This is a genomic window from Enterobacter sp. 22466 (assembly GCF_052044775.1).
Taxonomy (GTDB): domain Bacteria; phylum Pseudomonadota; class Gammaproteobacteria; order Enterobacterales; family Enterobacteriaceae; genus Enterobacter; species Enterobacter dissolvens.
Genome location: NZ_JBQENX010000001.1, coordinates 859994 through 974469, shown reverse-complemented (window position 1 = coordinate 974469; position 114476 = coordinate 859994). Strand labels below are relative to the sequence as shown.

Sequence of the window (114476 nt, the reverse complement as noted above, 5' to 3'; positions counted from 1 at the left end):
TTGATACAAAAGCGCTGGAGGTGTCAGGGGCAACACTGCACTCTCTCACATCTGCAGTTAACACCCTGAAGCGCGTGGTGGGAGAAAATACTCCCCTGGCTGATATTCAGCACGCCGACATTCTGAATTACCGTAAAGAGCTGCTGACCGGCAGTGTATTAAACCCTTCAATGCCTAATCTGGTTAAAAAGGGACGCGCGCCCTCAACAGTCAATAAACAGATGGCGGTTTTTTCAGAAATGCTGAAGCTTGCGAACAGAAGCCAGTTTATATTACACGCTCCTTATGAGGGAGTATCGAGGTTCAAGCTATCAAAGGCAGATCCTGATCCGCTTTTACTTCATGAGTATCATGCGTTAATTGCTCTCCTCCCTCGCAAGTGGGTTTTAATCATTATTGTGTCTGTCCATACAGGAATGAGGCCAGGTGAGGTTTGTGCTCTGGCATGGGAGGATATCGACCTGAAGAAAGGTGAAATTCACGTTTCCAGAAGCTTAACGAATAAAGGGTTGTTTGTGCCGCCCAAAACTGATGCCGGGATAAGAACGATAACTCTGCTGAAACCTGCCCTTGATGCGTTGAAGGAGCAGTACGAAATCACCGGCAATAGTCCCAGGCAGCAAATCATCTTCCATCATCGGGAGCTTGGCAAAACCGAAACGCAGAATCTACGTTTCGTTTTTTCTCCTGAGAGGTGTGCGTCGGGCAAGAACCGGTATCTTTCCAAAAACTCGATTTCGTATGGATGGAAACGGGGCACTAAACTTTCCGGTATACGTGAAAGAAATCCCTATCAGTCGCGACACACATACGCCTGCTGGACACTTATGGCCGGTGCTAACCCTTCCTTTATCGCCAGCCAGATGGGCCATGAGGATGCACGTATGGTGTACGAGGTTTACTCGAAGTGGATTGGAGATATGAACCAGGATCAGGTCAACATGCTGAACAATCAGATGCCGACAGCTATGCCCCCAAGACGCCCCCAAGGCACTGGTAGCATTAAAAAAGTCATTTAATTTCATGACGCTGGTTTCAAACTACATAATCAGCGTTAAACTATTCATACTATTAACTCTGGGAGAAAGATGATGCGCGTACTGGTTGTTGAGGATAACGCATTGCTACGTCATCACCTGAAGGTACAGCTTCAGGAGATGGGACATCAGGTGGACGATGCTGAAGATGCAAAAGAAGCCGATTATTATCTCAATGAACATCTGCCGGATATCGCCATCGTTGACCTCGGGTTACCTGACGAAGACGGGCTGTCGTTAATTCGCCGCTGGCGCAGCCATGACGTCTCCCTTCCGGTACTGGTACTGACCGCCCGTGAAGGCTGGCAGGACAAAGTTGAAGTGCTCAGCGCGGGTGCCGATGATTACGTCACCAAACCGTTTCATATTGAAGAAGTGGCCGCGCGTATGCAGGCGCTGTTACGCCGCAACAGCGGACTGGCCTCACAGGTTATTTCCCTTCCGCCATTCCAGGTGGATCTCTCTCGCCGTGAATTCTCCATCAACAACGAAGTGATCAAGCTGACGGCCTTCGAATACACCATCATGGAAACGCTGATCCGTAATAACGGCAAAGTGGTCAGCAAAGATTCCTTAATGCTCCAGCTTTATCCGGATGCCGAACTGCGTGAGAGCCACACCATTGATGTGCTGATGGGACGTTTGCGTAAGAAAATCCAGGCGCAGTACCCGCAGGATGTGATCACTACCGTACGTGGTCAGGGCTACCTGTTCGAATTACGCTAAATGAAACGAATTTTGCGGCACTTTCTGCCCCTTTCGCTGCGGGTTCGCTTTTTGCTGGCCACGGCAGCCGTTGTGCTGGTGCTATCGCTCTCTTATGGCATGGTGGCGCTGGTCGGTTATAGCGTCAGCTTTGATAAAACAACGTTTCGACTATTGCGCGGTGAAAGTAACCTGTTTTATACCCTGGCCAGATGGGAAAACAACAAGATCACCGTCGAAATGCCGGAAAACCTGAATCAGCAAAGCCCGACGATGGCACTGATTTACAATGAAAAAGGGAAACTGCTGTGGGCGCAGCGTGATGTGCCATGGCTGGTGAAACGTATTCGTCCGGAATGGCTGAAAACCAATGGATTTCATGAAATCGAAGCCGACCTGAATACCACCAGCACCTTGCTGCGAGAAGATCGCTCTCTGCAGAAAAAGCTCAATGAGATCCGCGCCGATGACGCCGAGACGGAGATGACCCACTCCGTCGCCATCAATCTTTATCCCGCCACCACCAATATGCCTCAGCTCACCATCGTGGTGGTGGATACCATCCCCGTCGAGCTTAAACGCTCTTATCGGGTCTGGGGCTGGTTCGTGTATGTACTGGCCGCCAATTTGCTGCTGGTCATACCGCTGCTGTGGATTGCCGCCTGGTGGAGTTTGCGCCCGATAGAATCACTGGCGAAAGAGGTCCGCGAGCTGGAGGAGCATCACCGTGAGAAGCTCAACCCGGAGACCACGCGCGAGTTAACGAGCCTGGTGCGTAACCTCAACCGTCTGCTGAAAAGTGAACGCGAACGCTACGATAAATACCGCACCACGCTGACTGATCTCACTCACAGCCTGAAGACCCCGCTGGCCGTGATGCAAAGCACCCTGCGCTCCATGCGCAGTTCCAGGATGAGCGTCGATGAAGCCGAGCCGGTAATGCTGGAGCAAATCAGCCGTATTTCGCAGCAAATTGGCTATTATCTCCATCGCGCCAGTATGCGTGCCGGCAGCGCCCTGTTGAGCCGGGAACTGCACCCTGTGGCACCGCTACTGGATAACCTGACCTCTGCGCTGAATAAGGTGTATCAGCGTAAAGGGGTGAACATCAGTCTCGATATCTCTCCTGAAATCAGTTTCGTCGGCGAAAAGAATGATTTCATGGAGGTGATGGGTAACCTGCTCGATAACGCCTGTAAATATTGTCTGGAGTTCGTGGAGGTCTCCGCCCGTCAGACGGACAACGAGTTGCACATCATTGTTGAGGACGATGGCCCGGGGATCCCGCGCAACAAACGTGACGTGGTGTTTGATCGCGGTCAGCGTGCGGATACACTGCGTCCCGGTCAGGGTGTAGGGTTATCAGTCGCTCGTGAGATTGTCGACCAGTACGATGGCAAAATCGAAACCGGTGAAAGTTTGCTTGGCGGTGCCAGAATGGAAGTGATTTTTGGCCGTCAGCAGCCCACATCGAACGATAGTTAGCCCGTTATGTGAAAAATGCGCGGATCTCGCACCCAGGCTCCTGCGCTTCCGTTATAATCCGACTCAGTAAGAGCCTGCGGAATAAAAAAATATGGATTATCACTTAGCACTGAACTGGCCCGAGTTTATTGAACGTTACTGGCAGAAACGCCCGGTGGTTCTTAAGCGCGGGTTCAGCAATTTTGTCGACCCTATCTCGCCTGACGAACTGGCCGGCCTGGCCATGGAAAACGAAGTCGACAGCCGCCTGGTGAGCCACCAGGATGGAAAATGGCAGGTCAGCCACGGTCCTTTCGAAAGCTACGATCACCTCGGTGAAAATAACTGGTCATTGCTGGTGCAGGCAGTCAACCACTGGCACGAGCCGACGGCAGCCTTAATGCGCCCGTTCCGCGCCCTGCCCGACTGGCGAATGGACGATCTGATGATCTCCTTCTCCGTGCCAGGGGGCGGCGTTGGCCCGCATCTGGATCAGTACGATGTGTTTATCATTCAGGGGACCGGCCGCCGCCGCTGGCGCGTGGGTGAAAAAGTGCCAATGAAACAGCACTGCCCGCATCCTGACCTGCTTCAGGTAGATCCGTTTGACGGGATCATCGACGAAGAGCTGGAGCCGGGTGATATTCTTTATATCCCGCCGGGATTCCCGCATGAAGGCTACTCGCTGGAAAACTCCCTCAACTACTCCGTCGGGTTCCGCGCGCCAAGCGGTCGCGAGATGATCAGCGGTTTTGCCGATTACGTTCTGCAACGCGAGCTGGGCAGCCATCGCTACAGCGATCCGGATGTGCCTTCCCGCGAGCATCCGGCAGACATTCTGCCAGCAGAGCTGGATAAGCTGCGCGGCATGATGCTGGATCTGATCAACGAGCCGGAACATTTCAGACAGTGGTTTGGTGAGTTTATCAGCCAGTCACGTCACGAGCTGGATGTGGCGCCTCCGGAGCCGCCATACCAGGCCGACGAGATTTATGATGCGCTGCAGCAGGGTGACAAGCTGGTTCGCCTGGGTGGGTTACGCGTGCTGCGCATCGGTGAAGATGTCTTCGTCAACGGCGAGAAGCTGGATTCTCCGCATCGCCCGGCGCTGGAAGCCATCGCCAGCCATCTGGTACTGACTGCCGATACCTTTGGCGACGCCCTGGAAGATCCCTCTTTCCTCGCCATGCTTGCCGCACTAGTGAACAGCGGGTATTGGTTCTTTGAGGACTGAGTTGTAATGTATTGCCGGGTGGCGGCTACGCCTTACCCGGCCTACCTGTTCCCGTAGGCCCGGTAAGCGAAGCGCCACCGGGCGATGTCTTAACGCTTCGCGGTTAACTCCGCAATCCGCACAATCACCTTCACCGCTTTTTCCATTCCTTCCAGCGTCACAAATTCATGCTTACCGTGGTAGTTGTATCCCCCGGTAAAGAGATTCGGGCACGGCAATCCCATGAAGGACAGTTGCGAACCGTCGGTGCCGCCGCGAATCGGCTTCAGCACCGGTTCAATATCGCAGTCGCGCATGGCCTGCTGCGCGATATCCAGGATATGGGGATGCTCCATCACCTTCTCGCGCATATTGTAGTAGCTGTCTTCAATAATCAGCTCAATATAGCAGTCCGGGTGCAGCCCCTTACCCACCTTCTTCGCGATTTCCATCATCTTACGCTTGCGCGCTTCGAACGCTTTACGGTCAAAGTCACGCACGATGTAGTGCATCTGCGCGCTGTCCACCGTGCCTTTGATGCTGGTCAGGTGATAAAAACCTTCATAACCTTCGGTCTGCTCCGGGCTCTCATCCGCCGGGACTTCCGCATGAATACGGGATGCCAGCGACAGCGCATTTACCATCACACCTTTGGCGGAGCCGGGATGGACATTGTTACCCACAATTTTGATGGTCACGGACGCGGCATTGAAGTTTTCAAATTCCAGTTCGCCCACGCCACCGCCGTCAACGGTATAGGCCCACTGCGCGTTAAAGGCCTCGACATCAAAATGTTTCGCCCCCTTGCCCACCTCTTCATCCGGCGTAAAGGCCACACGGATATCACCGTGTGGAATATTTTTTCCTTTCAGCACCGCCAGTGCCGTCATGATCTCCGCGATACCCGCTTTGTCATCCGCCCCCAGCAGCGTTTTGCCATCCGTGGTGATCAGCGTCTGCCCCAGCAGCTGGTGCAGCACCGGGAACATCACCGGCGAGAGCACTTCGTCACCAATTCCCAGCGCAATGTCACCGCCACGGTAGTTTTCCACAATCTGCGGATTAACATGTTTACCGCTAAAATCCGGAGAGGTGTCGACATGGGAGATAAAGCCAATCGCCGGAATATCGCCGGAGACGTTGGCAGGCAGCGTGCCCATCACAGTGCCTTTTTCGCTCAGGGTGACATTGACCAGCCCCATGGCCTCAAGCTGCTCTTTGAGCAGATTTAATAACTTCCACTGGCCTTCGGTGCTTGGCACCTGGCGGACACCCGGTTTAGATTGGGTATCCAGCGAAACGTACTGTAAAAAACGCTCAAGTAATTTATCCATGCAGTCACCCTCACTTTTTGTGACAACATTATCAATAAGCATCAAAACGCAAATATTGCGTCAGGTCACTTTTATCCCGCAAACGAGAATATATTACGTTTATATCGTTGTACGTCAGTAAATGTAGCTTATGAATCAGTGACAAGGATTGGCGATTCCCGTGGTTTGCCGTAGAATGTCCGCCCTCATTACGAGTCACCAAGGTGGTTACACACAAACCCCGCTTCGGTCTGCTGCCCGGAGCGTCTATATGGGACAGCGCAAAAATTGAATACTCAATCCCGTTCACGTTCACCGCTGGTGCAACTGGAACGAATTCGTAAAAGTTTTGATGGTAAAGATGTCATTTCCGACCTCAACCTGACCATCAATGATGGTGAGTTCCTCACGCTGCTTGGCCCTTCTGGCTGCGGCAAGACAACCGTACTGCGCCTTATCGCCGGGCTGGAAAGCGTCGATAGCGGCCATATCCACCTTGAAAAGCAGGACATTACTCAGGTCCCCGCCGAAGATCGTCACGTTAATACCGTCTTTCAGAGCTATGCTTTATTCCCGCACATGACCGTGTTTGAAAACGTCGCGTTTGGCCTGCGGATGCAAAAAACACCGACCAGCGAGATCCCGCCGCGCGTAACAGAAGCGCTGCGAATGGTTCAGTTGGAGGAGTTTGCTCAGCGCAAACCGCATCAGCTGTCTGGTGGCCAACAGCAACGTGTGGCCATCGCCCGTGCGGTGGTCAACAAACCGCGTCTGCTTCTGCTGGATGAGTCCCTCTCCGCGCTGGACTACAAACTGCGCAAGCAGATGCAGAACGAGCTTAAGGCCCTGCAGCGTAAGCTGGGCATTACCTTCGTCTTTGTCACTCACGACCAGGAAGAGGCACTCACCATGTCCGACCGTATCGTGGTGATGCGCGATGGCAAAATCGAGCAGGACGGCACGCCGCGTGAAATTTACGAAGAGCCGAAAAACCTGTTTGTGGCCAGCTTCATTGGCGAGATCAATATCTTCAACGCCACGGTTATCGAGCGTCTGGATGAGCAGCGCGTTCGGGCGAATGTCGAAGGCCGCGAGTGCAATATCACCGTTAACTTTGCCGTTGAGAAGGGACAAAAGCTCAACGTGCTGTTACGCCCGGAAGATCTGCGCGTCGAGGAGATCCACGGCAATGCGCAAGCCGAAGGATTGATCGGCTATATCCGCGAGCGAAATTACAAGGGGATGACGCTGGAATCCGTTGTCGAACTGGAAAACGGTAAGATGGTGATGGTCAGCGAGTTCTTTAACGAGGACGACCCGGACTTCGATCATTCGCTCGATCAAAAAATGGTGATTAACTGGGTAGAAAGCTGGGAGGTTGTGCTGGCTGATGAAGAACACAAGTAAATTCCAGAATGTGGTGATTGCCACGATCGTCGGTTGGCTTGTGTTGTTTGTCTTTTTACCCAACCTGATGATCATTGCCACCAGCTTCCTGACCCGCGACGATGCCCACTTCGTGGCGCTGGTCTTTACGCTGGATAACTACTCGCGCCTGCTCGATCCGCTCTATTTTGATGTGCTGCTGCACTCGCTGAATATGGCGTTGATCGCCACCGTTGCCTGCCTGGTGCTGGGGTATCCCTTCGCGTGGTTCCTGGCGCGTCTGCCGCAAAAAATCCGCCCGCTGCTGCTCTTTTTACTGATTGTTCCCTTCTGGACCAACTCCTTAATCCGCATCTACGGGCTGAAAATCTTCCTCAGCACCAAAGGCTATCTCAACGAGTTTCTGCTGTGGCTGGGGGTGATTGATACGCCAATCCGCATTATGTTTACGCCTGGCGCGGTGATTATTGGTCTGGTCTATATCCTGCTGCCGTTTATGGTGATGCCGCTCTACTCCAGCATTGAGAAGCTGGACAAACCGCTGCTGGAAGCGGCGAAAGATCTGGGGGCGAATAAGCTGCAGACCTTTATCCGCATCATCATTCCGCTGACGATGCCCGGCATTATCGCGGGCTGTCTGCTGGTGATGCTCCCGGCCATGGGCTTGTTCTATGTTTCTGACCTGATGGGCGGCGCGAAAAACCTGCTGATCGGCAATGTGATTAAGAGCCAGTTCCTGAACATTCGCGACTGGCCATTCGGCTCCGCCACCAGCATTACGCTGACGGTGGTGATGGGTCTGATGCTGCTGGTTTACTGGCGCGCTTCGCGATTGCTGAATAAGAAGGTTGAACTCGAATGATCGGTCGACTGCTTCGCGGCGGTTTTATGACCGCCATTTATGCTTACCTGTATATCCCGATTATCATTTTGATCGTGAACTCGTTTAACAGCTCACGCTTCGGGATCAACTGGCAGGGCTTTACCACCAATTGGTACAGCCTGCTGATGAACAACGACAGCCTGCTACAGGCCGCGCAGCACTCATTAACCATGGCGATTTTTTCCGCAACCTTCGCCACGCTGATTGGTTCGCTCACCGCCGTGGCGCTGTACCGCTATCGCTTTCGCGGCAAACCGTTCGTCAGCGGCATGCTGTTTGTGGTGATGATGTCACCGGATATCGTCATGGCGATTTCTCTGCTGGTGCTGTTTATGCTGCTGGGTGTCCAGCTCGGCTTCTGGTCGCTGCTGTTTTCCCATATCACCTTCTGCCTACCGTTTGTGGTGGTGACGGTCTTTGCACGCCTGAAAGGCTTTGATGTGCGTATGCTGGAGGCCGCGAAAGATCTCGGTGCCAGCGAGATGACCATTTTGCGCAAAATTATCCTGCCGCTGGCCATGCCCGCCGTCGCGGCCGGGTGGCTGCTCAGCTTCACCCTGTCGATGGATGACGTTGTGGTCTCCTCTTTCGTGACCGGGCCGAGCTATGAAATTCTGCCGTTGAAAATCTATTCGATGGTGAAAGTCGGCGTCTCGCCAGAGGTGAACGCGCTGGCGACCATACTGTTGGTGTTCTCACTGGTACTGGTGATTGCCAGCCAGATTATTGCTCGTGATAAAACAAAATCTCAGGGGACAATGAAATGAAAAAAATGCTTGCCGCTGCGGCACTGGTGCTCGGAATGGGCGTCGCGCACGCTGATGACAGCAAAACACTCTACTTCTATAACTGGACTGAGTATGTGCCGCCGGGTCTGCTGGAGCAGTTCACCAAAGAGACGGGCATTAAGGTTATCTACTCCACCTACGAGTCCAATGAAACCATGTACGCCAAGCTTAAAACGTACAAGGACGGCGCGTACGATCTGGTGGTGCCATCGACCTACTTCGTCGACAAGATGCGTAAAGAGGGCATGATCCAGAAGATCGACAAGTCGAAGCTGACCAACTTCAACAACCTCGATCCGCAGATGCTCAATAAACCGTTCGATCCGAACAACGACTACTCCATTCCGTACATCTGGGGTGCGACCGCCATCGGCGTTAACAGCGAAGCACTCGATCCTAAAACCGTGACCCAGTGGGCCGATCTGTGGAAGCCTGAATACAAAGGCAGCCTGCTGTTAACCGACGATGCCCGTGAAGTGTTCCAGGTGGCGCTGCGCAAGCTGGGTTACTCGGGCAACACAACGGACCCGAAAGAGATTGAGGCGGCCTATAACGAGCTGAAAAAACTGATGCCGAACGTGGCGGCGTTCAACTCCGATAACCCGGCGAACCCGTATATGGAAGGTGAAGTGAATCTCGGCATGGTATGGAACGGCTCTGCCTGGGTTGCCCGTCAGGCCGGTACGCCGCTGGAGGTTGTCTGGCCAAAAGAAGGCGGCATCTTCTGGATGGACAGCCTGGCTATTCCTGCGAATGCGAAAAACGTTGACGGTGCCCTGAAGCTCATTAACTTCCTGTTACGCCCGGACGTGGCGAAGCAGGTTGCCGAGACCATCGGCTACCCGACGCCAAACCTGGCCGCCCGTAAGCTGTTGAAGCCTGACGTGGCCAACGATAAGTCGCTCTATCCGGATGCCGACACCATCAGTAAAGGTGAATGGCAAAACGACGTCGGCGATGCGAGCCGCCTTTATGAAGAGTATTACCAGAAATTAAAAGCCGGCCGATAAGCGCCGCAGCCTGGCTCCTCACGTCGCCACGTCGTGAGGAGCGTTAACCCGCCGCATTTTCCCCCGCCCAGATCGTCGCCGTTCTCATGGCATCGACGACCTCGTCATCCGACAGTCCCAGCCCCTTAGCCATCCTGGCCGCCTCACCCCACTCCTGCTGTTCATAGTAGCGACACAGCGCCACCATGTCGGCTAACATGCCTTCCTGATGACACAGGGCATGGCTGACAGCCTGAGGCACCGCAATTTGTTTCATCAACTCCGCCATTGGCAATTCAAGCAGGGTATCGAGCAGAGAGAACAGGCCACACATAAACGCATTCTCCGCCAGCCCCGGCTCATGCATCTTCTCTGCAATCAGCTCACAGAATTTACCCCGCATCATACTCAGAGGATAAAGTTCGTCGACGGTGTCATTGCCGGCAGTGGCCAGCACCACCACCGCAACAAAGCGTCGCAGCTGATTTTCCCCGAGATAGCGGAGCACTTCGCTGAGCGTTAATTTGCTAAAATTGCAGACACCGACGTGTTTAAACGCCGTATGTTTCATATAACGCATGATTTTATAGGACAACGTGAGGTCGGTTTTTATTAACGACTCAATTATCCGAAAATCAGGTTTATTCCGCCCCACTTCCATCTGCAGGCGGAAAATCGCCAGTTGATTTTGCGATAAGCGCTTATATTTAATCACTTCAGGACGGCAGAAAAAGTAACCCTGAAAAAGCGAAAAACCTGCCTCGCGATAGTGTTTGAATTCCTCTTTAGTCTCAACTTTTTCAGCGAGATACTTTATATGGCGGGTCAGGTCTTTACGCGCTTTTAGATAATCCTGAATTTGCGCTAAGGTATAATTCCTGACATCAAATTTGAGAATAGAAATATAGGGCAAAAAGCGATCCCATTCCGGCGCGAGGGTGAAATCATCAAGCGCAAAGCGATACCCGTGCTCACTCATCTCTTTAACGGCCTGCAATAACGCCTCACCGGGAACCGCATCTTCAAGGATCTCGATAACGACGCTCTCCTTGTCCAGCGCTTCACCGCTGCGATCGATGACCATTCTGGACGGAAAGTTGATAAACGACGTCTGTGCCCCGGCGATACGCCGGGACGGGACACATAAAAAATGGTCGGAGATCATTCTGGATGTTGCAAATTCTGCCGATACATCCGGAAAACGGTTTGCCATCCCATCCCTGAAAAGCAGTTCATAAGCCACCGTATTCATATCCGGGTTAAAAATGGGTTGTCTCGCAATAAATCCGTACATATCCCATCCTCCTTATCGACGTTATATTTATTAGCATCCTCTTTCTACACTACGATAAGGAGCATTATTAAGCACTATTTTGATTGAATGCACAAAATAATAGCATCCACACTAATTAACAGGACTTATATTTTGTTCCGTAATCACCGTTAATGGTAATTTCAGCGGACGCATGCATAAACGAAAAAGGCACCCGTTTAACAGGTGCCTTATCACATTATTGCTATTACAGACCTTTCAGCAGCTTATCAACAAACTCCGGTACGACCTCGCTTGCCAACCCGTAATGTTTCTCTTCAAACTCACTTCCCACCAGGCTCGGCTCAAGGTTCAGCTCTACGGTATGTGCGCCGTGCAGGCGCGCTTCGTGAACAAACCCCGCCGCCGGATAGACATGCCCTGACGTACCGATGGCGATAAACACATCCGCCATCGCCAGCGCGCTGTATATCTCATCCATCCCCAGCGGCATTTCGCCAAACCAGACCACATGCGGACGCAGACGCGCAGGGAACTGGCAGCAGTGACATTTATCCTCAGGCAGGACGTCCTCTTTCCAGTCCAGCACCTGGCCGCTCCATGCACAGCGCACCTTGAGTAGCTCGCCGTGCATGTGGATGATGTTTTTGTTGCCGGCTCGCTCGTGCAGGTTATCGATATTCTGCGTAACCAGCAGAAAACGATCCCCCAGCGCCTCCTCCAGCTTCGCCAGCGCCAGGTGCGCCGGATTAGGCGCTATTTCTGGCTGCTGAAGCTGACGACGGCGGGCATTGTAAAATGCCTGCACAAGATCCGGGTCACGGGCGAAGCCTTCTGGTGTCGCCACATCCTCCACACGGTGCTCTTCCCACAACCCGTCCGCGGCGCGGAAGGTTCGAATACCGGACTCGGCAGAGATCCCCGCCCCGGTCAGCACCACCACTCTGGGTTTATCCATCGCTTCTGGCATCATTCTGTCTCTGAAAAAGATCCGCTGACGCAAGCGCTCACGTAAGCGGCGTTTATTTTTGCGAAAACGGCTGAGTCGACCCTGGCGACGCGACAGCATAGTAACCCTCGTAAACTAGTCGGTGAGATGAAGGAATGCGGCTCCGCGCATGCCTCCTGCGTCCCCGTGCCGTGCGCGTTCGATACGCGGCACGCGGGCGACTGGCAACAGATGTCGGGGCAGACGCCCCGACAGCTGTTCCGTTATCGCGGTAAAGTTTGATAACCCGCCCCCAATCACCAGCAGATCCGGATCAACGATGGTCAGGATATTCCCCAGACACACCGCCAGCAGATCGAGATAACGTTCAACGTGCTCTCGCGCCTGCGCATCGCCTTGCTCCCACCGGGTAATGATCTGAGGGGCCTCAAGTTTCTGATGATAGAAGTGTTCGTAAAGCCATGCAAACCCGCGACCTGACAGGTAGTTCTCAATACAGCCATGCTGACCACAGCCACAGCGGGTAAGCGGGAAATCACGTCCCACGACCTCAAGCGCATCCACCGGCAAACGGATATGACCAAACTCTCCGGTGATATAGCTGCGGCCGGTGATGGGCTTGCCGTTGATGACAATTCCCCCGCCGACGCCGGTGCCGAGAATCAGTCCCATCACCAGAGGATATTGACGGAATTCATCATCCCAGGCTTCAGAGAGCGCAAAGCAGTTGGCATCGTTGTCTAAACGCACGTCGCGTTCAAGGAGAGCAGAGAGATCGGCGCGCAGCGGTTTGCCGCTGGCAGCAGGAACATTAGCGGCATACAGCGTGCCATCGTCGGTTTCAGGCATACCTGGAATACCAATGCCGACGCTGCCTTTCACACCAAAGCGTTCATCGGCCTGCGCCACCAGCGCGGCAATGGCGGTTAAAAATGCATCGTAGCTTTCGCGCGGCGTGGGAACGCGGGTTTCCCACTGCAGTTTGAGATCGTTATCAAACGCGCCGAGCGCAATTTTGGTGCCGCCAATATCAAATCCGTAATACATAACGCATTCCTCTTTTAACCTGGCGGCCCGTATGCCGCTAGATCATGACGTAATTACTGGCCACTTAATACCCTCGCCGGATCAATTCGGCTTGCGCGACGCGCCGGATACCAGCTTGCCAGCAGACTCAGTAAAAGTGCTGTAACCAGCACATAAATAACGTCCAGCCAGTGCAATTCAGACGGCAGGAAGTCAATAAAATAGATATCACCCGACAGGAACTGGTGGCCGATCAGCGTCTCAATCCCGTTGATGATTGGCGTGAGCTGTAACGACACCACGACGCCAATCACCACCCCGCACAGGCTACCGAACAGCCCCGCCAGCAGACCATACCAGACGAAGATGGCGCGAATAAGACCGTCCTTTGCCCCAAGGGTACGCAGAACCGCGATGTCGCCACTCTTGTCTTTGACCGCCATCACCAGCGTCGAGACGATATTAAAGCACGCCACGCCAATCACCAGAACCATCGCCAGATACATGATGGCGCGGATCATCTGGATATCACGATACATATACCCGTAAGTGCCGATCCAGCTTTTGATGTAGACATAGTTATTGGTCACGCTGCCCGCATCACGCACCAGTTTATTGGCGTTGAAGACGTCGTTGACCTTAATGGCGATGCCCGTCACGCTGTCGCCCATGTCCAGATACTGGCGCGCGTCTTCCAGCGGCACCATTGCGAAGCTGTGGTCAAGCTGTCCGCTCAGTTGCAGGATCCCGGTAACGTGCAGACGCACGCGCTTAGGCTGCTGTAATTTATGGTCAGCGCTGGCGTTCGGGATCATGATCGACACCCAGTCGCCCTGCTTCACTTTCAGCGCGTCGGCCACACCTTTGCCCATGATGATCTGTTGCTCACCGGCCTTAAAGTTCGCCCACGCGCCGTTCTGCACATATTTCGGCAGCGCGCTCAGGCGTTCTTCCTGGACAGGATTCACCCCTTTCACCTGGATGGCGCGCAGGTTAACACCGCTTTCCACCAGCCCTGTGAAGTTAATGTAAGGTGCAGCGGCGGCAATACCCGGCACGTTTTCCACTTTGCTGAGGGCATCACTCCAGTTGTTCCACGGCTGATTAACCGGTTCGATTTCGCCGTGCGGCACAACGGCCAGAATACGGTTATTCAGCTCACGCTCAAAACCATTCATGGCGCTTAACCCTACGATCAACACCGCCACGCCGAGCGCAATACCGATGGTGGAGATCACCGAGATAAGGGAGACCATCCCGCCGCGACGGCGGCCGCGACTGAAACGTAGCCCGATGAGTAACGATAACGGTGAGGCCATTACTCCGCTCCCATCAGAGTCAGTTCAGCGTTCAGATGACCGTCACGCATCTCAAGCTGGCGCCCCATCCGTTTTGCCAACTGCAAATCGTGGGTCACCACCAGAAACGCCGTCCCCTGTGAGGCATTCAGCTCACCCAGAAGCTGGAAAATACTGTCAGCATTGCGCGCATCCAGGTTGCCGGTTGGTTCATCCGCCAGCACCAGACGAGGGTTGTTCACCAGCGCACGGGCAATTGCCACACGCTGACGCTCGCCACCGGACAGCTCAGACGGACGGTGGTCACCGCGATGCCCCAGGCCTACGGCTTTCAGCATGTCGCTGGCGCGGGCATTAATTTCTGCCGGTTTCTTTTTACCAATCAGCAAAGGCATCGCCACGTTTTCCAGCGCCGTGAAATCCGGCAGCAGATGGTGGAACTGGTAGATAAAGCCCAGTTCACGGTTACGCAGCTCCGCTTTTGCCGCAGAAGACATTTTGCTCATCGGCTGGCCAGAGAAAATCACGTCGCCACTGGTCGGCGTATCCAGCCCACCCAGCAGGTGTAATAAAGTACTTTTGCCGGAACCGGAGCTGCCGACAATCGCCATCATCTCGCCTTCGCCCACGCTGAAGCTCACATTGTGCAGCACATCGGTCTGTACAGAGCCTTCCTGATAGCGTTTGGACAGGTTGTCGCATTGCAACAGGATCTTATTCATAACGTAAAGCCTCAGCGGGTTGAGTGGCGGCAGCGCGCCAGGAAGGATAGAGCGTAGAAAGCAGCGCAATGGCCATCGCGGCCAGCGCAATACCGACCACCTGCAGCGGTTCGATAGCAACCGGCAGCGCCGCGCCATCAAGCAGCGCGCCGATGATCGGCATTAAGTTATTCAACTGACTGGCCAGCAGCGCCCCGAGAACGGCCCCGAGTAACGCGCCAATGATCCCGGCGCTGGCCCCCTGCACCATAAAGACGGCCATAATCTGGCGCGGCGTCAGCCCCTGGGTTTGCAGGATGGCAACTTCGCCCTGCTTTTCCATTACCATCAGACCAAGCGAGGTGATGATGTTAAATGCCGCGACCGCGACGATCAGGCTTAGCAGCAGGCCCATCATATTTTTTTCCATACGCACGGCCTGGAACAGTTCGCCTTTACGCTCGCGCCAGTCCTGCCATTTTGTGCCTTCCGGCAAGGTTTGCTGGCTGAGGGTATCGACCTTCAGCGGTGCGTCGAGCCACAGACGCCAGCCGGTAATATTGCCCACCGGATAACGCATCAGTCGCGAAGCATCCTGGATATTCATGAGCATCTGGTAGCCGTCAACTTCGCTGTTGGCGGCAAACGTGCCAATCACGGTGAACAGACGCTGGCTGGGTAAACGTCCCATCGGCGTAAACTGGCTGGCAGACGGCACCATCACGCGCAGCTGGTCGCCACGGTTGACACCAAGCTGCCCGGCAAGCTGCTCGCCGAGGATCACGTTGTATTTGCCCGCTTCCAGATCGCTTTGCTTCACGTTGACCAGATACGGCGTGAGCGGATCTTTTTGCGCCGGGTCAATACCCAGCATGACGCCCACCGCCACGCTGCGGGCGCTTTGCAGAACGACATCGCCCGTTGTCACCGGCGCAACGCGCGTAACACCCTGTAACTTCGCCGCACTTTCCGGCAGTTGTTGCGGGTTAACGGAGCCGTTGGTTGAAGAGAGAATGGCCTGCGGCATCAGCCCCAGGATGTTGTTTTGCAGCTCGCGCTCAAAGCCATTCATGACGGAAAGCACCGTCACCAGTGCCATCACGCCAAGCGTAATGCCAATAGTCGAAAGCCAGGAGACAAAACGACCGAAACGGTCCGCGGCGCGCCCACGCATGTAGCGTAAGCCTATGAAGAGTGCGACAGGTTGATACATGAAGTCCGTCTGTTTGCTGATAGCAGACCCACGAGTATATAAGCGAATCCGTTAAGCGTAAATGACTGAAACCGTAAGCTTTGGTAATCATTTTTCTGAAAAATTCAGATAAATCAGAATGCTACTCGTCGAATTATCGCGCCTCACCCTCCACCTTTTCCGAAAAACTACCTGATACAGACTGTTTCCCGTTACATCCCGGCTGCGTTTAACAACAATTGCTCGTTCGTTTATGGCAATAAGGTAGTTGCGAACAATGAAGCAAAAAGCATTATGGATTAACCAGATAAAGGGGCTGTGTATCTGCCTGGTGGTGATCTATCATTCGGTTATCACATTTTATCCCCATCTGACGGGGCTACAACATCCGCTGTCCGGTCTTCTCGCTAAATGCTGGGTCTATTTCAATCTTTATCTCGCGCCCTTCCGTATGCCGGTATTTTTCTTCATTTCCGGTTATCTGATCCGTCGTTACATTGACGAGGTGAACTGGCGCACCAGTTTTGACAAACGGATCTGGAGCATTGTCTGGGTACTGGCGCTGTGGGGAGTACTGCAATGGCAGGCGCTGAGTCATCTGAACGCCTGGCTGGCCCCTGAGCGTGAGCTGGCCACATCCTCGAACGCCGCGTATGCCGATTCACTTTCCGGGTTTGCGCTGGGGATGCTCACGGCCAGCACCAGCCTGTGGTATCTGTACGCTCTGGTGGTCTATTTCACGCTATGTAAACTGCTGAGCCGCTGGAAACTGCCCGTGCTGGGACTGCTGGCACTGGCCAGCATCGCGATTAATTTCCTGCCGCTGCCGTGGTGGGGAATGAACAGCGTGGTACGCAATATGATCTACTACAGTCTTGGCGCGTGGTATGGCGCAGAGCTGATGGCCTGGATGAAGGGGCTGAACCTGCGTCGCACCTGGCTGGCGTTGGGCGCTTTTGCTGCCGTCTCCGTGGTACTGTGGTTTGCTAACGTTCCGCTGCTGCTTTCCCTGCTGTCGATCGTGCTGATCATGAAGCTTTTCTACAGCCTCGAGCTGCGTTATGCCGTTCACCCCAGCAACCTGCTTAACGTCATCGGCTCAAACACCATCGCTATCTACACCACGCACCGCATCCTGATAGAGGCCTTCAGCCTGTTCCTGATCGGTGAGATGAATGCTGCCTACTGGCCGGTATGGGCCGAGCTTGGCTTGATCCTGGTCTACCCGTTTGCCAGCCTACTGATCTGCACCCTCGCCGGGCTTGGCGTACGCAAAATATCGACGGCACTGTTTGGCGATCTGTTCTTCTCTCCCCCTTCCGCGAGCGCACTGTCTCCGGCAACCCGATAATACCGCCCTCGCCCCCGTCCGGGGGCGAATCTTCCCGCGTTGCAGTTCAGATTTGCTTATGCAAAACGATCGAGGATAATAAAGACATTGCGTATCAGTGATATGCCCCAATACTGTGGGTATATCCACAAGAGACTCTGACATAGCCATGCCTGAACACTATCGTTATTCCCTGCCTGTCAAAGCGGGCGACCAGCGCCAGCTGGGCGAACTCACTGGCGCGGCTTGCGCCACGCTGGTGGCAGAAATCGCTGAGCGACATCCTGGTCCGGTGGTGCTGGTCGCCCCGGATATGCAAAATGCACTGCGACTGCATGATGAAATTCGCCAGTTCACCGATAACCTGGTCTTCAGTCTGGCCGACTGGGAAACACTGCCGTATGACAGTTTCTCCCCGCATCAGGAGATCATCTCCTCGCGCCTGTCGACCCTTTATCAGTTACCGACCATGCAGCGCGGCGTGCTGATCGTTCCGGTCAACACCCTGATGCAGCGCGTCTGTCCTCACAGCTATTTGCACGGCCATGCGCTGGTGATGAAAAAAGGTCAGCGTCTGTCGCGTGACGATCTGCGCGCGCAGCTGGACAGCGCCGGATACCGTCATGTCGATCAGGTTATGGAGCACGGGGAATACGCCACGCGCGGTGCGTTGCTCGATCTGTACCCGATGGGCAGCGACCAGCCGTATCGACTGGACTTCTTCGACGATGAGATCGACAGCCTGCGCGTATTCGACGCCGACACGCAGCGAACGCTGGAAGAAGTGGAAGCCATCAATTTATTACCCGCCCATGAATTCCCGACGGACAAAACCGCTATCGAGCTGTTCCGTAGCCAGTGGCGCGACAAGTTCGACGTCAAGCGCGACGCTGAGCATATCTATCAGCAGGTCAGCAAAGGTACGCTTCCTGCCGGGATCGAATACTGGCAGCCGCTGTTCTTTAACGAGCCACTGCCCGCCCTGTTTAGCTACTTCCCGGCAAATACGCTGATTGTCAACACCGGTGATATCGACGCCAGCGCCAGCCGCTTTGAGAGCGAAACCCGCGCGCGCTTTGAAAACCGGGGCGTGGACCCGATGCGTCCGCTGCTGCCACCGGAGACGCTGTGGCTGCGCACCGACGAGCTTAACGCCGAACTCAAGCGCTGGCCGCGCGTACAGCTGAAAACCGATACGCTTGCCGATAAAGCTGCCAATACCAATCTTGCATTCCAGAAGCTGCCAGATTTAGCCGTTCAGGCACAGCAGAAATCCCCGCTGGATAATCTGCGCAAGTTCCTCGACGCCTTTACCGGCCCGGTGGTCTTCTCCGTTGAGAGTGAAGGCCGCCGTGAAGCGCTGGGCGAACTGCTGGGGCGGATTAAAGTTGCCCCGAAACGCATTTTGCGCCTGAGCGAAGCTACGGGGACGGGGCGTTACCTGATGATCGGTGCCGCTGAGCACGGGTTTATCGATACCCTCAACAACGTGGCATTAATCTGTGAAAGTGACCTGCTGGGTGAACGTGTTGCGCGTCGCCGTCAGGACAGCCGTCGCACCATTAACCCGGATACGCTGATCCGCAACCTGGCGGAACTCCATCCGGGCCAACCGATTGTGCACCTTGAACATGGCGTGGGCCGTTATCAGGGGATGACAACGCTGGAAGCCGGTGGCATCAAAGGTGAATACCTGATGCTGACCTACGCCAACGACGCCAAACTCTACGTGCCGGTCTCATCCCTGCATCTGATCAGCCGCTACGCCGGGGGTGCAGAAGAGAATGCACCATTGCATAAACTGGGCGGCGACGCCTGGGCACGCGCCCGGCAGAAAGCGGCGGAAAAAGTGCGTGATGTCGCAGCCGAGCTGCTGGATATCTATGCCCAGCGTGCGGCCAAAGAGGGCTTTGCCTTTAAGCATGATAAAGAGCAGTACCAGCTGTTCTGTGACAGCTTCCCGTTTGAAACCACGCCGGATCAGGCCCAGGCCATCAATGCCGTGTTAAGCGACATGTGTCAGCCGCTGGCGATGGACAGACTGGTCTGTGGCGATGTCGGCTTCGGGAAAACCGAAGTGGCCATGCGTGCCGCTTTCCTCGCCGTTGAGAACAACAAGCAGGTGGCGGTGCTGGTACCCACTACCCTGCTCGCGCAGCAGCACTTCGATAACTTCCGCGACCGCTTTGCCAACTGGCCGGTACGCATCGAGATGCTGTCTCGTTTTCGCAGTACCAAAGAGCAAACACAGATCCTTGAGCAGGCCAGCGAGGGTAAGATCGATATCCTGATCGGCACCCACAAACTGCTGCAGAGTGACGTGAAATGGAAAGATCTGGGACTGCTGATTGTCGATGAAGAGCACCGTTTTGGCGTGCGGCATAAAGAGCGCATCAAAGCGATGCGTGCCGACGTTGATATCCTGACCCTGACCGCGACGCCAATTCCGCGAACCCTGAACATGGCGATGAGCGGCATGCGCGATCTCTCGATTATCGCCACGCCGCCGGCGCGTCGTCTGGCCGTGAAAACCTTTGTCCGCGAATACGATAATCTGGTGGTACGTGAGGCCATTCTGCGTGAGGTGCTTCGCGGTGGTCAGGTCTATTACCTCTATAACGATGTGGAAAATATCCAGAAAGCGGCAGACAGGCTGGCAGAGCTGGTGCCGGAGGCGCGTATCGCCATCGGTCACGGGCAAATGCGCGAGCGCGAGCTGGAACGGGTGATGAACGACTTCCACCACCAGCGTTTTAATGTGCTGGTGTGTACGACCATCATTGAGACCGGGATCGATATCCCGACGGCCAACACCATCATTATTGAACGCGCGGATCATTTCGGTCTGGCACAGCTTCATCAGCTGCGTGGCCGCGTCGGGCGTTCGCACCATCAGGCCTATGCCTGGCTGCTGACGCCGCATCCGAAAGCGATGACCACCGATGCGCAAAAACGCCTGGAAGCGATCGCCTCGCTGGAAGATCTGGGGGCAGGCTTTGCCCTCGCCACCCACGACCTGGAGATCCGCGGTGCGGGTGAACTGCTGGGTGAAGATCAGAGTGGCTCGATGGAAACCATCGGTTTCTCGCTCTACATGGAGCTGCTCGAGAACGCGGTTGATGCCCTGAAGGCCGGGCGTGAACCGTCACTGGAAGATCTCACCAGCCAGCAAACCGAGGTTGAGTTACGCATGCCGTCCCTGCTGCCGGATGATTTCATTCCGGATGTGAATACCCGCCTGTCGTTCTACAAGCGTATTGCCAGTGCGAAAAATGAAAACGAACTGGAAGAGATCAAAGTTGAGCTTATCGACCGCTTTGGTCTGCTGCCAGATGCCGCAAGAAACTTGCTGGATATCGCGCGACTTCGTCAGCAGGCGCAAAAGCTGGGCATCCGTAAGCTTGAAGGCAACGAGAAAGGCGGCGTGATTGAGTTTGCCGAGAAAAACCACGTTAACCCTACGTGGCTCATCGGTTTACTGCAAAAGCAGCCGCAGCATTTCCGCCTGGATGGGCCAACGCGTCTGAAATTTACGCAGGAGCTGACGGAGCGTAAAACCCGTATGGACTGGGTACGTAACTTTATGCGTCAGCTGGAAGAGAACGCGATCGCATAATCTGCTCTGCCTCCGGTTGCGCCATGCTACCGGGGGCAACAATTTACAAACTCTTTTCACTTCACCCGATCTTCCCGACAGACCCCTTCGCCATAATTATCATTAACCCGTTATAAAACAATAACCTTATCATTTGTATGGATTATAGTGATGATGACTTATTCGCGTTTTACTCGCTGGATAACCGTGTTTGCGTTGGTCGCAACGTTCGCGGTCGCACTTCCCGCTCGCGCAAACACCTGGCCACTCCCGCCGCCAGGCAGCAAGGTTGTCGGGGAAAACCGTTTTCATGTGGTTGAAAACAATGGTGGATCGCTTGAAGCGATTGCCAAAAAATATAACGTCGGCTTTCTGGCCTTACTGCAGGCCAACCCCGGCGTTGACCCTTATGTTCCGCGCGCTGGCAGCGTGTTGACTATCCCGCTGCAGACCATTCTGCCGGATGCGCCGCGCGAGGGGATCGTAATAAATCTTGCCGAACTGCGTCTTTACTATTACCCGCCGGGCAAAAATGAAGTGACCGTCTACCCTATTGGCATTGGTCAGTTAGGCGGCGACACGTTGACCCCAACGATGGTTACCACCGTATCGGATAAGCGCGCAAACCCGACCTGGACGCCAACGGCCAATATTCGTGCCCGCTATAAGGCTCAGGGGATCGATCTGCCCGCCGTCGTACCAGCCGGACCGGATAACCCAATGGGCCACCACGCCATCCGCCTCGCGGCCTATGGCGGCGTTTACCTGTTACATGGAACGAATGCGGATTTTGGTATCGGCATGCGGGTCAGCTCCGGTTGTATTCGTCTGCGTGATGACGATATCAAAACGCTGTACAAGCTGGTTACACCGGGCACCAAAGTGAACATCATTAATACACCAGTCAAGGTGTCTGAGGAGCCAGGCGGCGTGCGACTGGTTGAAATTCACCAGCCGTTATCGAAAAACATTGATGACGATCCGCAGACGCTGCCAATCAACCTGAATGCGGCGATGGTGAGTTTTAAAACCGATGCCAGGACTGATGGCATCGTGATGGAGCGGGCAATGGAAGCACGTTCGGGCATGCCGACTGACGTCACACGACATCATGGTGTCGCCCAACAGGTGATGTAAAACCCAATGTAAAAAAGCCCTGCAGTTGCAGGGCTTTTTTATAGCAGTGGCATAAATGAGGGTTTAGCCAGGCTTATTTGTAGATAACAGCGGTACCGTGCAGGGTGTTAGGACCGGTTACAGAGGTAATGCGGAAAGATTTCGCACCCATCTCATCCGCTTTTTGCGCCAGTTGATCTTCCAGTGAACCCAGGTTAGTCCCGGCGCTGGCGGAGATGGTGCCTACTTTGTGCTGGTCAGCAGGCGTTGACTGGACTTCCACAGCAGCAAAGCTTGCGAAAGAGAGTGAGCTAAGTACAGCAGCGGCGATCAGGGTTTTTACGTTTTTCATGATTTTTACCTTTAGGCAGATGAATTTGGAGGTCGTTATCTATTTAGTTAGCGATCGATAGGTAAATGATAGATGTGATCCAGCTCACACGTCAACATATTTTTATAACGACCATTAAATTAATTTTATTTCCGTTATTTTTCATACCCATATGATTAATTTATTTTTCAGAAAACAGCACTGGTGGTGAAATGCGTTTATTTTTATAATGGTTATTCAACAAACTAACAGAGGACCAACGGCAAATGACAACCGATGTCACGAGTTGTGCGAAGAAAAGCCGTGGCCGACCGAAAGTGTTCGACAGGGATGCAGCGCTTGATAAGGCCATGACTCTCTTCTGGCAACATGGGTATGAAGCGACCTCGCTTTCCGATCTGGTAGAAGCCACCGGAGCCAAAGCGCCGACGCTGTATGCGGAATTCACGAATAAAGAGGGGCTGTTCAGGGCAGTGCTGGACAGATACATCTCGCGCTTTGCATCGCGATATGAAGCCCAGCTGTTTTGTGAAGAGAAAACGGTCGAGCAGGCATTGCGTGACTATTTCTCCGCTATCGCCACCTGCTTTACCAGCAAAGAGACACCCGCGGGCTGTTTTATGATTAACACCTCCGCGACGCTTGCGGCCTCCTCGAAAGAGATCGCCAACACGGTGAAATCACGTCATGCCATGCAGGAGCAGACGCTCAGCACCTTCCTGGCCCAGCGCCAGCAACGTGGTGAAATTCCGGCGCATTGCCGCCCTCAGGAATTAGCGCAATATCTGAGCTGTATTTTGCAGGGGATGTCGATAAGCGCCCGTGAAGGGGCAACGCTGGAAAAGCTACAACATATCACTGAGACCACCCTTCGACTGTGGCCTGAACTGCTTAAAATCCAGGGCTAAAAAAAAGCTCCTCAGCCTGAGCGCTTGAGGAGCTAAGTTCAGAGAACATCTTTTTTTACGCTTTGTTATTCAGTACCAGCTGGCCATTTCCATCCAGCGGAATTTGGGTGCCAGGGTCTTTATCCATACGGATTTTGCCCTGCTGGTCACCAATTTTGTACGTCACGTCATAACCCAGCATTTTTTCCGACTTATCGTAGACGGTTTTACAGCGCTGCTGAGTGGTGGTGTACGTATCATTATCCTGCATGGCGCCCTGCACCTGGTTACCAGCGTAGCCGCCACCCAGTGCACCGACCACGGTCGCCACATCTTTACCACGTCCGCCACCAAACTGGTGACCTATCACCCCGCCTGCTACCGCACCCAGGACCGAACCGGCAATGCGGTTTTCATCCTGAACCGGACGACGGTGAGTGACAGAGACGTTACGGCATTCCTGACGAGGCGTTTTAACCGTTTCTTTAATGGGGGTTGCAGAAACCACCTGCGCATACTGTGGGCCACGATTCAGTACGTTGAGACTGGCAACGGCAGCCACACCTAACGCAGCAGCGACGCCAATCCCTATACCCGCCAACATTGATTTATTCACGGGACTTCCTCCTTTGTTGCTATTGGTAACAATTTTGCAATGCAGACCACGCTTCGCCAATAAGACAAAGGCTCAAAAAAGTGGCGAAGAGGAGAGACACTGGATGTTTAGGAGAACTCTTAAGCACTCAATCTGTGATGAGCAGCATGATATGCTAAAAAACCCCTCCGGAGGGCCCGGAGGGAGAGAAAAATCAGTGCAGCTTCAGACGCGGACGGATCACACGGTTGATTCGGCCCACCAGCATCATCAGCCCGGTTTTGAAGTAGCCGTGCAGCGCAATCTGGTGCATACGGTACAGGGAGATATAGACAAAACGTGCAATGCGCCCTTCTACCATCATTGAGCCGCGCATCAGGTTCCCCATCAGGCTGCCTACGGTAGAGAAGTTCGACAGTGAAACCAGAGAGCCGTGGTCTTTGTAGACATAGGCCTTCATTGGCTTGCCTTTACGCTGTGCCAGAATATTGTGTAACACCAGGCTTGCCATCTGATGCGCTGCCTGAGCACGAGGAGGTACGAAACCGCCTTCAGGACGCGCGCATGACGCACAGTCACCAATCGCGAAAATATCCGGATCGCGCGTGGTTTGCAGCGTCGGCTCGGTCACCAGCTGGTTAATACGGTTAGTTTCCAGCCCACCAATGTCTTTCATGAAATCAGGCGCTTTGATACCCGCCGCCCAGACCATCAGATCCGCTTTGATGTACTCGCCATCTTTGGTGTGCAGGCCACCTTCATCTGCGCTGGTCACCATCGTCTGGGTGAGAACACGCACGCCCAGTTTGGTCAGTTCGTTATGTGCCGCACCGGAAATACGTGGAGGCAGCGCAGGCAGAATGCGCTCACCCGCTTCAACCAGCGTCACGTTCAGCGCTTCATTGGTTAACCCTTTGTAGCCGTAGCTGTGCAGCTGTTTTACCGCATTGTGCAGTTCTGCGGACAACTCAACCCCCGTCGCGCCACCGCCAACAATGGCGATATTCACCTTGCCATTCGCACCCATATTACTGGTGTACTTCAGGAACAGGTTGAGCATCTCCTGATGGAAACGACGCGCCTGATGCGGGTTGTCCAGGAAAATGCAGTGCTCTTTGACACCCGGGGTGTTGAAATCATTGGAAGTACTGCCCAGCGCCATGACCAGCGTGTCATAGGCAAGCTTACGCTCCGGGACCAGCAACTCACCTTTGTCGTCACGCAGCTCTGCCAGAGTAATGGTTTTGCTCTCACGGTTGATATCCACCACGGAACCCAGCTGGAACTGGAAATGGTGATTACGCGCATGCGCGAGGTAACTCAGCGCGTCCACCCCCTCATCCAGGGAACCGGTCGCCACTTCGTGCAGCAACGGCTTCCACAGGTGGCTGTGGTTACGATCCACCAGCGTAATTTTGGCTTTTTTGCCGCGACCCAGCTTCTTACCCAACTGTGTCGCCAGCTCCAGCCCGCCAGCACCACCGCCTACAATCACTATCTTTTTCAATGGCGTAGTCAACGTGACCCCCTCAAATTATTAACCAATTGTTAATTAAAAGTTATAAAAATAACCCTTAATTAACAACAGGTTACAGCACTGAAACCATTCAGGTGCATTGAGAATACCACGTCAGGCGCATTGGTCATACCAAAATTGATGTGCATCAAGTTTTGGTGGCTTAAAAGTAGACAATTCTGCAAAAAAAGAAAGCCCGGCACGCTTTCGCGGCCGGGCCAGGGAGGTCTTTGCTGTGTCTTAGCCCAGTGTTTTAAAGGCTTTGATACGCTGCAGATGCGGGGAGATGTTTTTAAACTTGTGGGTCTGTTCTTCATCCCAGACAATTTCATAGTAATGATGCAACAACTCAGCCGCACGGTGGCTGTTGAGCGCCTCATCATTACGTGAAAGGATCACCAGACAGCGATCGCGGTTCTTTTCACGGAAATTGCTGACGCACTTGGTGGCAATATCAACATACTCTTCAGGGCGGTCAATCTTGCCTTCCATGTTCTCGTTCGGGAACAGGTTAGGATTGAATACCACCTGGCGAATATCGCACAGGAACCCAATCCGCTCGGCCCAGTAGCCCCCCAACCCCACGCCGCAAATCAGCGGGCGATCGTCGATGTTGAGCTGCAGCATCTTGTCCACTTCTTTGAGCAGATGCTGCATGTCATGTTTCGGATGGCGCGTGCTGTAGCTGATCAGCCGTACATCCGGATCGATGAACTGCAGTTGCAGTACCTTCTCATGATTACCAGGACTGTTTGAGTCAAAACCGTGTAAATAGATGATCATTGTCTTCTCACCACGCTACGCCTTCCGGGAGGATTTACAGGCTGGCTTTGTGTGCCTGCCAGCGCTCATTCAGTGCTTCAAGCCGGGCGTTAACCGCTTTCCAGCGTGCCGAATCCATCAGCTCCTGACGGCTAAATGAACCTTTATGATACAAATGTGTAACACGCTCTGCATTGATCGGCGACAGGTTATCCAGCACGCTGACTGCGCCTTTACGATTATTGCAGACGAGGATCATATCGCAACCTGCGTCGAGCGACGCCTGCCCACGCTCTGCGTAGCTCCCCATGATCGCCGCCCCTTCCATCGACAAATCGTCAGAGAAGATCACGCCGTTGAAACCGAGCTCCTGCCGCAGGACGGTTTTCAGCCAGTGTGGAGAGCCGCTCGCCGGGCGCGGATCGACGTCACTGTAAATCACATGTGCAGGCATAATGGCATCCAGCTTGTTATCGCTAATCAGCGAGCGGAACACCGACATATCTTTGGCGCGGATTTCCGCCTCCGGACGTGGATCACGTGGGGTCTCTTTGTGCGAATCCGCCGTTACGGCACCATGCCCCGGGAAGTGTTTACCGGTGGTTTTCATTCCCGCATCGTGCATGCCGTCGATAAAGCGGGTTGCCATCTCCAGTGCAATACGGGGATCGTTATGGTACGAGCGCTCGCCAATTGCCGCGCTGATATGTCCCACATCCAGCACCGGAGCAAAACTGATGTCGATGTCCATGGCAATCATCTCGCTGGCCATCAGCCAGCCCGCCTCCTGCGCGAGTTTTCCGCCCTCTTCTGTACCGAGCAACGCCGCGAAAGACTGCGCCGCCGGCAGGCGTGTGAAGCCTTCACGGAAACGCTGCACGCGCCCGCCTTCCTGATCGACGGCCACGACCAGATGATTACGCGACGCCGCGCGGATCTGGCGTACCAGCTCTCGCAACTGCGCCGGATCGTGATAGTTGCGGGTAAACAGGATCAGGCCCCCCACCAGCGGGTGCGCCAGAATTTCACGCTCCTCCGCATCCAGTTCAAACCCTTCTACATCCAACATGACTGGACCCACAGCAACCTCTCTTATCCTTTAATGTGTAACTGACGCCAGGCATCATTTGCCAGCGCAATAAATTGTTTGTCTCTGGACTGCTGAAAACGCATTTCAAACCAGCCCGCCATCAGCATGTCAACCCAGGGCCGCCAGCGTCTGACCTGACGCGCCAGTGTTCCCGCGTCCAGGTGCGCTATCCGGGCGTAATCGCTGATAAGCCTTTGGCGCGCAGCATCATCTTCCACCCAGACTGACGCCAGCTCCAGAGCCACATCCCCATCTCCGGCGTACTCCCAGTCGATAAGCCTGATGCCGGCCGACGTATGCACGATATTGCCGGCATGGACATCCATATGTAATGGCGAGAGCCGAAGCGGCTGAGGCTCTCCCGCAGTACGTAACCGTTTAAGCTGCGCAAGCCAGTATGGAGTGCGTCTGTCCGGTGAGGCTCGCTGCCAGTACTGTTCCAGCAATGGGAGCAGTATAATGCGCCACCCCAGACACGGCTGATGGTGCAGATGACAGAGCATCGTAGCAAGCGTTGCGCTTTCGGGCAGCGTATGGCGGATCTCCCCCGCCAGATACTCTACCGCCATCCAGCCCTGCCTGAAAAAGCGAGGCGTGGGCACGAGATCCGCCGGTAGACGCTTCAGGGCACGAAACTGACGGCGAAAATGGGAAACAGGGGCTAAGGGATCGTGATGATGACGCAACACCAGACGCTGCTCGCCCTGCTCCAGAATGCAACTCGCGCCGCCAAGCCCGGAGTGGGCCTGCGGCGCGATAAGACGATACTGCGGAAAATATCGCGTGAGGATCGCTTCACGCGTGCAATCAGAGTTGCGTAACCGCACCTTTACCTGACCAGATAATCTCGCCTGTCTGAACCAGCATCAGCTGCATCTGCAGGGCTGGCGTATTCACGTTACCGGTGGCATTAGAGTACAGCACATACTGCGCACCAACGTTACGGGCAATCCCCATCGCCTTACTGCGCGTGCCAAGGCTGTCCTGCGGTGACAGGCCAAGCTGCTGTTTGGCTACCGCCAGCTGCTGCGCCGAAACCAGCGTAAATTTGCCGTTGTTGGCCAGGGCATTGCGCAGGGTTTCAGTCGCTTCTCCGGCGTTTAATGAACCGTTAGTCCGGTTGTTCACGCTATCCACCAGCAGTACGCTACCCGCGGTCACGCCCTGAGCCTGCAGCATTTTACCGACCATCGGCTGCATCGCACCGTTCCAGTCATAATGACGCACGCGCGGCGCAGGCTGTGAGGTCTGATCCTGATGTTCAATCGGACCCGGTTGCGACGGAAGCGTCGGTACAGACGGCACGGTTGGCTGTGGTTGCGTTGGCTGTGTCGGCTGCTCCGTACCCGGTTTCGCCTCTTCCACAGGTGCTGGCTGTTCGGTTCGCGTCACACAGCCTGCGAGGAACAGTGCAAAAGCTGTCACGAGCGCATAACGGCTCATATTTTTAATCAAGGTTCACCTCTTACAGATAAAGATAAAGTCTCACCTTATGCGCACCCAGATAGTTGGCGCTCCCATAGAGCGTTACCGACGATCTGGCCGGAATGGTCACGCTGCGCGGCGCTTCCAGCGGGTGCATTTCAAGACCTCGTACGTCATACCAGAAAAAACGGTAGTGAACCGTCACCGGTTCGTGTCTTTCGTTAAAGAGCGCAGAGGAAGCAGAAGATTTGATTTCACTGATGGTCAACGTGGGTTGTGCTGCCGTGATGCCCGCTGCCAGTACCGAGGACTCCATCACCAGCGTCTGTTCCTCGCTGACGGGAATGGCCGGACGCGCGCTGCACCCCACCATCACCATTGTCATTACCAGCGCTGCAATACGCCCTTTCAACATGTTAAAGACCTTTATGTGCCAGCATCGGTCCCAGAGGACGTCCACCCAGCAGATGCATATGAATGTGATAAACTTCCTGCCCACCGTGGCGATTACAGTTCATGATAAGACGGTAACCGTCCTCAGCAATCCCCTCCTGCTCGGCGATTTTCGCGGCCACCGTCAGCATACGGCCTAACGCCACTTCGTGCTCGGTTTTTACGTCATTGACGGTAGGAATCAGAATATTTGGAATGATAAGGATATGTGTCGGAGCCTGAGGGGAAATATCCCTGAAAGCCGTCACCAGCTCATCCTGATAGACGATATCCGAAGGGATTTCGCGGCGGATAATTTTACTGAAAATGGTTTCTTCAGCCATGACCTGTTCCTTTGTTGTTTAATCTGGCGTGGTGCGTCCGCTATTAACATACTCTCTGCATGAGTATGTGGCACAACTGAAGAGTATGAGCGAGTTTCTCCTGTCCTTTCAACCTTCTCCCCGGATTTCTTTCCTGAAAGCGCTTCAGCTGAGTGAAGAGTGACCGCTGGCATGTGTTAACCACCTGAAACATTATTTCATTTCCTTTTGACACATCTGTTTACAGCGTTAATCACAATGCGTATATTTCGCATTTGCATTTTCATGCGCATTTTCAACATAGAAAACGACGTCAGCCCGTTCTCGCGGGACTGTCGCACACACCTTTCACCATTCAGTAAGGGTTTGATGATGTCTTTCATTTATCACACCAGGGATGGGCAACGTCAGCCAGTCGCAACACCTTCGTTGCTGGCTGCCTGTATTGCTATGGCATTGATGCCAGCCGTCAGTTTCGCCGCCTCTGCAACCGAAGATACCGTCGTTGTTGAGGGCGGTTTTGATAACACGCAGGACACGTCAGGGAGTCAGGATCAAGACTACAGCGTTAAGACCACCACCACGGGGACGAAACTGTTACTGGTTCCCCGGGATATCCCCCAGTCCGTCAGCGTCATCAGCCAGCAGCGTATGGCAGATCAGAACCTGCAATCGATCGGCCAGGTGTTAACCAACACGACCGGCGTTACGGCACAGGTGCAGGACAGCGACCGGACGGTGTTCTACTCTCGCGGCTTCTTCGTCAGTAACTATGCCTACGATGACCTGCCAACCTCCATCAGCGAAGTATGGAACTTTGGTGATACGGCCGCCGATACCGCCATTTACGATCGTATTGAAGTGGTGCGCGGTGCAACCGGCCTGATGTCCGGCACGGGGAACCCCTCCGCCTATGTGAACATGGTTCGTAAGCATGCAGACAGCAATGAATTTAAAGGCAATGTCTCAGCCAGTTACGGTAGCTGGGACAAACAACGCTATGTGCTGGATCTGCAGTCTCCGCTGGTAGAGTCCGGTAAAGTGCGTGGTCGTCTTATCACGGGTTATCAGGACAACGACAGTTTTGTTGATAACTACCACTACCGCAAAAAGTTCCTCTACGGCGTGGTGGATGCGGACGTGACGGACAACACGAGCCTGTCGGTGGGCTATGAATATCAGGAAAGCAACACCGATAACCCAACCTGGGGCGGCCTGCCAACCTGGTACAGTGACGGCAGCAAAACCCATTACAGCCGCAGCCAGACTGTGGCACCTGACTGGGCGTACTCTGATAAAGATAACACCCGCATTTTCGCCAACCTCACCCAACGCTTCGACAACGGCTGGGAAGCCCACATCAACGGTATGCATGCGGACACCCGCTTCGACAGCAAACTGATATATATGTCCGGCTACCCGGATAAAGAGACCGGTGCAGGCATGGTCGGGTACGGCGGCTGGAACCGGGGTGAACGTAAGCAGGACGCGGTGGATGCCTTCCTGCGCGGTGATTTCGATCTTTTCGGTCGTCAGCATGAGATGATGTTTGGCGGCAGCTTCAGTCGTCAGCGTAACCACTATGACAACACCATGCCGGACGCGCTGTACGGTATGGTTGACGTGGGTAACTTCAAAAACTGGAACGGGAATATCGCCGATCCGCAGTGGACCCCATGGAAGCTCTACAGTCAGGACGATATCCGCCAGTCTTCGGCCTATACTTCCGCCCGCTTCTCACTGGCCGATCCGCTGCACCTGATCCTCGGTGCGCGTTATACCCATTACAACATTCGCTATAACCCGGCAGGCTCACCGGACACACGCCTGGAAAGCAGTAAGGATGATGTGACGCCGTATGCGGGCCTTGTCTACGATATCAATGAAGACTGGTCAACCTACGTCAGCTATACCTCCATCTTCCAGCCTCAGGACAAACGTGACGCCAGCGGTCGCTATCTCGACCCGACAACGGGCAAAAGCTATGAAGCCGGCGTGAAAGCGGACTGGTTCAATACCCGCCTGACCACCTCGATAGCCCTCTTCCGTATTGAGCAGGATAACGTGGCGAATAATACCTATACCTACATGCCAAGCGGCGAGTCGATCTATGAATCTCTGGACGGCGTGGTCAGTAAAGGGATTGAGTTCGAGCTGAACGGTGCCCTGAGCGATAACTGGCAGCTGACCTTCGGCGCGACCCGCTACATTGCCGAAGACAAGCGCGGTAACACGGTAAGCTCCGATCAGCCTCGCACCACAATGAAGCTGTTTACCCGTTATCAACTGCCCATGCTGCCTGCACTGGCGGTAGGCGGCGGGGTGAACTGGCAGAATAAAGTCTGGAACGCGGTGGATGGCGGCCCGGCAGGTCAATCACGGGCAGAACAAGGCAGCTACGCGCTGGTTAACCTGTTTAGCCGGTATCAGGTCACCAACGATTTTGCTGTCCAGGCTAACGTCAACAACCTGTTCGACAAAGAGTACTACGACTACGTCGGCTCTTATGTGGTCTATGGCGCGCCGCTGAACGTCTCTGTGAGCGCGAGCTACGACTTCTGAGTGTTCAGCCGCTACCCGGCATAACAAACGGCAGTAATAAAAAAGGCAGCCATTCGGCTGCCTTAGTCTCCCCAGGTCACTGCTTAGCTGTTGCGGATGTATTCATCCATTTCGGTTTTCAGGTTATCGGATTTGGTCCCGAAGATTGCCTGAACACCAGAACCTGCAACAACCACACCCGCTGCGCCCAGTTTTTTCAGACCCGGCTGGTCTACTTTCGCGACGTCGGCAACGCTCACACGCAGACGAGTGATACACGCGTCCAGGTTAGTGATGTTTTCTTTACCGCCGAACGCTGCAACCAGTGCCGGAGCCATTTCGCTGGTCGCGCCTGCTTTGCTGTCTTCAGTCGCATCTTCACGACCTGGTGTTTTCAGGTCCAGTGCTTTGATCAGCACGCGGAAGATGGTGTAGTAGACAACGGCATAGCACGCACCCACGATTGGGAACAGCCACAGTTTGCTGCTGTTACCGGACAGAACGATGAAGTCGATCAGACCGTGTGAGAAGGACGTACCGTCACGCATACCCAGCAGGATACAGATTGGGAACGCCAGGCCAGCCAGAATCGCGTGGATAACGTACAGGATCGGCGCAACGAACATGAAGGAGAACTCGATTGGCTCGGTGATACCGGTCAGGAACGAGGTCAACGCTGCGGAGATCATGATACCGCCCACTTTTGCACGGTTCTCTGGTTTAGCAGAGTGCCAGATAGCAATTGCCGCAGCTGGCAGACCGTACATTTTGAACAGGAAGCCACCAGACAGTTTACCTGCTGTTGGGTCACCCGCCATGTAACGTGGGATATCACCGTGGAACACCTGGCCCGCTGCGTTGGTGAATTCACCAATCTGCATCTGGAATGGAACGTTCCAGATGTGGTGCAGACCAAATGGCACCAGGCAACGCTCGATGAAGCCATAGATACCGAACGCGACAACCGGGTTCTGGTAAGCAGCCCACTGAGAGAAGGTCTGGATAGCGGAACCGATTGGTGGCCAGATGAAGGACAGGATCACACCCGTGAAAATCGCTGCCAGACCAGAGATAATCGGAACGAAGCGCTTGCCCGCGAAGAAGCCCAGATACTCAGGCAGCTTAATGCGATAGAAGCGGTTAAACATATACGCTGCAATCGCACCGGAGATGATACCGCCCAGAACACCGGTATCCGCCAGGTGTTTCGCTGCGATCTCTTCAGCAGGTAAATGCAGAACCAGCGGTGCAACCACAGCCATGGTTTTCACCATGATGCCGTAGGCAACCACTGCAGCCAGCGCAGAAACGCCGTCGTTATTGGTGAAGCCCAGAGCAACACCGATAGCGAAGATCAGCGGCATGTTAGCAAAGACGGAACCGCCTGCTTCGGCCATCACGTGGGACACTACGGCTGGCAGCCAGCTGAAGTTTGCAGAACCGACACCCAGCAGGATACCTGCGATAGGCAGTACGGATACTGGCAGCATCAGCGATTTACCGACCTTTTGCAGGTTAGCAAATGCATTCTTAAACATAATTGAGAGTGCTCCTGAGTATTTGTGCTTTTTTTACGCTTTCACGCATTGGCCCGGGGGGAGTACCGTGCCGTGGACAGGACATCTAAGCGCCCTTTATTTATTACACAGAGTAAAATAATTCCCTCTGACTTTGTTTGACGGCTATCACGTTTCAGCTTAAGACGGTCGAAAAACTTTCAGTTATTTACAAAAAGCATTTCTGGATGTGTCAAAAAACACCATCACCGCCCCAAATGAGGCGGTGAACTTTACTCGTTTTAACTATTAATTACGAGCCTAAAAAAAACAGGTGTATCAGACAGATTGCAGGCGGGCGGGGTCAATATGGAACAGGGTAGAGAAGTTTTCCGTCGTGACACGGGCCAGTTCTTCGATACTGACGCCCTTCAGAACGGCCATGTATTCAGCCACGTCTCTGGTCATCGCTGGCTGGTTTTCTTTACCACGATGCGGTACCGGTGCCAGATAAGGAGAATCTGTTTCCACCAGAATACGATCGAGCGGCACATAACGCGCGGCATCCCGAAGCTGCTCAGCGTTACGGAACGTCACGATCCCGGAAAACGAGATATAAAACCCTAAATCAAGCAGTTTTCCCGCCGTTTCTCTGTCTTCTGTGAAACAGTGTAGTACGCCACCGCAATCAGTCACGTTTTCTTCCCTGAGGATCGCCAGCGTATCGGCACGCGCGTCACGGGTATGAACGATAACCGGTTTGTTGAGTTCACGCCCGATGCGAATGTGATGACGGAAGGACTCCTGCTGCAACGCCTTTGTTTCAGGCGTGTAGTAATAATCGAGCCCGGTTTCCCCCATGGCGACCACGCCCTCTTCCGCCGCCAGGCGGCGCAACTCCTCAACGTCGTACGCCTCGTCCTGATTAAGCGGATGCACGCCACAGGAGAAAACAACGTCAGGGCGGACGCCTACCAGTTCACGCATGGTGCGATAGCCCGGCAGCGTGGTGGCCACGGCAAGGCAAAATTTCACATCGCGGGCGGCGGCTTTTGCCAGCACGTCGTCCACGTCTTTATGCAGGGATTGATAATCCAGGCCATCGAGATGGCAGTGTGAGTCGACTAAAAACATAATGTCTCTCTCAGAGATGGGAAACAGGCGGTGTAACGCCTGGTTGCAGGTAATGTTCGATACGCAATAACTGGTCGGTCAGCACAAGCTCGCGATTGAGACCGGTTACTGTCAAAAGCTGTTCACGGCTCTGGCAAACATCGTGCAGAATTGCGCGCAACGTGGCGCCTGACAGGCGATTCGCCAGAGTATTCACCAGCGGCCAGACATCGGGATTGGTCAGTAGCGTGGCCCCCTGCTGGATCTTGAGCGCATCAAGAAGTAACGCGGCCAGCCAGTGCAGACGCCCGGCAACCTGATCGCTGTTGAGTGCAGGCAACACACTCAGCCAGTCGCGGCTCTCCAGCGCCGATTCTACAGCGCGGCACAGTGCTTCCCGTTGCGACCAGACATCAGGCTGCAGCAGTGCCAGCGCGGCGGCGGGTGCGCCACTGCTGAGACGCAGCGCGGACAACGCGCTATCCGGTGACGTTGTCACCTCTCGTTCCAGCCAGCTCAGCGCCCACGATTCCTGCGGGATCGCAAGGTGATGAAGTCGACAACGGCTGCGTAGCGTTGGCAATAATCGACCCGGATCACGACATGACAGGAAGAACCACGTTTTTTCCGGTGGCTCCTCCAGGGTCTTAAGCAGCGCGTTCGCCGCCGCCTCGGTCAGTAGCGCGGCGTCTTTCAGCCAGACGACTTTTGCGCCGCCCAGTCGCGCGTGTTCGTATAATTTTTCACTCACTTCACGCACGGCATCAATACCGAGCGCGCTTTTGCCCTTTTCAGGCTCCAGCGTGTAGTAGTCAGGATGAGTGCCTGCCTGCATCAGCTGGCAGCCACGGCATTTACCGCAGCTTTTATGCCCTTCTGGCTGCTGGCACATCAAAAAACGGGTGATGGCGTAGATCAACGCATCTTCACCCATGCCTGGCAATGCCTGAATCAGTAACGCATGATGCCCCCGTCCGGCCTGATAGCTGGAAATCAGCTGTTCAAAGTGCGGGCGCAACCATGGGTACCATTTCATGCCTGTTGCTCCTGTAGCCATTGTTTGACCGTTTCCTCAATGGAACGGGTCACCTCTTCCAGGGACTGGGTCGCATCGATTGTACGAATGGAATGGTCCTGACTGGCGAGTTCAAGATAACGCGCGCGGGTGCGATTAAAGAAGTCGAGCGACTCTTGCTCAATACGATCCAGCTCACCGCGAGCGCGCGCACGTTTCAGGCCCACTTCCGGCGTCACATCCAGATAGAGCGTCAGATCGGGACGAAAATCGCCCAATACCGCGTCGCGCAGCGTTGCCAGCATCGTCTGGTCAATACCTCGTCCCCCGCCCTGATACGCCTGAGTCGACAGATCGTGACGGTCGCCAATGACCCACTTGCCGGCGGCCAGGGCCGGTTTGATGACCGTTTCAACCAGCTGCACGCGCGCGGCATAGAACATCAGCACTTCGGCTTTGTCAGTGATAACTTCGTCGCCCACGGATTTGATATCCAGCACCAGGCTGCGCAGCTTTTCAGCCAGCTGCGTACCGCCCGGCTCACGGGTAAACACCATGTCTGCAACGCCAAGCGCTTTTAGCGTATCGATCACCACGTTGCGGGCTGTGGTTTTACCGGCGCCTTCGAGTCCCTCAATGACAATGTATTTACTGCGCATTTTTTTCCTTAAGTGCCTTCAGATAGTCCTGAACAGAGCGATTATGGCTGGCAAGGTTGGTGTTAAAGGTATGCCCCCCTTTTCCATCAGCCACAAAGTAGAGATACGGTGTTTTTGCCGGATGCGCGGCCGCCTTAAGCGAGGCTTCGCTCGGCGTGGCAATCGGGCCTGGCGGCAGACCGCTAATAACGTAGGTATTATACGCCGTCGGCGTCTCCAGATCTTTTCGTGTGATCTTGCCGCTGTAGCTCTCACCCATTCCGTAGATCACGGTAGGGTCAGTTTGCAGACGCATGCCAATGCGCAGTCGGTTGATAAAGACCGACGCGACCTGGTCGCGCTCTGAAGCCACCGCGGTCTCCTTCTCGATAATTGAGGCCATGGTGACAAACTGATTTTGATCTTTATACGGCAGGCCATCGGCGCGTCCGTCCCATGCAGCTTCCACCGCCGCGACCATTTTTTTGTGCGCACGCTTCAGGATCGCCACATCGGTTGTTCCCGCCGTATACATCCAGGTGTCCGGCCAGAACCAGCCCTCAACCCACTCCGGATGTTCAAATTCCAGTACCTCGGCAACCGTCTGGTAGCTATCATCTTTTAGCGTATGCTTAATATACGGTGCGTCACGCAGCTGTTTAAGGTAATCACTCAGACGCATACCTTCAACAAAACGCAGCGGGAACTGCGCTTCTTTGCCGCTTTCCAGCAGCTGCAGCATCTCTCTGACGGTCATGCCAGGCGTAAAACGATAGGTGCCGGCTTTGAAATGAGACAGATCAGGTTCAATACGCAATAACCACTGGAACACACGTGGGCGATTGATGATTTTGTCGCGGTAAAGCTGTTCTCCAAGCGCCTGTCGCCCGGTTCCCGCTTTAAGGGTAAATATCGTTTCGTCCTTAATCAGGATCTTACTGTCCGCCAGCTGACGAACTTTCCACACTCCTGCACCGCCAGCGACACCCAGCGCAACGATAAGGAGGAGGACAAAGCGTAACATTTTCTTCATGACTATCTGGTTTGCTCACATATCGGGGCTAAAAACTCAAACAGCTCGCGCGATGGCAAGCAAAATTGACCATAGGCGCGGACAGGTATAACCGGCATCAGTGCGTTGCAAATAACGATTTCATCTGCTGCCTGCAACGCCTCTTCGCGTGCGTTAACTTCGACAACGTAAAAGTCAGAGCGTGCCAGCTGCTGCAAACAAAACTGACGCATAATACCGTTGACTCCCGCCTGTTCCAGCGAAGGCGTGAAAACCGTCTTGCCCTGCCGCCAGAATAAATTAGCCGCACAGCATTCCGTAATGAACCCTTCGCTGTCAAGAACCAGCGCTTCATCGGCTGCCGTCTGCTCAAGATGAGTACGGATTAGCACCTGCTCAAGACGATTGAGATGTTTTATCCCTGCAAGCATAGGGTTTCTTCCCAGTCGTACCGGGCTGAGCGTCAGGGTAACGCCCTCGTCGCGCCAGCGTGGATAATGGGCAGGATACGCAGAAACTGACAGGATCCGGGTGGGATGCTGGCAACTGGCGCCGCTGTAACCGCGTCCACCACTGCCGCGACTGATAATTGCTTTGAGTACCCCATTGCGTTTTCCGGACGCAAGCTGGCGCATTTCCTGGCGCAATGTGTCCCATTGCGTAAAAGGGATCAGTAACGTCTCGCAGGCTGTTTGCAGACGGCGTATATGCGCGTCCAGCAGACATACGTCACCATCCACAATGCGCGCGGTGGTAAAGCAACCATCACCAAACTGAGTCGCCCTGTCGCTGGCAGGCAGAGAATCTTGCTCAAGGCCATTGATTAAAAACATGGTGGCTCCTTATGCGTGGGCGTTTAGTCTGGCAGGATGTCATGCAGCCGACAAGAAGATTAGCCTTAATAAAAAAGGCCCGACAAGCGGACCTTTTTTCACAGCCATAGGGTACGCAGATTCAGATCTTTTTGAAGATCAGAGAACCGTTAGTACCGCCGAAGCCGAAGGAGTTACACAGGGTGTACTCCATTCCACTCACCTGGCGCGCTTCGTGAGGAACGAAGTCCAGATCGCAACCGTCATCCGGATTATCCAGGTTGATGGTTGGCGGAACAGCCTGGTCGCGCAGCGCAAGAATAGAGTAAATAGACTCTACTGCCCCCGCCGCACCCAACAGGTGACCGGTCATGGATTTTGTGGAGCTGACCAGTACGCGGCTGGCAGATTCGCCGAAGATAGACTTCACAGCCTGAGCTTCTGCTTTATCGCCCGCTGGTGTAGAAGTACCGTGCGCGTTAACGTATCCGATTTGCGCAGGCGTGATACCCGCATCGCGAATCGCGTTTTCCATGGCCAGCGCAGCGCCTGCGCCATTTTCCGGCGGTGACGTCATGTGATAGGCATCGCTACTCATACCAAAGCCAACGACTTCAGCATAAATTTTCGCACCACGTTTTTTCGCATGTTCGTACTCTTCCAGAACGAGCATACCCGCACCATCACCCAGCACGAAACCGTCACGGTCTTTATCCCACGGACGGCTTGCCGCCTGAGGATTATCGTTGCGGGTAGACAGCGCACGCGCAGCACCAAAGCCACCCACGCCAAGCGGGGTACTGGCTTTTTCAGCACCGCCCGCCACCATAGCATCTGCATCGCCGTACGCAATCATACGCGCGGCCTGGCCGATGTTATGCACGCCAGAGGTACATGCGGTCGCGATAGAAATGCTTGGCCCACGAAGACCGAACATGATGGTCAGGTGACCCGCCACCATATTAACAATCGTGGACGGAACGAAGAACGGGCTGATTTTACGCGGTCCGCCATTCATCAGAGATGTATGGTTTTCCTCAATCAGGCCAAGACCGCCAATCCCGGAGCCGATAGCGGCACCGATACGGCTTGCGTTCTCTTCCGTAATTTCAAGGCCAGAATCCTGCATGGCCTGAACGCCAGCGACAATTCCATATTGAATGAAGGCATCCATCTTGCGCTGTTCTTTACGCGAGATGATCTCTTCACAGTTAAAATCCTTTACTAAGCCAGCAAATTTCGTTGCATAGGCGCTAGTATCGAAATGGTCGATTAGGCTGATGCCGCTCTGACCGGCAAGGAGAGCTTTCCAGGTGGACTCTACGGTATTGCCGACAGGAGACAACATGCCAAGTCCGGTCACAACTACACGACGCTTAGACACGTTTGTCCTCCAGGGAGGGATAAAAAAAGAGATTCGTGGGACTAAAAAAGATAAAACTCAGGCGGTCGAATGACCGCCTGGAGATGTTCACTTACGCCTGGTGGCCGTTGATGTAATCAATGGCAGCCTGAACGGTGGTGATCTTCTCAGCTTCTTCGTCCGGAATCTCAGTATCAAACTCTTCTTCCAGAGCCATTACCAGCTCAACGGTGTCAAGAGAATCTGCGCCCAGGTCTTCAACGAAGGAAGCGGAGTTCACAACTTCTTCCTGCTTAACGCCCAGCTGTTCGCCGATAATTTTCTTAACGCGTTCTTCGATAGTGCTCATACTCTTAAATTTCCTATCAAAACTCGCTTTCGCGATGGTTTTCGTAGTGTATAAAATGTTGAAAAATTTGCAACTAAATCCCGGCAGGTCTTACCACGATTTTACGTTATTTTGAGGCCAATCCCCCCAATAACGCAAATATTTTCGATCGTGATTAAACCATATACATCCCGCCGTTGACGTGGAGGGTCTCACCAGTGATGTAACCCGCTTCGTCAGAGGCTAAAAATGCAACCGCGCTGGCAATTTCTTTAGGGTCGCCTAAGCGGCCCGCTGGAACAGCTGCCAGCGTACCCGCACGCTGCTCATCAGTCAGCGCACGCGTCATGTCCGTTTCAATAAAGCCCGGAGCAACAACGTTTACAGTAATACCGCGGGACGCGACTTCACGCGCCAGCGACTTACTGAAACCAATCAGACCTGCTTTCGCCGCAGCGTAGTTAGCCTGACCAGCATTTCCCATGGTACCAACCACAGAACCGACAGTGATAATACGACCATGACGCTTTTTCATCATAGCGCGCATTACCGCTTTTGACAGACGGAATACAGATGACAGGTTGGTTTCGATAATATCGTTCCACTCGTCGTCTTTCATTCGCATCAACAGGTTATCGCGAGTGATCCCGGCATTATTGACCAGAATATCCACTTCGCCAAACTCTGCGCGAATATTTTCCAGAACAGATTCGATAGATGCAGGTTCAGTCACATTCAGTACCAGACCTTTACCGTTCGCACCCAGATAGTCGCTGATGGCCTTCGCGCCATTCTCGCTGGTCGCTGTACCAATCACTTTCGCGCCGCGCGCGGCCAGTGTTTCAGCAATGGCGCGCCCGATACCGCGGCTAGCGCCAGTGACCAGGGCAATTTTTCCTTCAAAAATCATGGTATTCCTCTTTTATTGCGAGAGTGCCGCTTCAATAGCTTCCGGCTCGTTAATCGCCGAGGCAGTCAGGGTGTCAACAATACGTTTTGTCAGACCGGTCAGGACTTTCCCTGGGCCGACTTCGTACAGGTGCTCAACGCCCTGAGAGGCCATAAACTCAACGGTTTTGGTCCACTGTACCGGGCTATAGAGCTGGCGAACCAGCGCGTCACGGATAGCCTCCGGCGTAGTTTCACATTTCACATCGACGTTGTTCACAACGGAAATCGTCGGTGCGTTAAAGGTAATTTTTTCCAGTTCAACCGCCAGCTTGTCAGCAGCAGGTTTCATCAGCGCACAGTGGGACGGAACACTCACTGGCAGCGGCAGCGCACGTTTCGCGCCCGCGGCTTTACAGGCTGCACCTGCACGTTCAACCGCATCTTTATGACCGGCGATAACCACCTGACCTGGCGAGTTGAAGTTAACCGGTGAAACCACCTGACCTTCTGCTGATTCTTCACACGCTTTTGCGATGGAAGCATCGTCGAGACCGATAATAGCAGACATGCCGCCCGTGCCTTCTGGCACCGCTTCCTGCATGAATTTACCACGCAGCTCTACCAGGCGTACCGCGTCAGCAAAGGCAATCACACCGGCACAGACCAGCGCAGAGTATTCACCCAAGCTATGGCCCGCGAGCAGGGCTGGCGCTTTACCGCCCTTCTGCTGCCAGACGCGCCACAGCGCAACGGAAGCGGTCAGCAGAGCAGGCTGAGTCTGCCAGGTTTTGTTCAGCTCTTCGGCCGGACCCTGTTGGGTCAGCGCCCATAAATCATAACCCAGTGCATCGGAAGCTTCACGGAAAGTCTCTTCGATTACCGGATAGTTTGCTGCCATTTCAGACAACATCCCAACGGTTTGAGAGCCCTGCCCCGGGAACACAAAAGCAAATTGCGTCATCTTTTAATCCTTATCCTAGAAACGAACCAGCGCGGAACCCCAGGTGAACCCGCCACCGAAGGCTTCAAGCAAGACCAACTGGCCCCGTTTGATTCGTCCGTCACGTACCGCTTCATCAAAGGCGCACGGTACTGACGCCGCAGAGGTATTGCCGTGGCGATCGAGCGTCACCACAACGTTATCCATCGACATGCCCAGCTTTTTCGCGGTCGCACTGATAATACGCAGGTTCGCCTGATGCGGCACCAGCCAGTCGAGTGCAGTGCGTTCAAGGTTATTGGCTTCCAGCGTTTCATCAACAATGTGTGCCAGCTCCGTCACTGCAACCTTAAACACCTCGTTACCTGCCATGGTCAGGTAGATAGAGTTGTCCGGATTCACACGGTCGGCGTTAGGCAGCGTCAGCAGTTCGCCATAGCTACCGTCAGCATGCAGATGCGTGGAGATGATGCCCGGCTCTTCAGACTGGCCCAGCAGTACGGCACCCGCACCATCACCAAAAATAATGATCGTTCCACGATCGGTTGGATCGCAGGTACGCGCCAGCACGTCAGCCCCGATCACCAGCGCATACTTCACCGCGCCGGATTTTACATACTGATCGGCAATGCTCAATGCATAGGTGAAACCTGCGCAGGCTGCGGCAACGTCAAACGCCGGGCAGCCTTTAATACCGAGCATATTCTGCACCTGGCACGCTGCGCTTGGGAAAGCATGTGTGGCAGATGTCGTGGCGACCACGATCAAACCAATCTGTTCTTTATCGATGCCCGCCATTTCGATAGCACGCTGTGCGGCTTCGTAACCCATGGTGGACACGGTTTCGTCTGGCGCGGCGATACGACGTTCACGGATACCTGTGCGCGTGACAATCCACTCGTCAGACGTATCTACCATTTTTTCCAGATCGGCGTTGGTTCGCACTTGTGTTGGCAGATAGCTGCCGGTACCAATAATCTTCGTATACATGTACGCTCAGTCACTTTTAGCTAATACAGATTCCAGGCGAGCGGCAATCCGCTGAGGGACTTGTCGCTGCACCGCCTGCACTGCCTGTTCAATGGCGACAGTAAATGCTCGCTGATTGGCGGCACCGTGACTCTTGATCACAATGCCGCGCAATCCTAACAGACAGGCGCCATTATACTGGTCGGGGTTGAGATGACTGAATCGCCGCGTCAGGCTTTTTTGTAACCAACGCTTCAATAAAATCAGCCACCAGGCGCTTTTTTTACCTTCTCCCTGCGATTTGAGGAGAGAAAGGAACATTCGCACAACCCCTTCCATGGTCTTCAACGTCACGTTTCCAGTGAAGCCATCACACACCAGAACATCCGTTTTCCCCGTCAGCAACTCATTGGCTTCGAGATAACCAATATAGTTGATGGAGGGAACCTGTTTAAGCAATTCGGCAGCCTCACGAAGGCTGTCCAGGCCTTTGGTCTCTTCTTCACCTATGTTCAGTAACGCAACACGGGGAGTGTTGATCCCGACCACTTCTTCTGCCAGCACCGACCCCATCACGGCAAACTGAGCCAGCATTGTACTATCACAATCGACGTTAGCGCCCAGATCGAGCACCACCGTTTTGCCCTTTTGCTGATGCGGGAGTACCGTCACCAGCGCCGGACGCTCAATGCCCTCAATAGGCTTGAGCAGTAATTTCGACAGCCCCATCAGCGCGCCGGTATTTCCCGCGCTGACGCAGGCCTGCGCACGTCCTTCTTTTACCAGCTCCAGTGCCATTCGCATAGAGCTGCCACGGCTATTGCGAATCGCCTGCGATGGCCGGGCATCACTGGCAATAACTGACTGCGCAGGAATAATCTGCAGACGCGAACGTTGTTCGAAGTCAGCTTTTGCAAGTAATGGCGTGATTGTGTCGGGATTGCCGACTAAAAGAAGTGTGAGTTGCGAATTAGAATTCAGTGCCTGCAATGCTGCAGGCACTGTCACGGAAGGCCCAAAATCTCCTCCCATGACATCTAACGCCAGGGTTAGACGTGTCAAGGTATCGTCGCAGCCTGGTTCGGTAAATTCCCCGTTTGCACGGGGAGTTCCTCACTAAGCCTAATCACGCAAACGCGTGATTACTTAGTGATAACCTTGCGGCCGCGGTAGAAACCGTCAGCGGTGATGTGGTGACGCAGGTGTTTCTCACCAGAAGTCTTGTCTACAGACAGGCTGGTAACTGCAGTCAGCGCGTCATGGGAACGACGCATGCCACGTTTGGAACGGGTTGGTTTATTCTGTTGTACGGCCATGGACCTTACTCCTCAATTACTTACGCTTTAAGCTGGCTAATACGGCAAATGGGTTTGGTTTTTGCGCTTCATCAGGCAGTTCCCCAAAGACCATGTCCGCCTCGGACACTTCACAGTGTTCAGAATCATGCACCGGAACCACTGGCAAGGTGAGGATGATTTCATCTTCAACCAGAGCCAGAAGATCGATTTCACCGAATTCGTTAACCTCAATCGGCTCATACGCTTCCGGGAGTGCCTCAGCCTGTTCGTCAGAACGAACCGGACTGAAACAATACGTTGTGTGAACATGCTGTGTGAACGGTTTCCCGCAACGCTGACATTCGAGCGTTACCGTCACCTTTGCATCACCGGTTAAAACGGCAAGGCGCTGGTTATCGATAGCGAACGACATGGAGCATTCCACATCACTGTCCACACTGACTACGGATTCGGCAATACGCTCAGCCTGATCGGAAGTATAGATACCTTCATAATCGAGGCGTTTTTGAGCCGTACGAACCGGATCAAGAGTCAGGGGTAATTTTACCTTTTGCATAGGGCGCGCATATTAACTTTGTAACGTCATATAGTCAAAGAAAAAGGCAACCAGGGCTGCCTTTTGCCAATTATTCGCACACATTGCGGCCTGTAGTTTAAAATGGCTGGCATCGATACGCTATATCTGGTGATAAAAATATGCCAAATCTCGTTCTCGCTTCCACGTCTCCCTACCGCCGAATATTGCTGGAAAAGCTCGGGATCCCGTTTGAGTGCGCCGCGCCGGACGTTGACGAGACGCCACAACCTGGCGAGTCGCCGCGTCATCTAGTGACCCGTCTGGCGAAAGAAAAAGCCCAGTCGCTTGCCGCACGATACCCTTCGCATTTGATTATAGGCTCCGATCAGGTTTGTGTACTGGATGGCGTCATTACCGGTAAGCCGCACACCGAAGAGAACGCCTGTAAACAGCTTATGCAGGCGCGAGGCAATATTGTTACCTTCTATACCGGTCTCGCACTCTATAACTCCGCCGCAGGCCACCTGCAGACCGAATGTGAGCCGTTTGATGTGCATTTCCGGCACCTGAGTGAGCAAGAAATCATAGATTATGTGCGTCGTGAACGGCCGCTAAACTGTGCGGGCAGTTTTAAAAGTGAAGGTCTTGGGATTGCGCTGTTCGAAAAACTGGAGGGGCGTGATCCGAACACGCTGGTGGGCTTGCCGCTGATAGCGCTGTGCCAGATGTTAAGACGCGAAGCGTGTAATCCGCTGACGGCGTGACCGTTGCGGCCTGATGCCCTCTCCCACAGGCAGAGGGTGCAAACATTAAAAACGGCAACTTCGTTGCCGTTTAACGTTTACCTTAGCCGCGCAGAACTTTCAGGCAGCGTTTCAACTGCTCATCCAGCGGCGCTTCAATACGTATAGTCTCGCCGGTATTCGGATGGGTAAACTTCAGCGCTGCCGCATGCAGGAACAGACGCGACAGCCCCGTCCCCGCCAGTTGCTTATCAAACTCCCTGTCGCCATAACGGTCGTCAAAAGCAATCGGATGGCCCGCAAACTGGGTATGCACGCGAATCTGGTGGGTACGGCCGGTAACCGGACTACAGCGCACCAGCGTGGCGAACTCATAACGCTCTTCCACTTTAAAGCGTGTCTCAGACGGTTTACCTTCCTGGCTCACACGGACGATTCGCTCACCGCTTTGCAAAATATTTTTCAACAGCGGGGCCTGCACCACTTTAACGTGGGACTGCCACTGACCGCGCACCAGCGCCAGATAATCTTTCTGCATCCCTTTTTCACGCAACTGCTCGTGCAATGAGCGCAGGGCAGAACGTTTTTTGGCGACCAGCAGCACACCAGAGGTGTCACGATCGAGACGGTGAACCAGTTCGAGGAAACGGGCTTCCGGGCGCAGCGCGCGCAGCCCTTCAATCACCCCGAAACTCAGACCGCTGCCACCGTGTACTGCCGTACCCGACGGTTTATTCAACACCAGGATGTAATCATCTTCATACAGGATCACATCACTCAGGGCGGCCACCTTCTGCAGCTTAGGCGACACGACCTCTTCTTCACGTTCGGCAACACGCACCGGTGGGATACGTACTTCGTCACCGGCTTCGAGCTTATACTCAGGCTTCACGCGTTTTTTGTTAACCCGCACCTCGCCCTTACGCAGGATTCGGTAAATCATGCTTTTTGGCACACCTTTCAGTTGGGTGCGCAAAAAGTTATCGATACGTTGCCCCGCTTCATCATCGGCGATAGCAACCATTTTTACGGCTGGAGTCTCTGTTTTCATGGTTGGCGATTCTAAATATCGTCAGGCATTAGCGCCACTCATTTTTCTATGCTTATATTTACTTTTATCCGGCCTGCCCCCCGTTTCGCGCAATCGATTTGGTGGTTATTAAACCAATCACCATCCTGAAGTGAAGAAACTGTGAGTAACCGGGTGATAATTGGTAAAAGTCATCTTGCTATAACCCGGCGAGCAGTGGAATAATGAAGCCGTTTTCCGCGTTAAATCCGGGTTTTGTAAGGATATCGACGGAATGACCAATTTTGTCTGACCGATCATCCACGCAGCAATGGCGTAAGACGTATTGATCTTTCAGGCAGTTAGCGGGCTGCGGGTTGCAGTACTTCCCGGTATAAGGATTGTTCTCTGGAGAGTTTTACCCAGGCAATTCCCCTGATAATTGCGCTGTTTTTCCGTATGAAATACAGGCAACCGACACTCTGCGCCTCTTAAGCGAGCGACAACCGTGAGGTTGGCGACGTGAATAGACACGAGGCCATCGGTTCATACCCCGGAAAGCGTCACCTTGCCCGCAGCTTTGTCGTCAATGTAAGAATAACGAGTAAGTTACGATGAAAAGAATGTTAATCAACGCAACTCAGCAAGAAGAGTTGCGTGTCGCCCTTGTGGATGGGCAGCGCCTGTACGATCTGGATATCGAAAGTCCTGGACACGAACAGAAAAAAGCGAACATTTACAAAGGTAAAATCACCCGCATTGAACCCAGTCTTGAAGCTGCATTTGTCGATTACGGTGCTGAGCGTCATGGTTTCCTCCCTCTGAAAGAAATCGCCCGCGAATATTTCCCTGCTAACTACAACTCTCACGGCCGTCCGAATATCAAAGATGTTCTGCGTGAAGGTCAGGAAGTGATCGTTCAGATTGATAAAGAAGAGCGTGGCAACAAAGGTGCCGCACTGACAACCTTTATCAGCCTGGCAGGGAGTTATCTGGTACTGATGCCAAACAACCCGCGTGCGGGTGGCATCTCTCGCCGTATCGAAGGTGATGACCGTACTGAGCTGAAAGAAGCGCTGGCCAGTCTTGAACTGCCGGATGGCATGGGTCTTATCGTGCGTACCGCCGGTGTGGGCAAATCAGCCGAAGCGCTGCAGTGGGACTTAAGTTTCCGTCTGAAGCACTGGGAAGCCATCCAGAAAGCAGCGGAAAGCCGCCCTGCTCCGTTCCTGATCCACCAGGAAAGCAACGTTATCGTGCGTGCCTTCCGCGACTATCTGCGTCAGGACATCGGTGAGATTCTGATCGACAACCCGAAAGTGCTTGAGCTGGCTCGCCAGCACATCGCCGCACTGGGCCGTCCGGACTTCACCAGTAAAATCAAACTGTACACCGGTGAAATCCCGCTGTTCAGCCACTATCAGATCGAATCCCAGATTGAGTCCGCCTTCCAGCGTGAAGTGCGTCTGCCATCCGGCGGTTCTATCGTTATCGATACCACGGAAGCGCTGACCGCTATCGACATCAACTCCGCACGTGCAACGCGCGGCGGTGATATCGAAGAGACCGCCTTCAACACCAACCTTGAAGCCGCTGATGAAATCGCCCGCCAGCTCCGCCTGCGCGACCTGGGTGGCCTGATTGTTATCGACTTTATCGACATGACTCCTGTTCGCCACCAGCGTGCGGTTGAAAACCGTCTGCGCGAAGCGGTACGTCAGGATCGTGCGCGTATCCAGATCAGCCATATCTCACGCTTTGGCCTGCTGGAGATGTCCCGTCAGCGTCTTAGCCCATCATTGGGTGAATCCAGCCATCACGTTTGCCCGCGCTGCTCCGGTACCGGGACCGTCCGTGATAACGAATCTCTGTCTCTCTCAATTCTGCGTCTGATTGAAGAAGAAGCGCTGAAAGAGAATACCAAAGAGGTTCACGCCATTGTTCCAGTGCCAATTGCCTCCTACCTGCTGAACGAAAAACGTGCTGCGGTGAGTGCCATTGAAGCGCGTCAGGGCGGCGTTCGCTGCATTATCGTGCCAAATGACCAGATGGAAACCCCGCACTATCACGTGCTGCGTGTCCGTAAGGGTGAAGAGACCAGCACGCTCAGCTACCTGCTGCCGAAGCTGCATGAAGAAGAGATGGCGCTGCCATCCGATGAAGAGCCTGCCGAGCGTAAACTGCCAGAGCAGCCTGCATTAGCGACCTTCATCATGCCAGAAGCACCGCCAGAAAGTGCCCTGGAAAAACCAGCGGCTAAACCGGCGGCGCAAAAACCGGAAGCGGTGGCAAAAGCCGAACCAGCACAACCGGGTCTGCTGAGCCGTTTCTTCGGCGCGCTGAAGAAGATGTTCGCGGGTGAAGAGGTTCAGCCGGAGCAGCCGAAAGAAGAGCCAAAAGCGGCCAAACCTGAGCGTCAGCAGGACCGTCGTAAGCGTCAGAACAACCGCCGCGATCGTAACGAGCGCAATGACCGTAACGAACGCCGTGACAATCGTTCGGACAACAATGAAGGCCGTGAGCAACGCGAAGACAACCGTCGTAACCGTCGCGAGAAACAACAGCAGAACGTTGAAGATCGCGAAATTCGCCAGCAGGCGGGCGATGAGTCTGAGAAGAGCAAACAGCGCGACGAGCAGCAGCCTCGCCGTGAGCGCAACCGTCGCCGTAATGACGAGAAACGCCAGGCCCAGCAGGACGTTAAAAACCTGAATCGCGAAGAGCCTGCTGAACAGCAGGAGACCGAGCAGGAAGAACGTACTCAGGTCATGCCACGTCGTAAGCAGCGTCAACTGACTCAGAAAGTGCGCGTCGGTGCACAGCCAGTGGAAGAGACTGTTGTTGTCGTTCCGCCAGCAGAGGAAAGCGTGCCGAATACCCAGCTGGCGAAAGTGGATCTGCCTGCCGTGGTTGAGAACAACGCCGAGCAGGATGAAAACGGTGAAGGTCGTGATAACGCAGGTATGCCGCGTCGTTCACGTCGCTCTCCTCGTCATCTGCGCGTCAGCGGTCAGCGTCGTCGCCGTTACCGTGACGAGCGCTATCCGACGCAGTCTGCTATGCCGTTAACCGTGGCGTGCGCGTCACCTGAAATGGCATCCGGGAAGGTCTGGATCCGCTATCCTGTTGCCCGTCCGGAGCAGGTTGTTGAAGAGCAGTCTGTCACCGAAGAGGTGATTGCCCCGGTTATCGCCGTTGAAGAAACGGTGACAGAAGCAGCCGTTGCAGTGGAACCTCAGGTGGTTGAACCGCAGGCTGTTGAAGCTGAAGCGCCTCACGCCGTTGACGTTGAAACCACGCATCCGGAAGTGATTGCCGCGCCAGTTGATGCCGCACCGCACTTTATCGCTGAAGAAGACACCGTGGTCGCTGAAGAGGTTGCGGAAGAAGTTGAACCAGCAGCTACTGTTGAAGAAGCTGCAGACGTGGTTGTCGAAACCGTCACTGAAGAAGTGGTTCAGGACGTTGAGATTGAAGCAGAACCCGTTCGTGAAGCCGCTGACGTAAAAGCACCAGAGGTGAAAGCCGAGCCGGTAGCCGTCACGCCAGCCCCTGTTCACGTTGCCACAGCACCCATGACGCGCGCCCCGGCGCCGGATTATGTGCCTGAAGCACCGCGTCACAGCGACTGGGTACGCCCTGCATTCAACTTTGAAGGCAAAGGCGCTGCCGGTGGACACAGTGCAACGCATCAGGCGACTGCACCCGCCACCCGTCCGCAGTCTGTCGAATAACGACACATAGCGTAAAAAGCCGACCTCCGGGTCGGCTTTTTTATTACCCGTTTACCGGCTTTCTCATCCCGGCAATGCCCGGCATCACCTGTTTCATCATCTCCAGAAAACGGCGTAATCGTGCCGGATAGTAGCGCGACCATGGATAAACCAGATGAACCGGCAGCGCCGCAGGTTGCCACTCCGGCAGTAAATGGATCAAGCGCCCTTCCTGAATATCCTCTTGTACCGTCCAGCTTGATACGACGGCAACGCCCAGACCTGTCAGGACCGTATTGCGGGCCACATAGAGGCTGTCGGTGCTCAGTCGCGGCGTAATGCTGATACGTGCTGACTGGCCCGTGCTCTCCTCCTGCAAATCCACATGACGTTGGTAAAACGTATTGATGGCAATCCACGGAAGCACCTGCAGATCCTCCGGCGTTTTAACCGGTGGAAACCGGGCCAGTAATGCTGGCGAGGCCACCACGCAGCGCGGCACCTCTGCCAGCAGCACGGAAACGGTCGCCGGATCAACATCGGCTCCCACGCGAATGGCGCAATCCAGGTTATCGCTCAGGAAATCCACCGACTTGTCATTCAACATCCACTCGACGGAGAGCTGAGGATAACGCTGCAAAAACTCCGTTAACGGTTTCAGAAGCTGATCCTGCCCAAAGGCGTGCGGCGCGCGCACCCGCAGAACACCAACCGGTTCATCTTCTGTCTGGCCGATTTCATCTTCCAGCGCCAGCCAGCTGTCAATGACCCGTCGGGCATGCTGATAGCAGCGTTCGCCGTCGTCGGTAAGTTTGGTCGCATGAGTGGTACGCAACAACAGCCGCGCCCCCAGGAGCGTCTCCAGAGACTGAAGACGGCGACTCACTGTGGCCTGGGTGGTTGCCAGCTGCCTTGCTGCCCCGGATAACGACCCGGCTTCCACAATGCGGACAAACGTCCGCATCAGCTCCACCCTGTCTATACGTTCAACTCGCTTCATATTTTTATCTGTCATACGTTTAACGTATAAGCGTTTTACCACCAGGCCCTCTACCGTCGCAAGGCGCAGTGATAAAAAATAGCCCCACACGATGAATGAGGAACGTCTTATGAACACAACAACTGCTCCCCACGCCGCCAGCCGCTGGGTGATTTTTATGCTGGCCTTAGGGGCTGGCTTTAGCGTGGCATCCATCTATTACGCACAACCTCTGCTGCCACTAATGGGCGCCGATCTTCACCTGAGCATCGAAGGCATGGGGCTGGTCCCGACGCTTACCCAGGCAGGCTATGCTCTCGGCATACTCTTCCTGCTGCCGCTCGGCGATCGTCACGATCGCAGAACGTTGATTCTGATTAAAAGTGCGGCCCTGGCCCTGTTTTTATTGGGCTGTAGCCTGACCGGGCAACTGCACTCGCTATTACTGGCAAGCCTGCTGATTGGTATGGCGGCGACCATGGCGCAGGATATCGTCCCTGCCGCGGCAATCCTTGCACCGGAAGGCAAACAGGGTAAAACCGTCGGCACGGTAATGACCGGTCTGTTGCTGGGTATTCTGCTCTCCCGGACCGTCAGCGGCGTGGTGGGCGAAGCCTTTGGCTGGCGCGTCATGTACCAGCTGGCAGCGGCAAGCATTGCGTTCGTCGGTGCTGTGATGTGGGCCGTTCTTCCGCGGTTTGCCATCCACTCCACCCTGAGCTATCCCGCGCTGCTGCGTTCTATGGAACACCTGTGGCGTCGTTATCCGGCTCTGCGCCGTGCGGCACTGGCTCAGGGTTTTCTGTCGATTGCCTTTAGTGCTTTCTGGTCTACGCTGGCGGTAATGCTGCTCGAACGTTATCACTTAGGGAGTGCGGTAGCGGGTGGATTTGGTATTGCGGGCGCCGCAGGTGCGTTAGCCGCTCCGCTGGCGGGTGGTCTGGCCGATAAACTGGGCGCCGGGAAAGTCACGCAGCTTGGAGCTATCCTGGTAACCGTCTCATTCGCCCTGATGTTCCTGATGCCGGCGTTGGGTGTTCATGGGCAATTGATCCTTATCGCCCTCTCCGCCGTTGGGTTTGATCTGGGTCTGCAGTCAAGCCTGGTGGCGCACCAGAATCTGGTTTATAGCCTTGAGCCACAGGCCCGTGGACGCCTGAATGCCTTGCTCTTTACGGTGGTTTTCATCGGCATGGCACTGGGTTCCGTGCTGGGCAGTAATATCTATACGCTGGCAGGCTGGACCGGGGTGGTCGCCCTTGCGACGGTGTGTGGGGTCATTGCACTGGTTATCCGCCTGATTGAGAGCGCTCGCGTCACCTCAGCACAGGCAGAAATCGCCTAAAAAAAATGCCCAATCCAGACGGATTGGGCAGTCAAAACATGCCCAGTTTCAAGACATGTTCCAAGAGGTGAAGATGTTATTTATTCAACTGGAACAGAGACATGCCCTGCATGTCGCTAAACGCCTTATAAGAGGCCTGCAAGGCTGCCTGCTGCATAATGTAAGAAGAAATCGCACTGTTCCAGTCAACATCGACCAGATCGCTCATCTGCTGAGTCTGCCCCAGGGCGCGGTCATCACCCAGGTTATCGAGTTTTTCCAGTTCGTTCATCTTGGTACCCACATCCGCGACGACGGTAAGGACATTGTTCTGGGTATTGGTGATGCCGATCTGTGCGTCAGAAATCGCTTTATTCTGCACTTCTGCTGCCGCAGAGTCGTTATCAACAGGAACCTTAAGCGCGGAAATCGCCGTGTCGAGGATCTTGAACATATTCGTCTCGCCATAACCGCCGCCAGGCAGTTCTTTAGCGTTACTGGTAATACTTTCAAAGATCTGCTGACCGGTGTGGCTAATCACCATGTTACGGGCGGTATCAACCTGCTGAGAAATGGCCTGCGTGCCCCCGTTGTAATCACCGGTCACGGAATCAAACGGTGGCGCTTCGGTCTTATAGCCAGCAAAAATATACCGGCCATTACCATCCGCTGAGTTTGCCAGGTTCATCAGCTGATCGCGAATACCCTGCAAGTCACTCGCCAGTGACAGGCGATCGTCATCACTTAACGTGCCATTTCCTGCGTTGACGAGTTTCTCTTTCGCACTGGTGATCGCCGCGTTAACCTGGCTCAGCACGTTATCTTCCAGAGAGACTTTTTGCGTGGCGAACCTTCTCGCCAGGGCAAACTGGCTATTCTGAGATTGCGACTGTGACAGCACAACCGCCTGCGACGCCGCAATTGGATCGTCTGACGGACGGTTAACACGCTTACCGGTGGACATTTGTTCACCGTAGCTCAGCCACTTGCTCTGGGAATCGGTGATTCCCCGCATGTTCTGGTCGTACATCATCTGGGTGCTAATACGCATTTTTCACCTCAGCCTTAGCGAATATTGATAATTGCATCAAAGAGCGTGCTGGCAGTTTGTAACACCTGCGCATTGGCAAGGTAATACTGCTGATAGCGCTGCAGGTTGCCATACTCTTCGTCAAGATTGACCCCAGAGATGGACTGCTGTTGCTTGGTCAATTGCGTCGCCACATTCGCTTTCGTTTCGCTGCTGGTTTTCAATGCTGCTGTTGAGCTGCCGACCGTACTGACCAGAGAAGCATAAGCATCGTTGAAAGTCTTATTCCCGCCGACTACCTTACTGTTTTGCAGATCGAGCAGTTTTTGGCCATTTCGGTTGTCGCTCTCGCCGCCGTTGCTTGCGGATGCCATAGCCAGTTTGGACTCATCTTTGAACTTGAGTTCCATATTGACGATGACATCAGAAACAGGCTTGACGATGAAGCTGTCTTTGGCGTTCGCGCTACCGGTCACGTTGACGCTCAGGCCATCAAAGGAGAGATTGCCACTTGCGTCCGGGGCCATGGTGAAGCTGGTTTTATCCGAACGGGTGATAGTCCAGTCGGTGCCGTTAAACTGCAGCTTATAATCGGTGGCCTGCACTTTGGTGCTGTCTGCCACAGTGGCCGTCATTGCAGCCGTACCGGTATTGCGGCTGTTGGTTACCACGGCTGGCGAACCAAAGTCGAACAGCTTGCCACCGGCATCGCCATTAGCATCAAACCCGGCTTCATGCTGCTTATTCATCGCGTCCGCAAAGGCCAGTGCCAGCTGGTTCAGGTTGTTACGTGCTTTATCCAGGTCTTCGGAGCGGAATGTTAATAAGCCACCCAGAGAACCGGTGGTGATCATTTTCTCAGGGATTTCGATATTGCCGGACACCTCATCGCTGAAGGCGATAGTCGTCCGGGTCGGATCGGCGCTGGATTTCACCGCGGCTAACTGGTTCGCTTTACTCCCCTGCACCAGGGTGTAACCGTTGCCAAACGAGACGTTATAGGTGCCACCGTCCTGAACAGCCACTTCAACACCCACAATTTGGTTCAGCTCACTCACCAGCTGATCGCGCTGATCCAGCAGGTCATTTGGCGATGAACCTGCCCCTACGCCGGTAAGACGGGAAATCTGATCGTTCAGATTCGCAATCTGTTTTGCGTAGTTGTTGATCTGCTCAACGCTTGACGCAATGGCGGTATTGACCTGAGAATCCTGATCGCGAAGATACTGGTCGTTCGTTTTAAACTGATTGACCAGACCATCCGCTTTTCCCAGCACCGTCTGTCTTGCGGCCGGGTCTTCCGCGTTGCTCACCAGCGTTTGCAGGCTTTTAAAGAAATCCTGAAGCGTCGTCGAAAGTGAGTTAGTAGAATCAGAGAGCACATCGTCAATTTTCGACATCTGCTGGTAGCGCGTCGTCAGACCGCTACTCTGCGTTTGCGCGGCGCGCAGCTGGTTGGTGATGAAAGCATCATACTCACGCTGTACCCCGGAGACATACACCCCGTTACCCACCCAGCCACCGCCGGTCAGGGTGCTGTTAGACGCACCCAGCACGGTCGTCTGGCGGGTGTAACCTGCCACGTTATAGCTTGAAATATTATTACTGACGGTATTGAGTGCCGCCTGTGCAGCACTGAGGCCACTCATGGCGCTGTTAATCAAACTGGACATGGAGGTTCCTTTTATTCGTTCAGACACGAGTCCTGATGAAAGTTATCGGCAGCCTCCACCGGGACTTGAGAAGTTTCAGAACAGATTTTCGATATCTGTGCTATAGGCTTTGCTGACTTTCTCGCCCATCGATTTCAGCTGCTGAATCATGCTGGTGAGCTTACGCGCATAGTTCGGGTCGGTAGCATAGCCCGCGTTCTGCAGCGCCTGCGCGCCCTGCTCTGGCGTTGTCGCCTGCGTAACGGCGGTATAACGCGGATTGCGACTCAGCAGGCCCACGTAATCGGACAACGCTTCCAGATAAGAGCTGTAGACGCGGAATTTAGCTTTGACCTTCACCGCCGCACCGTTCTCATATTCGGTGGTGGTGATCTCCGTTGTCGGCCCCTTCCAGCTGGCGTTCGCCTTCACGCCAAAGATGTTAAAGCTCGGCTCGCCGTTTTCCTTACGGATCTGGCGCTGACCCCAGCCCGATTCCAGCGCGGCCTGCGCCAGGATCAGGTGATGTGGCACCCCACTCTGTTCACTGGCAAGACGGGCCGGCAACGAAAGCTGTGCCAGGAAGTCTTTGCTGTCACCGGAGAGCGGCTCATCGCTGCTTACCGTCGCCTTCGGTATCGCTTTACGCACCATTTGCGTCAGCGCCTGGTTCTGATAGCTGGTCACCGTTTGCAGGTCGAACTTCATCGGCACCTGCTGCGGCTCATCTTTCGGCGGGATACCCTGCGCGGCTTCGGTCTGTTTGACGATCATGTCAGCCAGACCGAGGCCTTTACCGGCGGTCATCTGCTGCGCAATCTGTTGGTCATACATGCTGGTATACAGGCGCGTTGAATCACTGCTGAACATGCCGTCTTTTGGCAGGGTTTCTCGCATGCTCTTCAGCATCATCTGTACAAACATCCCTTCCACCTGGCGGGCAACCGGGCGGATATTTGCCGCCGGGTCTTTGCCTGCCTGGGTTTTCAGTTCGTTAAGCGACTGGGCATCCCAGGCCGCGCTGGTCAACAGTTTGCTATCGGTCAGCATCAGATGATTTCCAGTTTGGCGCGCAGACAGCCCGCACTTTGCATGGATTGCAGAATAGACATCAGATCCATCGGCGTTGCCCCCAGGGCATTCAGGGCACGCACCACGCTGTTGAGGTTGGCACTGGAGCGTACGCTCTGCAGCGAACCCCCGCTCTGACGCAAATCGATCTGGGTTTGCGGCGTTACCACCGTCTGCCCACCACCAAACGGGGTATCCGGCTGGCTGACGTTGGCGGAGCGGTTGACCGTTACCGAGAGGTTACCCTGCGCCACGGCGCAGCTGTCCAGCGACACTTCACGGTTCATCACCACTGAACCGGTACGGGAGTTAATGATCACTTTGGCATCTTGGACAGGGACGTTCACTTCCATATTCTGGATATCGGCCAGCATGCGCACCTGGTTGCTGCTGCCCGTTGAGGTGCGGATCTGCACGGTACGGGCATCCAGCGCTGTCGCACTGCCATAACCACGGCTGCGGTTGATGGTGTCGGCGATTTGCTGCGCCATGGTGAAGTCTTCATTATTCAGCTGCAGATTGATGGTATTACCCGCGCCAAACTGGGTCGGCAGCTCACGTTCGATGATCGCACCGTTAGTAATACGCCCGCCGTTCAGCTGGTTGACCTGCACACTGCTGCCACCCGCTGAGGCGCCCGCACCGCCCACCAGAATGTTACCCTGCGCAAGGGCATAAACCTGGCTATCCACCCCTTTCAGCGGAGTCATCAGCAGCGTACCGCCGCGCAGGCTTTTGGCGTTACCCATAGAGGAAACCACCACATCGATGGTCTGTCCCTGACGCGCAAACGCCGGGTAGGAGGCGGTTACCATCACCGCGGCCACGTTTTTCAACTGCATGTTGGTGCCTGCCGGTACGGTAATACCAAGCTGGGAAAGCATGTTGTTTAAACTCTGGGTCGTAAATGGCGTCTGAGTAGTCTGGTCACCCGTTCCATCCAGACCAACCACCAGACCATAGCCAATGAGGGAGTTTTCACGTACGCCCTGAACGCTGGTGAGATCGCGAATGCGGTCAGCCTGGGCAAACGTTGCCACCAGAGCCAGCGCCACGGCGAAGATCGATTTAAACATGGGTCACCTCGCTTACATCGGCGATAAATTAAGGAAGAAGCGCTGCAGCCAACCCATATTTTGCGCTTCATTAATGTAGCCGTTACCGACGTACTCAATGCGCGCATCCGCCACCTGGGTGGACGGAACGGTGTTGGTGCCGCTGATGGTGCGAGGGTTAACCACACCGGAGAAGCGAATGAATTCAGTGCCCTGGTTAATGGCGATCTGTTTTTCACCCACCACATGTAAATTGCCGTTAACCAGCACCTGGTCAACCGTTACCGTCAGCGTGCCGCTGAAGGTATTACTGGCGTTCGCGCCACCTTTACCGTTAAAGGTATTGCCGCCAGACGCCTCAACATCTGCACGCGCATTGCCGAAGAGTCCCTGCAGATAGCGCGGTACGGTATCGAAGCCAAAATTGGTTTTGCCATCGCGGCTGGCATTCGCTGACGAGCTCTTGCTCGCACTGACGTTTTCCTGCAGCACAATGGTCAATGTATCGCCGACGTTACGCGGGCGACGGTCTTCAAACAGCGGCTGATAACCATAGTTGATCGGCTGCGCGGTCTGGAAAATGGAGCCGTTCACCACTGGCGCAGGGCCAGGAACGGGTTGGGCGGTCGTCGCACCCTGGACCAATGGTTTAGACGGGATCCAGGCACATCCGCTAAGGGTGACGGCCAGAACAGTCAGAATCGGATAACGAAACGCCGCGTTTTTTTGCATTGCCTTCATCTTCGAAAACAGGGAGCCGGTGCGGCATTCACCGCACCGGGCTGCACCTTAGAGTTGCGTCAGTTTCTGCAGCATCTGGTCGGTCGTCGACACTGCTTTACTGTTAATTTCATACGCGCGCTGGACCTGGATCATATTCACCAGCTCTTCCGCCACGTTCACGTTCGAGGTTTCCACATAACCCTGATACAGCAGCCCTGCCCCGTTCAGGCCCGGGGTGCTCTCATTCGGCGTACCGGAGGATTGCGTTTCGGTGTAGAGGTTCTCGCCAATGCTTTCCAGACCGGTATCGTTCATGAAGGTGGTCAGGTTGAGCTGCCCCACCTGAACAGGCGCGGCCTGTCCCTGCTGGGTGACGCTCACCACGCCGTCACGCCCGATGGTGATGCTCAGGGCATTCGCCGGGATCGTGATCGCAGGCTGAACCTGGAAACCACCGGCCGTGACCAGCTGGCCGTTCTGATCGACCTGGAACGAGCCGTCACGGGTGTAGGCAGAGGTCCCGTCAGGCAGTTGCACCTGGAAGAAACCCTGGCCTTTGATGGCAACGTCTTTGCTGTTGTTGGTCTGGGACAGGTTGCCCTGGCTGTGCAGGCGTTCGGTGGCGACCGGACGAACACCGGTACCAATCTGCAGACCCGATGGCAGCGTGGTTTGCTCAGAGGACTGCGCACCTGGCTGACGGATGGTTTGATAAAGCAAATCTTCGAAAACGGCACGCTGACGCTTGAAACCATTGGTGCTGACGTTTGCCAGGTTGTTGGCAATCACATCCATATTGGTTTGCTGCGCGTCCAGGCCAGTTTTCGCGATCCATAAAGAACTGATCATAGGGAGTCCTGTTAACTCATAGCCAGAAGTTGATTAGCTTTACCCGCGTTCTCGTCAACGCTGCTAATTATCTTCATCTGCATTTCAAAACGACGGGCGCTGGCGATCATGTCGGTCATGGCTTCGACCGGCTTGACGTTACTGCCTTCCAGAACACCGGACATCACGCGAATGGTCGGGTCGGCCTGGAGCGTGGCGCCACGGGTGGCCTGAGCCGCCTGGGTCAGACGGAACATACCGTCATCACCACGCTGCACCTCTTTGCCGTCCGCTTTGACCAGCTTCAGCCGTCCGACGGGCGCAACGGTATTGGCCGGGTCGCCAGGGTTCAACGCCGAGATGGTACCGTCTGCGGCAATGGTCAGTTCAGACCCTTCCGGCACCGTCAACGGACCCGCCTCACCCATCACCGGGTGACCCTGAATCGTCAACTGGCCTGTGGCACTGACCTGGATATTACCGTTGCGGGTATAGCCTTCGCCGCCGTCTGCCGTTTGCACTGCCAGCCAGCCGTCCTGTTGCAGGGCAACGTCCAGCGGGCGAGCGGTGTAATCCATCTGTCCTGGCGTCATGTCAGCGCCAGGGGTCGATGCCGTGACCAGCGTACGCGTCGGCAGGGACAATCCCTCCACCGGCACCGCACGCAGCGCATTGAGCTGTGCGCGGAACCCCGGCGTAGAGGCGTTCGCCAGGTTGCTGGCGGTAACAGCCTGCTGATTGAGCGTCTGACTTGCCGCGCCCATCGCGGTATATATTGCGTGATCCATTGCGCTTTCCTGTTAGCCGCTTAACGCAGGTTAACCAGCGTGTTGAGGATCTGATCCTGGGTCTTGATGGTCTGCGCGTTAGACTGATAGTTACGTTGCGCGACAATCATGTTCACCAGCTCTTTACTCAGGTCGACGTTAGAGGCTTCCAGCGCACCGTTGGTCAGCGTACCGAAGTTACCGGAACCCGCGGTACCCAGCAGCGCGACGCCGGAGGACTGCGTGGCAGACCAGACGTTGTCACCTTCAGACTTCAGACCTTCGTTGTTGGCGAAGTTTGCCAGCACGATCTGGCCCAGAACCTGGGTCTGTTCGTTGGAGTAGTTACCGACCACGGTGCCGTCGTCGTTGATCTGGTAGCTCACCAGGTCGCCCGGTTTAAAACCATTCTGGCTGGTTCCGACGATGTTGTTCGCACCGGTGTTCTGCTGCATGGAGTTCGCAAAGCTCATGGCGAAGGTCGCAGGCGTGGCACCAGGAATGGTCGCGGTAGTCAGGTTGATGTTGCCACCGCCGATCAGCGTACCGTTGTTGTTGAAGGTCAGCGTCGTGGCGAGAGAGGCCGTGCTGCCTGCCACGCTACCGTCCTGGGCATACACTTTCCAGGAGTTAGCCGGGGTCGCATCTTTGACGTAAAACAGGTTCATGTTGTGCGCATTACCCTGGCTGTCAAAGACGGTTACCGTACCTTTTTTGTTGTAAGTATCCGGGTTGGCCGGATCAAAGGCGGTGGTCGGTGCGGTATCGGTGGAGTTGAGGTTAATCTGCTGGGAAGCCGTGGTGGTGGCCTTCGCGGCCATCAGCGTGGTCGGGATATTAATAGGCTGTGGGTTCGCACCGGTCTGAACCGTTGATGGCGTCCCGGCAACCGGATAACCGGTCAACTGCATCCCCTGCATGTTCACCAGGTTACGGTTTTCATCCAGCTTGAACTGGCCGTTACGGCTGTAGAACACCGAGCCGTTAGCATCGACCATACGGAAGAAACCGTTCTGGCTGATGGCAACGTCCAGGCCACGACCGGTATTGGTGGTGGTGCCGTCGGTAAAGTCCTGGGTAATGCCTGCAACTTTTACGCCCAGACCCACTTTGGAACCGGCAAACATATCTGCAAATGAAGCAGAACCGGATTTAAAACCATAGGTCGCGGAGTTGGCGATGTTGTTGCCAATGACGTCCAGGTTGGTGGCCGCAGCATTCAGGCCGCTGACCGCTTGAGAAAAGGCCATGACTTACTCCTGATAAGTGTTAAGGCTTAGATAATCTGCCGAACTTCGTCGAGTGTGGTGGTACCAGAAGTACCCAAATCCAGTTTGTTGCCATCGCTACCTTTAATGACGCCCTGGACCAGCGCAAACTGCAGCGGCTGAGCCACCAGCTGGGTAGAGCCATTGCTGGCACTGATCGCCACTTTGTAAGAACCGTTTGGCGCTTTAGTACCGTCTGTCAGGCTGCCATCCCAGGTAAAGGTATGAACGCCCGCCTTCAGTTCGCCGATGTCAATAGTGCGAACCACGGCACCGGTTGAGTCGGTGATCGTCGCGGTCACTTTGTCAGCCGCCTGCTGCAACTCAACGCCAAACGGTGTAGTCGTGGTCGTCGTGTTGCCTTCGGTGGTGCTGGTGCCCGCCAGGATCGTGGTGCCCGGGATCATCACCCCGTGACCAATCAGGTTCGCGGCCTGCAGGGACTGGCTATTATCAATCTGACCGGAAACAGAGCCGAGGGTGGTATTGAGCTTCTCAATGCCGCTGACGGTACTGATCTGCGCAAGCTGCGTGGTCAGTTCGTTGTTCTGCATGGGGTTGGTGGGATCCTGGTTCTTCAGCTGTGCCACCAGCAGCGTCAGAAAGCTGCTTTGCAGATCGGAGGCATTACTCCCTGTCAGGGAGCTGGAACCCGTCGAACTGTTGGCACCACTGACGCCCGAGTTCGTTGGATCATTCACATTAACGGCGATGGACATGCATGTCTCCTTTACTGGCCGAGAGTGAGGGTTTTGAGCATCATGCTCTTCACGGTATTAAGCACTTCGACGTTTGCCTGATAGCTACGTGAAGCGGACATGGAGTTCACCATCTCACCCACCACATCCACGTTTGGCATTTTCACGTAACCGTTCGCGTCCGCCAGCGGGTTGCCAGGCTCATACACCAGCTTGTCCGGTGCCTGGCTCTCCACCACGTCAGAGACTTTCACCCCGCCCGTCGCCGCGCCTGGCGCAGCATCAACCTGGAAGACCACCTGCTTTGCACGATAAGGCTGTCCGTCAGGTCCGGTCACGCTGTCGGCGTTCGCCAGGTTGCTGGCAGCCACGTTCAGGCGTTTGGACTGTGCGGTTAACGCCGAGCCGGCGATATCAAAAATATTCAGCAAGGCCATTTATCCGTTGCCCCCCTGCAGGACGTTCATCATGCCTTTGATTTGTCCGCCGAGTACGGTCAGGCCCATCTGATATTTCAGGCTGTTATCGGCAAACTGTGTACGCTCCCGGTCCATATCCACGGTGTTACCGTCGAGTGAAGGCTGGTCGGGAATGCGATAAAGTAAATCGGTCGTGGGCGCAGTCATCGCCTGAGCAGGAATATGGCGTGAGGAGGTCAGTGCGAGCGCGACACCGCTCCCTTCTGCACGTCCACGCTCCATCACTTTTTTAAGCTCACTGGAAAAATCAATATCGCGCGCCTGATACCCTGGCGTATCGGCGTTCGCGATATTGGCGGCTAAAATCTCCTGCCGCTGGGCGCGTAAATTGAGCGCTTCCTGCTGAAAACGTAATGCGGCGTCGAGTTTATCGAGCATGTCTCCTCCGCTGATGGCAAAATTTCAGTTCACAGCTTAAATCTCACCCCGTCACCCCTATCGACGGAATAAGCGCAAAATGCGTCGCTATTTATTCCGTTGATGCAAAACCACTGCAGGTAGAATCCTCTCCATTCGGGTAACGGTGGAATGTGCGATGCAAACGTTAAAACGCGGCCTGGCGGCTACGATCTTGCTTTTCAGCCCCCTTGTGCAGGCTGAAGGGGTAGAGGGTCAACTGACGGCTTTCTTTGCTCAGCAACTGGCGGGCTTTAGCGATGAAGTCAACGTCACCGTCCGCACGCCGCCTAATCTTTACCCCTCCTGCGAACAGCCGTCGTTCAGCGTAACGGGCACCACAAAACTGTGGGGGAACGTGAACGTGCTGGCGCGCTGCCCGGGAGAAAAACGCTATTTACAGGTGGCGGTACAGGCAACGGGCAATTATGTTGTTGCCGCTGTCCCCATCGCACGCGGCAGCGTGTTGCAGGCTAACAGCGTGACCCTGAAACGTGGTCGTCTGGATCAGCTTCCTCCACGCACGATGCTTGAGATTAACCAGGCGCAGGATGCCGTCAGCCTGCGTGATGTCGCGCCAGGCCAGCCGATACAGCTCTCCATGCTGCGTCAGGCATGGCGGGTTAAAGCGGGTCAGCAGGTGATGGTGGTGGCCAACGGCGATGGTTTTCAGATAAACAGTGAAGGGAAGGCATTAAACAATGCCGCAGTGGCGCAAAATGCCCGCGTCAGGATGTCCTCAGGCCAAGTGGTTAGCGGAACCGTCGATTCTGATGGGAATATTCTGATTAACCTATAATCTTTTTAAAGAAATCGCTGCGACTGCCGATAAATAATCAACTAATGATGATATCAGGCGCCAACGCCGCGAACCCTCGATGAGGACAACACTATGAGCATTGATCGTACATCAGCCCTGAAGCCGGTAGGCGCTGTACAGCCTCGCGAAACGAATGACGCTATGCCGCAGAAAACGCGTCTGGAAAAACCGTCAACGTCTAACAGCACCAGCGTAACCCTGAGCGATGCCCAGGCAAAACTGATGCAGCCAGGCAGCAGCGATATCAATATGGAACGTGTTGAAGCGCTGAAAACGGCTATTCGTAACGGTGAACTGAAAATGGATACCAGCAAAATTGCTGATGCCCTGATTCAGGAAGCACAGAGTTTCTTACAGAGTAACTAACCGTATGAGTCGACTGTCAGAAATACTGGATCACATGACGGTTGTCCTGAACGACCTGAAAACGGTAATGGACGCGGAGCAACAGCACCTCTCTTCCGGTCAAATCAACGGCAGCGCGTTGCAGCGTATTACGGAAGATAAGAGTTCGCTTCTGGCGACGCTGGATTATCTGGAACAGCAGCGTCGCGCTGAGCAAGATCCTAAGCGCAGTGCGAATGACGATATTGTAGAACGCTGGCAGACCATTACAGAAAAAACCCAGCATCTGCGCGATCTCAACCAGCACAATGGCTGGCTGCTGGAAGGCCAGATTGAGCGTAATCAGCAAGCGCTTGACGTGTTAAAGCCGCATAAAGAGCCCGGGCTGTACGGTGCGGATGGTCAAACGTCAACGGCACGTGTTACGGGCGGGAAAAAGATTTCGATTTGAAGCCTGTGCGACAAATCATGCAGTGGGGAGCACCCTAAGGTGAACTCCCCTTTTGGCGTTTATGCCGTACGGCGGGCAAACTCTTTCACTTTAAAGCCCAGTACCGCGAGCGTCGCAAAGTAAGCCACAACCCCGACCCCCACGACGGCCATCAGCCGCATCAGACGGTAAGGCATGGTGCCCTGGGACCATTCCGGCATCACATGCAGCATACCAAGCAACGCCGCAGACATGACCAGCACCGCAACGATCAGACGCACGAGGAAACTCCGCCATCCCGGCTGCGGCGTGAAGATATCCTGCTTACGCAACTGCCAGTACAACAGCCCGGCGTTGAGACAGGCCGCAAGACCAATAGACAAGGCCAGGCCAGCGTGCTTCAGCGGGCCAATAAAGGCCAGGTTCATCAGCTGGGTCATAATCAGCGTCACAATGGCAATTTTCACCGGCGTTTTGATGTTCTGGCGCGAGTAGAACCCGGGCGCCAGCACTTTAACGACGATCAGCCCCATCAACCCGACCGAGTAGGCAATCAGCGCTTGCTGCGTCATGGACGCGTCAAAAGCGGTGAATTTCCCGTACTGGAAGAGTGATACCGTCAGCGGTTTGGCCAGAATACCCAGCGCCACTGCGCTTGGCAGCGCCAGCAGGAAACAGAGACGCAGTCCCCAGTCCATCAGGCGGCAATACTCATCATGATTGCCGCTGGCAAAACTTTTCGACAGCGACGGCAGCAGGATGGTCCCCAGCGCCACGCCCAGCACCCCGGACGGAAACTCCATCAGACGGTCAGCGTAGTACATCCAGGAAACCGAGCCGGACACGAGGAAAGAGGCAAAGATGGTGTTAATGATAAGCGAGATCTGGCTGACCGAAACCCCGAGAATGGCAGGCCCCATCTGCTTCATTACGCGCATCGCACCGGCGTCACGGAAATTAATCCGCGGCAGAACCAGCATACCGATTTTCTTCAGGTGTGGCAGCTGATACGCCAGCTGTAACACACCGCCCGCCGTCACCGCCCAGGCCAGCGCCAGCACTGGCGGGTTGAAATGGGGTGCAGCGAACAGCGCAAAGCCAATCATACTGATGTTAAGGAACGTTGGCGCAAAGGCCGGAACGGAGAAGCGGTTCCAGGTATTGAGGATCGCCCCCACCAGCGAGGCCAGTGAAATCAGCAGGATATAAGGAAAGGTAATACGCAGCAGTTGGGAGGTCAGGGCAAATTTATCTGCCGAGTCCGCAAAGCCAGGCGCCGTCACCATAATCACCCAGGGAGCAGCCAGCATCCCCAGTACCGTCACGATCGCCAGTGCCAGCGTCAGCAGGCCGGAAACGTACGCGACAAATACACGCGTCGCCTCTTCACCCTGCTTGCTTTTATATTCCGCCAGAATAGGAACAAACGCCTGGGAAAATGCCCCCTCAGCAAAAATACGACGTAATAAATTTGGCAGTTTGAACGCGACGAAAAAGGCGTCCGTTGCCATCCCTGCACCAAATACTCTTGCTACAATCGCATCGCGCGCAAAACCCAGCACGCGGGAAAACATGGTCATCGAGCTGACTGCCGCCAGCGATTTTAATAAGTTCATTAACGTGAATTTCCAGAACCATACGGATTTCCAGGACGGGTAAGCGAAAGCGCCACCCGGCAAAGCCAACAAGCGGCGCTTAGTCTAACCCGATTTCAACGAATTACTATCCGCAGATGTTACAGCAAGTTATTCGCTCATGGCTTCGCGCCAGAGCCGCTCCACAATGCGTTGTGCCATGATAGCCTGCTCACCGGATGTTTCCGGAACCGTCTGATTTTGCACGCAGGCGATAAAGTGACGGGCGCATCCGGCAAAGCCGCGCTGCTCCAGAGTGCTTTGCCAGCCAGGCGCCGGGAGTGTGACTACGCCATTGCCCTTCTCTTCACGCCACTCGCGCATGTCGGTAATGTCATACAGGGCACCGTCAGTGACCGCCTGCACAGACTCCCGCTGACTGCCGGCCCGACGATGCATGCTGGTGGTGATCTGCAAATGCTCAATGGCAAAATGATGCTCAGCGTAAACCATCTGGCCCTGTTCGTTGGTCAACAGGGTGCCGCTTTTAAGCTGGGCTTGCCCGCCCGTCAGCCAGAGCGCGGTGTCCACCACGTGCAGGTAATCATCCAGAAGGGTAAAGCGCAGATCGTTCGGACCGATGCTGTCGGTGCGGTGTTTGTCCATTCGCAGGGACGCGAGCGCACCAGACTGTGCCTTCAACTGCTGGTAAAGCGGCGCAAAACGGCGGTTAAAACCCACCATCAGCGTCAGTTTTTTGCGCGCCGCCAGCTCGATCAGCCGTTCGGCATCCTGAACGTTTTCTGCCAGCGGTTTATCGACACAGACGTGCACACCGGCATTCAACAACTCGCTGACCACCTGATAATGTGTTGCTGTAGAGGTATGTACAAACACCGCATCGCATTCGCGAGCCAGATCCTGAAGCGATGCCGCATACGGCATGCGCCAGGTTTCGCAGATCCGCTCGGCCTTTTCACGGGTGGGCGACCACGCGCCTTGCAGCGTCCAGTCCGTCGCCGCCCCCAGAACAGGCAGCCAGGCTTTTTGTGCAATTCCCCCCAGCCCCACCACGCCAACGCGTAATTTTTTCACCATCAATCTCCCAAATGTGCCAGCAATGCGTCCAGACGCTGTTTCAGCCCGGCGACCTCGTCTTCCAGCGCCTCTACGCGGGCAACCAAATCGTCCTCTCCAGCAGTGATATCGGCTGCAACGGACTTAACTGAAATATCAATTTCACCACTGAAGAGATGCATATAACGGCTTTCGCGTTTACCCGGCTCACGCGCCAGACGCACCACGTAAGGGCCGTCGTCACGAGTGGCAAGCCCATCCAGGGTCTGCTCAACCTCCTGCACATCGGCGAACTCATGCATGCGGGAAGCCCGGGTACGCAGTTCACCCGGCGTTTGCGCCCCGCGCAGTAACAGCGTGGTGATCACCGCCACCTCGGCGGCACTCAGCTTCAGATCGCCGAACTCGGAATTACAAAATCGCTGCTCATACTTGGTCACGCGGTTACCGAAACCGCTGACGGTACGCAGGTAATGGCGTTTAACCAGCTCGTCAAGAATGTCCTGCACCTCGTGCTCGCCGAGATTCATCACTGGCTCACGGTTGGTTTTCTGGTTACACGCCATTGTCACGGCATTGACGGAGAGCGGATATTGCTCCGGCGTGGTGACCTGTTTTTCCAGCAAGCAGCCAATAACACGCGCTTCTGTCGCGCTTAACTGATATTTCATCTCTTCTCCTTAGCGGCCTGCAGTCCAGTCCCGGGTGGTTAATGCCGTCAGAACGTGGTCACGCCATTCTCCGTCGATCAGCAGATAATCTTTAGCGTAACCTTCTTTCTCAAACCCTAATCGCGCCAGCAAATTACCGCTGCGCTGATTATGCGGCATGTAGTTCGCCATAATGCGATGGATATGTTGGGTGCGCTGCATATAACGGATCGCTACCGTTAACGCCTCATACATCAGCCCTTGTCCTTGCCATTTCTGGCCGATGGAGTAGCCGAGGTAACAGGCGTGAAACGATCCGCGCACCACGTTGGAAAAGTTGGCAATGCCGATGATCTCTTTTTCCTCCGGATCCAGCAGCGCGAAATAGAACGCACTACCCTGCTTGTGGAATTCGGCAATCATGCTGAGGCGCGCCTGCCAGCCGGAAGGGTAGCAATGGCTCTCATCCCGAACGGGTTCCCAGGGTTTTAAAAACTGGCGATTCTCGGCGTAATAATCCGCCAGACGCCAGGCATCACGCTCATGCACCAGACGAACGACCAGCCTGTCCGTTGTCAGACGCACTTTTGGCACATTACTGCGATAGCCAAACATCGATACCACTCCTTCCCGTCACTTCTGCTTACCCATTAGCTTTACTATACCTGCGCCTGTGCCGTCTGTGAAAACAGTGACATACCATTTTGACCTCTTTTCACATTTTTCGATGAGAACTCTCTATCAAAGCGCTCTTTTGATAAAAAAATATTGTCACGTGCAGGGGTGGGAAAAAACGTGACGACACCGCAGAATGTTAGCGTGCTCACCATCCTGTTTTCCCTGGAGGGAAAATGTCCCGCGTATCACAGGCCAGGAGCCTGGGTAAATATTTCCTGCTCGTCGATAACATGCTGGTCGTGCTCGGCTTTTTTGTGGTGTTTCCGCTTATTTCGATCCGCTTTGTCGATCAAATGGGCTGGGCCGCACTGATGGTCGGTATCGCGCTGGGGTTACGCCAGTTTGTCCAGCAGGGTCTGGGCGTGTTTGGTGGCGCCATCGCCGACCGCTTTGGTGCCAAACCGATGATCGTAACCGGTATGCTGCTGCGTGCGGCAGGCTTCGCCACCATGGCGATTGCTCAGGAGCCCTGGCTGCTGTGGTTCTCCTGCTTCCTCTCCGGTATCGGCGGCACCCTGTTTGATCCACCGCGCACCGCGCTGGTGGTTAAGCTCATTCGCCCGCAGCACCGGGGACGCTTCTTCTCGATTCTGATGATGCAGGACAGTGCCGGAGCGGTGATCGGCGCACTGCTGGGAAGCTGGCTGCTGCAGTACGACTTCCGTCTGGTCTGCGCAGCGGGCGCGGTGTTATTTATTCTGTGCGCCCTCTTTAATGCCCTGTTCCTGCCGGCCTGGAAACTGTCGACGGTCAAAGCCCCGGTGCGTGAAGGGCTTGGCCGCGTCCTGCGTGACAAACGCTTCGTTACTTACGTGCTGACCCTGACGGGTTACTACATGCTGGCCGTTCAGGTGATGCTAATGCTCCCGATCATGGTGAACGACATCGCGGGCACGCCTGGCGCGGTAAAATGGATGTACGCCATTGAAGCCTGTCTTTCCCTGACCCTGCTGTACCCGATTGCCCGCTGGAGCGAACGACGTTTTCGCCTGGAGCATCGCCTGATGGCCGGCCTGTTATTGATGACACTCAGCATGATGCCCATCGGGCTGGTGAACTCACTCCAGCAGCTATTTACGCTGATTTGCACATTCTATATCGGCTCGATCATTGCCGAACCGGCACGTGAAACGCTGAGCGCTTCGCTTGCCGACGCACGTGCTCGCGGCAGTTATATGGGGTTCAGTCGCCTGGGGCTGGCCTTTGGCGGTGCCTTAGGCTACGCCGGCGGCGGCTGGCTGTTTGATGCAGGTAAAGCGTTGAGTCAACCGGAACTGCCATGGATGATGCTCGGCGTGGTCGGTTTTATGACGCTCCTTGCGCTGTGGTGGCAATTCAGCCAGAAGCGCAGCGCGAGCGGCATGCTCGAACCAGGCGCATAACCCTCTCTCCGGCGGGGCCCCCCCGCCGTCATTATCAGTTTTTTCTGCTGGTTTCTGCTATTTCACCCTGACATACTGGCGTAACAGGACAGTAGCGCCGATTTTTCGTTGAGGAACACTATGAAAAAAATTGTCATTGCCGCCGCATTCATTGTCAGCGGCCTGCTGGTAGGTTGTAACCAGCTTACGCAATACACCGTCAGTGAGCAGGAAATTAATCAGGCGCTGGAAAAACATAACAACTTTTCAAAAGACATTGGTGTACCGGGGCTTGCCGATGCGCATATCGTCCTCAGCAACCTGACCAGTCAGATTGGACGCGAAGAGCCGAATAAAGTCACCCTCGCCGGGGATGCCAATCTCGATATGACCTCCCTCTTCGGTAACCAGAAAGCCAACATTAAGCTGAAGCTCAAGGCGCTGCCGGTCTTTAACAAAGAGAAAGGGGCCATCTTCCTGCAGGAGATGGAAGTGGTCGATGCGGAGGTTTCCCCGGATAAGATGAAACCGGTGATGCAGACTCTGATGCCCTATCTGAACCAGTCGCTGCGCAACTACTTTAACCAGCAGCCTGCGTATGTCTTAAGTGAAGACAAGAGCAAGGGTGAGGCGCTCGCGAAAAAATATGCCAAAGGAATAGAGGTGAAACCGGGAGAGATCGTCATTCCTTTCACCGATTAACCTGAAGGGGCGCAAAAGCGCCCTTTTTTTTACGGAAAAGTGTGCAAACGAAAACGTTTCCGCTTATGATTTGTGTCCGGCAAAAACAGCCATCCTTATGACTGATTCCTGACAAGCCGGAGCTTCCATGACTGCACAACCCCAGGTTCTTAAAATCCGCCGCCCTGACGACTGGCATATCCATCTGCGTGATGGCGATATGCTGAAAACCGTCGTGCCGTATACCAGCGAAATTTATGGCCGCGCGATTGTCATGCCTAACCTGGTGCCACCAGTCACCACCGTTGATGCCGCTATGGCTTATCGCCAGCGAATTCTTGATGCCGTGCCGGCGGGACATGATTTCACCCCGCTGATGACCTGCTATCTGACCGACTCCCTCGATCCGAATGAAGTGGAACGCGGCTTTAACGAAGGCGTGTTCACCGCGGCGAAACTCTACCCGGCTAACGCCACCACCAACTCCAGCCACGGTGTCACCAGCATTGACGCCATCATGCCGGTTCTGGAGCGCATGCAGAAACTGGGCATGCCGCTGCTGGTACACGGTGAAGTGACCCACGCCGAGATTGATATCTTCGACCGTGAAGCCCGCTTTATCGAAACCGTGATGGAGCCGCTGCGCCAGCGCCTTCCTGCGCTCAAAGTGGTGTTTGAACACATCACCACTAAAGATGCAGCGGAATATGTCCGCGATGGCAATGAGCTGATTGCCGCCACCATTACACCACAGCACCTGATGTTTAACCGCAACCACATGCTGGTTGGCGGCGTTCGTCCGCACCTCTATTGTCTGCCGATTCTGAAGCGTAACGTTCATCAGCAGGCGCTGCGTGAACTCGTAGCCAGCGGCTTCTCCCGCGCCTTCCTCGGCACGGATTCCGCCCCTCATGCACGCCATCGCAAAGAGGCCAGCTGCGGTTGCGCAGGCTGTTTCAATGCCCCGACGGCGCTCGCCAGCTACGCGACCGTGTTTGAAGAGATGAATGCCCTGCAGCACTTCGAGGCCTTCTGCTCGCTCAACGGACCACGCTTCTACGGGCTGCCGGTCAACGACACCTTTATTGAGCTGGAACGCAAAGAGAGCCAGGTGGACGAGGCCATTCCACTGACGGATGACACGCTGATCCCATTCCTGGCGGGTGAAACCGTCAACTGGACGGTAAAACGCTAAAAAAAACAATGCCCCTTGTTGTCAAAACGATAATATACCTGTATAAATAAACAGTATATTACACAGGGGGCATTTATGCGTATTGAAGTCACCATAGCCAAAACAACCGTTCTGCCTGCTGGCGCACTTGATGCGCTGGCCGGTGAATTATCCCGCCGTATTAACAACACTTTCCCTGAAAATGCAGGCGCCGTAACGGTTCGTTACGCGGCGGCAAACAACCTCTCCGTCATCGGTGGCGCGAAAGAAGATAAAGACCGAATCAGCGAAATCCTGCAGGAAACGTGGGAAAGTGCCGATGACTGGTTCATCACAGATTAATCTTGCTCCCTCATTGTTCTTTTTTGCCGGGTCGCCCCGGCTTTTTTTCGCCTGAAATCCTGTTAGTTCAAATTAATTCGGCATCAGATTTAAAAATCGTGAACAAGATGGTGTTTTATTGTTCGAACAATCCTAAAAAGCAGAAAAATGTGTTGCCAACTGTTTATTTTTCCCTTCGGAACCCTTATTACTTGTATACTGAAGATGCTTTCAGAAAAACATGCATTGAACCTCAGAGCCGTTGTCTTCTAACACGCATTAAGGGGGTTATAATGGAAAAGAATAGTGAAGTCATCCAGACCCATCCGCTTGTAGGCTGGGATATCAGCACCGTAGATAGCTACGATGCGCTGATGCTGCGTTTGCACTACCAGACCCCGAATCAACTCAACCGTGAAGAAGCGGAAGTTGGACAGACGCTGTGGCTTACAACAGACGTCGCGCGCCAGTTTATTTCTATTTTAGAAGCAGGTATTGCCAAAATAGAATCTGGTGACTATCAGGAAAATGAGTATAAACGGCACTAGTTTTATACCTATTCTTCACTCAACAGGCACCCTTCGGGTGCCTTATTTATTTCTCCCTTGTATCAGCCTGCATAGTTAATTACTCTGCTAACAAAGCGTGAATTCAAGAGATGCATATGAGATACGACTTAATCATAATGGGTAGCGGATCCGTAGGTTCTGCCGCAGGTTATTACGCAACGCAAGCGGGTCTGAAGGTCCTGATGATCGATGCCCATCTGCCTCCGCATGCGGAGGGGAGCCATCATGGCGACACCCGACTCATTCGCCACGCCTATGGTGAAGGCGAGCGCTATGTTCCGCTGGTGCTCCGCGCCCAGACGCTGTGGGATGAACTGGCCAAACTGACCGAAGAGCGCATTTTCGAACGCACGGGTGTCATCAACCTTGGCCCGGCGAGCTCTGATTTTCTGGCCAACGTGGAACAGAGTGCGAAAGCGTTCAACCTTGACGTTGAGAAACTGGACGCGGCGGGCATCATGAGCCGCTGGCCAGAGATCACCGTCCCGGACGATTATATCGGTCTGTTTGAAGCCAACTCCGGGGTCCTGCACTGTGAAACGGCCATCAAAACCTGGATCGGTCTTGCAGAAAAAGCGGGCTGCGCTCAGCTCTTCAACTGCCCGGTTGAATCCCTTACCCATCACGCTGACGGCGTTACGGTCACCACTGCGGATGGAGAATATTCAGCGTCCCGTCTGCTGGTTAGCGCAGGGACCTGGGTCACCCGTCTGTTGCCAGACCTGCCCGTTCAGCCGGTGCGCAAGGTCTTCTCGTGGTTCCAGTCGGATGGTCGTTACAGTGCGCAGAATAAATTCCCGGCGTTCACCGGCGAGTTACCGAACGGCGATCAGTTTTACGGCTTCCCGTCTGAGAAAGACGCGCTCAAAATCGGCAAACACAATGGTGGGCAGGCGATCTCTTCGCCTGAAGAGCGCAAACCGTTTGGTGCATACCCGCAAGATGGCTCCGAAGCCTTCTCGTTCCTGCGTAATATTCTGCCGGGCGTGGGTGGCTTACTTTATGGTGCAGCCTGCACCTACGACAATACACCGGACGAAGACTTTATCATCGACACCCTGCCGGGGCATGACAACACGCTGCTCGTCACCGGCCTGAGCGGTCATGGCTTCAAGTTTGCCTCTGTACTGGGTGAAATCGCCGCGCAGTTTGCCCAGGGTATCGCACCGCAGTTTGATCTTACCCCCTTCTCACTTTCGCGTTTTAACCGATAATCTGCCGCGGGCTCCGGACGTCCGGGGCCCGTTCTTCACATCAAAACGGGACGTTATGCACAGGATCGTTAGCTTTCTTATCAACAACATTCGTGAGCATTTTATGCTCTATATTTTATTGTGGGCGTTACTGGCACTCATTGATATTATTTACATTGTATTTTACTGAAAGGCATTATTGACAATTTCTGACATTACTTTAGGTTGATTTAACCTTCACTCCGGCTGTTTATTGCGCCTTGGACGAAGCCATTGAATTACATTTGCGGATCATTTTCAAAACCGTTGAAATAAGAAAATTAAAAAACGATATCCAGTTATTTCAGTTGCAATATCATTTATTCCCGTTCATTTTTACTATTCTGTTAATTCATGAATGGTCATTCTGATGCAATTGCGTAACTCCTCTCAGCGCTACGGAATAATATCCATGTTTTTGCACTGGATAGTTGCCCTCACCGTTTATGCGATGTTCGGACTGGGACTGTGGATGGTGACGCTCAGTTATTACGACGGCTGGTATCACCAGGCACCAGAGCTGCATAAGAGCATCGGCGTCCTGCTGATGATGGCATTGGTTATTCGCGTCATCTGGCGTCATATTTCCCCGCCGCCTGCCGCGCCTAAAACCCACAGTAAACTGACGCGTGTCAGCGCTGTGGCCGCTCATATTGCCCTCTATCTCCTGTTGTTCGCGATTCTGATTAGCGGCTATCTCATTTCAACTGCAGACGGCAAGCCGATTAGCGTCTTTGGCCTGTTTGAGGTGCCGGCCACGCTCTCTGACGCGGGGGTTCAGGCCGATACCGCAGGCGTGGTTCATCTCTGGCTGGCATGGAGTGTGGTCATCCTCTCTGTGCTGCACGGGCTTGCCGCCCTTAAACACCATTTCATCGATAAAGACGATACGCTAAAGCGCATGCTTGGCCGTTCGTCAGTTGACTCTGGAGCATAAAATGAAAAAACACCTGCTGGGTATCGCACTGGGTTCTCTGTTATTCACCACCGGCTCGGCCGTGGCGGCTGATTATAAAATTGATAAAGAAGGCCAGCATGCCTTCGTCAATTTCCGTATTCAGCACCTGGGATATAGCTGGCTGTACGGTACCTTTAAGGATTTTGACGGCACATTCACCTTTGACGATAAAAATCCTGCCGCCGATAAGGTCAATGTGACCATTAATACAAACAGCGTCGACACGAACCATGCTGAGCGCGATAAACATTTGCGTAGTGCAGAGTTCCTGAATGTATCGAAATTCCCACAGGCAACCTTCGCGTCGACTGAAGTGAAGAAAGAGGGCGATAAGCTGAATATTACCGGCAATCTGACACTCAATGGTGTCACCAAACCGGTCACCCTCGACGCCAAATTACTGGGTCAGGGCGATGATCCCTGGGGTGGAAAACGTGCAGGCTTTGAAGCGGCAGGCAAAATTCATCTGAAAGATTTTAATATCACCACGGATTTGGGCCCGGCCTCTCAGGACGTGGAGCTGATTATTTCTGTTGAAGGTGTTCAGCAGAAGTCATAATAAACACGCCCGGCAGGGTTTTACGTTGCCGGGCGTTATGCTTATTCCGGGTCAGGAATGCCGAGTTTGGTGTTCAGTCGGCCACGCGATTTATTAAAAATCTTATTGCCGTTTTCACGCCCCGCACGACGGCGGCGCTGCTCTTCTTCCGGCAGCATGCTCTCTTCACTGCACAGTTCGCTGCAGCAGCCGTTAAACTTCTCCGCACACGCCGGGCACTGAATAAACAGCAGATGACATCCGTCATTTTTACAGTTGGTATGGGTGTCGCACGGTGCGCCGCACTGGTGGCAGTGGGCAATCACGTCCTCTGAAATACGCTCACCCATTCGCTCATCAAAGACGAAGTTTTTACCAATAAAACGTACCGGTAATCCCTGCTCACGGGCACGGCGGGCATACTCGATGATACCGCCTTCGATATGCCAGACCTTATTGAACCCGTTATGTTTCATCCACGCGCTGGCCTTTTCACAGCGGATGCCACCGGTGCAGTACATAACGATTTTCTTATCTTTATGTTCCTGCATCATCTCAACCGCTTTCGGCAGCTGCTCGCGGAAGGTATCGGCCGGGATTTCCATTGCGTTCTCGAAATGGCCCACTTCATATTCGTAGTGGTTACGCATATCGATGAATACCGCGTCCGGGTCATCAAGCATCGCATTGACTTCCGCCGCCTTCAGGTATTCCCCCACGTCGGCCGGGTTGAATTCCGGGTCGTCAATGCCGTCTGCCACGATGCGCTCACGCACTTTCATGCGCAGCACCCAGAATGATTTACCGTCATCGTCCAGGGCGATGTTCAGGCGTAAGCCGTTCAGTGCCGGGTCGAAGCCGTAGAGAAAATCGCGGAAGGCGCTCACGTTGCTTTCCGGGATGCTGATCTGGGCATTGATACCTTCACGCGCCAGATAGACGCGCCCGAACACATTTAGCGCTGTAAAGGCTTTATAAAGTTCATCGCGGGTCGCTTGCGGATCGTTGATCGTGAAGTATTTATAGAATGAGATGGTCGTGCGCGGTTCGGTTTCAGCCAACATACGCGCTTTCAACATCTCATTCGATACGCGGTTGTGTAACACTGGCATGGTGTACAAGTCCTGCAATCGTTATTGAGAAAGTAAAATCGGTCGGCATCATATAGCAAACAATAACAATTTACATCCACACAATTTACGCTACATTTCTGTCAGCCTGAACTATTCGTCATAACAATTGCTGCATAAGTACGCGTTTCGACAACAGACATTTTGGCTATGTAGTAAAAAATGAGACACTAAGCCCTTCAGGACGTTAGAACACAGGACAGACATGACCCAGTTACCGAAATTTACTGTCGCCCTTATGCATCCCCGCTATTGGTTGACCTGGCTTGGCATTGGCTTTTTATGGCTTCTGGTCCAACTCCCCTACCCTGTTATTTTCCGTCTGGGCAAATGTTTGGGTCGTCTTGCGCAAACGTTTATGAAACGTCGCGCCAGGATTGCATACCGCAACCTTGAGCTGTGCTTCCCGCAGATGAGCGAGTCAGAACGTCATGACATGGTGACAAAGAATTTCGAATCTGTCGGCATGGGGCTGATGGAGACAGGAATGGCGTGGTTCTGGCCGGATAAACGCATGGCGCGCTGGAGCGTTGTTGCCGGAACGGGCATGGAGCCCGTGCATACGCTGCAGGCAAACCAGACGGGGGTGCTGCTGATTGGCGTACACTTTCTGACCCTGGAAATCGGTGCCCGTATGTTCGGTATGCAGGCGCCCGGCATTGGTGTTTATCGTCCTAACGACAACCCGGTTATCGATCTCATCCAGACCAATGGCCGTATGCGTTCCAATAAAAGTATGATCGACCGTAAGGATCTGAAGGGGATGATCCGCGCCCTCAAATCAGGTGAAGTGGTCTGGTACGCCCCCGATCACGACTACGGTCCGCAATCCAGCGTATTTGTGCCGTTTTTCGCCGTTCAGGAGGCGGCCACCACCACCGGTACCTGGATGCTGGCGCGCATGTCCAAAGCCGCCATCGTTCCGTTTGTTCCACGTCGCAAACCGGATGGTTCTGGTTACGAATTAATTATGCTGGAACCGGAACTGGCCCCGCCGCTGACCGATGCAGAAACCACCGCACACTGGATGAATGGCATTGTCGAGAAGTGCATAATGCTCGCGCCGGAGCAGTATATGTGGCTCCACCGTCGCTTTAAAACGCGGCCAGAAGGCACGCCGTCCCGCTATTAATCCCCCTGCGGCCCTACGGGCCGCTACCTGTTTTAGCTTTAAAAGCTCTTCCTCATTGCGGCAATCATAACCCGGGCGCATAATTAGCAGGCTTATTACTTCATGCCTTACGGTGTTCTGCACCCTTATTACGCGGATTGTTATGTCACCCTCAGATGCCCCCATAAACTGGAAACGTAACCTCACGGTTGCCTGGCTTGGCTGTTTTCTTACCGGCGCGGCGTTTAGCCTCGTGATGCCCTTTCTGCCCCTGTACGTTGAACAACTGGGCGTGACGGGTCACAGTGCGCTCAATATGTGGTCTGGTCTGGTGTTCAGCATCACTTTCCTCTTCTCCGCCATTGCTTCGCCGTTCTGGGGCGGCCTTGCCGACCGTAAAGGGCGCAAAATCATGCTGCTGCGCTCGGCGCTGGGGATGGCCATTATCATGGCGTTGATGGGCGTGGCACAGAACGTCTGGCAGTTTCTGATTTTGCGCGCCTTGCTTGGCCTGCTGGGGGGATTTATCCCCAATGCTAATGCGCTGATCGCCACCCAAATTCCGCGTCATAAAAGCGGCTGGGCGCTCGGGACGCTCTCAACCGGTGGCGTGAGCGGCGCATTACTGGGGCCTCTGGCCGGCGGCTTGCTGGCGGACAGCTATGGTCTGCGCCCGGTGTTTTTCATTACTGCCAGCGTGCTGTTCCTCTGCTTTATCGTCACGCTGATCTGCATTCGCGAACACTTCACGCCCGTCGCCAAAAAAGAGATGCTCCACGCGCGGGATGTGCTGGCTTCACTTAAGAACCCCAGACTGGTACTGAGTCTGTTTGTCACCACCCTGATTATTCAGGTTGCGACCGGTTCGATTGCCCCGATTCTGACGCTCTACGTTCGCGATCTGGCGGGCAACGTTAGCAATATTGCCTTTATCAGCGGCCTGATTGCGTCAGTACCCGGGGTGGCGGCTCTGCTCAGCGCCCCAAGGCTGGGCAAACTGGGGGATCGCGTGGGGCCGGAAAAGATCCTGCTCTGTGCCCTGGTGATCTCCGTCCTGCTGCTTATCCCGATGTCGATGGTGCAATCCCCGTGGCAACTGGGGCTGCTGCGTTTCCTGCTGGGCGCTGCCGACGGCGCGTTACTGCCCGCTGTTCAGACCTTGCTGGTCTACAACTCAACCAACCAAATCGCCGGACGTATATTTAGCTACAACCAGTCATTTCGCGACATCGGCAACGTTACCGGCCCGCTGGTGGGTGCCGGGATCTCTGCCAGCTTCGGTTTCCGCGCCGTCTTTATCGTCACGGCAGGCGTGGTGCTGTTTAATGCTATTTATTCATGGTTCAGCTTATCCCGGACATTACGGCCAGTGGCTGAATAAGACGAATGCGTGACGGCTTATTTTTGCATTCATACTTGCAGAATCAGATATTCAGCTATTCTTTCCCTGAAACCTTCTGGAAAACAGGGAGACACCAATGACCATGTACGCCACGCTGGAAGAAGCTATTGATGCCGCTCGTGAAGAGTTCCTCGCCGATAATCCCGGCGTTGACGAAGAAGATGCTGACGTGCAACAACTCAATATCCAAAAGTATGTCCTGCAGGATGGGGATATTATGTGGCAGGCCGAATTCTTCGCTGACGAAGGCGAAGAAGGCGAATGTTTGCCGATCCTGAGCGGTGAAGGTGCCCAGGCCGTCTTTGATGGCGACTATGATGAAATTGAGTTGCGTCAGGAGTGGCTGGAAGAAAACACCCTGCATGAGTGGGATGAGGGCGAATTCCAGCTCGAGCCACCACTGGATACAGAAGAAGGTCAGACGGCAGCTGATGAGTGGGACGAGCGTTAATTTCCGCTACTCGTAGGGACCGTGGCTGGCATCGATGGGCAGCAATAGCGTGTCGAAAATCAGCGAGAACGGCAGATCGAGCACCGTCAGGTAGCGCCATGCGGAATCCCGGACATCCCATTTCACGCCCGGATAATACTGATTCCCGTGGCCCTGCCCTGGAATGGTGCGACTGATGATGCTGCCACAGCCACTCAGCAGACATGCCATCATGACGACGATGATTATTTTCATCCGTTACCTCTAAAAAAATACCGGCGATTAAGCCGGTATTTTATCTGGCGGGCGGCACATTGCTTACCCGCCCACGTAGCCACTTACTTCGCCTTCAGCGCCAGCGGGTTAAGCTTCAGATCGTTGTAGTAGTTCACCCACGACGAGTATCGCTCCGGGGACGACCAGACACGGTAGTGTAAACGCGACATGGTCACCGGATCGCTTAACAGCACCAGACGACGGTCGCGGTTAAGTTTTTCTGGCGTTTCGTTCAGCGCCTGCTCAACGTGACGATCGCGGGCAATCTCCAGCACCTTACTGGCACGGTGACGCGCGGTAGCCATAGCCGTTGCGAGGGCGTTAAACGACGGGTTAAATACCGCGTGCATAAAGCCATCATCCAGCGTACGACTGCGGTTCTGCTCCAGATACTTGTCGGTATCCACCAGCACCTGCGGCGGTGAATACTCTTCCGGGATCAGGAACAGTTTCCAGCGCTTGGTACGCAGGCCAACCGTTGAGCGGCTTGAAATGACCGACACAAACGGCGACAGGATCAGCGAGAAGACGATCGGCGCCAGCCAGAACAGGAAGCGCAGATCCAGCCATGCCATCCCTGCAGCCCACACCAGACCCAGCAGCAGCTGCGAGCCGTGACGCATAAAGGCTTCACCCCATGGCGTGGAGTCATCGTCACGCTGCGGTGAGTTCCAGACCACTTCCCAGCCCAGGAACGCGCTAACCACAAACACGGTATGGAACAGCATACGTACCGGCGCCAGCAGCACGGAGAACAGCACTTCCAGCAGCAGTGAAACCGTTACCCGGCAGAAACCGCCATACTCTTTCGAGCCCTTGCACCAGATCAGAATGATACTGAGCAGCTTTGGCAGGAACAGCAGCACCATGGTGGAGGCAAACAGCGCGATCGCCAGTTCCGGACGCCACTGTGGCCACACCGGGAACAGCTGACGCGGTTGCAGGAAGTACTGCGGCTCCGTCAGCGCATGCACCACCTGCAGAGCCGTGGACAGCGCCAGGAACATAAACCACAGCGGCGCGGACAGATAAGACATTACGCCGGTCAGGAATACCGCACGGTGAACCGGGTGCATCCCTTTGACGAGGAACAGACGGAAGTTCATCAGGTTCCCGTGACACCAGCGGCGGTCACGCTTAAGTTCATCCAGCAGGTTCGGCGGCAGTTCTTCATAGGAACCAGGCAGATCGTAGGCAATCCAGACGCCCCACCCTGCACGACGCATCAACGCCGCTTCCACGAAGTCGTGCGACAGAATCGAACCGGCAAACGAACCTTCACCCGGCAGCGGAGCCAGCGCACAGTGCTCAATAAACGGCTTCACGCGAATAATGGCGTTGTGACCCCAGTAGTGGGACTCACCCAACTGCCAGAAGTGCAGACCGGCAGTAAACAGCGGCCCGTAAACACGGGTGGCAAACTGCTGGCAGCGCGCGTAAAGCGTGTCCATGCCGGACGCTTTTGGCGAGGACTGGATGATACCCGCGTTCGGGTTAGCTTCCATCAGACGCACCAGACCGCTCAGACAGTCACCGCTCATCACCGAGTCGGCGTCGAGCACCACCATGTAGCTGTACTGGTTACCCCAGCGACGGCAGAAGTCATCGATGTTGCCGCTTTTACGCTTCACACGACGACGACGACGACGGTAGAAGATCTGACCTTCACCCTGTACTTCTGCAATCAGCTCCATCCAGGCTTTTTGCTCGGCAACGCAGATGTCCGGATTGTAGCTATCGCTCAGGATATAGACGTCGAAATGGGCGGCGTTACCGGTTGCCTTAACGGACTCCCAGGTTGCGCGCAGCCCCGCGAATACGCGGTCAACGTCTTCGTTACAGATAGGCATAATCAGCGCCGTACGGTGCTCAGGATTCAGGGGTTCATCCCCGACCGTAGACGCCGAAATGCTGTATTTGTCTCGTCCCATCAGCAGCTGCAGGAAGCCCATCAGCGCGGTCCAGAAACCGGCCGATACCCAGCAGAAGAGAACGGCGAACAGCAGCAGAATGCCACTTTGCAGGATATACGGCAGCAGTTGCATGAAGGAGACCCAGATATCCTGGCCCATCATGTCTGCCGGGTTGATCAGCGCCCAGCCCTGGTAAGGCAAAATGGTCTTCATGTACCAGGTTGCGACCACCGTCTGTGCCAGGGTCAGCAGCAGCAGGATGTAGCGACGGATCGTCCCCACGGTACGCCATTTCTGTTCGGAGGCCTGCTCTTCTTTCGTCAGACGTGACAGATAACGAGGCGTAACGTCACGCCCGCGCAGGCGATCCCAGAAGCGGCCAACCGGGTTGGTACGCCAGGGGTCGGGGAACATGGAAGAACGCGTTGCTTTTGGCATCGCCTGAAGCTGATCGCGCCCTTCGTCGTCTTTAATCAGCTGCCCTTCTGCCAGCGAGTCCGGCCATGCCTGCTCCAGACGAGCCTTCACTGACCCCAGCGGAGAATCGTCATCACGTGAAAACTGACGATGTTCCCCATCCAGCGCGGCATGTACCGCGCGGATGTCGCTCTCAGGCAGTGCCGCTTTTTCAATATCCGTCAGCGGCATGGCATCAATATATTCAGATGTATTATTCATTGGCAGGTAGCTGATAGCTCCAGGTTTCACTCAGCGGCTGATCGTTGCTGACCAGCGCAGCGCGCATTTCAGTGGTCTGTTTCGGATCTTTCACTTTCACGCGCAGGGTCAGACGCCACCCTTTCGTTACCGGGTTGTAGCGTACGGCGTTCTCAACGATCTCACCGTTATCACCGATGCTGGCCTGTGCGGTCACGGCAGTGTCCGGCGCCAGTTTCTTCATGTCCTGGCCTGTAAAGTCCACCACGAAAGCGACGGTACCGTCAGGCTGACGGATAAGGTTTGACTGTTTCACGTCACCCGTTGAACGGCGAGTCTGCATGACATACGCGTTATCCGGCGCATGCAGTTTGTCTTCGTCACGGCTAAAGGTGATCGTGTATTTGAAGTTCATCTCTTTCCCGGCTTCCGGCAGCTGATCCGGCGTCCAGTAAGCGACGATGTTATCGTTGGTTTCATCATTGGTTGGGATTTCAACCAGTTCAACCTTCCCTTTACCCCAGTCACCTTTCGGGGTCACCCACGCGCTTGGACGCAGGTCGTAGCGGTCATCCAGATCTTCAAAGCGAGAGAACTGACGGCCGCGCTGCAGGAGGCCGAAACCTTGCGGGTTTTCCATCGCAAAGCTGCTGACGGCCAGATGTTTCGGGTTATTCAGCGGACGCCAGATCCACTCACCGTTACCGGCATGAATAGAGAGACCATTGGAGTCGTGCAGTTCAGGGCGGAAGTTGGTCGCCGGTGACGGCTGGTTCGGCCCAAACAGGAACATACTGGTCAGCGGCGCAACGCCCAGTTTGCCCACTTTGTCGCGCAGATACACCTTAGACTGCACGTCAACGACCGTGTCACGTCCTGGCATAATCACAAAGCGGTACGCGCCCGTTGCACGCGGGGAATCCAGCAGTGCGTAGATAGTCAGACGTTTATCCGTTGGTTTTGGACGTTCGATCCAGAACTCGCGGAAACGCGGGAATTCTTCACCTGATGGCAGCGCGGTATCAATAGCCAGGCCGCGCGCAGAAAGCCCGTACACCTGCCCCGCGCCAATAACGCGGAAGTAGCTGGCACCGAGCATGCTGACGATTTCGTCGTTTTTATCTTTGCTGTTGATCGGATAAAGCACCTTGAAGCCGGCGAAGCCCAGGTCTTTAACCGTATCTTTATCGTGCTGCACATCGCCAAAATTGAAGTAATCCGGGCTGTACTTGATTTTACGTACCGCTGTAGCCGTCACTTCATTGATGGCGACAGGCGTGTCGAAGTACATACCCTGATGATAAAATTCAAGCTTGAACGGGGTCTTAATATTGTTCCAGTACGCTTTATCGTGATTGAACTGGATCTGCTGATAGTCCGCATACTTCATGTCGCGGAAAACGGAGGGCAAGTTACTTTTCGGCGCTTCGTAGCTCTTGCCTGCCATCGATTTTGCCTGTTTTGCGACATCGTCGATGTTAAAGGCCAGTGCCGATGAGGTATACAGGGACAACACCACTGCAGCACCCAACCAACGCATTTTCATCATCTGTGGTTTATGTTTCATAATAAGTAAGCACTTCCCCCTTTGTGTGCTTATATCGATCCGATCCATTTTAATGGAAACTCAGGCAATCCGACAACATTATCACTGCTTTGTTCAGCTCGCTGGCTCAGGGATTAAGCAAATGAAAGAACCCGCTTTTCACTTTGCGTGCTTATCCTGGAGACAGGGTGTCGGTCTTGGTGTAGGGTTGGCTTCGAATGTAACCATTATGAGTCTTAGGGATAAGGCGAAAAGTCTGAGAATGCACAAAGTTATATGAGCACAACACCAGTAGAACGTGAATATTTCCTCGACTCGATCCGGGCATGGCTGATGCTATTGGGGATCCCCTTCCACATTTCATTGATATACTCCAGCCACACCTGGCATGTTAATAGTCAAATGCCCTCCTGGTGGCTGACGCTGTTTAATGACTTTATTCACGCCTTCCGCATGCAGGTGTTTTTCGTCATTTCTGGCTACTTCTCTTATATGCTGTTTCTGCGCTACCCGATCAAGCGCTGGTGGAAAGTGCGCGTGGAGCGCGTCGGCATTCCGATGCTGACCGCCATTCCCCTGCTGACGCTGCCGCAGTTCATTATGTTGCAGTACGTAAAAGGTAAGGCGGAGAACTGGCCTAACCTGTCGCTGTATGAAAAATACAACACCCTGGTCTGGGAGCTGGTATCTCACCTCTGGTTCCTGCTGGTGCTGGTGGTGCTCACCACAGTCAGCGTGTTTATTTTTGGCCGCTTGCGCCGTCATTTAAGCCATAAAGCTAACGCCTTCTTCGCCAGTATCACCCTCGGGAAACTGTCGCTGCTCTTTTTACTGCTGGGCATCGCCTATGCCGCGGTCAGACGCACCCTGTTTATCGTTTATCCGCCGATACTGAGCGACGGTCTGTTCAATTTTGTGGTGATGCAGTCGCTGTTCTACATCCCCTTCTTTTTAATCGGGGCGCTGGCCTTTATTTATCCAAAGCTTAAATCGCTGTTCACGACCCCATCGCCGTGGTGTGCTTGTGGGGCCGCCATCGCGTTTGCGGCCTATCTGTTAAATCAGCGCTACGGCAGCGGTGATGCCTGGATGTATGAAACCGAGAGCGTCATTACCATGCTGCTGGGCCTGTGGATGGTGAATGTGGTCTTTGCCCTTGGCCACCGCCTGCTCAACTTTAAGTCCAGCCGCGTGACCTATTTCGTCAATGCGTCGCTGTTTATCTATCTGGTGCACCATCCCCTCACGCTGTTCTTCGGGGCCTATATCACACCGCATATCGCCTCCAACACGCTGGGCTTCTTTACCGGGCTGGTCTTTGTGATTGGCATCGCCATCGTGCTTTACGAAATCCATCTGCGGATACCGCTTCTGCGTTTCCTTTTCTCCGGGAAACCGCAAGTAAGAGCATCATAAAAAAACGCGGCGCACTCAGTGCGCCGCGTGTGTTTCAGGTCTCTAATTCCTGTCCGCGCTGGGTCAACAGCCGCTGATAAAGATGCAGTGTCTCCTCATCGAAACAGACAAATGTCACTTTTTCGGGCATCGGTTTGAGCGACAGGTAACGATATACGGTGTCTACCGCAATCGTCGCTGCGGCGGCTTTCGGATAGCCATACACCCCTGTGCTGATCGCCGGGAATGCCATGGTTTTATAGCCATTGTCGGCGGCCAGGCGCAGGCAGTTTCGGTAAGCCTCTTCAAGGAGACTCGCCTCGTGTCGATCGCCGCCATGCCATACTGGCCCCACGGCATGAATCACCGCTTTCGCGGGAAGATCGCCCGCAAGCGTAATAACGGCATGACCCGGTGGGCACTCCCCCTGTTGCTGACGCACAGTCTTGCAGGCTTCCAGCAGTTGCGGTCCGGCAGCCCGGTGGATAGCGCCATCCACGCCACCGCCGCCCATCAGTGACGGATTGGCTGCATTGACGATCACATCAACGTGCATCGTCGTGATATCGCCATGAATAACGTCAATTTGCGGTTTCATAAATACCCTCTGCTTCCCGCCATTTTCTTAAGTGTATCGCAGAGGTACCCGAGAGAAAAAACTATCGGGAAAAACCTCTTCCGCCGGCAGGCGGAAGAGAACGAATCAACGGTATTGAATTTCCACCACCGCGAGCGTTTTTTCAGGATTGAGGTATTTCATGCTGAGGGAGGCAAGGCTGGAATCGGTCACATGCCCATTAAGTGCCTCTTCATAACTGACCATGCGCGTTTGCATCTGGTTATTTTCCGGGCATGACAGCGCAAATTGCCGCTGTTGTGCAGTCACTTCACAGGGGTCTGCGACAATCGCGCCGCGAAAATGAATCACCCCACCCTCCACAACCGTCGCCGCAAAAACCGGGGTAATAAAAAGAGAGACGAGCAGACTAAAACCAGAAACGAGTTGAGCGGTATATTTGGTCACTTGTATGTACTCCTCAATGAAAATCGTCCTTGAGGGGTAAAAGCGCTCCATTAAAGCAAACGTAGTTTCACGTCCCGGAACATAGTTGCTCAGTTCCTGTTAACAGCATAGCTCAACGGTGAAGGCCTGCCACATTGGCAAATCATTGATTTTATAAATGATTAAAGCGCCCTTCCCGGCGGTGACCACTGCTGTGATAAATGAAGCGATTTACCATCAGAGACGGTGACAATAATGTTCACCGTATCCCCCGTAGCAATATTTAAACTCAGCCGCATTAAATCGATCGTCTGATTAGCGGGGATAAAAAGCTTGTTTTGCTGCCGTGATGTACTTTGGCCACTTTGCCCTTCTCGTTGAGCGACTATTTGCACCAGACACTCACACGACTGCGTCAATATGACCTGAGGAATAATGGTGGTCATATCGCCCTGCTGCGCTGTGTTAAACGTTATCTGACTGGATAGTGCAGCAAGAAGGATTAAGGTATTCATGATCAACTCCCGAAAAAAAACAGGGCCGCAGCCCTGTTTTTGTCGCACATATTTCAGTATTAATACTGATAGGCTGAAGCGTGGTTACCAAAACCAATCTGGGTAACATTGACCGTAGAATTAGAGGCGGTCTGATCGACGAGCGCGCCGTTGAAACCACCGTACTGACTTACGTTCATAGTAGAGTCGTGGCTGTTCCACTGGTCAAGTGTTGCGCTGTTGGCAAAACCATTCTGGGTCAGAGAAATGGTGCTGTCGTCAGAACCTTGTCCGACATCCGCGCCATTACCGCCACCACTCTGGCTAATAGACAGCGTTGAATCTCTGGCATTTGTCTGCAAGGCGACAGCTGAGTTACCGCCACCGTTCTGGTAAATATTCAGGGTTGAATTTGGGCCATTACCGCCGTGACCATGACCATGTCCGTGGCCCCAGCCACCTTGATCAATAAGACCGGCCATAGCACTACCAGAAACTACGATTGCTGCAAGAGCTGCCACTTTGATAAATTTCATGGTAAAACCCCCATCGGATTGATTTAAGTCGCCGCGAATAACTAACGTTGAATAACGCGAATTGCCATTTGCGACTGTTTTTGCACTACAACTGCGTTTTTCTGTGTACCGTACTGCGTAATGCTTGCTCTATTACCCGACCCTTTCTGGATAATTTTCGCACTATTACCAAATCCGTCTTGCGTAATATCTGCATCATTCGCAAAGCCGCTCTGAGCGATATATGCAAAATTATAAGTCCCTGATTGATCAACGCGCGCCCTGTTACCTGACCCATCCTGGGAAACAATGGACAGTAATTTTGAACCGTCCTGGCGTACCTGAGCGTCATTTAATACGCCCTGTTGACCAATAATGGCTGCCTGATTTAATGATGAACGGCTTATTTCATTAACCGCAAAGTTATATTCAGCGTTAGCCAAATCTGAATTCGCTGCGGTTACAAACCCAGGCACTCCCAGTAATGTAAACATCATAAATAACGATGTGTTTTTCATGTTGTCACCCTGGACCTGGCTATATTTAAAATTTCATTGCCATGTAACTGTGGCTTCATGTTAGAACGACTCGTATTTTGTTAACGCGTCGTTACGGTGAAGAGTATGTCCGTCGAAACATTTTAAATATCTCACCCGCGCGGCTTATTTTTATTTATCACGTCACCTCAAAGTAGTAATTTTTCAGAAAAACAGCTGAATACAGGACAGCTTAATTTTTTATTGCAGCGTTTAAAAAATCAGGTTGTACAGCACCAGGAAGCGCTGTCCAGACTTTCTTTACAGAAGGTTAAACGTAACGGCAGGATGACATTTCTCTCAGTGCGTGACACAACGCGTGTTTTCTTAAGATGCAGAACCGTTCATTCATGGTCTTAGATAAATCCAGCAACTTATACCTGTTCACAACTCAAAAACAATTAATAATAATGAATATAATCAAAATGATATAAATATTTGTATGATTTTTAAAATTTGTGCACACTTATTTCAATGTACAACTTTCTCATCATTTTACAGCATCCATGAAAGCTCATTTTCACAAATTAATATTGATTTTTACATCTTGTTACACGTTTAACACTTGCTTTAAACTTCGTAAAAGCTAGATTGAAATTAGATGTACGAAATTGGTTTTATATTTACCTCCCCTGTGGAGGCTATGGCTTAATTCTACACACAGCAGCGCAACATCTGTCAGTACTTCTGGTGTCCTCTTTTCACAGGAGGACAACTGCCAGGTGTCAAAAAAAAGTGGGGTTTCATCATGTTTAATGAAGTCCATAGTTTACATGGTCATACATTACTGTTGATCACAAAACCTTCTTTACAGGCGACCGCTTTATTACAACATTTAAAGCAATCTTTATCACTGAACGGAAAATTGCATAATATTCAACGTTCTTTCGATGATATTGCACCTGGCAGCATCATTCTTTTCGATATGATGGAAGCGGATAAAAAGCTCATCCATTACTGGCAAGATACTTTAAGCAGGAAAAACAATAATATCCGCGTGCTATTATTGAATACCCCTGACGAGTACCCTTTCAGGGACATCGAAAGTTGGCCGCATATCAATGGCGTGTTCTACGTCACTGAAGAAGAAAATCGGGTGGTAGAAGGCCTGCAAGGTATCTTGCGAGGAGAGTGTTATTTTTCGCAAAAGCTGGCCAGCTATCTTATTACGCACTCCGGAAATTACCGCTTCAACAGTTCAGAATCGGCATTGCTCACGCACCGGGAGAAAGAGATCCTGAACAAATTGCGCATTGGTGCTTCAAATATTGAAATCGCCCGTTCGTTATTTATCAGCGAAAATACGGTTAAGACGCACCTTTATAATCTTTTCAAGAAGATAGCTGTTAAAAACCGAACTCAGGCGGTTTCATGGGCAAACGATAACCTCAGGCGTTAATCACATGAAACGCACCTTGAGTTGGATTGCCGCAGCGGGCTTTCTGCTCGCTGCCGGGAACCTGCAGGCCGTCGAGGTCGAAGTTCCCGGATTGTTAACAGACCATACCGTCTCCTCTGTCGGGCACAGTTTTTATCGTGCTTTCAGTGATAAATGGGACAGTACGTACCCTGGTAATATAACAATCAACGAGCGGCCCAGTGCACGATGGGGAAGTTGGATAACAATAACGGCTAACCAGTTCGTTATATATCAAACTTTTTTATTCCCCACCAAAATAGACTTCGATAAAAACGTAGCCTTAGCGCTGGCACAATCAGAAGACGCTATAAATCGCATGCAAATAGATAAAGCGCTATTAAGCACCAGCGATTTAGCAAAAGACGAGTTCTAGCGAACCTATATCCGGAGGCTGTCATGCGTATTGCATATGCAGTTGTTTCGTTAATGCTAATAACCCCATTAAGCTGGGCCGGGAATATGACATTCCAGTTCCGTAATCCCAACTTTGGTGGTAACCCGAACAATGGGGCGTTCATGTTGAATGAAGCCCAGGCACAAAATTCTTATAAAGATCCGAGCTTTAATGATTTTAGCGTGGATACCCCATCCGCACTGGACAACTTCACCCAGGCTATCCAGTCGCAAATTTTGGGCGGTTTGCTGACAAACATTAATACCGGTAAACCCGGCCGCATGGTGACAAATGACTTTATTGTCGACATCGCCAACAGGGACGGGCAGCTCCAGTTGAATGTTACCGACCGTAAAACCGGAAAAACCTCCACCATTCAGGTTTCCGGTCTACAAACAAACTCAACTGACTTCTAAACAATCCCAAAATAAGGACAACGATCATGCAGCGCTTCCTGATACTTGTTGCAGTGTGCTTATTGAGCGGTTGTTTAACTGCTCCCCCTAAAGAAGCTGCAAAACCGACATTATTGCCTCGGGCTCAAAGTTATCGTGATTTAACCCATTTACCTGCGCCTACGGGTAAAATATTTGTCTCCGTCTACAACATTCAGGATGAAACGGGGCAATTTAAACCTTACCCGGCAAGTAACTTCTCCACGGCCGTGCCGCAAAGCGCCACCGCCATGCTGGTAACCGCGCTGAAGGATTCACGCTGGTTTATTCCGCTGGAACGTCAGGGACTGCAAAACCTGCTAAATGAACGAAAAATTATTCGTGCGGCGCAGGAGAATGGAACCGTCGCGGATAATAACCGTATGCCGCTGCAATCTCTGGCAGCCGCGAACGTCATGATTGAAGGGTCGATTATCGGTTACGAAAGTAACGTTAAATCGGGTGGTGCTGGCGCGCGTTACTTCGGTATCGGCGCAGATACACAGTATCAGCTCGACCAAATCGCCGTTAACCTGCGTGTCGTTAACGTCAGTACAGGGGAAGTTCTCTCTTCGGTAACAACCAGCAAAACCATTCTGTCTTATGAAGTGCAGGCTGGGGTGTTCCGCTTCATCGACTACCAGCGTCTGCTGGAGGGTGAAATCGGTTATACCTCTAACGAACCGGTGATGATGTGTCTGATGTCAGCCATTGAAACCGGAGTTATCTTCCTGATAAATGATGGTATCGATCGCGGGCTGTGGGATCTGCAGAACAAAGCAGACGTGCAGAATCCGGTACTGGTGAAATACCGCGACATGTCGGTTCCTCCGGAATCCTGACAGGACGCGCATAAAAAAGGCGAGACAGGTATCTCGCCTTTTTTTATTCACTCACCGCAGGAATGTTTTGCGCTTTTTCCCGTCGTGCCGCCAGCCACAGGCCGCTGTTCTTCATGGCATAGCCAAACAGTAATCCCAGCGCCAGTGAGGGAACCACCAGCTTCCAGTCCCCCTGCCCTGCAAAGGTGGCGCACGCCCCCATAAAGGTGCCAGGTACAAACGACAGCAATAAATGCTTTGCCTGAACGCACATCAAAAAGGCGACCACGCCCGTCATGATATAGCCGAGGATCTCCAGATGTGGCGCGAGCGCACTGCCTTTCATGATAACCAGCGCCCAGATAACGCCGCTCATAAGCGTGCAGCCCGAGATAAAGAGCCCTTTGAGGCCTCCCTGCGGGCAGGCGAAATAGGCCGTGCAGCCGAGGAACCCGGCCCAACTGAGCAATCCGAGGGACACGGCCACCCATCCCCACAGCCCGGAGAGAATACCCGTCGTTATTGCGATACAAAGTAATATGTTCATGGCGCGCATCTTAGCAGAAACGCGCCATGGAAATGAGATCAGAAGCACATTACATGCAAGGTGATGCGAATTGTTGCAGAATTATTGTGATCTAAATCACTCTTCGTTCTCTTCTTCCAGCTCATCCCACATTGCAGCGATGGCATCACGCGTCAGCGGAGCCAGCGTTCTCCAGAATGGCGAGGTGGCATGCGCTTCAACTTTCCCAAGGAATGTCCCGACCCACGGCAGCAGGTAGGCTTCGAACAAGGTTTCGATGGCTTCGTTCTCATCATCTCCGGCGTGGTCTTCGATCCAGGACGCGGCCAGCAGCAGCGTACCGATATGATCGGCAGGCGTATCGGTCAGCGGCATACCGCGTTCGGAGAGAAATGCGCGCACTTCCGCTTCCGTTGCCCCTTCCTGCCAGGCTGAGCGGTATGGTGAAACACGGCACTCGTCACCCACAAACAGCGCGTTGTAATCTGTTGAAATCTGCTGCATGTCGCAACTTTTCTGCAGGCGCTCCAGCAAATCATCCTGTTCCAGCGGCCAGTTCTGTGCCAGTTTCCCTTCACGAATTAATGTAAAGAGCGGAACCAGCAGCGGGTCTTGTGGCTGGCGATAGTACAGCGTACCCAGCACGCGGCAGAGGATGGAAAACTCATTCATTTTTTTATTCCATTACACAATTAAAGATCGGCAAATTCAGCAATCGGTTCCATTCCGCGTGACTCCAGGAAATCGAGCATGCGGCGTGGGGTCACGTTCAGGATTTGCGCTTCCGGGAAGTTAACATCTTTCAGCACTTTCAGGCACTCGCTGAAATCGCCCAGAGTGAACGCAGTATGGGAATCTGAACCCAGCGCCACCATGCCTCCGGCATCACGCACGGCGGCCGCCACTTCGCGACAGTTGGCTTCACTGCCCTTACGCGAGTGAACAAAGGAGGAGTTGTTAATCTCCAGCGCCACGCGGTGCTTCGCAGCCGCCTGTGCGACAGCCTGAATATCAATCGGGTACTTCGGGTTGCCGGGGTGGCTAATAATATGCACATTGCCGCTGGCAATGGTGGCAATCATCGCCGCGGTATTGGTCTCTTTATCCTGAGGTGCAAAGACAGGCTCATGGAAACCGGCGAGAATAAGATCAAGAGACGTCAGCATCGGGCCGGTGCAGTCGATCTCACCGTCGGTATTTTTGATGTTCGCCTCAATGCCGCGCAGTATCCCAATACCGTCCACCAGACGTGGCCAGATCCGCATATTCACAAAATGCCAGTAGTGTGGCGCATCCGCCATATCCGGGCCATGATCGGTGATGGCAAAAAGCTTGATGCCCTTGAGCTTCGCTTGCGCAATATAATCATGGAGGTTGCTATACGCGTGGGTACTGGCGACGGTGTGCATATGCAGGTCAACGGGATACATCTCTCTCTCCTCTGCGGTTTTTCCAAAGGATAGCAGTTATCTGCAGCGATTATTAGCAAAAACCCGGCTAACGCCGGGTTTCACTCAGTAGCCGCGCTGTCTGTTGACCTGTCCGGTCACCGCGTTGCCCTGTTCTATCTCACTAATGGTGTGCGTAATATAGGCCACCGCCTCTGCCGGACGCGTCACAGCGGCGACGTGTGGGGTCATCGCCACCCGCGGATGCGCCCACAGCGGACTTTCTGCCGGCAGGGGCTCGCGGCTGTACACATCCAGCATCGCGCCTTTCACCTTGCCACTCTCAAGGGCCTTGAGCAGATCGGCCTCTACCAGATGGACACCGCGCGCCAGGTTCATCACGTAACTCTGATCCGCCAACTGATGCAGAAGCGCACTATTAATAATGCCGACCGTTTCCGCCGTATTCGGCAGCAGGTTGATCAGCACGCGCGTGCCCTTCAGAAACGCCGGGAGTTCATCTGTTCCGGCAAAACTTTCAACGCCAGGGTAGTCCTTGCGGCTGCGGCTCCAGCAGCGCAGCGGAAAGCCCCACGGCGCCAGCGCTTCCGCCACTTTTGAGCCGAGCACGCCCGCCCCGAGAATACCGATGGTAAAATCTTCACGCTGATACTCAGGCAGCGGCTCCCAGCGGGATTGCAGTTTTAAGGCCTGATAATCATCAAAGCGGCGGAACCAGTGCAGCACCTGACTCACGGCATACTCCTGCATTTGCTGGCCCATGCCGGTATCTTCCAGGCGGAACAGGGGAATATCTTCCGGCAGCATTTCAGGATGCGCGTTCAGTTTGCTCAGAATGGAATCCACACCGGCACCGAGGGCAAAAACAGCCTTCAGCTTGCGCCCCTGGAGCATCTCAACCGGGGGATGCCAGACCAGCGCGTAGTCTGCGTGTTCGTTATCACCGCGCTTCCATTCACGCACGCGCGCCCCCGGCAACGCCGCCGAAAGTGCATTAATCCAGTAAGCCGTATCAAAAGTGGGGTGATAGAAGATAATATCCATACTCATTCCTGCCTTTTTTGCGCTGTTTTATTTTCATTTTCAACTGGATTGCCAGCATAACAAATTTATCGCCGGACCGCGTTGCTGATAAAAAAGGCGCTTTCAGCACATTTAAGAATCATGTTGTTTGAAGTTTGTCTAAATGCGCTAATTTACTGAAAAAGTGAGTTGACGGCTGTTCGGCTTTTCCTTACATTAGCGCCCGTCCCGACAACAACGGGATGACAATATGGTGAGGTGTCCGAGTGGCTGAAGGAGCACGCCTGGAAAGTGTGTATACGGCAACGTATCGGGGGTTCGAATCCCCCCCTCACCGCCATATTCAAGGCAAAAGCTCGTACGAAAGTGCGGGCTTTTTTCTTTTATAGTCTCCGAAAGGGGGGGATGAGAATCCCCGACCGGGGTTCGACAACTGGCGACAGCCAGTTGGACAGACTGCGAGCGCAGCGAACAGGCTGCCCGAAGGGCGAGCGAAGCGAGTCAATCCCCCCCTCACCGCCATATTCAAGGCAAGAGCTCGTACGGAAGTACGGGCTTTTTTCTTTTATAGTCTCCGAAAGGGGGGGATGAGAACCTTGAGACTCCCTGCGCTCTTTATGTCGGGTGGCGCTGCGCTTACCCGACCTAGACAAAGTTACTCTTCAACCATCTTCGCATACTCGTCAGTGAGAAAATCCACCAGTGCCCTGACGGACGGCAGCAAGCCGCGTCTTGACGGATAAACTGCATGAATCACCTCCCGTCGTGGTTCCCACGCCTCAAGCACCCGAACCAGTTCTCCTGACGCCAGCTGATCTTTCACCATCAATATCGGCAGTTGCACCACACCGATACCCGCCATAGCCGCTGCACGCAGTGCCAGCATGTCGGTGGTAATAAAGCGAGGAGTAAAATGGATTTCCGCTTTCGCCCCTTGCGGACCACACAAGTCCCACTTATGAATGTGTTTACCCTCGCCCATACTTAACCCGGGCCAGGCGCTAAGTTCGGACGGCATCAACGGTTTCCCCAGGCGTTCAATTAACGCGGGGCCCGCGACCAGGCAATGTCCCCTGTCGGCCAGCACCCGTAATACCAGATCGCTGTCATCAAACGGACGGGGACGCACGCGGATCGCCACATCCACCCCCTCTCCCACCAGATCAACCCGCCGGTTCGTTGCTTCCAGCTGAAGGGTGATACCGGGGTAGCGCGCCATAAACCGCGCCAGCATCGGGCCGACATGCACATGCAACAACGTGACAGGACAGGTGAGCCTGACGATACCGCGCGGTTCCGCCTGCAGCGCGGCCACGGCTTCCTCCGCCGCTTCCGCTTCAACCATCATGGCTTTGCAGTGCTGATAGAACGTCTGCCCGACCTCCGTTACCGTAAACTGACGGGTTGTACGCTGTATTAACCGCACACCAAGCCGTTCTTCCAGCTGCGCAATCCGGCGGCTCAGCCTGGACTTGGGCAGGTCAAGCGCTCTTCCCGCCGCCGCAAAACCACCGTAGTCGACCACTTTCACAAACCAGACGAAGTCATTGAGATCCTGCATAAACCCTCATCGTTCTATTTTCAGAACAGTGAATGCCATTTTCACCCTCTACCGGGATATTAACGCTGAATATAAGCTAATTACATCGACAGAACATCAGGAGTTCATCATGAAAAACGTAACAGGCGTCTATACCGCACCCCGTCAACACTGGGTTGGCAATGGTTTCCCGGTGCGTTCGATGTTTTCTTATCAAACCCACGGCGAGTCGCTGAGCCCGTTCTTACTGCTGGACTACGCAGGCCCACATACCTTCCCGGCGGACGGCACTAAGCGCGGGGTGGGCGAGCATCCGCATCGTGGTTTTGAAACGGTCACCATCGTCTATGCCGGCGAAGTGGAGCATCGCGACTCCACCGGCAGAGGCGGCGTTATTGGTGCGGGCGACGTGCAGTGGATGACAGCCGGTGCAGGCATTCTGCATGAAGAGTTTCACTCCAGCGCGTTCGCGCACAAAGGCGGAGAACTCAAGATGATGCAGCTTTGGGTCAACCTGCCAGCGAAAGACAAAATGGCCACGCCGGGCTATCAAAGCATCACCAAAGCCGATATCCCGGTGGTGACGCTGCCCGATAACAGCGGCTCGCTGCGGGTTATCGCCGGTCACTACGACGATGTTAGCGGCCCGGCGCATACCTTCTCGCCGCTGAACGTGTGGGACATTGCCCTCAACCAGAGCAGCCACATCACGCTCAGTCAGCCAGAGGGCTGGAGCACGGCGCTGGTGGTGCTGGAAGGCCATGTCACGGTGAACGGTACGGCTCACGCGGGAGAAGCACAGCTGGTGGTCATGAGTCAGGAAGGTGAGACGTTACATCTGGAAGCCGGCAGCGATGCCAAAGTATTGCTGATGGCCGGTGCACCGCTGAATGAACCAATTGTGGGCTACGGCCCATTCGTGATGAACAGTAAAACCGAAATCAATGAAGCCATTCGTGATTTCAACTCCGGCCGCTTCGGCCAGATCTAACCGTAATAAAGGAGAAGAACATGTCTACACCTGCCAATTTTAATGGAGCACGTCCGGTCATTGATGTGAACGATGCGGTGATGTTGCTTATCGACCACCAGAGTGGCCTGTTCCAGACCGTCGGAGATATGCCGATGCCTGAGCTGCGTGCCCGTGCGGCGGCTCTGGCGAAAATCGCGACGCTTGCGAACATCCCGGTGATCACCACCGCTTCCGTTCCGCAGGGCCCAAACGGTCCGCTCATCCCGGAAATTCATGCCAACGCGCCGCATGCACAGTATGTGGCACGTAAAGGGGAGATCAACGCCTGGGATAACCCGGAATTTGTGGCCGCGGTTAAAGCCACCGGACGTAAAACGTTGATTATCGCCGGTACCATCACCAGCGTCTGCATGGCGTTTCCGTCGATTAGCGCAGTGGCGGATAGCTATAAAGTCTTTGCGGTGATTGATGCGTCCGGTACTTACAGCAAAATGGCGCAGGAGATCACCCTGGCCCGTGTGGTGCAGGCAGGCGTGGTGCCAATGGATACGGCGGCCGTTGCCTCTGAGATCCAGCGGACATGGAACCGTGAAGATGCGGCCGAGTGGGCAGACGTCTACACGCACATTTTCCCGGCGTATCAGCTACTGATCGAGAGCTACGGCAAGGCGCAGGAAGTGGTGAAAAACAGCGAAGCGCTCGATTCACAGCGTTAAGCGCCGATGATGTGACCTGAGCTGATTAAGGCTTAACCGAACACGCACTAAAGCTGAAAATCTGCTTGACCGTTTTAGCGCAACTCCCTATAGTAGCGCCCCGTTGCCCCCCAAGCGGTCAGGCAGCAAAACAATATGGTGAGGTGTCCGAGTGGCTGAAGGAGCACGCCTGGAAAGTGTGTATACGGCAACGTATCGGGGGTTCGAATCCCCCCCTCACCGCCATATTCAAGACAAGAGCTCGTACGAAAGTACGGGCTTTTTTCTTTTATAGTCGCCTTATCTCGCCGACAAGCCTCGTAGGCCCGTGCAAGCGTAGCGCCGCTGGGCGAAACCAACAAAGCGCACATTGCCAGCAGTCTGAGCCCGTATAGCAATACGGGCTCCCCCCTTAATTGTTCACTTTTCCTGCGCTCTGCTCTCTCACGACAGAAGTCGTCTGTTCTGGATTCGCAGCAGGTTCATCTTTACGCTCTTCCAGCCAGTAATCGGCATTTTTAATCCCCAGGCGAATCGGGTCAAAATGCGGATCCAGTCCCTGCGCATTCTGAATTTCATAATCTTTCAGACTGACGAACGCTTTTTTATGCAAAAGCACAATGGCAATAATGTTGAGCCATGCCATCAGCCCTACCCCAATATCTCCCAGCCCCCATGCCAGATCCGCGGTGCGGACGGTGCCGTAAACCGTGGAAGCCATCAGACATAATTTGAGCAAGAATGTCAGCCACGGACGGTGAATTTTACGGTTGATGTAGGCGATATTGGTTTCAGCAATATAGTAATAGGCAATAATGGTGGTGAAGGCGAAGAAGAACAGCGCAATAGCCACAAAGTAATTACCAAAGCCTGGCATCATACTTTCCATTGCCGTCTGCACATAGCCTGGCCCTGCCGCCACGCCTGAAATACCGGTGTAGAGGGCTGCACCATCGACACCCTGAACATTGTAAAGACCGGTGATCAACAGCATAAATCCGGTCGCGGAGCAGACAAATAGCGTATCGATATAGACCGAGAAGGCCTGAACCAGCCCCTGTTTCACCGGATGGCTCACTGCCGCCGCGGATGATGCATGCGGGCCGGTACCTTGCGCCGCCTCGTTGGAATAGACGCCGCGCTTAACGCCCCACATGATAGCCTGACCCAGGATAGCACCAAAGCCAGCTTCAAGACCAAAAGCACTTTTCCAGATCAACAGAATCACACCAGGAAGCTCGGTAATATTAATCGCGATAATAACGCAAGCCACAATAATATAGCCGAGCGCCATAAACGGAACGACCATACTGCTAAAACTGGCGATCCTTTTCACGCCACCGAAAATAATAAAGCTTAACAGTACGGCCAGTAATGCCGCCGTGACATTGGGATCAAGCCCAAAAGCAATATCCAGACTGGCACCAATCGAGTTTGCTTGTACCCCTGGCATTAATAGACCGCAGGAGAAAATGGTGACGACGGCAAATAACCATGCATACCATTTTACCCCTAATCCTTTTTCGATATAAAAGGCAGGACCGCCACGATATTCACCGTTAATTTTTTCTTTATAAACCTGGCCCAACGTAGATTCCACAAACGCTGAGCTGGCACCTAAAAACGCCACCATCCACATCCAGAAAAGTGCGCCCGGTCCCCCGAAGGTGATGGCGGTGGCGACACCAGCAATGTTTCCGGTCCCTACTCGCCCTGCCAGCGTCATCGTCAGTGCCTGGAACGACGATACCCCGGCATCGGTAGGACGCCCCTGGAACATCAAGGTAATCATATGTTTTATATGACGTAACTGCAAAAAACGACTACGTAATGAGAAATAGAGACCGACACCCAGACATAAAAATATTAACGCCGGGCTCCAGATAACACCGTTAATTGCACCAACCAGTTCGTTCATGTATGACCCTCAACGTGATGTTCCAGGGAAACGGTTCCCCATGGGATTTTCTTGTTAGAATGTTGTTTGAATCAGTACGAAACATAGATAATTACCCACAAGACACCAACTTAATTTTTACAACTTAGTAACATTATGTGACAACATTCACGTTTAAATTTGAACGAACAATTAGCGCGATCATGATATTCATGGATATTTTGTGGATATTATAAATACGCGTCACATTTCGCTGAGAGGGATAAAAACCCACCGCTGAAATCAATACCGAAATGATGAATTCCGCACGACAGGTGCTTTATTAAAAGATAACCACGCGCGAGGTGAGAGCAGGAATAAACGAAGCTTCCCGGCATTACGCCGGGAAGGGATTACTGAAGAGAGGTAAAACGGTAATGTTTTACCTTCAGTCGGAATAGACTTGCAGCGTGCGCTGACACAATGCCGATCGCACACAGTCATCTTTGGTGAAGCGAACCACCCCAATCATCTCATCTTCCTCAAAACGTGACATGGCGTCGCTCAATCCGGATTTCACGCCGGATGGCAGGTCACATTGGGTAATATCGCCATTGACGATAACCGTCACGTTCTCCCCGAGGCGCGTTAAGAACATCTTCATTTGCGCAGCGGTCACGTTCTGAGCCTCGTCAAGAATGACGACCGCATTTTCAAATGTACGTCCGCGCATATAGGCGAACGGCGCGATTTCCACCTTGCCAATCTCTGGTCGCAGGCAGTACTGCATAAAGGATGCACCCAGTCGCTTCACCAGCACGTCATAAACGGGCCTGAAGTAAGGGGCAAACTTCTCCGATATATCTCCGGGCAAGAAGCCGAGATCTTCATCAGCTTGCAGTACCGGACGGGTAACAATAATTCTCTCCACGTCCTTATGGATCAGGGCCTCCGCTGCTTTGGCTGCACTGATCCAGGTTTTCCCGCATCCGGCTTCACCGGTTGCAAAGATGAGCTGTTTACTCTCGATAGCATTCAGGTAGTGCGCCTGAGCCTCATTGCGCGCCACAATTGGGGAATTATCACGGCTGTCCCGCGCCATGCCAATTGCTTCTACGCCACTCATCTGCACAAGCGAGGTGACCGATTCTTCTTCACGCTGTTTATGACTACGTGAATCCCGTCTCAGCACACGTTTTGCTTCGCGACGAGCTTTGATCACTGCTTTTTGTCTTCCCATGGATAGCACCTTGAGTTGTTGGTATTCATCACACGCGCCAGCTTCGGCACGATTATGCGCACGAACATCAGAGGGTTGGCTTCCTTGTAAGCCATTGCTTGCCTTTCCGGATGACGAAACAGAATAGCTACGCGCACCATTCTGCACGTCGGTAGAATCAGGTTTCTGAGTAGAAGGGGAGAATTTAGTGGTGAGGAAATCGCTGCCGGAGTCTGAGCCTCCGCGCCGGGTGCTGCGGTTGTTGTGTTTACCTTGTCCAGTACAGGACGCAACCATTCGCGATCTCCATAGTGATTCAGCATCACTGCCGGGAACTACCGCTGTCTTATCTTAAGTACATCAGGAGTTATCATAAATGCAACATTTATTTTACCTGACTGCAACTTTTAAGACTGCTCCTGCAGTTGAAATCAGTCTCATACAGGAATATTACAGAAATATAACAGAGAGATAGTCATAGGAAAAAATAATGTCCCCGCGAACTATCGCAGGGACAATTATCAGGCTTCGATCAGCCCTTGCGCGAGATACGCGTTTGAATCGCGTACCCCTGGCAGCGCGAAGAAATAGCCGCCACCGATAGGTTTAATATACTCTTCAAGCGCTTCACCGTTTAACCGCTTCTGCACGGTGAGGAAGCCTTTCTCCAGATCGTGCTGGTAGCAGACAAACAGCAGCCCCATATCGAGCTGACCCGAGTTGGTCACCCCCAGCGAGTAGCTATAGCCCCGGCGCATCATCAGGCTGGACTGCGTCTCTTTGGTGCGCGGGTTCGCCAGACGGATATGGCTATCCAGCGCAATGGTATCGCCATTGGGATCGCTGGCGTAATCCGGCACATCATGTTCGTGCTTCATGCCAAGCGGTGCCCCGCTCTGCTTGTCACGGCCAAAGATTGTCTGCTGCTCTTTGAGCGGCGTGCGATCCCAGAATTCCACATGGAACTGAATCACCCGCACCGCCTGATAGCTCCCGCCCACGGCCCATGCTGGCTCGCCCTGATCGGCTGTAACCCACACCACCTCTTTCATTAGCGCGCTATTGCTGCTGTCCGGGTTGGCAGTGCCGTCCTTAAAGCCCAGCAGGTTAACCGGCGTCTCTTTGCCTTTGCTGCGGGCAGCATGGTCAGAGATAAACCCTTCCCGCTTCCAGCGCACACTCAGCAGATCCGGCGTGTGCTTGATAATATCCCGCAGGGCGTGGATCACCGTGTCCTGCGTATTGGCACAGATCTGCAGGAGCAGATCGCCGTGGCACAGAGCCGCGTCCAGCGAGTCATTCGGGAAACGCGTCATTTTTTGCAGCGCTTTCGGCTTCTGTTTTGCCAGCCCGTAGCGCGCATCAAACAGCGATTCGCCCAGCGACACCGTAATGGTCAGGTTATCCGGAGCGATAAACGGCCCTAAGATCCCCGAGTCCATGGGCGGCAGACGCGGGTTAGGCGTTTCCGGTGCCGGCCCCCCGGCAGTCAGAAACGCGATGCGGGTGGTCAGCAGGCGGAACAGACGCTCCAGGTCAGCTTTATCGCTTGCCAGCGAATCAAAGGCCACCAGCATCATGGCGGCCTGCTGTGGCGTCAGAATGCCCGCCTGATGCTCACCATAGAACGGCTGCGTCTCCATACGGGCATTCGGTGACAGCGTGCCGGGTGCACTTTGCGGTTTTGCCGCATGCGCCACCGGACACCCTCCAGCCAGGGCAAATGCGCCCCCCAGCGCCCCTACCCCTTTCAACAACCGACGACGTGAAGGTTCCGCCACGTCGTATTCGTCATGCTTGTTCATCGTGCTTAGTCCAGACCCAGTACGCCACGCAGCAGGGAGAGATCTTCCGCCAGGGCGGTAATCGGGCCTTTCAGCGCATTACGGTCGGCGTCGGTCAGTTTATCGTAGGTTTCAAACCCGTCTTTGGTGCGGTACTTCGCCAGAATGGTGTCGACTTTCTTAAAGTTGGCATCCACTTTTGCCAGCAACTCGCTGTTCTCTTTCTGCAGCTGAGGGCGCAGCAGGTTAACAATTTTCTGAGCGCCATCGACGTTCGCCTGGAAATCCCACAGGTCAGTGTGGCTGTAGCGATCTTCTTCACCGCTGATTTTGCTGGCGGCCACTTCTTCAATCAGTCCGGCCGCGCCGCCCACCACTTTTGACGGCGGGAAGGCGAGCTCGCTGATGCGCTTTTGCAGCTCCAGCACGTCGCTGTTGAGCTGATCGGCATACTTCTCCATCCCTTTGGTGGAGTTATCGCCAAACAGGGCTTTCTCCAGACGGTGGAAGCCGGTGAATTTTGGATCGGCCGCTTTCTGCTCGTAATCGTCTTCACGGGCATCAATGCTGCCATCAAGATCGGAGAACAGCTCCGCAATCGGCTCAATGCGCTCATAGTGCTGACGGGTTGGCGCATACAGGGATTTCGCTTTGTCGAGATCGCCCGCTTTCACCGCATCCGTAAAGGCTTTGGTTCCCGCCGCCAGGTCTGCCGTCTCTTTGGTAACATACGCTTTATAGGCGGTGATGGCATCGCCCAGGCTCAGCAGAGCCGTGCCTTTTGCGACATCCGCTGTGGCATTTCCCTTGACGATGAGCTTACCCTTAGGGTTGGTCAGCAGACCGCAGGTCATGTCATATTCGCCCGGCTGCAGGTTAGCCGTCATTTTCTGGCTAAAGCCCGGCGCGATATTTTCGCGCTCTTCCACGACCATCACGCCTTTGAGAATTTCCCACTCCAGCGCTTTCTGGCTGTGGTTCTGAATAATAAATTGTGTCTTACCGCTGTTGACCGTAATGGTCATCGGCTCACACTGCTTATCATTCACCGTCACCTTAACCTGTGGAATATCAGCAGCCTGAGCGGCGAAGGCAGAAGCAACAAGCGCTGCCACACCAACCTGTAACGCACTACGACGAAATTGAATTGCCATGACCCTTCCCTTTTAAAAGTATGTTGTAACTACAGTAAGCACATCAGGGCGCAGTCCGCGACGGCTGAGCGCTGGGGCGCGATGGCATAAAGAACAGCGCCAGCGCCGGAATGAGATAGATAAAGTACATCGCCACTTCGCTGACGCTTGGCGTTTCCTGGTAGCCGAAGATCCCTTCGAGCAGCGTGCCGGTCAGTGAATGGGTAGAAAGAACGTTGCTGAGATCGAACGCCACATCCTGGAAGTGGTTCCACAGACCCGCCTCATGGAAAGCGCGAATCGCCCCTGCTGCCAGCCCTGCGGCCACCAGCAAAATGAACAGGCTGGTCCATTTAAAGAACGCCCCCAGGTTCAGGCGAATGCCGCCCCAGTAGAGCAGGAAGCCGAGCACCACGGCCGTTGCCAGCCCCAGCATCGCCCCCAGCGGTGGCCAGATCCCCACATCCTGCTGAAAGGCGGCCAGCAGGAAGAAAACGGATTCCAGGCCTTCACGCGCCACGGCGAAAAAGACCATCATGATCAGCGCCCAGCCGTGATGATTTCCCTTCTGCAGGGCGTTATCTACCGCCTGCTCCAGCTGCACCTTCACGTTACGCGAGACTTTACGCATCCAGAACACCATCCAGGTGAGGATCACGACCGCAATCACGGCAACGATACCTTCGAACAGCTCCTGTTCTTTCTGCGGGAATTCACCGGTGGTTTCATTGATCAGAATCCCCAGGCCCAGACAGAGCGCCGCGGCGAGGAAAACCCCTATCCACATCACGCCAATCCAGCGTCCACGCTGGGTTCGCTTCAGATAACTGGCGATGAGGCTAACAATGAGGGCCGCTTCGAGGCCTTCCCGTAACATTATGAGAAATGGAACAAACATGCCGACACCTTAAATGTTTATCGCGGTCAACTGATGCAAAGAAAGGTAAATTCTTGTGATAGTGATTATCATTACGGCGATAAGAAAAACAAGCGAAATGTGTGGTGTTTTGATGACGAGTTGTAAACGCATCGCGAGGTAATAGTTACGCTCGTGACGTTCAGGTTTATAAGTTATAACGAAAATGCCCATTTACGGTTAATCAGCGCTGTGGCTAAATATCCGCCTCGCAAACTAACCGAAAATAAACCATGTTTAAGATTGTCCATTTCCTGCTGGCGCTGGTGATTATTCTTGCGCTTGCCTGGCTTACGAGTTTTGACCGCCGAAAAATTCGCATTCGCTTTGTTTTACAGCTGATCGTTATTGAAATCGCACTGGCATTCTTTTTCCTGCATGCCGAAAGCGGGTTATTCCTGATTAAATACGTATCTGGTTTCTTTGAATCGCTGCTGAAATTTGCCAGCGAAGGGACCAATTTCGTCTTTGGCGGAATGGGTGAAAAAGGACTGGCGTTCATTTTCCTCGGCGTACTGTGCCCGATTATCTTTATTTCCGCACTGATTGGTATTCTTCAGCACTGGCGCATTCTGCCGATTTTTATTCGGGTGATCGGGACACTGCTGTCGAAACTGAACGGTATGGGCAAGCTGGAATCCTTTAACGCGGTAAGCTCGCTGATCCTCGGACAGTCTGAAAACTTCATTGCCTACAAGGGCGTACTGGGCGATCTCTCGTCACGTCGTCTGTTCACCATGGCGGCCACGGCCATGTCGACCGTCTCCCTGTCGATTGTCGGTGCCTATATGACCATGCTCGACGCTAAATTTGTGGTAGCGGCGCTCGTTCTCAACATGTTCAGCACCTTCATTATTCTCTCCGTCATCAACCCGGTGCGCCCGGAAGCGGAGCCGGATATTAAGCTCGAAAAACTGCACGAATCCCAGAGCTTCTTCGAAATGCTGGGCGAGTATATTCTGGCTGGTTTTAAAGTGGCGATGATTATTCTGGCGATGCTGATTGGCTTCATTGCCCTTATTAGCGCCATCAACGCCCTTTTCTCCAGCATATTTGGCATGAGCTTCCAGCAGATCCTGGGCTATGTGTTTTATCCGCTGGCGTGGCTGGTGGGTATTCCGCTGAGTGATGCCTTAAATGCCGGCAGTATTATGGCAACCAAACTGGTAGCGAATGAATTTGTGGCAATGATTGAGCTGCAAAAAATTGCGCATCAGATGTCACCGCGCGGACTGGGGATTTTATCCGTGTTCCTGGTGTCGTTTGCTAACTTCGCCTCCATCGGTATTGTCGCTGGCGCAATCAAGGGCCTGAACGAGCAGCAGGGGAACGTGGTCTCGCGGTTTGGTCTGCGTCTGGTGTATGGCGCGACGCTGGTGAGTTTGCTGTCGGCGAGCTTTGCGGGCCTGGTATTGTGATGTGATGCCGGGTGGCGCGCAGCGATCCCGGCCTACGATACAACAACGGCGGGTTATCCCGCCGTTTTCATTAAAACTGCACGCACACCGGCTGATCGACCCGCATCACCGACTCCTGCGCGAAGCGGGATTTATAAATCCCACGTAACGCTTCAATGTTTTTCTCGCTCTGCGCATCTTTTCCGTGGATCAGCATCAACGCCTTGCTCGGTTCGCGCGCCACTTTCCCGTCGTTGCCCAGCCACTGTCCACGCGCCTCAAACACCGTTAAGCCATCGCGAAAACGCGGCGTGACGTCCTGGTCAACAAACTGCTGCCACTCGTTGGGGGTGATCTGCGCTCCGGCAGGACGATTTAAGCCGAAATAGAGCGTGGTCTGCTGCATCTGATTGTCCGCTTTGCAGGTCTCCGACGCCGTAGGCTGCGACGGCGCCGTGCAGCCCACCAGCATCATTAATGCCGCTACCATTAACCCTGTTTTGATTGTCATGCTTCGCTATCCTCATTGTTATAAGTGCAGCGATATCACCGTAAATTACGGATTTTGGCAAGAAAAAAGCCGGGTGGCGCTGACGCTCACCCGGCTTACAGTGTGCAGGAAGAAAAATTACTCAGCCTGGAGCTTCGTCGGCGGCGCAGTGTGGTAATGGGCATCCGCTTCTGCAAAGCGTTTCTGCATGGAGGCAGACGGCGCTTTACCCAGCATGCTGAAGACCACAATACCGATACTGCCGAAGATGAAGCCCGGGATGATTTCGTACAGGCCCAGCCACGCGAACTGTTTCCAGACGATAACGGTCACTGCACCAATAATCATCCCCGCCAGCGCGCCGTTACGGGTCATACGTGACCACATCACGGAGAACAGCACCACCGGCCCAAACGCCGCACCAAAGCCCGCCCACGCGTAGCTCACCAGACCCAGCACGCGGTTTTCCGGGTTAGACGCCAGCGCAATCGCCACCAGCGCCACCAGCAGCACCATAAAGCGCCCTACCCACACCAGCTCTTTCTGGCTCGCGCCTTTACGCAGGAAAGCCTTGTAGAGGTCTTCAGTGATCGCACTGGAGCAGACCAGCAGCTGGCAGCTCAGGGTCGACATTACCGCCGCCAGAATGGCAGAGAGCAGAATACCGGCAATCCACGGGTTAAACAGGATTTGTGCCAGCTCGATAAACACGCGCTCGGCGTTTTGGTTTACCGCGCCCGCCTGCGCCGGGTTATTGCTGAAGTATGCGATGCCAAAGAAGCCCACCGCGCACGCCCCTGCCAGACAGAGGATCATCCACGTCATACTGATGCGACGCGCATGAACGATGGTGTGGTGAGAATCGGCCGCCATAAAGCGCGCCAGGATGTGCGGCTGACCGAAGTAGCCCAGACCCCAGCCCATCAGGGAGACGATGGCAACAAAGTTCAGCCCTTTGAGCATATCGACGTTTTCAATGCTCTTCTGCTTGATCACTTCCAGCGAATCGCCAAGACCGCCGACGGTGAAAATCACAATCACCGGGGTCAGGATCAGGGCGAAGATCATCAGGCTCGCCTGCACAGTGTCGGTCCAGCTTACCGCCAGGAACCCACCCACGAAGGTATAGAGGATGGTTGCCGCCGCACCGGCCCACAGGGCGGTTTCATAGCTCATGCCGAAGGTGCTTTCGAACAGACGCGCACCGGCCACAATGCCGGAGGCACAATAGATCGTGAAGAACAGCAGGATCACCACTGCCGAGATAATGCGCAGGATGCGGCTGTTATCTTCGAAACGGCCGGTGAAGTAATCCGGCAGCGTCAGGGCGTTGTTGTTCGCTTCGGTATGCACGCGCAGACGGCCCGCCACCAGCTTCCAGTTAATCCACGCCCCAACGGTCAGGCCAATAGCGATCCAGCTTTCAGAAATACCGGAGATGAAAATCGCCCCCGGCAGCCCCATCAACAGCCAGCCACTCATGTCCGATGCCCCCGCAGAGAGCGCGGTCACCATCGGGCCTAAACTGCGGCCACCCAGAATGTAGTCATCAAAGTTCTTTGTTGAACGCCATGCCAAAAACCCTATCAGGATCATGCCAAATATATAAACGAGAAATGTCACCAGCATCGGTGTGCTAATTGCCATTCAAATTCTCCAAAAGTCGAGCGACAACCGTCCGGGTTGCCTTTGTTATGTCATCACCGGAACGGGGTGATGTGTGTATGTGTTTCTGTTGGCCGCGCGTATCCTGCCGTAAGCAGTGCTCGCACACAAACGATTTAACACTGCATTTACATCAAATTCATCCCTGGTTTTATATGTCTTTCCTATAGGTTGCACTCGCTCACATTTATACGGGTTGCACCTTTTAAAAGTGTTAAGTACCGCATAAAAACAGGCTTCCCATGCAGAAGCCAGCGCTTTTTTCCAGCTAACCATCCGTTAACAATCCATTCATTTTTCAGCTTGCAAGCCGGGTCACATTTAACACGGTTGCACAAAGTTGCAACATGGTGGATATTTCAGGCTAACCACCGAACATCATGAAAGAACAACAGGAGTTTTGGCATGGGCATGACCACCATGGGGGTTAAGCTGGATGACGCAACCCGCGAACGGATTAAGACCGCAGCAACCCGCATTGACCGCACGCCGCACTGGCTAATCAAGCAGGCGATTTTTAACTATCTCGAACGGCTTGAGAGCGACGAAGGTCTGCCTGAGCTGCCCGCCCTGCTGGCGGGTGCCGCCAATGAAAGCGATGACGCCACCGTCGCGGCCGAGGAGAATCACCAACCGTTCCTCGAGTTCGCCGAGCAGATCCTGCCGCAATCCGTCAGCCGTGCCGCCATTACCGGCGCGTACCGCCGTGCTGAAACCGACGCTGTGCCAATGCTGCTGGAACAGGCTCGCCTGCCAGAAGCCGTTGCGGCGCAGGCGCACAGCCTGGCGTATCAACTGGCCGACAAGCTGCGTAATCAAAAAACCGCCAGCGGCCGGGCCGGCATGGTGCAGAGCCTGCTGCAGGAGTTTTCCCTCTCTTCGCAGGAGGGCGTGGCGCTGATGTGTCTGGCGGAAGCGCTGCTGCGTATTCCGGATAAAGCCACCCGTGATGCTCTGATCCGCGATAAAATCAGCAACGGCAACTGGCAGTCACACATTGGCCGCAGCCCGTCGCTGTTCGTTAACGCCGCCACCTGGGGTCTGCTGTTTACCGGCAAACTGGTCTCGACCCACAATGAAGCCAACCTCTCCCGCTCCCTGAACCGTATCATCGGTAAGAGCGGCGAGCCGCTGATCCGCAAAGGCGTGGATATGGCGATGCGTCTGATGGGCGAGCAGTTTGTTACCGGGGAAACCATCGCCGAAGCGCTGGCCAACGCCCGCAAGCTGGAAGATAAAGGGTTTCGCTACTCTTACGACATGCTGGGTGAAGCGGCCCTGACCGCTGCCGACGCGCAGGCCTACATGGTCTCTTACCAGCAGGCGATCCACGCCATCGGTAAAGCCTCTAACGGCCGCGGTATTTATGAAGGCCCGGGCATCTCAATCAAGCTCTCCGCCCTGCACCCGCGCTACAGCCGCGCGCAGTACGACCGGGTAATGGAAGAGCTCTACCCGCGCCTGAAATCCCTGACCCTGCTGGCGCGCCAGTATGACATTGGCATCAACATTGACGCCGAAGAGGCAGACCGCCTGGAGATCTCGCTCGATCTGCTGGAAAAACTGTGCTTCGAGCCGGAGCTGGCAGGCTGGAACGGGATTGGCTTTGTTATTCAGGCCTACCAGAAACGCTGCCCGTTCGTTATTGATTACCTGATTGACCTGGCCAGCCGCAGCCGTCGTCGTCTGATGATCCGTCTGGTCAAAGGTGCCTACTGGGACAGCGAGATCAAACGCGCCCAGATGGAAGGTCTGGAAGGCTATCCGGTTTACACCCGCAAGGTATACACCGACGTCTCTTACCTCGCCTGTGCCAAAAAACTGCTCGGCGTGCCAAACCTGATCTACCCGCAGTTCGCTACCCACAACGCCCACACCCTGGCGGCGATCTATACCCTGGCCGGACAGAACTACTATCCGGGCCAGTACGAATTCCAGTGCCTGCACGGCATGGGTGAACCGCTGTACGAGCAGGTCACCGGTAAAGTGGCCGAGGGCAAACTGAACCGTCCGTGCCGTATTTATGCCCCGGTGGGTACCCATGAAACCCTGCTGGCGTACCTGGTGCGTCGTCTGCTGGAGAACGGAGCGAACACCTCCTTCGTTAACCGTATTGCCGATACCACCCTGCCGCTGGACGAACTGGTTGCCGATCCGGTGCAGGCCGTTGAGAAAATGGCGGCTCAGGAAGGCCAGATTGGTCTGCCGCATCCGAAGATTGCCCTGCCGCGCGAGCTGTACGGCAAAGGCCGCATCAACTCGGCGGGTCTGGATCTCGCTAACGAACACCGCCTGGCGTCCCTCTCTTCTGCCCTGCTCAACAGTGCACTGCAGAAATGGCAGGCCAAACCGATGATGGAACAGCCTGTCGCAGACGGCGAGATGCAGCCGGTGATCAACCCGGCAGAGCCAAAAGATATTGTTGGCTACGTGCGTGAAGCCACGGAAGCGGAAGTGGAGCAGGCGCTGGAGAGCGCGGTAAACAACGCGCCAATCTGGTTCGCCACCCCGCCGCAGGAGCGTGCCGCCATTCTGGAACGCGCCGCGGTGCTGATGGAAGATCAGATGCAGTCGCTCATCGGTATCCTGGTGCGTGAAGCGGGGAAAACCTTCAGTAACGCTATCGCCGAAGTCCGCGAGGCCGTGGACTTCCTGCACTACTACGCAGGCCAGGTACGCGACGATTTCGATAACGAAACGCACCGCCCGCTTGGTCCTGTGGTCTGTATCAGCCCGTGGAACTTCCCGCTGGCGATCTTCACCGGCCAGATTGCCGCCGCGCTTGCCGCAGGCAACAGCGTGCTGGCCAAACCGGCGGAGCAAACCCCGCTGATTGCCGCTCAGGGCATTAACATCCTGCTGGAAGCGGGCGTACCGGCGGGCGTGGTGCAGTTGCTGCCAGGCCGGGGTGAAACGGTGGGTGCGAAGCTCACCGCGGATAACCGCGTGCGTGGCGTGATGTTTACCGGCTCCACCGAAGTGGCCTCTCTGCTGCAGCGTAACATCGCCACCCGTCTGGATGCCCAGGGCCGCCCAACACCGCTCATCGCGGAAACCGGCGGCATGAACGCCATGATTGTTGACTCCTCTGCCCTCACCGAGCAGGTGGTGGTTGACGTGCTGGCCTCCGCCTTCGATAGCGCCGGTCAGCGCTGCTCCGCCCTGCGCGTGCTGTGCCTGCAGGACGACGTGGCCGACCACACGCTGAAGATGCTGCGTGGTGCCATGGCCGAGTGCCGCATGGGTAACCCGGGCCGTCTCACCACCGATATCGGGCCGGTGATCGACGCGGAAGCCAAAGCCAACATTGAAAACCACATTCAGGCCATGCGTGCCAAGGGCCGTCCAGTGTTCCAGGCCGTGCGCGAGAACAGCGAAGATGCCCGCGAGTGGCAGACCGGCACCTTTGTGCCGCCAACGCTGATTGAACTGGCAAGCTTCGACGAGCTGAAAAAAGAGGTCTTCGGTCCGGTGCTGCACGTGGTGCGTTACAACCGTAACAACCTGAACGCGCTGATCGAGCAAATCAACGCCTCCGGCTATGGCCTGACGCTCGGCGTGCATACCCGCATCGACGAAACCATCGCCCAGGTCACCGGCAGCGCCAAAGTGGGCAACCTGTACGTCAACCGCAACATGGTGGGTGCGGTCGTGGGCGTACAGCCGTTCGGCGGCGAGGGGCTCTCCGGCACCGGTCCAAAAGCGGGCGGTCCGCTCTACCTGTACCGTCTGCTGGCAAACCGTCCGGAGAACGCGCTGGGCGTAACGCTGGCACGCCAGGATGCAGACTATCCGGTGGACGCGCAGTTGAAAACCGTGCTGACGCAGCCGCTGGAAGCCCTCATCACTTGGGCGGAAAAACGTCCTGAGCTGCGTGCTGTCGCTCAGCAGTACGGCGAACTGGCGCAGGCTGGCACGCAGCGTCTGCTGCCGGGGCCTACCGGCGAACGCAACACCTGGACGCTGATGCCGCGCGAGCGCGTGCTGTGCGTGGCGGATAACGAACAGGATGCGCTGGTTCAGCTGGCCGCCGCGATGGCAACGGGTTGCGAAGTGCTGTGGCAGGAAGAGGGTCTGCACCGCGATCTGGCGAAGCAGTTGCCGAAAGCGGTTTCTGCCCGCATTCACTTTGCCAAGCCTGATGCCCTGCTTGCGCAGCCATTTGACGCGGTTATCTACCACGGTGATTCCGATCAGCTGCGCGAACTGTGCGAGCAGGTTGCGGCCCGCAGCGGTGCCATCGTTTCCGTGCAGGGCTTCGCCCGCGGTGAAACCAACCTGCTGCTGGAGCGCCTGTACGTGGAGCGCTCGCTCAGCGTCAACACCGCGGCGGCGGGGGGTAACGCCAGCCTGATGACAATCGGCTAACGCTGTGCTAATAAGGCTCCGGAGACGGAGCCTTATTTTATTGGGGAGTGTATGAAACGATTTATTATCGCAGGTGCAGCACTGCTGCTCAGCGCCAGCGCGCTGGCCGACGAGTGCGACAAAGCGACCACCCAGCTTGAACTGAATACCTGTAGCGCGCAGCAATACCAGGCTGCCGATAAAAAGCTCAACCAGACTTATCAGGCCGCCATTAAACGTGCGGCGGCCCCACAGCGTGACCTGCTGAAAAAGGCGCAGCAGGCGTGGATTGCCCTGCGCGATGCAGACTGCAACTTTATCGGTTCCGGTACCGAGGGGGGCAGCGTGCAGCCTATGATCATTAGTCAGTGCCTGACAGAGAAAACCGTGGAACGCGAGGCGTTTCTGGCCTCGCTGATGCAGTGTGAAGAGGGCGACTTAAGCTGTCCCCTCTCCCCGTAGGTTGAGGGATCCCCATAAAATAATACCTGCACGGAGGACTCCCTCTCCCTTAAGGGAGAGGGTTGGGGTGAGGGGGAACATATGGCTGTAGAGGTCATTCCGTTCACTTTATGTTCCTTGCTACTCTGTAACAACATGACCCGTGAACGTGCCAGGGTGGCTCAATCGCCACCACCCTGGCGACCCGGGCTCCCGGCGGTAAATCGCCGCTTCGCGGTGCCCTCGGCTTATTCCTTCCGGCTTATCGGGGACGGGCGGAGGTAACGTCCCTGTAAAGCCGCCCTCTCGGCGCATCCATGCGCCTCGCCCCGGCCTGCAGGAAACGCCTCAGCGATTTACAGCCGGACCAGGGCGTCGCTGTAAGTCATTCATTTTCCCGGAACAACATTCATCGCTTTCGGTAAAAAATTACTGGGGATCCCTCAGTCCACAGGGAGAGGGTTAGGGTGAGGGAAACTAGCGCACGCGGATCCCTTCAATAATCATCCGCTGCACGTTTTCGAGGGTGCTCTGGAAAAACGCTTCGTCCTGCAGCGTCTTTCCGGTTACCGCTTCCACCTGGGCCGCAAAATCAGCGTAGTGCTGGGTGGCGGCCCAAATCATAAAGATCAGATGCTGCGGATCGACAGGTGCCAGTTTGCCGCTGGCGACCCATCCGGCGATGATCGCGGATTTATCGTCCACCAGCTGTTTCAAATCACCCGTCAATTCGGCCTTCAGCAGCGGCGCACCCTGCAGCATCTCCAGACAGAACAGCCTGGATGCCTGCGGATAATCACGGGAGACCTCCAGCTTCAGGCGAATGTACTCTTTGATCGCCACCAGCGGGGTGAACTCCTGACGAAAGGCTTTCAGCGGCGCCAGCCAGATATCCAGGATCTGCTGCATCACCGCCACGTACAGCGCCTCTTTCGACGGGTAGTAATAGAGCAGATTGGTTTTGGACACCCCGGCCTGCTCCGCCACCTGCTCCAGGCGCGTGCCGTGAATGCCAAACTGCGAAAAAGTCTCCAGCGCCGCACTGAGGATGGCGTGTTTTTTGGCGCTCACCGCCTGCGAACGTTTACCTGCTGTTTTCACTGCGCCTTGTGTCATCCCGCTCTCCTTATTCTGCGTTGCCATCAGCATAGCAAAACCCCCGCCTCGCCACGACATTCTGCACTCCCATCGCGCATGAATGCCTGTTTTGTGTGCAATGTTTTTGACCAGTTAGTCCACTTTTGTCGCGCTCAATTCACCAACCATTGATTAACACGTTAATAACAAAGCCATTTTAAAAACTGGCACCGCCTTTGCAAAACCCTGTTCACCTGCAACGTAGTGAAGAGAGGTTCGTGATGAAAATTGGCGTATTTGTACCCATCGGCAACAACGGCTGGCTTATCTCGACCACTGCCCCGCAATACATGCCGACCTTTGAGCTGAACAAGGCCATCGTGCAAAAAGCGGAGCACTACCATTTCGACTTTGCACTTTCGATGATCAAGCTGCGCGGCTTTGGCGGCAAAACCGAATTCTGGGATCACAATCTGGAGTCCTTCACCCTGATGGCTGGCCTGGCGGCGGTGACATCACGGATTCAGATTTACGCGACCGCCGCCACGCTCACTCTGCCGCCGGCCATCGTCGCGAGGATGGCCTCTACGATCGACTCCATCTCCGGGGGGCGCTTTGGCGTTAACCTGGTCACCGGCTGGCAAAAGCCGGAGTACGACCAGATGGGGCTCTGGCCGGGAGATGAGTACTTCTCGCGCCGTTATGAGTACCTCACCGAATACGTGCAGGTGCTGCGCGATCTGTGGGGCACCGGTAAGAGCGATTTCAAAGGCGACTACTTCACGATGAACGACTGTCGCGTCAGCCCGCAGCCTTCTGTGCCCATGAAGGTGATCTGCGCCGGACAGAGCGACGCGGGAATGGCATTCTCGGCAAAATACGCCGACTTCAACTTCTGTTTCGGTAAAGGGGTCAACACCCCCGCCGCTTTTGCCCCAACCGCCGCACGTATGAAAGAGGCCGCCGAAAAAACCGGGCGCGATGTGGGATCTTACGTGCTGTTTATGGTCATTGCCGACGAAACTGACGAGGCCGCGCGCGCCAAATGGGAGTGTTATAAGGACGGGGCCGACGACGACGCCCTGAGCTGGCTCACCGAGCAGAGCCAGAAAGATACCCGTTCAGGTGCAGACACCAACGTGCGCCAGATGGCCGACCCGACCTCTGCCGTCAATATCAACATGGGCACGCTCGTCGGCTCGTATGCCAGCGTCGCCAGAATGCTTGACGAAGTAGCTGCCGTTCCCGGCGCGGAAGGCGTGCTGCTGACCTTCGACGATTTCCTCACCGGCGTGGAGACCTTCGGCGAGCGCATTCAGCCGCTGATGCAGTGTCGCGCCCACATTCCTGCCATCACCAGGGAGGTGGCGTAATGACAACCCTTAACGCTCGTCCGGAAGCCATCACTTTTTCGCCACAGCAGAGCGCGCTGATTGTGGTGGATATGCAAAACGCCTACGCCAGCCCCGGCGGTTATCTGGATCTGGCAGGGTTTGACGTCTCCGCCACCCGGCCGGTGATTGAGAACATCAAAACCGCCGTTGCCGCTGCACGCGCCGCCGGGATGCTCATCATCTGGTTCCAGAACGGCTGGGACGATCAGTACGTGGAAGCCGGTGGCCCCGGCTCGCCCAATTTTCACAAATCGAACGCCCTGAAAACCATGCGCAAACGGCCCGAACTGCAGGGCAAGCTGCTGGCGAAAGGCGGCTGGGATTATCAGCTGGTGGATGAACTGGTGCCAGAGGCGGGCGATATCGTGCTGCCCAAACCGCGCTACAGCGGCTTTTTCA

112 protein-coding genes, 2 tRNA genes and 1 other RNA gene (2 of these 115 running past the window's edge) are annotated in these 114476 nt (G+C 54.4%); 46 read left to right on the top strand and 69 right to left on the bottom strand.

Going from position 1 to position 114476, the window contains the following annotated elements; all coding sequences use genetic code 11:
* From ACTJJI_RS04625 to ACTJJI_RS04610, 4 genes are all read left to right on the top strand, one after another.
* Positions 1–1019 carry the 3' portion of an Arm DNA-binding domain-containing protein gene (locus ACTJJI_RS04625; RefSeq protein WP_440653542.1) on the top strand. The gene continues 268 nt to the left of window position 1, outside the view, so the window shows 1019 of its 1287 coding nt (coding positions 269–1287); the start codon falls outside the window, past its left edge; its stop codon occupies positions 1017–1019.
* A gap of 72 nt (positions 1020–1091) precedes the next feature.
* Positions 1092–1763: a two-component system response regulator PhoP gene (gene phoP / locus ACTJJI_RS04620; RefSeq protein ID WP_014831474.1), complete on the top strand. Its 672-nt coding sequence runs from the start codon at positions 1092–1094 to the stop codon at positions 1761–1763.
* On the top strand, positions 1764–3227 hold the full coding sequence (gene phoQ / locus ACTJJI_RS04615) for a two-component system sensor histidine kinase PhoQ (protein ID WP_014831473.1): 1464 nt from the start codon (positions 1764–1766) through the stop codon (positions 3225–3227).
* Between the two features lie 91 nt (positions 3228–3318).
* Entirely contained in the window at positions 3319–4440 is a 1122-nt protein-coding gene (locus ACTJJI_RS04610; protein WP_014831472.1) for a ribosomal protein uL16 3-hydroxylase, read from the top strand.
* An 89-nt stretch (positions 4441–4529) separates the two neighbouring features.
* Here ACTJJI_RS04610 and pepT read toward each other — a convergent pair whose 3' ends face one another.
* Positions 4530–5753 (bottom strand): peptidase T, encoded by a 1224-nt coding sequence (gene pepT / locus ACTJJI_RS04605; protein ID WP_046888565.1) that lies wholly within the window; start codon positions 5751–5753, stop codon positions 4530–4532.
* Positions 5754–6020: 267 nt separating this feature from the next.
* Between pepT and potA the strand changes: the two genes are divergently transcribed.
* The 4 genes from potA to potD are packed head-to-tail and all read left to right on the top strand — an operon-like array spanning position 6021 to position 9799.
* On the top strand, positions 6021–7139 hold the full coding sequence (gene potA / locus ACTJJI_RS04600; protein ID WP_046888566.1) for a spermidine/putrescine ABC transporter ATP-binding protein PotA: 1119 nt from the start codon (positions 6021–6023) through the stop codon (positions 7137–7139).
* A complete protein-coding gene (gene potB / locus ACTJJI_RS04595) occupies positions 7123–7980 on the top strand; it encodes a spermidine/putrescine ABC transporter permease PotB (RefSeq protein ID WP_013097090.1) in 858 nt (285 codons plus the stop codon). The genes potA and potB overlap by 17 nt, the downstream gene beginning before the upstream one ends.
* Positions 7977–8768 carry a spermidine/putrescine ABC transporter permease PotC gene (gene potC / locus ACTJJI_RS04590; RefSeq protein ID WP_046888567.1) on the top strand — a complete coding sequence of 264 codons (792 nt, stop codon included), beginning with the start codon at positions 7977–7979 and terminating at the stop codon, positions 8766–8768. The genes potB and potC overlap by 4 nt, the downstream gene beginning before the upstream one ends.
* On the top strand, positions 8765–9799 hold the full coding sequence (gene potD, locus ACTJJI_RS04585) for a spermidine/putrescine ABC transporter substrate-binding protein PotD (protein WP_046888568.1): 1035 nt from the start codon (positions 8765–8767) through the stop codon (positions 9797–9799). Before potC ends, potD begins: the two co-directional genes overlap by 4 nt.
* A 43-nt stretch (positions 9800–9842) precedes the next feature.
* Here potD and ACTJJI_RS04580 read toward each other — a convergent pair whose 3' ends face one another.
* The 6 genes from ACTJJI_RS04580 to lolC all read right to left on the bottom strand — a co-directional run bounded on the left by ACTJJI_RS04580 (position 9843) and on the right by lolC (position 16238).
* The gene (locus tag ACTJJI_RS04580; RefSeq protein WP_046888569.1) at positions 9843–11072 is read right to left on the bottom strand and encodes an EAL and HDOD domain-containing protein; all 1230 of its coding nucleotides are present in this window, start codon (positions 11070–11072) and stop codon (positions 9843–9845) included.
* 226 nt (positions 11073–11298) lie between these two features.
* Positions 11299–12120, bottom strand: a complete 822-nt coding sequence (gene cobB / locus ACTJJI_RS04575) for a Sir2 family NAD+-dependent deacetylase (RefSeq protein WP_440653186.1) — start codon at positions 12118–12120, stop codon at positions 11299–11301.
* Between the two features lie 15 nt (positions 12121–12135).
* Entirely contained in the window at positions 12136–13047 is a 912-nt protein-coding gene (nagK, locus tag ACTJJI_RS04570; protein WP_014831467.1) for an N-acetylglucosamine kinase, read from the bottom strand.
* A 53-nt stretch (positions 13048–13100) separates the two neighbouring features.
* Positions 13101–14345: a lipoprotein-releasing ABC transporter permease subunit LolE gene (gene lolE, locus ACTJJI_RS04565; RefSeq protein WP_046888571.1), complete on the bottom strand. Its 1245-nt coding sequence runs from the start codon at positions 14343–14345 to the stop codon at positions 13101–13103.
* On the bottom strand, positions 14345–15046 hold the full coding sequence (gene lolD, locus ACTJJI_RS04560; protein ID WP_013097097.1) for a lipoprotein-releasing ABC transporter ATP-binding protein LolD: 702 nt from the start codon (positions 15044–15046) through the stop codon (positions 14345–14347). The genes lolE and lolD overlap by 1 nt, the downstream gene beginning before the upstream one ends.
* Positions 15039–16238 carry a lipoprotein-releasing ABC transporter permease subunit LolC gene (lolC, locus tag ACTJJI_RS04555; RefSeq protein WP_013097098.1) on the bottom strand — a complete coding sequence of 400 codons (1200 nt, stop codon included), beginning with the start codon at positions 16236–16238 and terminating at the stop codon, positions 15039–15041. The genes lolD and lolC overlap by 8 nt, the downstream gene beginning before the upstream one ends.
* A gap of 256 nt (positions 16239–16494) precedes the next feature.
* Between lolC and ACTJJI_RS04550 the strand changes: the two genes are divergently transcribed.
* From ACTJJI_RS04550 to ldtC, 3 genes are all read left to right on the top strand, one after another.
* Complete coding sequence (locus tag ACTJJI_RS04550; protein WP_232943711.1) at positions 16495–17568, top strand: acyltransferase family protein; 1074 nt, start codon at positions 16495–16497, stop codon at positions 17566–17568.
* A 148-nt stretch (positions 17569–17716) separates the two neighbouring features.
* Entirely contained in the window at positions 17717–21163 is a 3447-nt protein-coding gene (gene mfd, locus ACTJJI_RS04545; protein ID WP_047362204.1) for a transcription-repair coupling factor, read from the top strand.
* 150 nt (positions 21164–21313) lie between these two features.
* Positions 21314–22279, top strand: coding sequence for a L,D-transpeptidase LdtC (gene ldtC, locus ACTJJI_RS04540; RefSeq protein ID WP_440653182.1), 966 nt, complete (start codon positions 21314–21316; stop codon positions 22277–22279).
* Positions 22280–22352: 73 nt separating this feature from the next.
* Here ldtC and bhsA read toward each other — a convergent pair whose 3' ends face one another.
* Positions 22353–22610 carry a multiple stress resistance protein BhsA gene (gene bhsA, locus ACTJJI_RS04535; RefSeq protein ID WP_013097102.1) on the bottom strand — a complete coding sequence of 86 codons (258 nt, stop codon included), beginning with the start codon at positions 22608–22610 and terminating at the stop codon, positions 22353–22355.
* Positions 22611–22855: 245 nt separating this feature from the next.
* Here bhsA and ACTJJI_RS04530 point away from each other — a divergent pair, with 245 nt between their 5' ends.
* The gene (locus tag ACTJJI_RS04530; RefSeq protein WP_440653180.1) at positions 22856–23497 is read left to right on the top strand and encodes a TetR/AcrR family transcriptional regulator; all 642 of its coding nucleotides are present in this window, start codon (positions 22856–22858) and stop codon (positions 23495–23497) included.
* A gap of 55 nt (positions 23498–23552) precedes the next feature.
* On the opposite strand, the gene ACTJJI_RS04525 is transcribed toward ACTJJI_RS04530, so the two are convergent.
* The 8 genes from ACTJJI_RS04525 to hinT form a co-directional block, all read right to left on the bottom strand.
* The gene (locus ACTJJI_RS04525; protein ID WP_014831461.1) at positions 23553–24092 is read right to left on the bottom strand and encodes a glycine zipper 2TM domain-containing protein; all 540 of its coding nucleotides are present in this window, start codon (positions 24090–24092) and stop codon (positions 23553–23555) included.
* Between the two features lie 193 nt (positions 24093–24285).
* Positions 24286–25590 carry an NAD(P)/FAD-dependent oxidoreductase gene (locus ACTJJI_RS04520; protein ID WP_014831460.1) on the bottom strand — a complete coding sequence of 435 codons (1305 nt, stop codon included), beginning with the start codon at positions 25588–25590 and terminating at the stop codon, positions 24286–24288.
* Between the two features lie 237 nt (positions 25591–25827).
* Entirely contained in the window at positions 25828–26370 is a 543-nt protein-coding gene (gene ycfP, locus ACTJJI_RS04515) for an alpha/beta hydrolase YcfP (RefSeq protein ID WP_013097106.1), read from the bottom strand.
* A gap of 34 nt (positions 26371–26404) precedes the next feature.
* Positions 26405–27430, bottom strand: coding sequence for a beta-N-acetylhexosaminidase (nagZ, locus tag ACTJJI_RS04510; protein ID WP_262762360.1), 1026 nt, complete (start codon positions 27428–27430; stop codon positions 26405–26407).
* Between the two features lie 11 nt (positions 27431–27441).
* Positions 27442–28266 carry a thiamine kinase gene (gene thiK, locus ACTJJI_RS04505; RefSeq protein ID WP_440653177.1) on the bottom strand — a complete coding sequence of 275 codons (825 nt, stop codon included), beginning with the start codon at positions 28264–28266 and terminating at the stop codon, positions 27442–27444.
* Complete coding sequence (gene lpoB, locus ACTJJI_RS04500) at positions 28247–28891, bottom strand: penicillin-binding protein activator LpoB (RefSeq protein ID WP_202947484.1); 645 nt, start codon at positions 28889–28891, stop codon at positions 28247–28249. The genes thiK and lpoB overlap by 20 nt, the downstream gene beginning before the upstream one ends.
* A 13-nt stretch (positions 28892–28904) precedes the next feature.
* Positions 28905–29279, bottom strand: coding sequence for a YcfL family protein (locus tag ACTJJI_RS04495; RefSeq protein ID WP_319851581.1), 375 nt, complete (start codon positions 29277–29279; stop codon positions 28905–28907).
* Position 29280: 1 nt separating this feature from the next.
* On the bottom strand, positions 29281–29640 hold the full coding sequence (gene hinT / locus ACTJJI_RS04490; protein WP_006809243.1) for a purine nucleoside phosphoramidase: 360 nt from the start codon (positions 29638–29640) through the stop codon (positions 29281–29283).
* 351 nt (positions 29641–29991) lie between these two features.
* Between hinT and fhuE the strand changes: the two genes are divergently transcribed.
* Complete coding sequence (gene fhuE / locus ACTJJI_RS04485; protein ID WP_440653541.1) at positions 29992–32181, top strand: ferric-rhodotorulic acid/ferric-coprogen receptor FhuE; 2190 nt, start codon at positions 29992–29994, stop codon at positions 32179–32181.
* A gap of 83 nt (positions 32182–32264) precedes the next feature.
* Here the strand turns inward: fhuE and ptsG are convergent, their stop codons facing one another.
* From ptsG to yceD, 14 genes are all read right to left on the bottom strand, one after another.
* The gene (gene ptsG / locus ACTJJI_RS04480) at positions 32265–33698 is read right to left on the bottom strand and encodes a PTS glucose transporter subunit IIBC (RefSeq protein WP_014831454.1); all 1434 of its coding nucleotides are present in this window, start codon (positions 33696–33698) and stop codon (positions 32265–32267) included.
* A gap of 297 nt (positions 33699–33995) precedes the next feature.
* Positions 33996–34790 (bottom strand): metal-dependent hydrolase, encoded by a 795-nt coding sequence (locus ACTJJI_RS04475; RefSeq protein WP_014831453.1) that lies wholly within the window; start codon positions 34788–34790, stop codon positions 33996–33998.
* 10 nt (positions 34791–34800) lie between these two features.
* Positions 34801–35805, bottom strand: a complete 1005-nt coding sequence (holB, locus tag ACTJJI_RS04470) for a DNA polymerase III subunit delta' (RefSeq protein ID WP_014831452.1) — start codon at positions 35803–35805, stop codon at positions 34801–34803.
* A complete protein-coding gene (gene tmk, locus ACTJJI_RS04465) occupies positions 35802–36443 on the bottom strand; it encodes a dTMP kinase (protein WP_014831451.1) in 642 nt (213 codons plus the stop codon). The genes holB and tmk overlap by 4 nt, the downstream gene beginning before the upstream one ends.
* Positions 36433–37455, bottom strand: a complete 1023-nt coding sequence (gene yceG, locus ACTJJI_RS04460) for a cell division protein YceG (protein ID WP_395523496.1) — start codon at positions 37453–37455, stop codon at positions 36433–36435. Before yceG ends, tmk begins: the two co-directional genes overlap by 11 nt.
* A 2-nt stretch (positions 37456–37457) precedes the next feature.
* Entirely contained in the window at positions 37458–38267 is an 810-nt protein-coding gene (gene pabC, locus ACTJJI_RS04455) for an aminodeoxychorismate lyase (protein WP_014831449.1), read from the bottom strand.
* A 121-nt stretch (positions 38268–38388) separates the two neighbouring features.
* Complete coding sequence (gene fabF, locus ACTJJI_RS04450; RefSeq protein WP_440653173.1) at positions 38389–39630, bottom strand: beta-ketoacyl-ACP synthase II; 1242 nt, start codon at positions 39628–39630, stop codon at positions 38389–38391.
* Between the two features lie 91 nt (positions 39631–39721).
* Positions 39722–39958 (bottom strand): acyl carrier protein, encoded by a 237-nt coding sequence (acpP, locus tag ACTJJI_RS04445; protein WP_003857954.1) that lies wholly within the window; start codon positions 39956–39958, stop codon positions 39722–39724.
* 154 nt (positions 39959–40112) lie between these two features.
* Positions 40113–40847 (bottom strand): 3-oxoacyl-ACP reductase FabG, encoded by a 735-nt coding sequence (gene fabG / locus ACTJJI_RS04440; RefSeq protein WP_440653171.1) that lies wholly within the window; start codon positions 40845–40847, stop codon positions 40113–40115.
* Positions 40848–40859: 12 nt separating this feature from the next.
* Positions 40860–41789: an ACP S-malonyltransferase gene (gene fabD, locus ACTJJI_RS04435; protein ID WP_440653169.1), complete on the bottom strand. Its 930-nt coding sequence runs from the start codon at positions 41787–41789 to the stop codon at positions 40860–40862.
* Between the two features lie 15 nt (positions 41790–41804).
* Entirely contained in the window at positions 41805–42758 is a 954-nt protein-coding gene (locus tag ACTJJI_RS04430) for a beta-ketoacyl-ACP synthase III (protein WP_014831446.1), read from the bottom strand.
* A gap of 6 nt (positions 42759–42764) precedes the next feature.
* Positions 42765–43799, bottom strand: a complete 1035-nt coding sequence (gene plsX, locus ACTJJI_RS04425; RefSeq protein WP_440653166.1) for a phosphate acyltransferase PlsX — start codon at positions 43797–43799, stop codon at positions 42765–42767.
* Positions 43800–43879: 80 nt separating this feature from the next.
* The gene (gene rpmF, locus ACTJJI_RS04420) at positions 43880–44053 is read right to left on the bottom strand and encodes a 50S ribosomal protein L32 (RefSeq protein ID WP_003857964.1); all 174 of its coding nucleotides are present in this window, start codon (positions 44051–44053) and stop codon (positions 43880–43882) included.
* Positions 44054–44069: 16 nt separating this feature from the next.
* Complete coding sequence (gene yceD, locus ACTJJI_RS04415; RefSeq protein WP_013097124.1) at positions 44070–44591, bottom strand: 23S rRNA accumulation protein YceD; 522 nt, start codon at positions 44589–44591, stop codon at positions 44070–44072.
* A gap of 140 nt (positions 44592–44731) precedes the next feature.
* On the opposite strand from yceD, the gene ACTJJI_RS04410 reads away from it, so the two are divergent.
* Positions 44732–45316 (top strand): Maf family protein, encoded by a 585-nt coding sequence (locus ACTJJI_RS04410; RefSeq protein ID WP_047362211.1) that lies wholly within the window; start codon positions 44732–44734, stop codon positions 45314–45316.
* Positions 45317–45398: 82 nt separating this feature from the next.
* Here ACTJJI_RS04410 and rluC read toward each other — a convergent pair whose 3' ends face one another.
* On the bottom strand, positions 45399–46346 hold the full coding sequence (gene rluC, locus ACTJJI_RS04405; protein ID WP_014831443.1) for a 23S rRNA pseudouridine(955/2504/2580) synthase RluC: 948 nt from the start codon (positions 46344–46346) through the stop codon (positions 45399–45401).
* Positions 46347–46918: 572 nt separating this feature from the next.
* On the opposite strand from rluC, the gene rne reads away from it, so the two are divergent.
* Complete coding sequence (gene rne, locus ACTJJI_RS04400; protein ID WP_063427477.1) at positions 46919–50038, top strand: ribonuclease E; 3120 nt, start codon at positions 46919–46921, stop codon at positions 50036–50038.
* Positions 50039–50081: 43 nt separating this feature from the next.
* Here rne and ACTJJI_RS04395 read toward each other — a convergent pair whose 3' ends face one another.
* Entirely contained in the window at positions 50082–51110 is a 1029-nt protein-coding gene (locus tag ACTJJI_RS04395) for a LysR family transcriptional regulator (RefSeq protein WP_371335898.1), read from the bottom strand.
* A 16-nt stretch (positions 51111–51126) separates the two neighbouring features.
* On the opposite strand from ACTJJI_RS04395, the gene ACTJJI_RS04390 reads away from it, so the two are divergent.
* Positions 51127–52341, top strand: a complete 1215-nt coding sequence (locus ACTJJI_RS04390) for an MFS transporter (RefSeq protein ID WP_319851586.1) — start codon at positions 51127–51129, stop codon at positions 52339–52341.
* 76 nt (positions 52342–52417) lie between these two features.
* Here ACTJJI_RS04390 and flgL read toward each other — a convergent pair whose 3' ends face one another.
* From flgL to flgB, 11 genes are all read right to left on the bottom strand, one after another.
* Positions 52418–53371 carry a flagellar hook-associated protein FlgL gene (gene flgL, locus ACTJJI_RS04385; RefSeq protein WP_440653163.1) on the bottom strand — a complete coding sequence of 318 codons (954 nt, stop codon included), beginning with the start codon at positions 53369–53371 and terminating at the stop codon, positions 52418–52420.
* Positions 53372–53385: 14 nt separating this feature from the next.
* Positions 53386–55023 carry a flagellar hook-associated protein FlgK gene (gene flgK / locus ACTJJI_RS04380; protein WP_014831438.1) on the bottom strand — a complete coding sequence of 546 codons (1638 nt, stop codon included), beginning with the start codon at positions 55021–55023 and terminating at the stop codon, positions 53386–53388.
* A gap of 75 nt (positions 55024–55098) precedes the next feature.
* Positions 55099–56052: a flagellar assembly peptidoglycan hydrolase FlgJ gene (flgJ, locus tag ACTJJI_RS04375; protein ID WP_050861070.1), complete on the bottom strand. Its 954-nt coding sequence runs from the start codon at positions 56050–56052 to the stop codon at positions 55099–55101.
* Positions 56052–57149: a flagellar basal body P-ring protein FlgI gene (locus ACTJJI_RS04370; RefSeq protein WP_014169561.1), complete on the bottom strand. Its 1098-nt coding sequence runs from the start codon at positions 57147–57149 to the stop codon at positions 56052–56054. Before ACTJJI_RS04370 ends, flgJ begins: the two co-directional genes overlap by 1 nt.
* Positions 57150–57161: 12 nt before the next feature.
* Complete coding sequence (gene flgH / locus ACTJJI_RS04365) at positions 57162–57860, bottom strand: flagellar basal body L-ring protein FlgH (protein WP_003857987.1); 699 nt, start codon at positions 57858–57860, stop codon at positions 57162–57164.
* A 57-nt stretch (positions 57861–57917) separates the two neighbouring features.
* Entirely contained in the window at positions 57918–58700 is a 783-nt protein-coding gene (gene flgG, locus ACTJJI_RS04360) for a flagellar basal-body rod protein FlgG (protein WP_008500810.1), read from the bottom strand.
* A gap of 11 nt (positions 58701–58711) precedes the next feature.
* On the bottom strand, positions 58712–59467 hold the full coding sequence (locus tag ACTJJI_RS04355) for a flagellar basal body rod protein FlgF (protein ID WP_013097135.1): 756 nt from the start codon (positions 59465–59467) through the stop codon (positions 58712–58714).
* A gap of 20 nt (positions 59468–59487) precedes the next feature.
* Positions 59488–60696 (bottom strand): flagellar hook protein FlgE, encoded by a 1209-nt coding sequence (gene flgE, locus ACTJJI_RS04350; RefSeq protein WP_013097136.1) that lies wholly within the window; start codon positions 60694–60696, stop codon positions 59488–59490.
* A 26-nt stretch (positions 60697–60722) separates the two neighbouring features.
* Entirely contained in the window at positions 60723–61433 is a 711-nt protein-coding gene (gene flgD / locus ACTJJI_RS04345) for a flagellar hook assembly protein FlgD (RefSeq protein WP_014831436.1), read from the bottom strand.
* An 11-nt stretch (positions 61434–61444) separates the two neighbouring features.
* Complete coding sequence (gene flgC / locus ACTJJI_RS04340) at positions 61445–61849, bottom strand: flagellar basal body rod protein FlgC (protein WP_013097138.1); 405 nt, start codon at positions 61847–61849, stop codon at positions 61445–61447.
* Positions 61850–62269, bottom strand: a complete 420-nt coding sequence (gene flgB, locus ACTJJI_RS04335) for a flagellar basal body rod protein FlgB (RefSeq protein WP_013097139.1) — start codon at positions 62267–62269, stop codon at positions 61850–61852.
* A gap of 157 nt (positions 62270–62426) precedes the next feature.
* Here flgB and flgA point away from each other — a divergent pair, with 157 nt between their 5' ends.
* From flgA to flgN, 3 genes are all read left to right on the top strand, one after another.
* Positions 62427–63086: a flagellar basal body P-ring formation chaperone FlgA gene (gene flgA / locus ACTJJI_RS04330; RefSeq protein WP_050861068.1), complete on the top strand. Its 660-nt coding sequence runs from the start codon at positions 62427–62429 to the stop codon at positions 63084–63086.
* A gap of 93 nt (positions 63087–63179) precedes the next feature.
* A complete protein-coding gene (flgM, locus tag ACTJJI_RS04325) occupies positions 63180–63473 on the top strand; it encodes a flagellar biosynthesis anti-sigma factor FlgM (RefSeq protein ID WP_014831434.1) in 294 nt (97 codons plus the stop codon).
* 4 nt (positions 63474–63477) lie between these two features.
* On the top strand, positions 63478–63903 hold the full coding sequence (gene flgN / locus ACTJJI_RS04320; RefSeq protein WP_014831433.1) for a flagella biosynthesis chaperone FlgN: 426 nt from the start codon (positions 63478–63480) through the stop codon (positions 63901–63903).
* Positions 63904–63962: 59 nt separating this feature from the next.
* On the opposite strand, the gene murJ is transcribed toward flgN, so the two are convergent.
* From murJ to rimJ, 4 genes are all read right to left on the bottom strand, one after another.
* On the bottom strand, positions 63963–65498 hold the full coding sequence (murJ, locus tag ACTJJI_RS04315; protein ID WP_203462114.1) for a murein biosynthesis integral membrane protein MurJ: 1536 nt from the start codon (positions 65496–65498) through the stop codon (positions 63963–63965).
* A 129-nt stretch (positions 65499–65627) separates the two neighbouring features.
* Positions 65628–66551: a Gfo/Idh/MocA family protein gene (locus ACTJJI_RS04310; RefSeq protein WP_046888607.1), complete on the bottom strand. Its 924-nt coding sequence runs from the start codon at positions 66549–66551 to the stop codon at positions 65628–65630.
* Positions 66552–66553: 2 nt separating this feature from the next.
* On the bottom strand, positions 66554–67204 hold the full coding sequence (locus ACTJJI_RS04305; RefSeq protein WP_014831430.1) for a YceH family protein: 651 nt from the start codon (positions 67202–67204) through the stop codon (positions 66554–66556).
* A gap of 9 nt (positions 67205–67213) precedes the next feature.
* Positions 67214–67798: a ribosomal protein S5-alanine N-acetyltransferase gene (rimJ, locus tag ACTJJI_RS04300; RefSeq protein ID WP_013097146.1), complete on the bottom strand. Its 585-nt coding sequence runs from the start codon at positions 67796–67798 to the stop codon at positions 67214–67216.
* Between the two features lie 236 nt (positions 67799–68034).
* On the opposite strand from rimJ, the gene mdtH reads away from it, so the two are divergent.
* From mdtH to ACTJJI_RS04255, 9 genes are all read left to right on the top strand, one after another.
* Positions 68035–69243: a multidrug efflux MFS transporter MdtH gene (mdtH, locus tag ACTJJI_RS04295; protein ID WP_014831429.1), complete on the top strand. Its 1209-nt coding sequence runs from the start codon at positions 68035–68037 to the stop codon at positions 69241–69243.
* A gap of 120 nt (positions 69244–69363) precedes the next feature.
* Positions 69364–69924, top strand: coding sequence for a lipoprotein (locus ACTJJI_RS04290; RefSeq protein ID WP_014831428.1), 561 nt, complete (start codon positions 69364–69366; stop codon positions 69922–69924).
* Between the two features lie 127 nt (positions 69925–70051).
* Positions 70052–71098, top strand: a complete 1047-nt coding sequence (gene pyrC / locus ACTJJI_RS04285; RefSeq protein WP_046888588.1) for a dihydroorotase — start codon at positions 70052–70054, stop codon at positions 71096–71098.
* 75 nt (positions 71099–71173) lie between these two features.
* On the top strand, positions 71174–71419 hold the full coding sequence (dinI, locus tag ACTJJI_RS04280) for a DNA damage-inducible protein I (RefSeq protein ID WP_014831426.1): 246 nt from the start codon (positions 71174–71176) through the stop codon (positions 71417–71419).
* Between the two features lie 272 nt (positions 71420–71691).
* A complete protein-coding gene (gene bssS / locus ACTJJI_RS04275) occupies positions 71692–71946 on the top strand; it encodes a biofilm formation regulator BssS (protein WP_008500827.1) in 255 nt (84 codons plus the stop codon).
* A gap of 116 nt (positions 71947–72062) precedes the next feature.
* Positions 72063–73181, top strand: coding sequence for an N-methyl-L-tryptophan oxidase (gene solA / locus ACTJJI_RS04270; protein ID WP_050861064.1), 1119 nt, complete (start codon positions 72063–72065; stop codon positions 73179–73181).
* A 55-nt stretch (positions 73182–73236) separates the two neighbouring features.
* Entirely contained in the window at positions 73237–73350 is a 114-nt protein-coding gene (locus tag ACTJJI_RS04265; RefSeq protein WP_046888590.1) for a DUF2770 family protein, read from the top strand.
* A gap of 219 nt (positions 73351–73569) precedes the next feature.
* A complete protein-coding gene (locus ACTJJI_RS04260; protein ID WP_014831423.1) occupies positions 73570–74136 on the top strand; it encodes a cytochrome b in 567 nt (188 codons plus the stop codon).
* A gap of 1 nt (position 74137) precedes the next feature.
* Positions 74138–74716 (top strand): YceI family protein, encoded by a 579-nt coding sequence (locus ACTJJI_RS04255; protein WP_014831422.1) that lies wholly within the window; start codon positions 74138–74140, stop codon positions 74714–74716.
* Between the two features lie 41 nt (positions 74717–74757).
* Here ACTJJI_RS04255 and trhO read toward each other — a convergent pair whose 3' ends face one another.
* On the bottom strand, positions 74758–75807 hold the full coding sequence (gene trhO, locus ACTJJI_RS04250) for an oxygen-dependent tRNA uridine(34) hydroxylase TrhO (protein ID WP_014831421.1): 1050 nt from the start codon (positions 75805–75807) through the stop codon (positions 74758–74760).
* Between the two features lie 223 nt (positions 75808–76030).
* On the opposite strand from trhO, the gene ACTJJI_RS04245 reads away from it, so the two are divergent.
* The 3 genes from ACTJJI_RS04245 (at position 76031) to ACTJJI_RS04235 (ending at position 78789) form a co-directional block, all read left to right on the top strand.
* Complete coding sequence (locus tag ACTJJI_RS04245) at positions 76031–76957, top strand: Kdo(2)-lipid IV(A) acyltransferase (RefSeq protein WP_014831420.1); 927 nt, start codon at positions 76031–76033, stop codon at positions 76955–76957.
* Positions 76958–77099: 142 nt separating this feature from the next.
* The gene (mdtG, locus tag ACTJJI_RS04240) at positions 77100–78317 is read left to right on the top strand and encodes a multidrug efflux MFS transporter MdtG (RefSeq protein WP_050861062.1); all 1218 of its coding nucleotides are present in this window, start codon (positions 77100–77102) and stop codon (positions 78315–78317) included.
* 97 nt (positions 78318–78414) lie between these two features.
* Positions 78415–78789, top strand: a complete 375-nt coding sequence (locus ACTJJI_RS04235; RefSeq protein WP_014831418.1) for a MysB family protein — start codon at positions 78415–78417, stop codon at positions 78787–78789.
* A gap of 6 nt (positions 78790–78795) precedes the next feature.
* Here ACTJJI_RS04235 and ACTJJI_RS04230 read toward each other — a convergent pair whose 3' ends face one another.
* The 3 genes from ACTJJI_RS04230 to mdoG form a co-directional block, all read right to left on the bottom strand.
* Positions 78796–79023, bottom strand: a complete 228-nt coding sequence (locus ACTJJI_RS04230) for a YceK/YidQ family lipoprotein (protein WP_013097162.1) — start codon at positions 79021–79023, stop codon at positions 78796–78798.
* A gap of 83 nt (positions 79024–79106) precedes the next feature.
* Positions 79107–81635 carry a glucans biosynthesis glucosyltransferase MdoH gene (gene mdoH / locus ACTJJI_RS04225; RefSeq protein ID WP_014831417.1) on the bottom strand — a complete coding sequence of 843 codons (2529 nt, stop codon included), beginning with the start codon at positions 81633–81635 and terminating at the stop codon, positions 79107–79109.
* Positions 81628–83181 carry a glucans biosynthesis protein MdoG gene (gene mdoG, locus ACTJJI_RS04220; RefSeq protein WP_043951602.1) on the bottom strand — a complete coding sequence of 518 codons (1554 nt, stop codon included), beginning with the start codon at positions 83179–83181 and terminating at the stop codon, positions 81628–81630. Before mdoG ends, mdoH begins: the two co-directional genes overlap by 8 nt.
* A 255-nt stretch (positions 83182–83436) precedes the next feature.
* Here mdoG and mdoC point away from each other — a divergent pair, with 255 nt between their 5' ends.
* Positions 83437–84576, top strand: a complete 1140-nt coding sequence (mdoC, locus tag ACTJJI_RS04215) for a glucans biosynthesis protein MdoC (protein WP_043951601.1) — start codon at positions 83437–83439, stop codon at positions 84574–84576.
* Positions 84577–84610: 34 nt separating this feature from the next.
* Here mdoC and ymdB read toward each other — a convergent pair whose 3' ends face one another.
* The 5 genes from ymdB to csgB form a co-directional block, all read right to left on the bottom strand.
* Positions 84611–85153, bottom strand: coding sequence for an O-acetyl-ADP-ribose deacetylase (ymdB, locus tag ACTJJI_RS04210; protein WP_014831414.1), 543 nt, complete (start codon positions 85151–85153; stop codon positions 84611–84613).
* A gap of 105 nt (positions 85154–85258) precedes the next feature.
* Positions 85259–85579: a type 1 fimbrial protein gene (locus ACTJJI_RS04205; protein ID WP_014831413.1), complete on the bottom strand. Its 321-nt coding sequence runs from the start codon at positions 85577–85579 to the stop codon at positions 85259–85261.
* 161 nt (positions 85580–85740) lie between these two features.
* Positions 85741–86073, bottom strand: coding sequence for a curli assembly chaperone CsgC (csgC, locus tag ACTJJI_RS04200; RefSeq protein WP_014831412.1), 333 nt, complete (start codon positions 86071–86073; stop codon positions 85741–85743).
* Positions 86074–86132: 59 nt separating this feature from the next.
* Positions 86133–86588, bottom strand: a complete 456-nt coding sequence (gene csgA / locus ACTJJI_RS04195; RefSeq protein WP_014831411.1) for a curli major subunit CsgA — start codon at positions 86586–86588, stop codon at positions 86133–86135.
* A gap of 41 nt (positions 86589–86629) precedes the next feature.
* Complete coding sequence (gene csgB, locus ACTJJI_RS04190) at positions 86630–87085, bottom strand: curli minor subunit CsgB (RefSeq protein ID WP_046888595.1); 456 nt, start codon at positions 87083–87085, stop codon at positions 86630–86632.
* A 766-nt stretch (positions 87086–87851) separates the two neighbouring features.
* Here csgB and csgD point away from each other — a divergent pair.
* From csgD to csgG, 4 genes are read left to right on the top strand one after another with little or no spacing between them, the layout of a single operon-like run.
* On the top strand, positions 87852–88502 hold the full coding sequence (gene csgD, locus ACTJJI_RS04185) for a biofilm master transcriptional regulator CsgD (RefSeq protein ID WP_440653149.1): 651 nt from the start codon (positions 87852–87854) through the stop codon (positions 88500–88502).
* 4 nt (positions 88503–88506) lie between these two features.
* Positions 88507–88896, top strand: coding sequence for a curli production assembly/transport protein CsgE (gene csgE / locus ACTJJI_RS04180; RefSeq protein WP_014831408.1), 390 nt, complete (start codon positions 88507–88509; stop codon positions 88894–88896).
* 23 nt (positions 88897–88919) lie between these two features.
* On the top strand, positions 88920–89333 hold the full coding sequence (gene csgF / locus ACTJJI_RS04175) for a curli production assembly/transport protein CsgF (RefSeq protein WP_014831407.1): 414 nt from the start codon (positions 88920–88922) through the stop codon (positions 89331–89333).
* Between the two features lie 26 nt (positions 89334–89359).
* The gene (csgG, locus tag ACTJJI_RS04170) at positions 89360–90193 is read left to right on the top strand and encodes a curli production assembly/transport protein CsgG (protein WP_014831406.1); all 834 of its coding nucleotides are present in this window, start codon (positions 89360–89362) and stop codon (positions 90191–90193) included.
* Positions 90194–90236: 43 nt separating this feature from the next.
* Here csgG and ACTJJI_RS04165 read toward each other — a convergent pair whose 3' ends face one another.
* From ACTJJI_RS04165 to ghrA, 4 genes are all read right to left on the bottom strand, one after another.
* Positions 90237–90719, bottom strand: a complete 483-nt coding sequence (locus ACTJJI_RS04165; RefSeq protein ID WP_072095085.1) for a DUF1097 domain-containing protein — start codon at positions 90717–90719, stop codon at positions 90237–90239.
* Positions 90720–90815: 96 nt separating this feature from the next.
* Positions 90816–91370, bottom strand: coding sequence for a TorD/DmsD family molecular chaperone (locus ACTJJI_RS04160; RefSeq protein WP_014831404.1), 555 nt, complete (start codon positions 91368–91370; stop codon positions 90816–90818).
* Between the two features lie 20 nt (positions 91371–91390).
* Positions 91391–92128: a phosphatase gene (locus tag ACTJJI_RS04155; RefSeq protein ID WP_014831403.1), complete on the bottom strand. Its 738-nt coding sequence runs from the start codon at positions 92126–92128 to the stop codon at positions 91391–91393.
* An 84-nt stretch (positions 92129–92212) separates the two neighbouring features.
* On the bottom strand, positions 92213–93151 hold the full coding sequence (ghrA, locus tag ACTJJI_RS04150) for a glyoxylate/hydroxypyruvate reductase GhrA (RefSeq protein WP_063411313.1): 939 nt from the start codon (positions 93149–93151) through the stop codon (positions 92213–92215).
* 231 nt (positions 93152–93382) lie between these two features.
* On the opposite strand from ghrA, the gene ACTJJI_RS04145 reads away from it, so the two are divergent.
* Positions 93383–93470, top strand: a tRNA-Ser gene (locus ACTJJI_RS04145).
* A 44-nt stretch (positions 93471–93514) separates the two neighbouring features.
* Positions 93515–93652, top strand: a non-coding RNA gene (locus ACTJJI_RS04140) — RtT sRNA.
* Positions 93653–93785: 133 nt separating this feature from the next.
* Here ACTJJI_RS04140 and ACTJJI_RS04135 read toward each other — a convergent pair.
* Positions 93786–94691 (bottom strand): LysR family transcriptional regulator, encoded by a 906-nt coding sequence (locus ACTJJI_RS04135; protein ID WP_248042099.1) that lies wholly within the window; start codon positions 94689–94691, stop codon positions 93786–93788.
* 109 nt (positions 94692–94800) lie between these two features.
* Between ACTJJI_RS04135 and ACTJJI_RS04130 the strand changes: the two genes are divergently transcribed.
* From ACTJJI_RS04130 to ACTJJI_RS04120, 3 genes are all read left to right on the top strand, one after another.
* Positions 94801–95661: a pirin family protein gene (locus ACTJJI_RS04130; RefSeq protein ID WP_063427487.1), complete on the top strand. Its 861-nt coding sequence runs from the start codon at positions 94801–94803 to the stop codon at positions 95659–95661.
* Between the two features lie 20 nt (positions 95662–95681).
* Positions 95682–96359: an isochorismatase family protein gene (locus tag ACTJJI_RS04125; protein WP_440653144.1), complete on the top strand. Its 678-nt coding sequence runs from the start codon at positions 95682–95684 to the stop codon at positions 96357–96359.
* A gap of 137 nt (positions 96360–96496) precedes the next feature.
* Positions 96497–96584, top strand: a tRNA-Ser gene (locus tag ACTJJI_RS04120).
* Positions 96585–96750: 166 nt separating this feature from the next.
* On the opposite strand, the gene ACTJJI_RS04115 is transcribed toward ACTJJI_RS04120, so the two are convergent.
* From ACTJJI_RS04115 to efeU, 5 genes are all read right to left on the bottom strand, one after another.
* On the bottom strand, positions 96751–98256 hold the full coding sequence (locus ACTJJI_RS04115) for an alanine/glycine:cation symporter family protein (RefSeq protein ID WP_014831398.1): 1506 nt from the start codon (positions 98254–98256) through the stop codon (positions 96751–96753).
* A gap of 406 nt (positions 98257–98662) precedes the next feature.
* A complete protein-coding gene (phoH, locus tag ACTJJI_RS04110; RefSeq protein WP_014831397.1) occupies positions 98663–99454 on the bottom strand; it encodes a phosphate starvation-inducible protein PhoH in 792 nt (263 codons plus the stop codon).
* Positions 99455–99954: 500 nt separating this feature from the next.
* A complete protein-coding gene (gene efeB / locus ACTJJI_RS04105) occupies positions 99955–101238 on the bottom strand; it encodes an iron uptake transporter deferrochelatase/peroxidase subunit (RefSeq protein WP_047362224.1) in 1284 nt (427 codons plus the stop codon).
* A gap of 5 nt (positions 101239–101243) precedes the next feature.
* Entirely contained in the window at positions 101244–102371 is a 1128-nt protein-coding gene (gene efeO, locus ACTJJI_RS04100) for an iron uptake system protein EfeO (RefSeq protein WP_440653141.1), read from the bottom strand.
* Positions 102372–102414: 43 nt separating this feature from the next.
* Entirely contained in the window at positions 102415–103248 is an 834-nt protein-coding gene (gene efeU, locus ACTJJI_RS04095; RefSeq protein ID WP_013097186.1) for an iron uptake transporter permease EfeU, read from the bottom strand.
* 251 nt (positions 103249–103499) lie between these two features.
* Between efeU and ACTJJI_RS04090 the strand changes: the two genes are divergently transcribed.
* The gene (locus ACTJJI_RS04090) at positions 103500–104684 is read left to right on the top strand and encodes a NupC/NupG family nucleoside CNT transporter (RefSeq protein WP_014831394.1); all 1185 of its coding nucleotides are present in this window, start codon (positions 103500–103502) and stop codon (positions 104682–104684) included.
* Positions 104685–104754: 70 nt separating this feature from the next.
* Here the strand turns inward: ACTJJI_RS04090 and ACTJJI_RS04085 are convergent, their stop codons facing one another.
* Both ACTJJI_RS04085 and putP read right to left on the bottom strand, forming a co-directional pair.
* Entirely contained in the window at positions 104755–105174 is a 420-nt protein-coding gene (locus ACTJJI_RS04085; RefSeq protein WP_046889875.1) for a DUF3574 domain-containing protein, read from the bottom strand.
* A 117-nt stretch (positions 105175–105291) separates the two neighbouring features.
* Positions 105292–106800: a sodium/proline symporter PutP gene (putP, locus tag ACTJJI_RS04080; protein ID WP_440653138.1), complete on the bottom strand. Its 1509-nt coding sequence runs from the start codon at positions 106798–106800 to the stop codon at positions 105292–105294.
* A gap of 423 nt (positions 106801–107223) precedes the next feature.
* On the opposite strand from putP, the gene putA reads away from it, so the two are divergent.
* Together putA and ACTJJI_RS04070 are read left to right on the top strand one after the other, a co-directional pair.
* Positions 107224–111186: a trifunctional transcriptional regulator/proline dehydrogenase/L-glutamate gamma-semialdehyde dehydrogenase gene (gene putA / locus ACTJJI_RS04075; RefSeq protein ID WP_440653136.1), complete on the top strand. Its 3963-nt coding sequence runs from the start codon at positions 107224–107226 to the stop codon at positions 111184–111186.
* Positions 111187–111237: 51 nt separating this feature from the next.
* Positions 111238–111627 carry a lysozyme inhibitor LprI family protein gene (locus ACTJJI_RS04070; RefSeq protein WP_046889864.1) on the top strand — a complete coding sequence of 130 codons (390 nt, stop codon included), beginning with the start codon at positions 111238–111240 and terminating at the stop codon, positions 111625–111627.
* 456 nt (positions 111628–112083) lie between these two features.
* Here the strand turns inward: ACTJJI_RS04070 and rutR are convergent, their stop codons facing one another.
* Positions 112084–112722, bottom strand: coding sequence for an HTH-type transcriptional regulator RutR (rutR, locus tag ACTJJI_RS04065; protein ID WP_047362586.1), 639 nt, complete (start codon positions 112720–112722; stop codon positions 112084–112086).
* Between the two features lie 242 nt (positions 112723–112964).
* Between rutR and rutA the strand changes: the two genes are divergently transcribed.
* Both rutA and rutB read left to right on the top strand, forming a co-directional pair.
* Positions 112965–114056 carry a pyrimidine utilization protein A gene (rutA, locus tag ACTJJI_RS04060; protein ID WP_014831388.1) on the top strand — a complete coding sequence of 364 codons (1092 nt, stop codon included), beginning with the start codon at positions 112965–112967 and terminating at the stop codon, positions 114054–114056.
* A protein-coding gene (gene rutB / locus ACTJJI_RS04055; RefSeq protein WP_014831387.1) for a pyrimidine utilization protein B crosses the window boundary here: on the top strand, positions 114056–114476 show its 5' portion. The gene runs 269 nt beyond the window's last position; only the first 421 of its 690 coding nucleotides appear in the window; its start codon is at positions 114056–114058; its stop codon lies beyond the right edge, outside the window. Before rutA ends, rutB begins: the two co-directional genes overlap by 1 nt.

What these genes read in the sequence shown, in the direction of transcription:
- csgD (WP_440653149.1), top strand. Translation starts at nt 87,852, where the DNA reads ATGTTTAATGAAGTCCATAGTTTACATGGTCATACATTACTGTTGATC.
- lolE (WP_046888571.1), bottom strand. Translation starts at nt 14,345, where the DNA reads ATGGCCTCACCGTTATCGTTACTCATCGGGCTACGTTTCAGTCGCGGC.
- ACTJJI_RS04260 (WP_014831423.1), top strand. Translation starts at nt 73,570, where the DNA reads ATGCAATTGCGTAACTCCTCTCAGCGCTACGGAATAATATCCATGTTT.
- fabG (WP_440653171.1), bottom strand. Translation starts at nt 40,847, where the DNA reads ATGATTTTTGAAGGAAAAATTGCCCTGGTCACTGGCGCTAGCCGCGGT.
- ACTJJI_RS04085 (WP_046889875.1), bottom strand. Translation starts at nt 105,174, where the DNA reads ATGACAATCAAAACAGGGTTAATGGTAGCGGCATTAATGATGCTGGTG.
- ACTJJI_RS04160 (WP_014831404.1), bottom strand. Translation starts at nt 91,370, where the DNA reads ATGAATGAGTTTTCCATCCTCTGCCGCGTGCTGGGTACGCTGTACTAT.
- ptsG (WP_014831454.1), bottom strand. Translation starts at nt 33,698, where the DNA reads ATGTTTAAGAATGCATTTGCTAACCTGCAAAAGGTCGGTAAATCGCTG.
- flgJ (WP_050861070.1), bottom strand. Translation starts at nt 56,052, where the DNA reads ATGCTGACCGATAGCAAACTGTTGACCAGCGCGGCCTGGGATGCCCAG.
- trhO (WP_014831421.1), bottom strand. Translation starts at nt 75,807, where the DNA reads ATGCCAGTGTTACACAACCGCGTATCGAATGAGATGTTGAAAGCGCGT.
- ACTJJI_RS04305 (WP_014831430.1), bottom strand. Translation starts at nt 67,204, where the DNA reads ATGAAATATCAGTTAAGCGCGACAGAAGCGCGTGTTATTGGCTGCTTG.
- ACTJJI_RS04070 (WP_046889864.1), top strand. Translation starts at nt 111,238, where the DNA reads ATGAAACGATTTATTATCGCAGGTGCAGCACTGCTGCTCAGCGCCAGC.
- mfd (WP_047362204.1), top strand. Translation starts at nt 17,717, where the DNA reads ATGCCTGAACACTATCGTTATTCCCTGCCTGTCAAAGCGGGCGACCAG.
- pepT (WP_046888565.1), bottom strand. Translation starts at nt 5,753, where the DNA reads ATGGATAAATTACTTGAGCGTTTTTTACAGTACGTTTCGCTGGATACC.
- rimJ (WP_013097146.1), bottom strand. Translation starts at nt 67,798, where the DNA reads ATGTTTGGCTATCGCAGTAATGTGCCAAAAGTGCGTCTGACAACGGAC.
- holB (WP_014831452.1), bottom strand. Translation starts at nt 35,805, where the DNA reads ATGAAATGGTACCCATGGTTGCGCCCGCACTTTGAACAGCTGATTTCC.
- phoP (WP_014831474.1), top strand. Translation starts at nt 1,092, where the DNA reads ATGCGCGTACTGGTTGTTGAGGATAACGCATTGCTACGTCATCACCTG.
- lolC (WP_013097098.1), bottom strand. Translation starts at nt 16,238, where the DNA reads ATGTATCAACCTGTCGCACTCTTCATAGGCTTACGCTACATGCGTGGG.
- ACTJJI_RS04265 (WP_046888590.1), top strand. Translation starts at nt 73,237, where the DNA reads ATGCACAGGATCGTTAGCTTTCTTATCAACAACATTCGTGAGCATTTT.
- flgC (WP_013097138.1), bottom strand. Translation starts at nt 61,849, where the DNA reads ATGGCCTTGCTGAATATTTTTGATATCGCCGGCTCGGCGTTAACCGCA.
- bssS (WP_008500827.1), top strand. Translation starts at nt 71,692, where the DNA reads ATGGAAAAGAATAGTGAAGTCATCCAGACCCATCCGCTTGTAGGCTGG.
- ACTJJI_RS04125 (WP_440653144.1), top strand. Translation starts at nt 95,682, where the DNA reads ATGTCTACACCTGCCAATTTTAATGGAGCACGTCCGGTCATTGATGTG.
- flgK (WP_014831438.1), bottom strand. Translation starts at nt 55,023, where the DNA reads ATGTCCAGTTTGATTAACAGCGCCATGAGTGGCCTCAGTGCTGCACAG.
- cobB (WP_440653186.1), bottom strand. Translation starts at nt 12,120, where the DNA reads ATGCTGTCGCGTCGCCAGGGTCGACTCAGCCGTTTTCGCAAAAATAAA.
- ACTJJI_RS04430 (WP_014831446.1), bottom strand. Translation starts at nt 42,758, where the DNA reads ATGTATACGAAGATTATTGGTACCGGCAGCTATCTGCCAACACAAGTG.
- putP (WP_440653138.1), bottom strand. Translation starts at nt 106,800, where the DNA reads ATGGCAATTAGCACACCGATGCTGGTGACATTTCTCGTTTATATATTT.
- ymdB (WP_014831414.1), bottom strand. Translation starts at nt 85,153, where the DNA reads ATGAAACCGCAAATTGACGTTATTCATGGCGATATCACGACGATGCAC.
- ACTJJI_RS04130 (WP_063427487.1), top strand. Translation starts at nt 94,801, where the DNA reads ATGAAAAACGTAACAGGCGTCTATACCGCACCCCGTCAACACTGGGTT.
- ACTJJI_RS04370 (WP_014169561.1), bottom strand. Translation starts at nt 57,149, where the DNA reads ATGTTTAAATCGATCTTCGCCGTGGCGCTGGCTCTGGTGGCAACGTTT.
- csgC (WP_014831412.1), bottom strand. Translation starts at nt 86,073, where the DNA reads ATGAATACCTTAATCCTTCTTGCTGCACTATCCAGTCAGATAACGTTT.
- ACTJJI_RS04235 (WP_014831418.1), top strand. Translation starts at nt 78,415, where the DNA reads ATGACCATGTACGCCACGCTGGAAGAAGCTATTGATGCCGCTCGTGAA.
- ACTJJI_RS04530 (WP_440653180.1), top strand. Translation starts at nt 22,856, where the DNA reads ATGACAACCGATGTCACGAGTTGTGCGAAGAAAAGCCGTGGCCGACCG.
- solA (WP_050861064.1), top strand. Translation starts at nt 72,063, where the DNA reads ATGAGATACGACTTAATCATAATGGGTAGCGGATCCGTAGGTTCTGCC.
- flgA (WP_050861068.1), top strand. Translation starts at nt 62,427, where the DNA reads ATGCAAACGTTAAAACGCGGCCTGGCGGCTACGATCTTGCTTTTCAGC.
- ACTJJI_RS04155 (WP_014831403.1), bottom strand. Translation starts at nt 92,128, where the DNA reads ATGTATCCCGTTGACCTGCATATGCACACCGTCGCCAGTACCCACGCG.
- ACTJJI_RS04610 (WP_014831472.1), top strand. Translation starts at nt 3,319, where the DNA reads ATGGATTATCACTTAGCACTGAACTGGCCCGAGTTTATTGAACGTTAC.
- pabC (WP_014831449.1), bottom strand. Translation starts at nt 38,267, where the DNA reads ATGTTTTTAATCAATGGCCTTGAGCAAGATTCTCTGCCTGCCAGCGAC.
- ACTJJI_RS04255 (WP_014831422.1), top strand. Translation starts at nt 74,138, where the DNA reads ATGAAAAAACACCTGCTGGGTATCGCACTGGGTTCTCTGTTATTCACC.
- csgE (WP_014831408.1), top strand. Translation starts at nt 88,507, where the DNA reads ATGAAACGCACCTTGAGTTGGATTGCCGCAGCGGGCTTTCTGCTCGCT.
- yceG (WP_395523496.1), bottom strand. Translation starts at nt 37,455, where the DNA reads ATGAAGAAAATGTTACGCTTTGTCCTCCTCCTTATCGTTGCGCTGGGT.
- mdoC (WP_043951601.1), top strand. Translation starts at nt 83,437, where the DNA reads ATGAGCACAACACCAGTAGAACGTGAATATTTCCTCGACTCGATCCGG.
- mdoH (WP_014831417.1), bottom strand. Translation starts at nt 81,635, where the DNA reads ATGAATAATACATCTGAATATATTGATGCCATGCCGCTGACGGATATT.
- ACTJJI_RS04410 (WP_047362211.1), top strand. Translation starts at nt 44,732, where the DNA reads ATGCCAAATCTCGTTCTCGCTTCCACGTCTCCCTACCGCCGAATATTG.
- ghrA (WP_063411313.1), bottom strand. Translation starts at nt 93,151, where the DNA reads ATGGATATTATCTTCTATCACCCCACTTTTGATACGGCTTACTGGATT.
- ldtC (WP_440653182.1), top strand. Translation starts at nt 21,314, where the DNA reads ATGATGACTTATTCGCGTTTTACTCGCTGGATAACCGTGTTTGCGTTG.
- ACTJJI_RS04165 (WP_072095085.1), bottom strand. Translation starts at nt 90,719, where the DNA reads ATGAACATATTACTTTGTATCGCAATAACGACGGGTATTCTCTCCGGG.
- putA (WP_440653136.1), top strand. Translation starts at nt 107,224, where the DNA reads ATGGGCATGACCACCATGGGGGTTAAGCTGGATGACGCAACCCGCGAA.
- phoQ (WP_014831473.1), top strand. Translation starts at nt 1,764, where the DNA reads ATGAAACGAATTTTGCGGCACTTTCTGCCCCTTTCGCTGCGGGTTCGC.
- dinI (WP_014831426.1), top strand. Translation starts at nt 71,174, where the DNA reads ATGCGTATTGAAGTCACCATAGCCAAAACAACCGTTCTGCCTGCTGGC.
- flgL (WP_440653163.1), bottom strand. Translation starts at nt 53,371, where the DNA reads ATGCGTATTAGCACCCAGATGATGTACGACCAGAACATGCGGGGAATC.
- ACTJJI_RS04230 (WP_013097162.1), bottom strand. Translation starts at nt 79,023, where the DNA reads ATGAAAATAATCATCGTCGTCATGATGGCATGTCTGCTGAGTGGCTGT.
- mdtH (WP_014831429.1), top strand. Translation starts at nt 68,035, where the DNA reads ATGTCCCGCGTATCACAGGCCAGGAGCCTGGGTAAATATTTCCTGCTC.
- nagK (WP_014831467.1), bottom strand. Translation starts at nt 13,047, where the DNA reads ATGTATTACGGATTTGATATTGGCGGCACCAAAATTGCGCTCGGCGCG.
- acpP (WP_003857954.1), bottom strand. Translation starts at nt 39,958, where the DNA reads ATGAGCACTATCGAAGAACGCGTTAAGAAAATTATCGGCGAACAGCTG.
- flgM (WP_014831434.1), top strand. Translation starts at nt 63,180, where the DNA reads ATGAGCATTGATCGTACATCAGCCCTGAAGCCGGTAGGCGCTGTACAG.
- potB (WP_013097090.1), top strand. Translation starts at nt 7,123, where the DNA reads ATGAAGAACACAAGTAAATTCCAGAATGTGGTGATTGCCACGATCGTC.
- rne (WP_063427477.1), top strand. Translation starts at nt 46,919, where the DNA reads ATGAAAAGAATGTTAATCAACGCAACTCAGCAAGAAGAGTTGCGTGTC.
- potC (WP_046888567.1), top strand. Translation starts at nt 7,977, where the DNA reads ATGATCGGTCGACTGCTTCGCGGCGGTTTTATGACCGCCATTTATGCT.
- mdoG (WP_043951602.1), bottom strand. Translation starts at nt 83,181, where the DNA reads ATGAAACATAAACCACAGATGATGAAAATGCGTTGGTTGGGTGCTGCA.
- ACTJJI_RS04135 (WP_248042099.1), bottom strand. Translation starts at nt 94,691, where the DNA reads ATGCAGGATCTCAATGACTTCGTCTGGTTTGTGAAAGTGGTCGACTAC.
- potD (WP_046888568.1), top strand. Translation starts at nt 8,765, where the DNA reads ATGAAAAAAATGCTTGCCGCTGCGGCACTGGTGCTCGGAATGGGCGTC.
- phoH (WP_014831397.1), bottom strand. Translation starts at nt 99,454, where the DNA reads ATGGGAAGACAAAAAGCAGTGATCAAAGCTCGTCGCGAAGCAAAACGT.
- csgB (WP_046888595.1), bottom strand. Translation starts at nt 87,085, where the DNA reads ATGAAAAACACATCGTTATTTATGATGTTTACATTACTGGGAGTGCCT.
- csgA (WP_014831411.1), bottom strand. Translation starts at nt 86,588, where the DNA reads ATGAAATTTATCAAAGTGGCAGCTCTTGCAGCAATCGTAGTTTCTGGT.
- yceD (WP_013097124.1), bottom strand. Translation starts at nt 44,591, where the DNA reads ATGCAAAAGGTAAAATTACCCCTGACTCTTGATCCGGTTCGTACGGCT.
- efeB (WP_047362224.1), bottom strand. Translation starts at nt 101,238, where the DNA reads ATGAACAAGCATGACGAATACGACGTGGCGGAACCTTCACGTCGTCGG.
- rutA (WP_014831388.1), top strand. Translation starts at nt 112,965, where the DNA reads ATGAAAATTGGCGTATTTGTACCCATCGGCAACAACGGCTGGCTTATC.
- flgD (WP_014831436.1), bottom strand. Translation starts at nt 61,433, where the DNA reads ATGTCCATCGCCGTTAATGTGAATGATCCAACGAACTCGGGCGTCAGT.
- pyrC (WP_046888588.1), top strand. Translation starts at nt 70,052, where the DNA reads ATGACTGCACAACCCCAGGTTCTTAAAATCCGCCGCCCTGACGACTGG.
- mdtG (WP_050861062.1), top strand. Translation starts at nt 77,100, where the DNA reads ATGTCACCCTCAGATGCCCCCATAAACTGGAAACGTAACCTCACGGTT.
- ycfP (WP_013097106.1), bottom strand. Translation starts at nt 26,370, where the DNA reads ATGATCATCTATTTACACGGTTTTGACTCAAACAGTCCTGGTAATCAT.
- efeU (WP_013097186.1), bottom strand. Translation starts at nt 103,248, where the DNA reads ATGTTTGTTCCATTTCTCATAATGTTACGGGAAGGCCTCGAAGCGGCC.
- ACTJJI_RS04090 (WP_014831394.1), top strand. Translation starts at nt 103,500, where the DNA reads ATGTTTAAGATTGTCCATTTCCTGCTGGCGCTGGTGATTATTCTTGCG.
- ACTJJI_RS04355 (WP_013097135.1), bottom strand. Translation starts at nt 59,467, where the DNA reads ATGGATCACGCAATATATACCGCGATGGGCGCGGCAAGTCAGACGCTC.
- flgG (WP_008500810.1), bottom strand. Translation starts at nt 58,700, where the DNA reads ATGATCAGTTCTTTATGGATCGCGAAAACTGGCCTGGACGCGCAGCAA.
- ACTJJI_RS04290 (WP_014831428.1), top strand. Translation starts at nt 69,364, where the DNA reads ATGAAAAAAATTGTCATTGCCGCCGCATTCATTGTCAGCGGCCTGCTG.
- fabD (WP_440653169.1), bottom strand. Translation starts at nt 41,789, where the DNA reads ATGACGCAATTTGCTTTTGTGTTCCCGGGGCAGGGCTCTCAAACCGTT.
- fhuE (WP_440653541.1), top strand. Translation starts at nt 29,992, where the DNA reads ATGTCTTTCATTTATCACACCAGGGATGGGCAACGTCAGCCAGTCGCA.
- hinT (WP_006809243.1), bottom strand. Translation starts at nt 29,640, where the DNA reads ATGGCTGAAGAAACCATTTTCAGTAAAATTATCCGCCGCGAAATCCCT.
- rpmF (WP_003857964.1), bottom strand. Translation starts at nt 44,053, where the DNA reads ATGGCCGTACAACAGAATAAACCAACCCGTTCCAAACGTGGCATGCGT.
- flgN (WP_014831433.1), top strand. Translation starts at nt 63,478, where the DNA reads ATGAGTCGACTGTCAGAAATACTGGATCACATGACGGTTGTCCTGAAC.
- ACTJJI_RS04495 (WP_319851581.1), bottom strand. Translation starts at nt 29,279, where the DNA reads ATGTTGAAAGGGCGTATTGCAGCGCTGGTAATGACAATGGTGATGGTG.
- murJ (WP_203462114.1), bottom strand. Translation starts at nt 65,498, where the DNA reads ATGAACTTATTAAAATCGCTGGCGGCAGTCAGCTCGATGACCATGTTT.
- efeO (WP_440653141.1), bottom strand. Translation starts at nt 102,371, where the DNA reads ATGGCAATTCAATTTCGTCGTAGTGCGTTACAGGTTGGTGTGGCAGCG.
- ACTJJI_RS04475 (WP_014831453.1), bottom strand. Translation starts at nt 34,790, where the DNA reads ATGTTTTTAGTCGACTCACACTGCCATCTCGATGGCCTGGATTATCAA.
- csgF (WP_014831407.1), top strand. Translation starts at nt 88,920, where the DNA reads ATGCGTATTGCATATGCAGTTGTTTCGTTAATGCTAATAACCCCATTA.
- flgH (WP_003857987.1), bottom strand. Translation starts at nt 57,860, where the DNA reads ATGCAAAAAAACGCGGCGTTTCGTTATCCGATTCTGACTGTTCTGGCC.
- rutR (WP_047362586.1), bottom strand. Translation starts at nt 112,722, where the DNA reads ATGACACAAGGCGCAGTGAAAACAGCAGGTAAACGTTCGCAGGCGGTG.
- ACTJJI_RS04550 (WP_232943711.1), top strand. Translation starts at nt 16,495, where the DNA reads ATGAAGCAAAAAGCATTATGGATTAACCAGATAAAGGGGCTGTGTATC.
- flgE (WP_013097136.1), bottom strand. Translation starts at nt 60,696, where the DNA reads ATGGCCTTTTCTCAAGCGGTCAGCGGCCTGAATGCTGCGGCCACCAAC.
- tmk (WP_014831451.1), bottom strand. Translation starts at nt 36,443, where the DNA reads ATGCGCAGTAAATACATTGTCATTGAGGGACTCGAAGGCGCCGGTAAA.
- lolD (WP_013097097.1), bottom strand. Translation starts at nt 15,046, where the DNA reads ATGAATAAGATCCTGTTGCAATGCGACAACCTGTCCAAACGCTATCAG.
- ACTJJI_RS04245 (WP_014831420.1), top strand. Translation starts at nt 76,031, where the DNA reads ATGACCCAGTTACCGAAATTTACTGTCGCCCTTATGCATCCCCGCTAT.
- ACTJJI_RS04390 (WP_319851586.1), top strand. Translation starts at nt 51,127, where the DNA reads ATGAACACAACAACTGCTCCCCACGCCGCCAGCCGCTGGGTGATTTTT.
- flgB (WP_013097139.1), bottom strand. Translation starts at nt 62,269, where the DNA reads ATGCTCGATAAACTCGACGCCGCATTACGTTTTCAGCAGGAAGCGCTC.
- ACTJJI_RS04115 (WP_014831398.1), bottom strand. Translation starts at nt 98,256, where the DNA reads ATGAACGAACTGGTTGGTGCAATTAACGGTGTTATCTGGAGCCCGGCG.
- rluC (WP_014831443.1), bottom strand. Translation starts at nt 46,346, where the DNA reads ATGAAAACAGAGACTCCAGCCGTAAAAATGGTTGCTATCGCCGATGAT.
- csgG (WP_014831406.1), top strand. Translation starts at nt 89,360, where the DNA reads ATGCAGCGCTTCCTGATACTTGTTGCAGTGTGCTTATTGAGCGGTTGT.
- ACTJJI_RS04580 (WP_046888569.1), bottom strand. Translation starts at nt 11,072, where the DNA reads ATGTACGGATTTATTGCGAGACAACCCATTTTTAACCCGGATATGAAT.
- bhsA (WP_013097102.1), bottom strand. Translation starts at nt 22,610, where the DNA reads ATGAAAAACGTAAAAACCCTGATCGCCGCTGCTGTACTTAGCTCACTC.